This window comes from Collinsella sp. TF06-26, from assembly GCF_002232035.1.
Classification (GTDB): Bacteria; Actinomycetota; Coriobacteriia; order Coriobacteriales; family Coriobacteriaceae; genus Collinsella.
Map to the genome: position 1 here is coordinate 1 of NZ_NKXR01000013.1, position 81,373 is coordinate 81,373.

At 59.9% G+C, this 81,373-nt stretch carries 78 protein-coding genes and 1 pseudogene; 12 read left to right on the forward strand and 67 right to left on the reverse strand.

The window, feature by feature from the left end; translation table 11 throughout:
• The 3 genes and pseudogenes from CHY22_RS07725 to CHY22_RS07735 form a co-directional block, all read right to left on the reverse strand.
• Positions 1-345, reverse strand: a pseudogene (locus tag CHY22_RS07725) (lantibiotic ABC transporter permease); the annotation flags it as partial.
• A gap of 35 nt (positions 346-380) precedes the next feature.
• A complete protein-coding gene (locus CHY22_RS07730) occupies positions 381-1,151 on the reverse strand; it encodes a hypothetical protein (protein WP_089573363.1) in 771 nt (256 codons plus the stop codon).
• A complete protein-coding gene (locus CHY22_RS07735) occupies positions 1,148-1,876 on the reverse strand; it encodes a lantibiotic protection ABC transporter ATP-binding protein (protein ID WP_055250122.1) in 729 nt (242 codons plus the stop codon). Before CHY22_RS07735 ends, CHY22_RS07730 begins: the two co-directional genes overlap by 4 nt.
• A gap of 396 nt (positions 1,877-2,272) precedes the next feature.
• Between CHY22_RS07735 and CHY22_RS07740 the strand changes: the two genes are divergently transcribed.
• The 6 genes from CHY22_RS07740 (at position 2,273) to CHY22_RS07765 (ending at position 7,123) form a co-directional block, all read left to right on the forward strand.
• On the forward strand, positions 2,273-2,977 hold the full coding sequence (locus CHY22_RS07740) for a CDP-alcohol phosphatidyltransferase family protein (RefSeq protein ID WP_089573364.1): 705 nt from the start codon (positions 2,273-2,275) through the stop codon (positions 2,975-2,977).
• A gap of 66 nt (positions 2,978-3,043) precedes the next feature.
• The gene (locus CHY22_RS07745; protein WP_006236002.1) at positions 3,044-3,478 is read left to right on the forward strand and encodes an FHA domain-containing protein; all 435 of its coding nucleotides are present in this window, start codon (positions 3,044-3,046) and stop codon (positions 3,476-3,478) included.
• A gap of 3 nt (positions 3,479-3,481) precedes the next feature.
• Complete coding sequence (locus CHY22_RS07750) at positions 3,482-4,360, forward strand: MerR family transcriptional regulator (protein ID WP_055250118.1); 879 nt, start codon at positions 3,482-3,484, stop codon at positions 4,358-4,360.
• A 40-nt stretch (positions 4,361-4,400) separates the two neighbouring features.
• A complete protein-coding gene (locus CHY22_RS07755) occupies positions 4,401-4,931 on the forward strand; it encodes an adenine phosphoribosyltransferase (protein ID WP_089573365.1) in 531 nt (176 codons plus the stop codon).
• 32 nt (positions 4,932-4,963) lie between these two features.
• A complete protein-coding gene (locus CHY22_RS07760) occupies positions 4,964-6,091 on the forward strand; it encodes an NlpC/P60 family protein (protein ID WP_199408767.1) in 1,128 nt (375 codons plus the stop codon).
• A gap of 165 nt (positions 6,092-6,256) precedes the next feature.
• The gene (locus tag CHY22_RS07765; protein WP_089573366.1) at positions 6,257-7,123 is read left to right on the forward strand and encodes a DegV family protein; all 867 of its coding nucleotides are present in this window, start codon (positions 6,257-6,259) and stop codon (positions 7,121-7,123) included.
• A 73-nt stretch (positions 7,124-7,196) separates the two neighbouring features.
• Here the strand turns inward: CHY22_RS07765 and CHY22_RS07770 are convergent, their stop codons facing one another.
• Complete coding sequence (locus tag CHY22_RS07770; protein WP_199408766.1) at positions 7,197-7,808, reverse strand: DUF1836 domain-containing protein; 612 nt, start codon at positions 7,806-7,808, stop codon at positions 7,197-7,199.
• Between the two features lie 153 nt (positions 7,809-7,961).
• Entirely contained in the window at positions 7,962-8,900 is a 939-nt protein-coding gene (locus CHY22_RS07775) for an FAD-dependent oxidoreductase (protein WP_089573367.1), read from the reverse strand.
• 118 nt (positions 8,901-9,018) lie between these two features.
• Here CHY22_RS07775 and CHY22_RS07780 point away from each other — a divergent pair, with 118 nt between their 5' ends.
• The gene (locus CHY22_RS07780; protein WP_089573368.1) at positions 9,019-10,320 is read left to right on the forward strand and encodes a glycosyltransferase; all 1,302 of its coding nucleotides are present in this window, start codon (positions 9,019-9,021) and stop codon (positions 10,318-10,320) included.
• Between the two features lie 393 nt (positions 10,321-10,713).
• On the opposite strand, the gene dut is transcribed toward CHY22_RS07780, so the two are convergent.
• Genes dut through CHY22_RS07795 form a run of 3 tightly spaced genes read right to left on the reverse strand, consistent with a single transcriptional unit; the run spans position 10,714 to position 12,106 of the window.
• A complete protein-coding gene (dut, locus tag CHY22_RS07785) occupies positions 10,714-11,157 on the reverse strand; it encodes a dUTP diphosphatase (protein ID WP_089573369.1) in 444 nt (147 codons plus the stop codon).
• A gap of 4 nt (positions 11,158-11,161) precedes the next feature.
• Complete coding sequence (nrdR, locus tag CHY22_RS07790; protein WP_022093781.1) at positions 11,162-11,605, reverse strand: transcriptional regulator NrdR; 444 nt, start codon at positions 11,603-11,605, stop codon at positions 11,162-11,164.
• A 51-nt stretch (positions 11,606-11,656) separates the two neighbouring features.
• A complete protein-coding gene (locus CHY22_RS07795; RefSeq protein WP_158551190.1) occupies positions 11,657-12,106 on the reverse strand; it encodes a LysM peptidoglycan-binding domain-containing protein in 450 nt (149 codons plus the stop codon).
• A gap of 163 nt (positions 12,107-12,269) precedes the next feature.
• Here CHY22_RS07795 and lexA point away from each other — a divergent pair, with 163 nt between their 5' ends.
• Both lexA and CHY22_RS07805 read left to right on the forward strand, forming a co-directional pair.
• Positions 12,270-12,914, forward strand: a complete 645-nt coding sequence (gene lexA / locus CHY22_RS07800; RefSeq protein ID WP_040359862.1) for a transcriptional repressor LexA — start codon at positions 12,270-12,272, stop codon at positions 12,912-12,914.
• A complete protein-coding gene (locus CHY22_RS07805; protein WP_089573371.1) occupies positions 12,914-13,618 on the forward strand; it encodes a heparan-alpha-glucosaminide N-acetyltransferase in 705 nt (234 codons plus the stop codon). The genes lexA and CHY22_RS07805 overlap by 1 nt, the downstream gene beginning before the upstream one ends.
• On the opposite strand, the gene hflX is transcribed toward CHY22_RS07805, so the two are convergent.
• The 42 genes from hflX to pyrR all read right to left on the reverse strand — a co-directional run bounded on the left by hflX (position 13,603) and on the right by pyrR (position 59,359).
• Entirely contained in the window at positions 13,603-14,892 is a 1,290-nt protein-coding gene (gene hflX, locus CHY22_RS07810; RefSeq protein ID WP_089573372.1) for a GTPase HflX, read from the reverse strand. The two genes, CHY22_RS07805 and hflX, sit on opposite strands and share 16 nt — an antisense overlap.
• On the reverse strand, positions 14,892-15,830 hold the full coding sequence (gene miaA, locus CHY22_RS07815) for a tRNA (adenosine(37)-N6)-dimethylallyltransferase MiaA (protein WP_089573373.1): 939 nt from the start codon (positions 15,828-15,830) through the stop codon (positions 14,892-14,894). The genes hflX and miaA overlap by 1 nt, the downstream gene beginning before the upstream one ends.
• Complete coding sequence (gene miaB, locus CHY22_RS07820; RefSeq protein ID WP_022094691.1) at positions 15,830-17,200, reverse strand: tRNA (N6-isopentenyl adenosine(37)-C2)-methylthiotransferase MiaB; 1,371 nt, start codon at positions 17,198-17,200, stop codon at positions 15,830-15,832. Before miaB ends, miaA begins: the two co-directional genes overlap by 1 nt.
• 45 nt (positions 17,201-17,245) lie before the next feature.
• Positions 17,246-17,563: a stage V sporulation protein S gene (locus CHY22_RS07825; RefSeq protein WP_006235982.1), complete on the reverse strand. Its 318-nt coding sequence runs from the start codon at positions 17,561-17,563 to the stop codon at positions 17,246-17,248.
• A gap of 74 nt (positions 17,564-17,637) precedes the next feature.
• Positions 17,638-18,723: an ATP-binding protein gene (locus CHY22_RS07830; RefSeq protein WP_089573374.1), complete on the reverse strand. Its 1,086-nt coding sequence runs from the start codon at positions 18,721-18,723 to the stop codon at positions 17,638-17,640.
• Between the two features lies 1 nt (position 18,724).
• Positions 18,725-20,275, reverse strand: coding sequence for a ribonuclease Y (gene rny, locus CHY22_RS07835; RefSeq protein ID WP_089573375.1), 1,551 nt, complete (start codon positions 20,273-20,275; stop codon positions 18,725-18,727).
• Between the two features lie 257 nt (positions 20,276-20,532).
• Positions 20,533-21,225 (reverse strand): regulatory protein RecX, encoded by a 693-nt coding sequence (locus CHY22_RS07840; RefSeq protein ID WP_089573376.1) that lies wholly within the window; start codon positions 21,223-21,225, stop codon positions 20,533-20,535.
• Positions 21,226-21,236: 11 nt separating this feature from the next.
• Positions 21,237-22,385, reverse strand: coding sequence for a recombinase RecA (gene recA, locus CHY22_RS07845; protein WP_022094695.1), 1,149 nt, complete (start codon positions 22,383-22,385; stop codon positions 21,237-21,239).
• Between the two features lie 257 nt (positions 22,386-22,642).
• Entirely contained in the window at positions 22,643-23,173 is a 531-nt protein-coding gene (locus tag CHY22_RS07850) for a CinA family protein (RefSeq protein ID WP_089573377.1), read from the reverse strand.
• Positions 23,174-23,185: 12 nt separating this feature from the next.
• Positions 23,186-23,824, reverse strand: coding sequence for a CDP-diacylglycerol--glycerol-3-phosphate 3-phosphatidyltransferase (pgsA, locus tag CHY22_RS07855; RefSeq protein WP_089573378.1), 639 nt, complete (start codon positions 23,822-23,824; stop codon positions 23,186-23,188).
• A gap of 9 nt (positions 23,825-23,833) precedes the next feature.
• Positions 23,834-25,183: a 30S ribosomal protein S12 methylthiotransferase RimO gene (rimO, locus tag CHY22_RS07860; protein ID WP_089573379.1), complete on the reverse strand. Its 1,350-nt coding sequence runs from the start codon at positions 25,181-25,183 to the stop codon at positions 23,834-23,836.
• 27 nt (positions 25,184-25,210) lie between these two features.
• Positions 25,211-25,708, reverse strand: coding sequence for a YajQ family cyclic di-GMP-binding protein (locus tag CHY22_RS07865; protein WP_022094699.1), 498 nt, complete (start codon positions 25,706-25,708; stop codon positions 25,211-25,213).
• 26 nt (positions 25,709-25,734) lie between these two features.
• Complete coding sequence (locus tag CHY22_RS07870; protein WP_089573380.1) at positions 25,735-27,228, reverse strand: helix-turn-helix transcriptional regulator; 1,494 nt, start codon at positions 27,226-27,228, stop codon at positions 25,735-25,737.
• Positions 27,228-30,005 (reverse strand): DNA translocase FtsK, encoded by a 2,778-nt coding sequence (locus CHY22_RS07875; RefSeq protein ID WP_233502848.1) that lies wholly within the window; start codon positions 30,003-30,005, stop codon positions 27,228-27,230. The genes CHY22_RS07870 and CHY22_RS07875 overlap by 1 nt, the downstream gene beginning before the upstream one ends.
• Position 30,006: 1 nt before the next feature.
• Positions 30,007-31,677 carry a ribonuclease J gene (locus CHY22_RS07880; protein ID WP_089573381.1) on the reverse strand — a complete coding sequence of 557 codons (1,671 nt, stop codon included), beginning with the start codon at positions 31,675-31,677 and terminating at the stop codon, positions 30,007-30,009.
• 639 nt (positions 31,678-32,316) lie between these two features.
• Positions 32,317-34,563, reverse strand: coding sequence for a polyribonucleotide nucleotidyltransferase (locus CHY22_RS07885; RefSeq protein WP_089573382.1), 2,247 nt, complete (start codon positions 34,561-34,563; stop codon positions 32,317-32,319).
• A gap of 150 nt (positions 34,564-34,713) precedes the next feature.
• Positions 34,714-34,992, reverse strand: a complete 279-nt coding sequence (gene rpsO, locus CHY22_RS07890; protein ID WP_035138510.1) for a 30S ribosomal protein S15 — start codon at positions 34,990-34,992, stop codon at positions 34,714-34,716.
• A gap of 138 nt (positions 34,993-35,130) precedes the next feature.
• Entirely contained in the window at positions 35,131-35,880 is a 750-nt protein-coding gene (gene recO, locus CHY22_RS07895) for a DNA repair protein RecO (RefSeq protein ID WP_089573383.1), read from the reverse strand.
• Between the two features lie 15 nt (positions 35,881-35,895).
• On the reverse strand, positions 35,896-36,963 hold the full coding sequence (gene era / locus CHY22_RS07900; RefSeq protein WP_187362360.1) for a GTPase Era: 1,068 nt from the start codon (positions 36,961-36,963) through the stop codon (positions 35,896-35,898).
• Between the two features lie 12 nt (positions 36,964-36,975).
• Positions 36,976-37,353, reverse strand: coding sequence for a diacylglycerol kinase family protein (locus CHY22_RS07905; protein ID WP_089573384.1), 378 nt, complete (start codon positions 37,351-37,353; stop codon positions 36,976-36,978).
• Positions 37,354-37,362: 9 nt separating this feature from the next.
• The gene (ybeY, locus tag CHY22_RS07910) at positions 37,363-37,872 is read right to left on the reverse strand and encodes an rRNA maturation RNase YbeY (protein ID WP_089573385.1); all 510 of its coding nucleotides are present in this window, start codon (positions 37,870-37,872) and stop codon (positions 37,363-37,365) included.
• On the reverse strand, positions 37,869-38,855 hold the full coding sequence (locus CHY22_RS07915; RefSeq protein ID WP_089573386.1) for a PhoH family protein: 987 nt from the start codon (positions 38,853-38,855) through the stop codon (positions 37,869-37,871). The genes ybeY and CHY22_RS07915 overlap by 4 nt, the downstream gene beginning before the upstream one ends.
• Entirely contained in the window at positions 38,836-40,128 is a 1,293-nt protein-coding gene (locus CHY22_RS07920) for a MiaB/RimO family radical SAM methylthiotransferase (protein ID WP_089573387.1), read from the reverse strand. Before CHY22_RS07920 ends, CHY22_RS07915 begins: the two co-directional genes overlap by 20 nt.
• 9 nt (positions 40,129-40,137) lie before the next feature.
• Entirely contained in the window at positions 40,138-41,286 is a 1,149-nt protein-coding gene (gene dnaJ, locus CHY22_RS07925; protein WP_089573388.1) for a molecular chaperone DnaJ, read from the reverse strand.
• Positions 41,287-41,367: 81 nt separating this feature from the next.
• Positions 41,368-42,471 (reverse strand): DnaJ domain-containing protein, encoded by a 1,104-nt coding sequence (locus CHY22_RS07930; RefSeq protein ID WP_199408765.1) that lies wholly within the window; start codon positions 42,469-42,471, stop codon positions 41,368-41,370.
• 58 nt (positions 42,472-42,529) lie between these two features.
• Positions 42,530-43,762, reverse strand: a complete 1,233-nt coding sequence (hemW, locus tag CHY22_RS07935) for a radical SAM family heme chaperone HemW (RefSeq protein WP_089573389.1) — start codon at positions 43,760-43,762, stop codon at positions 42,530-42,532.
• Between the two features lie 2 nt (positions 43,763-43,764).
• Positions 43,765-44,808: a tRNA dihydrouridine synthase DusB gene (gene dusB / locus CHY22_RS07940; RefSeq protein WP_089573390.1), complete on the reverse strand. Its 1,044-nt coding sequence runs from the start codon at positions 44,806-44,808 to the stop codon at positions 43,765-43,767.
• A gap of 4 nt (positions 44,809-44,812) precedes the next feature.
• Entirely contained in the window at positions 44,813-46,624 is a 1,812-nt protein-coding gene (lepA, locus tag CHY22_RS07945; protein ID WP_089573391.1) for a translation elongation factor 4, read from the reverse strand.
• 96 nt (positions 46,625-46,720) lie between these two features.
• Complete coding sequence (gene rpsT / locus CHY22_RS07950; RefSeq protein WP_022094714.1) at positions 46,721-46,987, reverse strand: 30S ribosomal protein S20; 267 nt, start codon at positions 46,985-46,987, stop codon at positions 46,721-46,723.
• 133 nt (positions 46,988-47,120) lie between these two features.
• Positions 47,121-48,083: a DNA polymerase III subunit delta gene (holA, locus tag CHY22_RS07955; protein WP_089573392.1), complete on the reverse strand. Its 963-nt coding sequence runs from the start codon at positions 48,081-48,083 to the stop codon at positions 47,121-47,123.
• Between the two features lie 78 nt (positions 48,084-48,161).
• Positions 48,162-50,192, reverse strand: coding sequence for a DNA internalization-related competence protein ComEC/Rec2 (locus tag CHY22_RS07960; RefSeq protein WP_158551189.1), 2,031 nt, complete (start codon positions 50,190-50,192; stop codon positions 48,162-48,164).
• Positions 50,193-50,461: 269 nt separating this feature from the next.
• Positions 50,462-51,172, reverse strand: coding sequence for a ComEA family DNA-binding protein (locus CHY22_RS07965; protein WP_158551188.1), 711 nt, complete (start codon positions 51,170-51,172; stop codon positions 50,462-50,464).
• 213 nt (positions 51,173-51,385) lie between these two features.
• Complete coding sequence (gene thiI / locus CHY22_RS07970) at positions 51,386-52,630, reverse strand: tRNA uracil 4-sulfurtransferase ThiI (protein WP_089573395.1); 1,245 nt, start codon at positions 52,628-52,630, stop codon at positions 51,386-51,388.
• Entirely contained in the window at positions 52,631-52,912 is a 282-nt protein-coding gene (locus CHY22_RS07975) for a DNA-directed RNA polymerase subunit omega (RefSeq protein ID WP_055250050.1), read from the reverse strand.
• Positions 52,913-52,917: 5 nt separating this feature from the next.
• Positions 52,918-53,487, reverse strand: a complete 570-nt coding sequence (gene gmk, locus CHY22_RS07980) for a guanylate kinase (protein WP_089573396.1) — start codon at positions 53,485-53,487, stop codon at positions 52,918-52,920.
• Positions 53,488-53,796, reverse strand: a complete 309-nt coding sequence (gene mihF / locus CHY22_RS07985; RefSeq protein WP_006236130.1) for an integration host factor, actinobacterial type — start codon at positions 53,794-53,796, stop codon at positions 53,488-53,490. It lies immediately after the preceding gene.
• 239 nt (positions 53,797-54,035) lie between these two features.
• Complete coding sequence (gene pyrF, locus CHY22_RS07990) at positions 54,036-54,752, reverse strand: orotidine-5'-phosphate decarboxylase (protein ID WP_035138533.1); 717 nt, start codon at positions 54,750-54,752, stop codon at positions 54,036-54,038.
• Entirely contained in the window at positions 54,746-55,654 is a 909-nt protein-coding gene (locus CHY22_RS07995) for a dihydroorotate dehydrogenase (RefSeq protein WP_187324797.1), read from the reverse strand. The genes pyrF and CHY22_RS07995 overlap by 7 nt, the downstream gene beginning before the upstream one ends.
• Before the next feature lie 14 nt (positions 55,655-55,668).
• Positions 55,669-56,436 carry a dihydroorotate dehydrogenase electron transfer subunit gene (locus CHY22_RS08000; protein WP_089573417.1) on the reverse strand — a complete coding sequence of 256 codons (768 nt, stop codon included), beginning with the start codon at positions 56,434-56,436 and terminating at the stop codon, positions 55,669-55,671.
• A gap of 116 nt (positions 56,437-56,552) precedes the next feature.
• Entirely contained in the window at positions 56,553-57,842 is a 1,290-nt protein-coding gene (locus tag CHY22_RS08005) for a dihydroorotase (RefSeq protein WP_089573398.1), read from the reverse strand.
• Complete coding sequence (locus CHY22_RS08010) at positions 57,826-58,770, reverse strand: aspartate carbamoyltransferase catalytic subunit (RefSeq protein WP_035138537.1); 945 nt, start codon at positions 58,768-58,770, stop codon at positions 57,826-57,828. Before CHY22_RS08010 ends, CHY22_RS08005 begins: the two co-directional genes overlap by 17 nt.
• Positions 58,771-58,774: 4 nt before the next feature.
• On the reverse strand, positions 58,775-59,359 hold the full coding sequence (pyrR, locus tag CHY22_RS08015; RefSeq protein ID WP_089573399.1) for a bifunctional pyr operon transcriptional regulator/uracil phosphoribosyltransferase PyrR: 585 nt from the start codon (positions 59,357-59,359) through the stop codon (positions 58,775-58,777).
• Positions 59,360-59,811: 452 nt separating this feature from the next.
• On the opposite strand from pyrR, the gene rpmB reads away from it, so the two are divergent.
• The 3 genes from rpmB to CHY22_RS08030 all read left to right on the forward strand — a co-directional run bounded on the left by rpmB (position 59,812) and on the right by CHY22_RS08030 (position 64,039).
• Entirely contained in the window at positions 59,812-60,000 is a 189-nt protein-coding gene (rpmB, locus tag CHY22_RS08020) for a 50S ribosomal protein L28 (protein ID WP_022094725.1), read from the forward strand.
• Between the two features lie 537 nt (positions 60,001-60,537).
• Positions 60,538-63,186: a bifunctional acetaldehyde-CoA/alcohol dehydrogenase gene (adhE, locus tag CHY22_RS08025; RefSeq protein ID WP_055309881.1), complete on the forward strand. Its 2,649-nt coding sequence runs from the start codon at positions 60,538-60,540 to the stop codon at positions 63,184-63,186.
• Between the two features lie 88 nt (positions 63,187-63,274).
• Entirely contained in the window at positions 63,275-64,039 is a 765-nt protein-coding gene (locus tag CHY22_RS08030) for an aminoglycoside phosphotransferase family protein (RefSeq protein ID WP_006236119.1), read from the forward strand.
• Between the two features lie 179 nt (positions 64,040-64,218).
• Here CHY22_RS08030 and CHY22_RS08035 read toward each other — a convergent pair whose 3' ends face one another.
• From CHY22_RS08035 to rplS, 17 genes are all read right to left on the reverse strand, one after another.
• Positions 64,219-65,940 carry a proline--tRNA ligase gene (locus tag CHY22_RS08035; RefSeq protein WP_233502847.1) on the reverse strand — a complete coding sequence of 574 codons (1,722 nt, stop codon included), beginning with the start codon at positions 65,938-65,940 and terminating at the stop codon, positions 64,219-64,221.
• On the reverse strand, positions 65,941-67,023 hold the full coding sequence (gene ispG, locus CHY22_RS08040) for a flavodoxin-dependent (E)-4-hydroxy-3-methylbut-2-enyl-diphosphate synthase (protein WP_089573400.1): 1,083 nt from the start codon (positions 67,021-67,023) through the stop codon (positions 65,941-65,943). It abuts the gene before it with no gap.
• Between the two features lie 13 nt (positions 67,024-67,036).
• Complete coding sequence (locus CHY22_RS08045; RefSeq protein ID WP_089573401.1) at positions 67,037-68,398, reverse strand: M50 family metallopeptidase; 1,362 nt, start codon at positions 68,396-68,398, stop codon at positions 67,037-67,039.
• A gap of 25 nt (positions 68,399-68,423) precedes the next feature.
• A complete protein-coding gene (dxr, locus tag CHY22_RS08050) occupies positions 68,424-69,611 on the reverse strand; it encodes a 1-deoxy-D-xylulose-5-phosphate reductoisomerase (protein ID WP_089573402.1) in 1,188 nt (395 codons plus the stop codon).
• The gene (locus tag CHY22_RS08055) at positions 69,611-70,525 is read right to left on the reverse strand and encodes a phosphatidate cytidylyltransferase (protein WP_233502846.1); all 915 of its coding nucleotides are present in this window, start codon (positions 70,523-70,525) and stop codon (positions 69,611-69,613) included. Before CHY22_RS08055 ends, dxr begins: the two co-directional genes overlap by 1 nt.
• Positions 70,526-70,527: 2 nt before the next feature.
• Entirely contained in the window at positions 70,528-71,322 is a 795-nt protein-coding gene (locus CHY22_RS08060; protein ID WP_089573403.1) for an isoprenyl transferase, read from the reverse strand.
• A 1-nt stretch (position 71,323) separates the two neighbouring features.
• Entirely contained in the window at positions 71,324-71,860 is a 537-nt protein-coding gene (gene frr / locus CHY22_RS08065) for a ribosome recycling factor (RefSeq protein ID WP_089573404.1), read from the reverse strand.
• A gap of 2 nt (positions 71,861-71,862) precedes the next feature.
• A complete protein-coding gene (gene pyrH, locus CHY22_RS08070; protein WP_089573405.1) occupies positions 71,863-72,585 on the reverse strand; it encodes a UMP kinase in 723 nt (240 codons plus the stop codon).
• 117 nt (positions 72,586-72,702) lie between these two features.
• Complete coding sequence (tsf, locus tag CHY22_RS08075; RefSeq protein ID WP_089573406.1) at positions 72,703-73,572, reverse strand: translation elongation factor Ts; 870 nt, start codon at positions 73,570-73,572, stop codon at positions 72,703-72,705.
• A gap of 45 nt (positions 73,573-73,617) precedes the next feature.
• Positions 73,618-74,346, reverse strand: a complete 729-nt coding sequence (gene rpsB, locus CHY22_RS08080; RefSeq protein WP_006236109.1) for a 30S ribosomal protein S2 — start codon at positions 74,344-74,346, stop codon at positions 73,618-73,620.
• Positions 74,347-74,565: 219 nt separating this feature from the next.
• Positions 74,566-75,486 carry a tyrosine recombinase XerC gene (locus CHY22_RS08085; protein ID WP_089573407.1) on the reverse strand — a complete coding sequence of 307 codons (921 nt, stop codon included), beginning with the start codon at positions 75,484-75,486 and terminating at the stop codon, positions 74,566-74,568.
• Entirely contained in the window at positions 75,483-76,820 is a 1,338-nt protein-coding gene (gene trmFO, locus CHY22_RS08090) for a methylenetetrahydrofolate--tRNA-(uracil(54)-C(5))-methyltransferase (FADH(2)-oxidizing) TrmFO (RefSeq protein ID WP_089573408.1), read from the reverse strand. Before trmFO ends, CHY22_RS08085 begins: the two co-directional genes overlap by 4 nt.
• A 14-nt stretch (positions 76,821-76,834) precedes the next feature.
• Positions 76,835-77,767: a DNA-processing protein DprA gene (locus tag CHY22_RS08095; protein WP_089573419.1), complete on the reverse strand. Its 933-nt coding sequence runs from the start codon at positions 77,765-77,767 to the stop codon at positions 76,835-76,837.
• Positions 77,767-79,290 carry a YifB family Mg chelatase-like AAA ATPase gene (locus tag CHY22_RS08100; protein ID WP_089573409.1) on the reverse strand — a complete coding sequence of 508 codons (1,524 nt, stop codon included), beginning with the start codon at positions 79,288-79,290 and terminating at the stop codon, positions 77,767-77,769. The genes CHY22_RS08095 and CHY22_RS08100 overlap by 1 nt, the downstream gene beginning before the upstream one ends.
• Positions 79,290-79,775 carry a YraN family protein gene (locus tag CHY22_RS08105; protein ID WP_089573410.1) on the reverse strand — a complete coding sequence of 162 codons (486 nt, stop codon included), beginning with the start codon at positions 79,773-79,775 and terminating at the stop codon, positions 79,290-79,292. Before CHY22_RS08105 ends, CHY22_RS08100 begins: the two co-directional genes overlap by 1 nt.
• 189 nt (positions 79,776-79,964) lie before the next feature.
• On the reverse strand, positions 79,965-80,753 hold the full coding sequence (locus tag CHY22_RS08110) for a ribonuclease HII (RefSeq protein WP_089573411.1): 789 nt from the start codon (positions 80,751-80,753) through the stop codon (positions 79,965-79,967).
• 93 nt (positions 80,754-80,846) lie between these two features.
• Entirely contained in the window at positions 80,847-81,188 is a 342-nt protein-coding gene (gene rplS, locus CHY22_RS08115) for a 50S ribosomal protein L19 (protein WP_006236098.1), read from the reverse strand.
• Between the last annotated feature and the right edge of the window lie 185 nt (positions 81,189-81,373).

The following is an 81,373-nucleotide window of genomic DNA, read 5'->3' on the forward strand; positions in this document are numbered from 1 at the left end:
CACGCCGAGCGCCACGGCCAGCGCGCCCGCGCCGAGCGCCGCAAGGGCGAGCAACTTCGCCGCGACGGCGCGCCCGCGCGAGGGGACCGCCGTGAGGTTGGCGAGGCGCCCGGCAGCGCGCTCCTCGTCCACGGCGAGCCCGCAGACGATGGCGGACATGAGCGGCATGAGGGCGCCGAGGAACTGGGCGTAGGCGTCCGCGCCCAGCGCCGGGTCCCATCGGGTTACGGAGAAGTACTCGCCGCAGGCAAGACCGGCTGCCAGGCCGCAGACAAGGTGCACCGCCGTGAGCGGGGAGCGCGCCAGGCGCAGGGCCTCGGAGAGCAGGGCCCGCGAGAGAGTCATGCGCGGCGTCGGGTCGGAGAGTCGTGTCATGGCCATCACCTCTCCTCGGAGTGCGCGAACCAGGCCGCGCCCGCCGCCGTGAGCGCGGCGAACGCGAGCGCGCTGACTGCAAGGCCCGCCAGCGTGAGCATGCCTTCCGCCGCGAGCGCCCCGCCGAGCGCCATGTCCGCCGCGAGTGGCTCGCCGCTCGGCAGCACGGGAATGAAGCTCGTGGGGATGACCATGCTCGCCGACGGCGGAAAGAGCTGCGGCAGCGGCACCAGCGACCAGGCGAACCCACCTACGAGTTGCGCGGCGAGCGGGCAGAAGATGCCCGCGAGCATGCCGAGCCGCGCCGTGAGGAAGAGCCCTGCGGGGATCATCCACGCCGCGGTCACCGTGTTGGCGAGCGCGCAGAGGAGCATCGTGAGCGTGCCCGCGGCCGTGAGACCCTGCGAGGAGAACGCCGATCCCGCGAGGTAGATGCCGAAGACCACGAGGTTCGAGAGCGTGCAAAGAGCGAGGCACCAGAGCGCCTTGGCCCACCAGGCGCGCCCGAGCGGGAAGCCCAGGCCCAAAAGCCCCCGCATCCGCGTGCGAGCGTCCGCCCGCGCGACGCACGCCACCACAAGCGATAGAGACACGGGCAGGAAGAGCGCGTACCAGTAGTTCCACGCGCTAAAGATCTGCACGCCCCGGTAGGGCATCGCGCCGAGCAGCGGCATCGGCAGCGCCATGAGCACGGCCAGGCGAACCGGTGCCGCGTGGCGCGACTTCAGGGCCTCGGCGCGCAGGCCCGCGAGCAGGCCGCCTTTCTCGCCCGTCATGCCGCCACCTCCCCGCGCGCTCGTCGCCCTTCCCGGCAGAAGCTCATGAAGAGTTCCTCAAGGTCCTGCCCGGGACGAAGCGCATCCTCGTAGGCGAGGCGCCCCCCGCAGATGATGCCGATGGTGTCCGCCATCTGCTGCACCTCTGAGAGGATGTGGCTCGAGACGATCACCGTCGTACCCGCCGCCGCGAAGCCGCGGATCTGGTCGCGCAGCTCCTCGATGCCGATGGGGTCGAGGCCGTTGGTGGGCTCGTCGAGCACGAGCAGGCGTGGCCGGGCGATCAGCGCCAGTGCGAGCCCCAGGCGCTGCCGCATGCCCATCGAGAAGCGCCCGGCGCGCTTCTTCCCGGTGTCCGCGAGGTCCACGGCGGCGAGCACCTCATCTATGCGGCTCTCGGGAAGGCCCAGCAGCGTGGTGCGCACGCGCAGGTTCTCGCGCGCGGTGAGGTTGGGGTAGAGCGGCGCCTCCTCGATGAGGCTGCCGATTGCGTAGAGGTCCTCGCGGCGCCAGGCGTGCCCGGCAAAGAGGATCTCCCCGGCCGTCGGCCGCAGCATCCCGCAGATCATCTTGAGCGTTGTCGACTTGCCGGCGCCGTTGGGACCGAGCAGCCCGTACACCTCGCCCTCGCGGATATGAAGGCTCACATCGGCCACGGCGTCCTGCGCCTGGTCGCCGCGGCCGAAGCGCTTGGTGAGCCCACGCGTCTCGAGCATGTAACCCATGGGTTTATCCTTTCTCTTCCGGGAGCGCGGGCCGAGTCACCGTGCCCGCGCGCCTTACCTTTCGGGTTCACCATCCATGGTGGGGCGCGTTTCTAACGAAGCCATAACGGCCGTTGGGTTCTTTTGGCGCCAACCCTTCTCGACCCGCACATCATGATTAATTTGCTTAAGGCAACAACTTTCCCGATCGATGTAATCACCGAATCAAAACGTGTACATCACCCTCCAAAACCGACATTTTTCGGCATGTTTGGAGGCTGATGTACACGAATGTGAAATCCACCGCCGCCCAAAAGCGCCTTCCTCATGTCTGGACTCTCTATGCTTGCGCTGGATAGACATCGCCGGAACGGGTATAGTAGCGAAAGTTTTGTCGTTAACCAGCGGGGGAGTCCTGTGGGCATCAAAAAGAAGATCAAAAAGGAGCTTATCGGCACTTCCGATTACCCGTCGAATAAGATCTTTACGATCTCCAATTTCATCACCTTTACGCGCCTGATCCTCACCCTGGTATTTCTGTACCTGTTTGTGACGGATAACAACCGCGTCATCGCCATCGTTATCTACGCCGTTGCCGCCTCTACCGACTGGATGGACGGTCAGATCGCCCGCATGACCAAGACGGTCTCGTGGCTCGGCAAGGTCATGGATCCCATCTGCGACCGTGCGCTGCTGTTCACCGGCGTACTTGGGCTGGTGGTCCGCGGAGAGCTGCCCATCTGGGTCTGCGTGCTCATTATTGGCCGCGACATCTATCTGGGCATCGGCACGCTTATCGTTCGTCATTATCACCGTCGCCCCATCGATGTCGTCTTTCCCGGAAAGATTGCCACTGCACTGCTCATGACCGGCTTCTCGCTCATGCTGCTCGGGTTCCCCGTTATTGACGGCCTGCATCTTTTACCTTCAACCCTTACGGCCTTCCCGGGCCTCAACGGAAGCTCGGTGCCCCTCGGCATCTTCTTTGTGTACGGCGGCGTGATCTTCTCCATGCTCACGGCTGTCATCTATTCCATTAAGGGCGGAGTGGCCATTAAACAGGCTCTCGCGCATCCCGAGGACGAGGACATCGACTTTCTGAACCCTGAAATCGAAGACTGATTCGTTGGGGTATGATTACGTACGGTTCATTATTTGCGGCACGTCCGCGATAAGTTAGGGGTTGTCATGGACAACATGGTTAACAATATGCCTCAGAATGATAAGACTGCTGACGCTACCTGCGTATTCCGCGTGCCTTCAAGCGACGTCACCGTTCCCGACCTCATGGCCAACGTGCGCATCACCGCCCCCGTTCTGTCCATCGTCAAGGGTCCGCAGACTGGTGCCGCCTTTGAGCTCGAGGACGACGTGACCACCATCGGCCGCGATCCTGCGAACGGCATCTTCCTCAATGACATGACCGTATCGCGCAGCCACGCGCGCATTATCCGCGAGGGCCTCGGCGCTCGCATCGAGGATCTGGGCTCGCTCAATGGCACCTGGGTCGACGGTGCCATCGTCAATGCAGCCCCGCTGCACGACGGTTCTTCCGTCCAGATCGGTACGTTTACGCTCATCTACCACGAGAGCACGCCGGAGCGCATCGAAACCGGTGAGTAGGGCATGGCCGAACGCAACTATCTGAGTATCGGCCAAGTCGTCAACCTACTTCGAGGCGCATACCCCGATCTTTCGAACTCAAAAATTAGATTTCTAGAAGATGAGGGGCTCATTACCCCTCATCGTACGCCTAAGGGATACCGTCAGTACTCTAAGGAGGACGTTGATCGCCTGGAGGTCATCCTGCATTTGCAGAAGACCCGCTACATGCCGCTCAACGTGATTAAGCAGCGCTTGGAAAACGCCACGGACCTGTCAACGCTCGCTTACGAGGTGGGCTTGCTGTCCGATGTTCCGCTCAAGACGGAGCCCAAGGAGACTAAGCAAAAGCTGCATCCCATTGAGACCATTCCCGATATGCTGGGCGTCGAGATTTCGTTTATCCGCTCGCTCGCCGAGAACGACCTCATTCGCATCATCAAGAGTCCGCAGAATCGTGAGCTCGTCGATGGTCGCGATTTTCCAATCATCCGCTACTGCTCCGAGCTGTCACGCTTCCATATCGAGCCCCGCAACCTGCGTCAGTACGTGTCTTCCGCCAACCGCGAGTCCTCGATGTTTGAGCAGGTGCTCGTGAGCATGCTCGGAATGGATACCTCCGATGACGAGCGCGACGCCAAGCTCGAGCGTGCGTTTAAGAAGCTTCACGACCTGACCGAGGGTGTGCACACTGCGCTGCTCAAGAACCGCGTTTTTGAGTCGCTCAACGCCGTGGTCGAGGACGCCGACATTGATGCACTCGATGAGGAAATCGCTCGCTCCGAGTCCACCAAGGCCAAAAACGAAGAAACTGCCGCGCCGGCTTCGCACGAGGATTCTCTCGTAAAGCCGCTCAAGGTCGTCGCCCCTTCGCAATCCGGCACCGTCACCGCGGGCAAATAACCGCTGCTGATATTTCGGCAACCCATTGAAAGGTCATGCAATGTACGACTTCGAATCTCAAATCGTCGACATCCCCGACTATCCCGAGCCCGGAGTCATCTTTAAAGACATCACGCCGCTCTTTGGCAATCCCGAGGCGCTCAAAGCCATGACCGATACCCTCGCCGAGCACTTTGCCGGCATGGGAATCACCAAGGTCGTGGGTCCCGAGGCTCGCGGCTTTATGGTTGGCGTACCGGTGGCTGTAGCCCTTGGCGCCGGCTTTGTTCCCGCACGTAAACCGGGCAAGCTGCCGCGCGAGACCGTAAGCCAGAGCTACGAGCTCGAGTACGGCACCGATTCAATTGAGATCCATGCCGACGCTATCAGCTCTAAAGATACCGTGTTGATTCTGGACGACTTGGTCGCGACGGGCGGAACCGTCGAGGCAACAGGTAAACTGGTGCGAGATATGGGCGCAAAGCTTATCGGTTACGGTTGTATACTTGAGCTTGCGTTTCTCAACCCGCGCGAGAAGCTCACGCCGTCTGATGACGATGTGGAGCTCTTTAGCCTGGTGACGGTAGACTAGCCGTTACCCTTAGTTACTGGAAAGGAAGCTACATGCGCACAGCAAACACGCACAAAAACATGGCACGCTGCGCTGCTACGGCAACCCTCGCTTGTGTTTTGGGCTTGGGCCTCGCGGCTCCTGCCTACGCCGATACCGCATCCGACCTTGCCGCTGCTCGTACGAAACTCGAGCAGATCGGCACCCAAACCCAGCAGATTTACGATGAGCTTGCCACGCAGACGCAGGCGCTCGATCAGACTGCCGGCGAGATCACGCAAAAGCAGCAGGAGATCGCCGATGGTCAGGCCAAGCTCTCGACCTATGTCGCCGGCGAGTACAAAACCGGCGGTCTGAGCCTGCTTCAGGTTTTGACGGGTGTCGATGATCTGAGCGATATGCTCAACCGTCTGTTCTACTACGGCAAAGTTTCCGATAAGCAAGCTCAGACCATTCAAGAGGTCAAGGAGCTTAAGCAGCAGCTCACCGATAAGCAGGCCGAGCAGGAGAAGAACGTCGCCGACACGCAGAAAAAGGTCGACGAGCTCAACGCCCAGCAGGCAGAGGCGCAGAGCGTCGTGAACTCCCTGGATTCTCAGCTGCAGGCCGAGCTTGCCGCCGAGGCCGAGGCCAACGCCGCGCTGCAGGCCGGCATCAACGCCAGCACTGCCGAGAAGGCCACGGTGAGCAACGAGACTGCCGGTACAACCGAGAACACCAACAACGGTGGCCAGACCAGCAATAACAACAACCAGGGCGGCAACACTCCGGCTCCTACGCCGGCACCTGCTCCGACGCCGCAGCCCTCCACGCCCGCTCCGGCTCCGACGCCTTCTGCTCCGAGCCAGTCCGTCGATGGCGGTTCTGTTGTCTCGCGTGCATACAGCAAGCTTGGTTGCGCCTATTCCTGGGGCGGAATTGGACCGAACAGCTTCGACTGCTCTGGTTTTGTTAGCTATTGCCTCACGGGTCGCTATTGCCGCCTCGGCACCACGGGTACCTTTATGGGCTGGACGCGTGTGTCCGATCCGCAGCCCGGTGACGTTGTGGTCAACTCGTACCACACCGGCATTTACATCGGTGGTGGTCAGATGATTCATGCTTCCGACTACAACACAGGTGTTATCATCAGCTCCGTTGCCGCCGGCATGAACAACAACTATATCTTCGTGCGCTACTAAGTCATCTTACACAGCGTGTGAATGTGGACCTCGTGGCTTAAAGTCGCGAGGTCTATTCTTTTGTCTCTAATCTTGTACGGCTATCTAGTATTCAAAACTAGATAGCCGTACATTCGGTTTGCAAGATGGCTATAATTGTTGAGGAACAATTAGAAAGGACCCTCTATGAGCTGGGCACTTATCTCCGATTCAAGCTGTAACCTCCGCGATTGGCAACCGACCGCGCCCCATACCACATTTGCATTTGCGCCCCTCAAAATTCGAGTGGGGGAGCGTGAATTCGTCGATGACCTTTCGCTCGATGTACATGAGCTCAACTGCGCTGTTCAGGCGGAGACGAACGCTTCTTCGAGCGCTTGTCCCAGCGTAGGGGAGTGGGCCGAGCTCTTCAAATTGGCAGACAAGACCATCTGCATGCCGATCTCTGAGGGCGTGTCGGGCAGCTACAACGCGGCAGCCACGGCTCGCGATATGGTTCTTGCCGAGGAGCCCGACCGGCAGATTCATCTAGTCAATTCGCGCGCAGCTGGCGGCAAAATGGACCTCATTTTCTTGCTGTTCGACCGCTATCTTGCAAGCAATCCGGATGTCTCATTCGAGGACGCTTGCGCATACTTCGATAGCCTCGAGCAAAACAGCAAGATCCTCTTTAGCCTGTGTAATTACGAGAACCTCGCCAAAGCCGGACGTATCCCTAAGGCAGCCGGCGTCATTGCCAACAAGCTCAATATTCGCATTTTGGGCACGGCGAGCGAGGCCGGTAAAATCGAGCTCGTCGGGCACACGCGTGGCGAAAAGAAGATGCTCAACAAGATCATCGACACCATGGAAGCCGAAGGTTTTACGGGCGGCGAGGTCGTCATCGACCATGTGGAAAATGAGACAGGCGCCCAGGCACTTGCCAGCCGCATTGTGGAGCGCTGGTCAGGCTCCAAGACTATCATCATGCCCTGTAACGGGCTAGATTCATACTATGCCGAAATGCATGGGCTCATTATCGGCTACGGCATGGGCGTGGCTTCGGGCCAATAAAGTCCAACCAAGCAAAAATACGGGCGGGACAAAGTGACAGATGACCCTTTGCTCCGCCCGTTTTATACGTCGGCTAGCTATTAAACCCATTAAACTTTAGATAGCTCATCAGGTACGCCTTCGAAACGAAGGATGAAACCGCACTGCGCACAAGCAGCGACTCACGCGTTACCTGATGCGCCGTATCGGGAACCGGCGTCTGCTCGACGGAAAACGCCGAACGAATCGATGCCTCGAGCTGATCGACCACATAATCGAAGGCCGTCGGGGCATCGTAGCTCAAACGCTGAATGTTAAAGAGTGCCTGCACCGCAGCAATAGGTAACACCTGCTTAAAGAGGCAGATAGCGATCAGGCGGGCAATCTGCTCGCGGCCATATTGCTTTTTGACCGGAGCAGGCACCAGGCCGACCTTCACGTAGTTATTGATCATCGATGGCGTAATGACAGGGTGCTCAACGCAAATGGACAGCGGCTCCATCCACAGCGCAACATACTCAATGACCTGGTCGCGGTAGAGCGTCAAATTGGGCAACTGGTTATAGCGCGGCAGACTCAACGTATTGAGTTTACGCACGATATCGGACTGAATGAATGCATCGGGTAGCACCGTGGGCTGAATATCCTCGGGCTTAATGCTGACCGACGAATCGGACATCGGAATAACGTATTTAGCGTGGTTCATAAGAGGCCTCCGTTCGTTTTCTATATTGTATTCTAGGTTATCTAGTTTTGCATACCACATAGCCGCCAAGAAAATTGGCGGGACAGTGCACTGATGCTTCGTCCCGCCATTAAGTAAATTGATAACAACCTTACATAAGATATATTATCGTACTTATCCACGGAGAAACGCGTATGCGCTCGTTGCCGCTATGGCTCCGTCCGAAACAGCGGTCACAACCTGGCGTAAACGTTTGGAACGGATATCGCCAGCGGCAAATAGACCTGGCGTGCGGGTCGCCATGGATTCATCAGTCAGAATGCCGCCATCAGGCGCCAGGTCGACTAGATGCTCAACAAGCTCGGTATGTGGCTGCGTCCCCGTAAAGACAAAGATGCCAAACGAGCCGGGCTCAAATGACTCGGCATGAGTTTCCCCAGATGCATTGTCCTTAAAGGTAATCGTCGTTGGCATGGCTTCGCCCGATAGCTCCACAATACTAGTTTGGTACCTAACTGTAATATTGTCCTTTGCGAGTACTTTCTGAACAACACCATCGGGCGCACGGAACTGGTCGCGGCGCAGCACGATGGTCACACTGCTGGCAATGTCGGACAGGAACAGCGCCTCTTCGCATGCCGAATTGCCACCACCGATTACAAAAACCTGCTTGCCGCGGAAAAACATGCCGTCACATGTTGCGCAATATGAAACGCCACGACCGCGATACGTATCCTCGCCTGCGAAACCTGCCGGACGCGGCGTGGCACCCATGCAAGCGATAACGCTCGAGGCCAGCGTATCGCCCATATCGTGATGCACCGTAAACAACGCTGCATCAGCATCGTAATCGATACCCGTAACCATGCTCCATGTAACCTGTGCTCCCAGGCCCTCTGCATGCTGCTGAAAACGCTCGCCGAGTTCGGCGCCACTCAGGAGCGGGAAACCCGGATAGTTCTCGACCTCATTGGTTGTGGCGATCTGCCCTCCCGACATGCCCTGCTCAATCACGGTCGTCGTCAGGTTGGCACGCGCAGCATAAATGGCGGCAGCATAGCCCGCGGGGCCGCCACCGATAATCGCAACATCGATCGGCTTATCGGTAGTCATGAAGCGTCCTTTCGTCGAAACGTTGTCGTTCTTTGCGCTCATACCCAAATTTACGTGAACGTGACACTCATGCACTACAATGATAAATCCGTATTACAAAGCTGAAGGGGAGTTATCGATGGACCAGGCGCAGACGAGTGACGACGCTCCCCTGCTCACGCACAGCACTCCCCAATCGGAGCAAACCACACTCCTGGCTCAGCAAAAACCTCTCGTGACCATCGTGCACGCCTCCGTTGGCTCGGGCCACAAGGCCGCCGCAAATGCGATTGCGCAGGCATTCGACCTCATCCGCGGCACCAATGGCATCCCCGAGGATATTGAGATTGAAGTGCTCGATATCCTTGATTTTGGACGTATTAAATTCGACGGCAATAAGACCGCGGCTTCTTTTACGGGAGCCACGCGCCCCATTTACGACCTGACCTGGCGATATACGCTTACGGGGCATCTTCTCTGGGGTGGCGGAACGGCATGGTCGCGAATTATGTTCCCCGCCTTCAACGAATATATTCGTAGCCGCAGGCCCATAGCCGTGGTTGCAACGCACATCACAGCAGCCAATGTTGCCGTGGGCGCCCGCGTAATTACGGGTATCGATTATCCGGTCATCTGCGTACCGACCGACTACGAAGTCGAGGGATGGTGGCCCCACAAGGACACCGATTTATTCTGTGTTGCCAACGAATTTATGGCCGAAACGCTGCGTCCGCGCAAGGTGCTCGAGACAAAGATTCGCATTACCGGCATTCCTATTCGCGCCGGATTCGACACGGATTACGATCGCGAGGAAGAGCTAGCTAAGTTCAACCTCCCCACCGAGAAGACCGTCGTGCTGGTAATGGCCGGTGCCAGCTTGCCTCAACCGTACGTTCGCTTTCGCGCGGAGATGGACCGCACCCTCCCCTTCCTACGCAGCTTCGAAGACATGCACTTTGTCTTTTTGCCGGGCAAAGACACCGAATATGCCACCCGCCTCAAAACGCTCTTCGACGCCATGAAGCTCGAAAACGTCACGGTTCTGGACTATGTCGATGATATGGCAGCGCTTATGCACGGCTGCGACCTGGCAATTCTCAAATCGGGCGGACTCACCGTCACCGAATGCCTGTGCGCACACCTGCCGATGATCCTGCTGGGCAAGTCCTATGGCCAGGAAAAGGCCAACACCACCATGCTCACCGGCATGGGCGCCAGCATGCATGTCACCACCGCACGAGAGCTCATCGTGACGTTGCGTCATCTCCACGATCATCCTGAGTCGCTCAAGGCACTGCTCATCAACGGCGAAGTACTACGCCGCCCCCACGCAGCCGAAGACATAGCCATCACAACCATGGAGCTCGTAGGCAAACCCCAAAAGCGCAAAAGAGCCTTCTGCCGCTTCTACTGGGGCGGAAAACCCGCGCATATCCGCTAGCGTCTTTATGTCCGCTTACCCGCGGGAGGCCCCTATATATCATCCCATGCTCAAACATTCTCGCTTCGCTGCGAAACTGCGCGTGGGACGATATATAGGGGCCTCCCGCGGGTAAGCTGCGTTTACGTACTAGCAGCTATACCAGATTCCCCTCCAGTAGAATCTGCAAAGGGGAACCAGAAAATATAAATACAGTAAGTCGATGCGACAAAGGAGGCGTCCCTTTATCGCATCGACTTACTAGAAAAGTAAATATTGTTTCAAGCGAGTAGCCGCCCGCCCGGGGCTTACCTATATCGTTCCACGCGCAGTTTCGCAGCGAGCGAAGCGACGCGAGAATGTTTGAGCATGGAATGATATAGGTAAGCCCCGGGCGGGAGGGATACGAGCGCCCTAGGCGATGCCGCTGGAGCCGAAGCCTCCTTTGCCTCGGTCGGTTTCGTCTAGTTCTTCTACTTCTATGAGGTTGACCGTGGGGACTTCTTGGATGACGAGTTGGGCTATGCGGTCGCCTTTGTTGATTTGGATGTTGTTCGTGGGGTCTAGGTTAATGAGGATAACCTTGAGTTCTCCTCGGTAGTGGGCGTCGATGAGCCCCGGCGTGTTGACTATAGACAGGCCCTGCTTGATGGCCAAGCCGCTGCGGGGCTGAACGAAGCCGGCGTAGCCATCGGGCAGGGCGATGGCTAGCCCCGTAGAGACCAGACGGCGTTCGAAGGGCTTCAGGACGCAGTCCTCGTTGGAGCGCAAATCCAAGCCGGCATCGGTGGGATGGGCGTATTTGGGAAGCTCGACGGTGGGGTCGAGACGCTTTATGTTGACGGTAATGTTGGACATGGAATCACCTTAGCTTGTCGAGCTCTTGCAGAAATTCATCGACGTCTTTGAAATCGCGGTAGACCGAGGCAAAACGGATGTACGCAACCTTGTCGATCTTGGCCAAGCGCTTGAGCACCATGTCACCCAACTCATGGGACGTGACGGCCGTCAGCGTGCGAGAGCGAAGCTCGACCTCGATGTCATCGATAATCTCATTGAGCTTCTTAGTGTCGATATCGCGCTTGATGGTGGCGCGCATCAAGCCGACAAGAAGCTTATTGCGATCGAACCGCTGCTTAGTTCCATCTGACTTAATGACCTCGATAGGGTCCTCGCATCGCTCAAACGTTGTAAAGCGGTAGTTACACGAGCAACATTCGCGACGGCGCTTAATGGTGTTATTTGACTCCTGCATACGGGAATCAACGACGCGGGTATGTGCCTTGCCGCATTTGGGACAGCGCATGGTACCTCCTCTTAAACGATAACAAGGGTACCATGCGCAGCGCGATAATGATTACGAACGATCAGGAACCTTAAGATGCGCACCGGCGGCGAGCGAACCATGCTCCAGATGATTGACGCTACGGATCATGTCGGAAGTCTCTTGCGTGGAAAGGCCTTCGATTGGATATTCTTCGGCAAGCGACCAAAGAGAATCGCCAGACTGAACGCGAATGGTCTCGTAGGTAATGTTGGAAACGGACTCGGCATACGCGGCGTGACGAGCGCTAAAGACCGACATAGCGAGGACAAAGAAGAGCGTAAGCGCAACGGCGACGGCGACAATCGTCGGAACCTTCAGGGCAACGCGGGCCGGCGCGACTACAGCCTGCTGATTGAGCGCAGGCTTTACGGTCAAAGGCTGAAAGCCGGAGCGGCCACCCTGAACAACCGTAAAAGTGGGTTCTGCAGGCGTCTCGAGCTTAAGGGCGAGGTTTCCCTGGACCATATTCGTTACGTTCATCATGTTCTCCTCTCGCGTGTTTTGCTGAGAACAGTTTTATCAAGCCGCGCGGACAAAAATGTCTAGCGCGAGAACGAATGTTCGGTTATTATTATCTTCGAACAGTTGTTCCTGTCAAGCAAAATTCGAACATTTGTTTGACATGGGTAGAGAGGATGCCCTGATGGCTCGCAAAATTACCAAGCGTCAGCAGCAAATTTACGACTTCATCAAGGAATATCAGCAGGAGAAGGGTTATCCGCCCAGCGTGCGCGAGATGGCTTCTGCCGTGGGCCTTTCCTCCCCCAGCACCGTGCACGCCCATCTCTCTGCCCTGGAGGCGCGCGGGCTACTCAAGCGCGATGCCACCAAACCGCGCGCCCTGGAACTCTTTAACGAGGATGGTTCCTCTGTCTCAATTTCCAAATCTGACGAGCCCACCGCACCTCGCGGAACGGTCTCGCTACCGCTCGTTGGTCGCGTCGCGGCTGGGATTCCCATTCTGGCAGAGCAGAATATCGAAGACACGTTTACTATCCCGACCGAAATCGCCACTGATCAGGGTTCCTTTATCCTTGAGGTGCATGGGAGCTCAATGATCAATGTCGGCATCTTCAATGGCGATTACATCATCGTCCGTGAACAAAAGAGTGCCATGAACGGCGAAATTGTCGTGGCCATGATTGATGGTTCGGCGACCGTCAAGACGTTCTACAAGGAGCAGGGGCGTGTGCGCTTGCAGCCCGAGAACGACACCATGGAACCTATCTATGCAACGAATCCCGTTATCCTGGGCAAAGTCGTCGGCTTGATGCGCCGGTTCTCGTAATGCAAAAACGCATAACCATCTTTGATACCGTCCGCGGGTTTACGATGATTTCTATGGCAGGTTTTCACGCTTGCTATGATCTCGCCTACCTGTACGGCTGGGATATGCCTTGGTTTACCCAGACTGTCTTTCAAGACGTCTGGCGCGCCAGCATCAGCTGGGTATTTTTGTTTATCGCGGGTTGGATGTGCACGCTCTCACGCAACAATGCCAAACGAGCGGCTAAGTACGCTGCCGCAGCTTTGGTCGTCTGGATCGCAACAACGCTCGTATCGGTCGACGATTCAGTGAACTTTGGCATCATTTATTGCATGGCGGTGTGCACCGCGGTGGTTGCGTTCACCCGTCCGTTACTCCAAAAATTACCGGGCTCATGGGGCATCGCAGCGTGCCTTGTTCTTTTTGCCCTAACCTGGGGCATTCCAAAGGCGGTCTACCCACTCCCCTACCTGGCATGGCTTGGATTCCCAGGCCCGGGTTTTGTTTCGGGAGATTACTATCCGCTCATACCGTTTGTCTTTATGTACCTTACCGGCTTTTTTGCTGCCCAGGCAGCACAAGCATCAAGTCTCGAAGCGCCAGCATGGGCATACGCCAATCCTATCCCGGCGCTCGCAGTCCTGGGTCGGCATGCCTTACCGTTCTACCTGCTCCATCAGCCAGTCATTCTAGGCGTGCTAGAAATCGTTTATTCCGTACGATAGCGCTCGAGCCGCGGTGCAATACGAGCCGGCAGTTTCGCCACAATGCGAACGCCGTCCTCGAGATATTCCTCATGCAGAAGGGCTCCCTGCTCATGCACCAGCGTGATGAGAGCGCCCTCGCGATACGGGATATCAGCGGAGAGCAACACATCGGTGGCAGCTGCCTCGCGAGCAATGCGATCGACGAGATCGTCGAGCCCCTCGCCCGTTTGGGCCGAGAACAGAACGGCTTCCGGATAGCGACGACGGAAACTCAATCGATCAACGCTATCGAGAAGATCGATTTTATTGAATACGGTCAGCGTTAAACGCTCTCCGGCGCCGATCTCATCAAGCACGCGGTCGACAGCCTCCAGCTGCCGCTCATAGTCCTCGTCAGACGCATCTACGACTTTGAGAATTAGATCGGCACCCAACACCTCGGAAAGCGTCGATTTAAAGGCATCGACCAGACCATGCGGCAGCTTTTGAATAAAGCCGACGGTATCGGTAATCGTCATGCCGCGACCGCCGGGCAGGCGATACGAACGCGTCGTAGGGTCGAGCGTAGCAAACAGCTTGTCCTGCGAAAGTACCGTAGAGCCGGTCAGACGATTGAGCAACGTCGATTTACCGGCATTGGTATAACCGGCTAACGCGACGCGAAACGCCGGTGACTCAATGCGGTTCTTGGATTGAACATCGCGACGCTGTTCAACCTGCTTGAGCTCACGACGAAGCGCAGCGATCTTATTACGAATGAGGCGACGGTCGACCTCGAGCTGACTTTCGCCCTGACCAAAACGTGAGCCGATGCCGCCGCGCGTCTGCTCCTTGGCGAGATGGCTCCACATGCCACGCAGGCGAGGCAACAAATATTGAAGCTGTGCCAGCTGTACCTGCAGGCGTCCCTCACGCGTCTGAGCATGCAGGCCAAAGATATCCAGGATCAGTGCTGTACGATCGATAATCTTTACCGGCTCGCCCACGGCTTTCTCCAAATAGGATTGCTGCGAGGGGGTCAGGTCGTCGTCAAAAATAACGACATCGGCATCCATGCGATGCACCAGGCCGCACAGCTCTTCAACCTTACCGGAACCGATAAACGATTTTGGATACGGCTTTACCAAACGCTGCGACAAGCGTGCCACGCACTGGGCACCAGCTGTGTGGGCAAGACGCTCCAGCTCATCAAGCGAGCGATCGAGCGGCCATGCATTGTCGCGCCACTCAACACCAACTAAAATGGCACGCTCGGGCTCGGGTGCCGTGGGAACAAGGGGGAAACGGGCCATTAGGCAGCCTCAATACGATGCAGGATATCCTCAACGACCTCATCGATCGTACATTCATCCATATCAAACCACACGATACGGTCATCGCGCTTAAACCACGAAAGCTGACGCTTGGCATAACGACGCGAACGCATCTTAATGAGTTCGCGGGCCTCATCCATGCTCATCATGCCATTGAAAGCATCGATGATCTCTTTATAACCAATTGCCTGTATCGACGTCAGGGCATCTCCCAGCCCCTGGTCCATAAGACCGCGGACCTCATCAACAAGACCCTGCTCAAACATCAGATTGACGCGTAGGTTAATGCGTTCATAGAGCACCTCGCGATTTCGCGTCAGGCCAAACCATAACGCATGATAATGCTCGCGCGGAAAACTAAACTGCGATTTTTGCTGCGCATAGGAAACGCCATCATCGTGCATTTCGAGCGCGCGAATCACACGGCGCACGTTATGGGGATGAATAACAGCAGCCGATTCTGGATCGCGCTCGGCAAGCAAGGCATGCAGTTCTTCCTCGCCAATACGCTCGGCAAGCTCCTGATAGCCCGCACGACGATCGTCCTCAAGTTCACCCGAGGGAAAGTCCATCTCATCGAGGGCGGCCTTGAGATACAGCCCCGTACCTCCGCAAAAAACCGGCAGGCAACCCGAACCAAGGAGACGTTCAACATGCGCGCGAGCGTCGGCCTGATAAAGCGCAGCAGAATATGCCACACCCGGCTCTACAATGTCGACGAGACGCAGCGGCACCGTGCACTCATCGGGCGCCATCTTTGCGGTACCGATGTCCATGCCGCGATAGATTTGCATCGCATCGCACGACAGCACTTCGGACGAAAGACGAGCTGCCAAACGGTCGGCAACATCACTCTTACCAACCGCCGTCGGACCGACGATCGCAACGGCGGAAAGACCTGCCCCGGGAGAAACCATTAGCGCGGCTCGCCCACAACGGAACCGGACAAATACCAGGTCTTGGCAACGTCAACGTCAACATCAACGATCTTGCCAACAAGCTGATCGATGCTGTAACCCTCGGGGATAGGCGCATGCACGGTCTGATTCTTGGGACTCTTGCCCAGCAGGACCGCATCGTTCTTTTTACTCGTTCCCTCAATGAGCGCGGGAACCACAGTATGAAGCTCACCCTGGTTATACTCGTGTGCCGTGGTCTCGATAACCTTAACCAGGCGGTTGAAACGCTCGAGAATAACCTCATGCGGCGTAGGATCGTCAATCTCGGCGGCCGGGGTACCGGCACGCTTGGAATAGATGAAGGTATAGGCCTGAGCGTAGCGGACCGTCTCGGCAAGCGAGAGCGTCTGCTCAAAGTCTTCTTCAGTCTCGCCCGGGAAGCCAACGATAATGTCGGTCGAGAGCGCGATATCGGGCATGCGGTTGCGAATGCGATCAACCAGGCCCAGATAGTCCTCGCGTGTATAACGGCGATTCATCTCTTTGAGGATCCGCGTCGAACCTGACTGGACGGCCAGGTGCAGTTGCGGCATTACGGCAGGTGTCTCGGCCATGGCGTCGATGGTCTCGGGCAGCAGGTCCTTAGGATGCGAAGACGTAAAGAAGATGCGCTCCACGCCCGTATCACCCACGGCACGCAGCAGATCGGCAAAACGCGGCTTGCCAAACAGATCGCGACCATATGAGTTAACGTTTTGGCCCAGCAGCGTAATCTCACGCACGCCCTGGCGCACCAAACCGGTCACCTCGTCGACAATCTCCTCGAAGGGGCGGCTCTTTTCGCGACCGCGCACGTACGGCACGATGCAATAGGTGCAGAAATTATTGCAGCCCGTCATGATGGGCACCCAGGCGTGATACTGAGTCTCGCGATGCCACGGCATGCTCATGGCATCCGTATCCTCATGCTCATTGGTGCGGATATGACGCTTACCATCAAGGAACGCCTCGGCAATGAGCTCGGCCACATGTGCAATGGAATGCGTGCCAAAGATGACATTGACGTTATCGACGTTGGTGAGCAGGCCCTCGCCATCGCGCTGCGCGATGCAACCGCCAACGGCAACCACGCGCTTGCCCGAAGGCGAAGGCGGCAGGCTTTTGCAGGAATTGCACTGACCGTACAGGCGAGTATCGGCGGCCTCGCGCACGCAGCAAGTCATGAAGACAACGATATCGGCATGCGCGGGATCGAGCGCCATGAGGCAGCCATACGAATCAAGCAAACCGCTCACACGCTCGGAGTCGTGCTGATTCATCTGGCAGCCAAAGGTGCGGATAAAGTAGGTTTTACCGGCAAGAATATCGCGTACGGAACGCTGGTCCATGTGCATAAGTCCTAACGATGGGGAGCGAAACAAGGCAAGCAGAAGCTATGCCACAGGCTTAACATCATCCATGACGACGTTATCCATAGCAGCTCGATTGATCTGGTGAACGTAGATAGAAAGGCGGATGGCCGTGCGCGACTCCCCGTTAATGAGGATGTCGGAGAACACGGGCGCGCAGGAAATATCAAAACCGGTTGGAATCAAAAAACCGCGCGCGATAGCAACGGCCTTAATGGCCTGGTTGACGGCACCGGCGCCGACACACTGGATGTTGACGGGTACACCATCCTTGACCATGCCGGCGATGGCGCCGGCAACGGACGCTGGCGATGATTTGCTTGATACCTTCAGGCAATCCATGAAGAAACTCCTGCATTTAAAAGTACGTTTTAACTGCAATAACTGTATCGTACCGAGTGGACTCGGTAAAGGCACTATTCCTCTTTGGCAAGATCAAAGGTCACGGTGATTCGATCACGCGAAACACGGATCTTTGGGTCGCCGCAAAGGTTGAGATAGTACCGGGCGGCAAGGTCATTAAAGTCGCGCTCCACAGCACGCGAAAACTGTGCCATGTCATCCTTGGCAATACGTAGCCCGCGACGATCCTTCGCGAGATCGACAGGAGCCGGCGCATGCGAGGACGAATCACGCTCGCGCAGCAGACGCGCGGTCACACCGCGAACGGGCTTAATCTGCCCTGCCAAAATGCGATGGGCCGTGCGCTCGGACATCTCAAGACCCAAACCCGAACAAATACGGATAAAGTCCTCGGCATCAGAAGCAAGGCCTAAACGATCGACAACCGGAAGCTCGCTCTCGTCATCAATGAACAGGAGACGAGACGTATCGAGCCGACTTGACGCTTGAGCATAAAGGGTCGCGGCAATCTCAGACGGAGAACCGAGATAGACATCGCAACCACGCAACTCCTCGAGCGCAAACTCACAAGCAGCGCGAATAATATTATGTGGACCGCGAGCGCAGACATAACGTCCGTCCTCATCCTTGACGGCCTGGGGCCAGCTGGACTGATCGGCACGCTCACTGAGGCGGTCGGCCGCAACGCTTACCTTGAAGGCTGAACCAAGATCGACGCCGGACGTGACCATACGGGCCTCGTCGGTGTTCTGCTTAATCGAAAACAATGCCATGCCACGACCGTGAACGCCCCAACGGTCCATCTTCATGCTCTCGAGCTTGGAGGTAACGCGGGCATCAAAGATTCGCTCTTGCATATCCTGCGGAACGCCAGAACCGTTATCCAGAAAGACAAGCGTGCGGACGCCATCTTCCTTGGTCGTGGCGAGATAGACCTTGTCGGCGCCGGCATCGCGAGCATTACGGAGCATTTCGATGACGATGTCCTCGACATGCTGGATGTCGTGCTTAGCCTGGCGCCGCTCGGCCTCCGAAACGCGGAGGCGGACATACCCCTCGCCAAGGTTCTCCTCGACACGAAGGTTGCCCTCCCCCGACATCGACGCGATAAATGAGATGAGCTCGTTCGCGTCGCTCATGTTATTTAGCGATATCGACAGCGCGGCTCTCGCGAATCACGACGACGCGCACCTGACCGGGATACTCCATCTCTTCCTCGATCTGATGGGCGATATCGTGAGCCAGAACCGTGGACTGGGCATCGGAAATCTTGTCCGGCTGGACCATGACGTGGACCTCGCGACCGGCCTGCATGGCATAGGTACGTTCGACGCCGTCATGGGAGTTGGCGATCTCCTCGAGCTTCTCAAGACGCTTGATGTAGTTCTCGGCAGACTCGCGACGGGCACCGGGGCGAGAGGCAGAGACAGCATCAGCGGCCTGCACCAGGACATCGAGTACCGTGTTGGGGTCGACATCGGCATGGTGAGCCTCAATAGCGTGGACGATAACGGGCTTCTCGCCATAACGGCGGGCAAGCTCGGCGCCGATGACGGCATGCGGGCCCTCGACGTCGTGGTCGATTGCCTTGCCCAGGTCATGAAGCAGGCCGGCGCGCTTGGCGGTCACAACGTCCAGGCCAAGCTCGGAAGCCATCACGCCGCACAGATCAGAGACCTCGAGGGAATGCTGAAGCACGTTCTGACCAAACGAGGTACGGTAGCGCAGGGCACCAAGGGTCTTGACGATCTCGGGGTGCAGATCGTGGATGCCGGTATCGAAGGCAGCCTGCTCGCCAGCCTCGCGCACGCGCTGCTGAACCAGGTCGGCGGCCTTGTGATACATCTCCTCGATACGGGCAGGGTGAATGCGGCCGTCGGCGATGAGGTTCTCGAGGGCGACACGGGCGGTCTCACGACGGACCGGGTCGAAGCTCGAAAGAACGACTGTCTCGGGCGTGTCATCGATCACGAGGTTGACGCCGGAAACCTGCTCGAAGGTCCGGATGTTGCGACCCTCGCGACCGATGATACGGCCCTTGAGGTCATCAGAGGGAATGTGCACGGAGGTAACGGTGACCTCGGCAGTGTGGTCGGCAGCGCAGCGCTGAATCGCCAGAGACAGAATCTCCTGGGCGGTCTTGTGGCACTCGGCGCGAACCTGCTGCTCGGACTCGCGAATGATCGTGGCGGCCTCGTGGGTGACCTCGCCGCGAACCTTATCGAGGAGCTCCTTGTGGGCGTCCTCGCGGGTAAGGTCGGCGATACGCTCGAGCTCGGAAGTCTGCTTTGCACAGAGCTCCTCGAGCTCACGGGAGCGCTTCTCGACCTGACCGGCCTGGCTGGACAGCTGATGCTCGCGCTTGTCGAGAGCGTCGTTGCGGCGATCAAGGGATTCCTCGCGCTGCATCACGCGGTTCTCGAGCGTACGAATCTCGTTCTTACGCTGCTTGTCCTCGGCCTCGGCGGCCTGCTTGTTCTTGATGATCTCCTCTTTAGCCTCGAGCAGAGCCTCTTTTTTGAGGGTCTCGGCCTGACGCTTAGCATCACCGATCAGGGACTCAGCCTGTGCGTGTGCCGACTGGATTTTTTCGTCGGCCTCGTGAAGACTACCCTGCTTGGCGGTGCGCATGTAGGCAATGGCGGCGATGGCACCCAAAACGATGCCAACGAGCGCTGCGATGATAGGCATGCTCACTCCTTTTTATGGATTCGTTACACAACAAAGCGAACCGTCCTTACGAACGGCTCGCGACATTTGAGTAATATGGGCGCAGCTTATGCGGGTCGGATACAGATAAACATATAAACAAACTCATCACAGATGAGCACATATCACAAAGCAAATGACGCTGTTTATCGTACGTTGAACCACAACAACTGTCAAATAAATGCCCCCAACACGGCGGCTAAAACACGGTGAGCGGCAGGGCCACAAAACGCATACGCCTAAACCGCACATTCCTCGCGTTCGGCATCGAGACGTGCCTTAACGGCATCGGCGGCGATATGATACGAGAAGCCCTTGCCCATCAAAAACCGAACCAGTTTTTCGAATCCGCGCGTCTCTGGAACACGCCGCTTGGCGAGCAGGGCTGACGCACGCGCCAAATCGTCTTCGACGGCAAAATAATCCTCGGGATAACCGGGAATGTCATCGAGCACGACATGACGGCGCTTGAGCTCGGTCTCGATTTTGCGCTGTCCCCAACCGCGCCGCTTGCGCTCCTCGATAAAGTACGAGCAAAAGCGGTTCTCGTCTAAAAAGCGATACTCGGTGGCGCGCTCGACGGCGAAATCGATCGCGGTCTGGTGAAAGCCGTAGCGAGCCAGCTTGTCACGGACCTCGCCCGTCGCATGGTCGCGGCGCGATAACATCTCGGTCACCATGGTAAGTGCACATTTACGCTCGACGAGCTGCACCGCCTCACGAAAGTTGTCCCAATCACAGGGAAGATCGGGGCGGTTTTTGACATACAGGCGCGCGACCCGCACGGGAATCCAAATGGACCGCTCAAAACCGCCCTCAAGCTCACAATCGATATGTGCGCAAGGCTTTTTGGACGCATACCCGCTCGAGAACGAGGAGGCCGCCTTCTTATCGGGAAAGACGACCGTGGCCTCGGTCACCGTATACGACATGAGCGTAGCCGCTACTCGTCGTCATCATCGAGCATGGCGGAACCATCGATGGCGTAAAGCTCGTCAAACTCCTCAGGCGCAGGCTGATCGGTCAGCTCGACCTCGGATGGAGCATCGTCGTCAAACTCAAGCCCGCAGGCAAGGCGGACCTTATGCTCAATCTCGTCGGCGCAATCAGGGTGTTCGCGCAGGAACGCCTTGGCGGCCTCGCGACCGTTGCCGAGCTTGTCCTCGCCATAGGCAAACCAGGAGCCCATCTTCTTGCAAATGCCGCACTCGACAGCCATGTCCAGAATCGAGCCCTCCTTAGAGATGCCCGTACCGTACATGATGTCGAACTCAGCAGAACGGAACGGAGCTGCCACCTTGTTCTTAACGACCTTGGCGCGCACGCGGTTACCGATAACTTCATCCTTAAGCTTAATGCTGTCGATGCGGCGAATGTCGATACGCACCGAAGAGAAGAACTTAAGGGCGCGGCCGCCCGTCGTGGTCTCGGGGTTGCCGAACATGACGCCGATCTTCTCTCGCAGCTGGTTAATGAAGATGCATGTCGTGTTGGACTTGGACAGCGAGCCGGCGAGCTTGCGGAGCGCCTGACTCATCAGACGAGCTTGCAATCCGACCGTGGTATCGCCGATCTCTCCCTCGATCTCGGCACGCGGGGTCAGCGCGGCGACGGAGTCGACGACGATGGCATCGATGGCGCCGGAACGCACGAGCATGTCAACAATCTCGAGCGCCTGCTCACCCGTATCAGGCTGGGAAATCAGTACCTCGTCGATATCCACGCCAATGCGCGCGGCATACGTGGGATCGAGCGCGTGCTCGGCATCGATAAATGCCACCACGCCACCCATTGCCTGGGCTTCGGCCAGGATCTCGAGCGAAAGCGTCGTCTTACCGGAGGACTCAGGACCGTAAATCTCGACGATACGGCCGCGCGGCACACCGCCGATACCCAGAGCGGCATCGAGTGCCAGAGCGCCCGTGGGGATGGCCTCAACCTCAAGCTCGGGGCCGCCGTCACCATACCTCATGATGGAGCCTTGACCGAACTTCTTCTCGATCTCGGCCTTGGTGGTGGCGATCATCTCATCGCGCTCTTTACCCGTCGTGCGAGCATGAACGGTACGTACGGGACCTGAATTCTTGGCCATGAATAGCCCTCCTCTTAACAACCTGCATCGATAATAAACGAACGGCTGTTCGTGGTCAACCGTTCAGGCCAATCATATGCAGGCAGTCTTTCCAAAACCCAACCAAACGCCGACCAAACACTGACCAAATGCTTGACCACAAAGGGGCAAATAAGAACAAGAAAGGCAAAAATACACCTATGACCAGCGCAAACGCTAAATTCGTCAGGGGTCCCTATCTCCACAATTAAGGGGCCCGAAGGCCCCTTAAAACACGTCTATTCCATAGAGTTAAGCACAAGGACAATGCGTCCCAATGCCTCCGCGACCGCATGGGCACGAACACACGAACGGTCGCCCTCATAGTGGCAGCGCACAGAGTCCACGACCGGCACTTCCCCATCAGCCGCGCGATACGCCCAGCCAATATAGAAAGTGCCAGCCGGATCGTCCTCAGTGCCGCCGCCGGGGCCGGCATAACCCGTTGCGCTCACGGCAATATCGCTCTGGTACAGCTCCAGCGAACCCGCCGCCATCTCGCGCGCGGTCTGATGTGACACCGCGGTATAGCGGTCGAGCGTCTCCTGCTCAACACCCAGAACACGATGCTTGATCTCATCGCAGTAGGTCACCGCACCGCCACGCAGCACCGCCGAGGCACCCGGGATATCGGCAATCGACGAGGCGATCATACCAGCCGTCAGCGACTCAGCCGTCGAAACCGTCACGCCCCGAGCGCTCGCGCGCTCGACAATATCGCGCGCCAGCTCCTCGTTATGTGCGGAAATCTGCTCAAAAGAGTCCGTCATACCCACCAGGACCTAGACCGAAAAGACGATCTTGCGGCAGTTCCAGAAGTACTGGGCGCCCGAGATAACGGTCAGGACAACGGCAACGGCGTACAGGAAGCGCGACACCGAGTAGATGCCGAGCGTCAGCGCCAGCGGGCCAAGGTGCAAGCCGGCCATCGCAAAGACGCACAGGTAACCGCAGATGGAGACCATCGTGGTCGCCGTCTTGTACTTGCCAAGCTTATCGGCGGCAACGACCACGCCGGCGGCACTCGCAACCATGCGCAGGGCGCTTACCAACAGCTCGCGGAACAAGATGATGAACACGGACCAAACCGACACAGCGCCAAAGTCCAAGAACAGCAGCAAGGCCGAGAACACGAGTAGCTTGTCGGCGATGGGGTCCAAGAATTTACCGAAGTCGGTAATCTCGTTGCGCGAGCGCGCCAGATAGCCGTCAACTTTATCGGTGCACGACAGGATGACATACAGGATGAAGGCTGCGGCGGCGAGCGGGCCGTCGAAGGTGCTCCAATCCGTACCGGCAACGCTCATGTGAGACAGCGCCGACACGATCATGAACACCGGGATAAAGACGATGCGCACACACGTCACGATATTGGCGGGCGTCCAGACACTCGTCAGTTCCTTATTGCTCTCGTTAGCCACAACGCGCTCCTACTCCACAACATGACCGATAAGCTCATAGCAGAAGCTATCGGTAAACTCGACCGTCAGAATATCGCCCACAGATGCCTCGCTGGCATCCAGATGCACCGCGCCATCGGAATCAGGCGCCTGGAACCAGGCATGTCCGATCAGTTCGGCGCCGTCCTCGGTCTCTTCGATACCGTCGACGATCACCTGGGCGCGCTCGCCCACATGGGCGGCAGTTGCAGCAAAACCGAGCGACTCGGCCAGGTCTATGGCCTCCTGGGCGCGCTCGAGCTTGACCTCTTCGTCGACCTGGCCCTCCATCTTGGCGGCCAGGCTGCCCTCCTCCTGCGAGTAGGCAAAGACGCTCGTGTAGTCAAAGCCGACGGTGTCCATAAAGTCGATAAGGTCGCGGAACTCGTCGTCGGTCTCGGTCGGGAAGCCGACCATGGCCGTGGAACGGATCACGATGCCGGGGATGCGCTCACGCAGATCGCGGAACAGGTCCTCGAGCTCCTGGCGCGAACCAGAACGGCGCATAGCCTTGAGGATGCGCGCGTCGCAGTGCTGCACGGGGATATCGATATAGGGCAGCACCTCGGGCGTATCGCGAATCGTATCGATAAGCTCGTCGGTCATGCCCTCGGGCTGCAGGTAGAGCACGCGGACCCAGACGTTGTGCGGGCGCACGGCCTCGGCGACGGCACGCAGCAGCTGCGCCAGATTGCGCGGCGAGCCCTCGGTGACATCCTCGTCAGCAAAGTCGGTGCCCCAAATACCCGTGTCCTGGCCGATCAGCACGATCTCGCGCACACCGCCGGCAACCAGGTCGCGCACCTCGGAGATAATGCTCTCGGCATTGCGCGAATGGTAGCGACCGCGAATATAGGGAATCATGCAGAAGCTGCAGAAGCGGTTGCAGCCATCGGAAATCTTGACGTAGGCGACAGCGCCCTCGACGGTGCGCTTGACCTGCGGAATATAGGCGGCAATCTCGCGCTCGACGCCCAGCACGCCATCGATGACCGCCACGATGCCATCCTCCTCGTCGGCCTTCACAAAGGCAGCGACCTCGGGCAGCTCGTCGGGCAGGTCGTCGCCATAGCGCGACGGCACACAGCCGCACATGACGATGGGGCAAGAACGAACGCCGTCCTGAACCTCGTTGGCGAGCTCGAGCGTGGTCTCGATGCTCTCGGACGTTGCGGAGGCGAGGAACGAGCATGTATTGACGATGGCGATATCGGCATCCTGTGGGTCGAATGCCTCCTCGTAGCCCGCGGCGGTCAAAAGAGAACGCATGCGGTCGGTGTCAACCTCGTTCTTAGCGCACCCGAGGGTGATGTAGAGCACGGAGCCCAACGGTGTATCCATGTTGGAGAGCAGTCCTTTCGAATGATATTAGCGGTAGTTGGTGAACTGCAGCGGCTGGCCGTAGTCCTGGTCGCGCAGGAACTGGATCACGGTCTGCAACGCGTCCTTCGAAGCGGAGGAAACACGAAGCTTGTCGGCCTCGATGGTCACCTTGACCTTGAGCTTTTGATCCTTGATGTCCTTGTTGATCTTCTTGGCGGTCGCCTGGTCGATGCCCTCGACGATATGGCCGAGCACGCGCACGGTGCCGCCCGATGCCGCCTGCGGAGCATCCCACGAGACAGCCTTGAGGTCAATGCCGCGCTTGATGAGCTTGGAGCTCAGCACGTCGATAATCTGCTTGGAGACAAAGTCGGCCGGGGCGTTGATCGTAAAGAGCTTGTCGCCCTTCGAAAGCTCGATCGTGGCGCCGGAATCCTTCAGGTCATAGCGCTGGGAAATCTCGCGCGTGGTTTGCTGGAAGGCGTTGTCGACCTCTTGCATGTTGACCTCGGACACGACGTCGAAGCTGGAATCTTTAGCCATGATGTTTCCTTTCGCGTACGAGCGGCTTAATAGCTATCGTACGAATAGTCGGTAGAATCGGTGGGCGTCTGGCCGTCAGTTGCGGTATCGGCGCCATCCGTGGACTGGGCATCGGTGCCGTCGGTGGTGTCGGCACCATCAGAACTTTCACCATTCTCGGAATCAGTCGTCTCCTTCTTGGGAACGGTGATCGTCACACGCGCCACGCCCGAGGTCTTGGTATCGTAACGGACCTTTTCGCCGTTCTTGGTAACGGTGACATCGGAAGGCTTGGACGTGGTGATCTCGATCGAGGACTCGGGCGTGTACTCCTGCTCAAAGGGGCCAGTCGCCTGGGCGCCATAGACCGACTTTCCGTCGACCTTGACCTCAATCCACGCGGTCTTTCCCTTGGCAACGGAGACCTTAACCTTTGTGACCTCGTTCTCTTCCTTCTTGGCCGTCGTCTTGGCGGCGTCCGAATCAGTCGACTCGTCAGTCGGCTCATCGGTGTCTTCGTCCTCGTCGACCGTTTCGGTCTTCTTAGAAGACTTCTTGGTCGTCGTCTTGGTAACAGCGGGCGTCTCGGGCGTGGTCTCGGGCGTCGAAGATGCGCAGCCGCGCAGAAGTACCACGATGAGCACGATCAGCAGCAACGCCACGGCACCGATGCCGGCGTAGACGATACGCGGATCGAGACCGTTGTTTTGAGGAGTACGGGAACCGCCGCGTCCACGACTGGAACTGCTGCGGCCGCCTCCCTGAGGCATACGACCACGATTGCTGTCGGAACGGCCGCGATAGCCACCCTGGCCCTGAAGGCTGCACTGACCCGAGCGGGGCGCAAGTTCACCGCGGCCTTGATAGCCACGCTGGCCCGCACGCGGAGCCGAAGAGCGCTGGCCATACGGCTGTGGTTGAGAGCGAAGACGCGGCGTCACCTGCGTGGTATCGGCGTCCGCATAGCCACTGCGAGAGCGTCCGGTGGAGATACCACGGTGACCGCGATCAGAATAGCCGCCGTCGCCGTAGCCGGCACGAGGGTCACGCGCCACGCCGCGGGCAGCGGGAAGCGCACGGTCCTCGGGCATCGGCGTACTGCGGAACCGGTCACGCTGCGAGCGAATCTCCTCGCCCGAACCCGTCTCGGTAATATAACCGGCCTGCTGAGGACGCTGTCCATAGCGGGTCGAACGACCGCCCTGAACCATCAGGAAGCGCCCGTTATCGACAGAGGAACGCGAATTGACATAGCCGGCGGCGTCCTGAAAACGACCGCCCCGCTGCGACGTCTCGCGCTCGTATGCCATCAGCTCGTCAAAGTAGGCATTGACGACCTCGCGTGGATTGAGGCCCAAAAAGCGAGCATAGCTCGAAATCATGCCCTGCGCATAGCCGCGCGGCGGCATCGAAGCAAAGTTACCGGTCTCGAAAAACTCGATGATCTGCGGCCTGATTTTGATGGTGTTGGCGACCTGCTGAATGGAAAGGCCCATTCGGCGACGCTGCTCGAGCAGCATGTCACCAAAGCGTGCAGCCATCAGAATCCTCCAAACTCACGATCTTCACGTGCCATCTCGGCGTCGACAGATTCCAGCGCGGCAAGCCCCTCCTCGTCCAACAGGACCTCGCGCGGCTTGGAACCGTCGGGCGGGCCGACGACACCCTTTTCTTCCAGCATGTCCATAATACGCCCGGCACGCGCATAGCCAACCTTCAGACGACGTTGCAGGCCAGATGTGGAGCCAAGCTGCGATTCCACCACAATATGGGCGGCTTCCCAAATGAGCGGATCATCGTCTTGCGGCTCGGCTACTCCGGTGCGGACAATGCCGCCGCCACCCGCCATGGACATGGAAGCGGGCGCCACGGCAGACAGGATCTCCTCGTGGTAGTCTGGCTCACTCTGCGACTTGACGAACTCGACAATCTCGTTGATCTCATCATCCGAGACAAAGCAGCCCTGGATACGGCGGGGCTTGCCCCAGTCGACCTTGGAGAACAACATGTCGCCCAAACCGGTGAGCTTCTCGGCACCCATCTGGTCGATGATGACGCGCGAGTCGATGCCCGTGGCGACGTTAAAGGCGATGCGGTTGGTGATGTTGGCCTTGATGAGGCCCGTCACCACGTTGGAGCTGGGGCGCTGCGTGGCAACGATAAGGTGAATACCGGCGGCACGGCCCAGCTGTGCAATACGCACGATCGAGGCCTCGACATCCTTACCGGCGACCATCATCAGGTCAGAGAGCTCGTCGATGATGATGACCAGGTAGGGCATCTTTTGCGGCGGGTTGTCGTAATGCTCAAACTCGCCGGCGGCCTGCTTTTCATTGTAGGTCGAGATCTTACGCACGTTGAGACGCTCGAAGACCTTCAGGCGACGCTCCATCTCGGACACGGCCCATTGCAGAGCGCTCGCGGCTTGCTTGGGCTCGGTCACCACGGGCACATAGAGATGCGGCAGGCCGTTATAGCCCGCAAGCTCGACGCGCTTGGGGTCAACCATGATCAGGCGAACGTCCTCGGGAAGGGCGCGCATGAGCAAGGTCGTGATGATGGAATTGATCATCACCGACTTACCAGAACCGGTCGTACCGGCAATCAACAGGTGAGGCATCTTGGCGAGGTCGGCGACAACCGGCGTGCCCTCAGCGTCGCGGCCGATGGCGAGCTCGAGCGGACCGCCCTTCACATAGGGCAACACGTCGCCCAGATTGACGTTCTGGCGCTTGCGGTTGGGAATCTCGATGCCCACGAGCGAGGTGCCGGGGATCGGGGCAAAGATACGCACCGACTGGGCAGCGAGCGAAAGCGCGATATCGTCCTCGAGGCTCGAGATTTTGCTCACACGCTCGCCCTCACCGGGCTGCAGTTTAAAGGTCGTCACCGTGGGGCCGGCGATCCAGCCGACCACGCGGGCACTGCGGCCAAACTCAAGCAAGGTGGATTGCAGTGACTCAGCGGTCTGCTCCAGCTCCTTGTCCGAAGACGCGGCGGAAGCCGACTGCGGGTTGGCATGCAGGATTTCGAGCGGCGGAAGCTTGAGGCCGTCCTCTTCTTCGCCCTCGTTATCTGCGGCGCCGTCGTCCACTCCCCCATCACGAGCCGCAGCCGATTCGATAGCACTCGTGGCAGGCGCATCGGCAACCTTGGGATGCTTCAGGAAGTCGGGAATCTGAGGTGCGGCCGAGACGGGATTCACGGCAAACGGCGGCTCGGACTCGTCGATCTTATCGGGGTCGTCTTCCATCGAAAGCTGGCCGGTTACCTGGCCGCGCTTTGCATGGCGACGCGGCAGCAAAGTTGTCTTTGCTGTCTCAATCGGAGCCTCATCGTCCTCGTCATCGCCCTCGGTGAGCTCAATCTCGCTATCGGACCAAGACGGGTCGGGTTCACTCGTATTGAGCTTAGGCGCAACCTTGCCCTTCTTGGCATGGCGGCGCGGCAACAGCGTGGTCTTGGCTCGCTCGGCTTCAACCGACTCGGATACGTCGACAAACGGGTCATCGTCCTCGTCATCATCCAAAACCGGGTCGACATCGCCACCCATGACCGTGGTCACCGCGGCGTCAGTCCCCTTCTGGCGCAGAATGCTCAGGTGCGGACGGGCGACGCCGGGAACCGACAGGGCCTCTTCATCGCCCCACGGGCTCGCATTGACATCGGCACGTCGACGCTCGGCAAAATCGGCAGCGCGATCGCGGGCAGAGCGCAGCACGCCGCCCACCGAAAATCCAATGATAACCAGGCCCACAACGACAAGCCCCAGCAGGACTACCATGGCGATGGGTTTACCCAGGGCGTTTTGCAAGGCACTGGCGATAAAGGCGCCAATGTAGCCGCCCGAGGTGGAAAGGTTTTGCGGCGTGAACATGAGGTCGCACGAATCGCTCGTGCCCGGCACCATCAGCGACAGGATGGAGACAATGGCCACAAAGACCACGGCACCGCCAGCGACCGAACGGACGTTGAGCGGCGAGTCCTCGCCCAAAAAGAGCGTGGCGGCAAACAGCAGGATGACAATCGGCAGCACGTAGGCGCCCAGACCAAAGCCCAGGTGGTAGAAACCGGCAACAGCGGCCGTCACGGGCGCCGTTGCCGGGGAAATCACGGCAATGAAGGACGCAATCGCCAAAACGGCGATGACCACGCCGGCGATATCGCGATTGGCCGAGGGCTCGACCAGAGGCTCGAACTCATCGAACTCGGCCTCGTGGCCCTTATTGGCACGCAGATGGGAACCGGCACCCTTAGCAGATGCCGGCTGGTTGTTGGCTTTATTGCCCTTGGCGTTTTGTGCAGATCCGCGCGCCAAACTAAACCTCCATGACGACCGGAATGATCATCGGACGGGTGCGCGTACGGCTCCATATAAAGTTGGAGAGCGAATCGCGCACGGCCTTGCGAATGGCATCGGAGCCGCTGCTGGTAAAGCTGAACTTGCCCTTCTCGATCGTCTTCATGATGGATGCGGAGGCATCCTCGGAGAACTGGTCGTCGATGGCAAACGAGACACCGCGGCCCGAGAACTCGATGGCCTCGATCTTCTTGTGCTTGAGCGAGACGATGGCAACGGCCGTGACCATACCGTCGTTGGCGAGCTTCTGGCGATCGCGTAGGACGATGGGGTCGGTATCGCCGATGCGCAGGCCGTCGACATAGACGACGCCGGACTCGACGGGCGTACCGCGTTTGACGATACCGCCGCGCATCTCGAGCGTGTCGCCGTTATCGAGGATAAAGATATGATCGTCCTTGAGACCCATCTTACGGGCCAGCTGGGCATGGGCGCGTAGATGCACGGCCTCACCGTGAACCGGCATAAAGTACGTGGGCTTGGCCATGGCCATCAGGAGCTTGAGCTCCTCCTGGCTACCGTGACCGGAGACGTGGACGAGAGCGCGGTTCTTATCCCACACGTCGCAGCCGAGCTTGGCCAGGCTGTTGACGACCTGCTGGACGGCTTTCTCATTGCCGGGAACAGGAGTTGCCGAGAGGATAACGGTATCGCCCTCGTGAATGGAGAGCGTCTTGTGCTCGCCATTGGCCATGCGGGACAGGGCCGACAGCGGCTCGCCCTGCGAACCAGTGCACATGACGACGATCTTGTCGTCAGGCAGGTTATCAATATCGAAGGCATCGATGATATCGGCATCATCGATGTTGAGATAACCGAGCTCGCGCGCCACGCGGGTGTTCGTGAGCATGGAGCGACCGGTCACAACGACCTTACGGCCGCACTTGCGGGCGGCATCGCAGATCTGCTGCAAACGATGGATGTGGCTCGAGAACGATGCGACGAACACGCGACCCGGGGCGTTCTTGATGGCGTGCAGCAGGTTGGGACCAACCTCGGCCTCGGACTTGGTAAAGCCGGGAACCGTGGCATTGGTGGAGTCGGAAAGCAGCAGGTCGATGCCCTGCTTGGCAAAGCGGCTGATAGCGGCATAGTCGGGCGTGACGCCGTCGATGGGCGTCTGGTCGAGCTTAAAGTCGCCGGTGTGCATAACGGTGCCCTGGTTGGTGCGAATGAACACGCCCAGAGCGCCGGGGATGGAGTGCGTCATCGAGAAGAAGTCGAGCGAGATGCCGCCGAGGTTGACATGGCTGCCGCCCTTGACCTCACGGAACTTGGGTGCGCGGATGCGGAACTCGGAGAGCTTGCCCTCGATAAAGCCGAGCGTCAGCTTGCTCGAGAAGATGGGCACCTTATTGTTGAGGTCCTGCAGCAGATACGGAAGCGAACCGGTGTGGTCCTCGTGGCCGTGGGTGACGATGATGCCGCGGAGCTTCTCCTCGTTCTCAAGAACATAGGTGTAGTCGGGAAGCACCAGGTCGATACCGGGCTGGGAGTCATCCGGGAACATGAGGCCAGCGTCGACGAGCACCATGTCGTCGCCGCACTCGAAGACCGTCATGTTCTTGCCGATGCCGTCAAGGCCGCCAAGCGGGATGATCTTCAAGGGAGATGATTTTTTAGCTGCCATAGGTAAGTGTGGTTTCCTTTCTTCGAAACGGGTCTGGAACAACCGACGGGGCGCTTCTGGCAAACCGACCGCCGGGAACGTACAAATATGCATCGCAGAGTCGATGCAATAACCACAGTATGATACCCATTTGCACAACAACAGACCACCCATGCATCAAAGCCCCATCTGAACTGGTCTATCCCGCCGGTTTCCCGTGGGGCGGGCGCTGATGAAGTTTCCTGCTCTACAGTCCTGCTCACGACGGAGGCCACATTAAGTGGCCTCCTGTTCGTGCGGAACTCGCGATAAACTTCATCAGCGCCCGCCCCACGGGAAACCTGCCAAAAAGGGACAGGTTTGTTTTGGTCGGTTTTATCTGGGAAGATGCTGCTGCGGCTATCTACAGATCTGAAATCTGACTACTGAATAGACTGTCTAGCTAAATAGCGAGCGGCACTAACCAGCCCTTTTGCTTGCGACCGGGAGGGGCGCATATGAAGTTTATCGCGAGTTCCGCACGCAAAGGAAAGCACTTAATGTGCTTTCCGTCTTGCGCAGGACTGTAGAGCAGGAAACTTCATATGCGGCCCTCCCGGGCGCAAACAAAAGGGCGACCCCTTAGGAGTCGCCCTTGCATGAGCTGCTTATGTACGGCTGTTACTCGGCGTCGTGGTGACGGCGGGGCTTGCGGCCTCCGTTGTCGCCGGGACGGCGCGGACGGTCGCTGCGCTCGGAGCGCTCGCGACGCGGACGCTCACGGCGCTGGAAGTGCTCGCCGTCGCCCTCGGAGGAACCCTCGGCGCGAGCCGGAGCCTCAGGCTTGTCAAGACGATCGAGCGAGATCTTGCCGCGATCATCGACCTCGATGACGACGACCTTGACCTCGTCGCCCACGTTGAGGACATCCTCGACCTTCTCCACGCGGCCCTTGGCAACGCGGGAGATGTGCAGCAGGCCGTCCTTACCGGGCAGCAGGTTGACAAAGGCGCCGAAGGGCTGGATGGAGACAACGCGACCGGTGTACTCCTCACCCGGCTCGGGAACCTTGATGATGAGCTTGATGCGCTCGACGGCCTGGTCGACGGACTCGCCGGTGCCGCCGACAAAGACGGTGCCATCCTCCTGGATGTCGACCGAAGCGCCGGTCTCGTCCTGGATACCACGGATGACCTTGCCGCCGGAACCGATAACGTCGCGGATCTTGTCGGTCGGGACCTGGATGGAAACGATGCGCGGAGCGGTGCTGCGCGTGGTATGACGCGGCTCGGGGATCACATCGAGCATCTTCTGCAGGATGAAGGCGCGACCCTCCTTGGCCTGCTGCAGAGCGCGGGCCAGAATGTCGAAGGTAAGGCCAGTGGCCTTATTGTCCATCTGCAGAGCGGTAATGCCCTCGGTGGTGCCGGTGACCTTAAAGTCCATGTCGCCCAGGAAGTCCTCGAGACCCTGGATATCGGACAGGACCACGGTCTTGCCCTCCTCCTGGATCAGGCCCATGGCGATACCGGAGACCGGGCGTTTAATGGGCACGCCGCCGTCCATAAGGGCGAGCGTAGAGCCGCAGGTCGAAGCCATCGAAGAGGAGCCGTTGGACTCCATGACCTCGGAGACGACGCGGATCGCGTAGGGGAACTCGTTCTCGTCGGGGAGCACCGGAAGCAGGGCGCGCTCGGCCAGGTTGCCATGGCCGATCTCGCGGCGCTTGGGGCTGCCCATACGGCCGGTCTCGCCGGTGCAGAACGGCGGGAAGTTGTAGTGGTGCATGTAGCGCTTGCCCTCGGTGGGCTCGATGGTATCCAGACGCTGGCCCTCGTTGAGCATGCCGAGCGACAGGACGGAGAGCACCTGCGTCTGGCCGCGCTGGAACAGGCCGGAGCCGTGAACGAGCGGCAGGTAGTTGTCCTTCACCATGATGGGACGGATCTCATCGGCGGCACGACCGTCAACGCGCTCACCGGTCTCGACGACCATGGTGCGCATAGCCTTCTTCTCGAGCTTCTTGAGCGCCACGGGGATCTCGCGCTCCCAAGCGGCCTGCTCCTCCTCGGTGAACTCGGCACGGATGGACTCCTTCAGAGCCTCGACCTTGCCGATACGGGAGAGCTTGTCGGCGTCGCGAAGGGCGGCTGCCATCTCGTCGTAGTGGGCGAAGATGCGCTCCTGGACCTCCTCGACGGGCTGGTCGAGCGGGTACTCCTTCTTGACGATGGCGCCGTTGACCTGCTCCCACTCGGCGACAAACTCGTCCTGAGCCTGGCAGAAGGCAGCAAGGGCCTCCTGGCCAAACTTCATGGCGGCGAGCATGTCGTCCTCGGAGATCTCCTCGGCGCCGGCCTCGACCATCGAGATGAAGTCGGCGGAGCCACCCAGCTCCAGGTCCAGATCGGAGTTCTCGCGCTCCTCATAGGTGGGGTTGACGATAAACTCGCCGGTCTCCACGTTGCGGCCGATGCGCACGCAGGCAAGCGGGCCCTCGAAGGGCACGCCGCCGAGCGTCATGGCCAGGGAGGCACCCATGACGTTGATGACGTCGAAGGGGTTGACCTGGTCGGCGACGAGCGAGGTGGCGACAATGTGCACCTCGTTGCGGAAGCCGTCCGGGAAGCTCGGGCGAATCGGACGGTCAATCATGCGCGCGGTGAGCGTGGCCTTCTCGCTGGGACGGCCCTCACGCTTGAGGTAACCACCCGGGATGCGGCCGGCTGCGTACATCTTCTCGTTGAAGTCGACGGTCAGCGGGAAGAAGTCGTAGTTCTTGCGCTCCTTGGAGACAACCACGGTGTCGAGCATCGTGGTGTCGCCCTGCTTGACCAGGCAGGCGCCGGTGGCCTGCTTGGCAAGCTCGCCGGACTCAAAGGTGTAGGTCTTGCCGTACAGCTCAAAGGTCTTGGATACGAGTGTCATTGTTCTCCTTTACCCCACAGGCCCCTTGCCTGTGGGCTTCTCATGTGACGCGGGCCCCCTGCCCCCGCCACGCTTCAGAGCGTGATTGTTCGCGCCCTTACACAAAAAGAGCGCCCCGCTGCGCAGGACGCTCTTAGCATGTACAAATCCTTACTGGATGTTGTCGCGGATGCCCAGAGCCTTGATGAGCTCACGGTACTCGACGATGTCGTTCTTCTTGATGTAGGAGAGAAGACGACGACGACGGCCGACGAGCATGAGCAGGCCACGACGGGTGTGGAAGTCCTTCTGGTGGGACTTCATGTGCTCGGTCAGCTCCTTGATGCGCTCGGACAGGATGGCGACCTGAACCTTGGGGTTGCCGGTGTCGACCGGGGTGTTACCGAACTGGGCAGTCAGCTCAGCCTTGCGCTCTTTGGAAACAGTCATTGTTTCACCTTTCGTTTCTTGTCGCCCGCGGGCGACACTATTCGCCTCGGACTGGGAAGCCGTCGGTGGAGCGAGCATCCAAGGTCGAGGTACCAACAGGTCGGTATGTTACCACAAGCAGACCGCCCATGCGCATCATCACCGACCCAACATGAATTCCATCGCACGGAGGCGCTGGTCGGTGTGCGTCGCAGCCCACACATGCGAAAGCCCGAGCAAGAACGCCGCCGTATGCGGGTCGATTCGCTCGACCATGAGTGCATCGAAGGTCATGGACATGAGGGCGCGCAGCCACTCGACCTCACCGGTCGAAACCAGCTCGGCACCCGGAACGCTCGACGCGCACGAACCGCACATGAGCCCGCCCGCCTGGGGCGAAAAGTACGACAGCATGGGGTCTCCGCACAGCACGCAGGCCGAAAAATCGGGTCGATAGCCCACGTGCGACAGAAGTTTAAAGACAAAGGCCGCCACGAGCAGGTCCATATGTGCCGAGTCGAGCCCACAGCCGACAAGCGTGAGCGCCCGCTGCGTGATGGCAAAGGTAAACGGGTCCTCGGCGTCCTCGAATGAGCACACGCGCGCGACCTCGGCAATCGCGCTTGCGGCGCAGGTCGTCTCGTAATCGGGCGCGGCGCCAACCGGCGCTTCCAAAAGCTCGGCCTGAGAAACCACGTCGAGCGACCGTCCATGCGCAAGCAGCAGATCAACGGTACAGAACATCTCGCAGCGCGCAGCCAGGCGTCCGCCGGGTTTGCGGGCGCCCTTTGCCACGGCACGAACCTGCCGACCCCGCTCGTCAAGCATCGTCAGGATCAGGTCCGTCTCTTTGAGCTTCGTCTTATCGAGCACGAGCACTTTCGTGCGATATGTACGAGAACCTGCCATACGCGCCGCGTGTCCCTAATCCTCGGCGTTGTAGCCAAAACGGCGAATCTGAGCCTCGTCGTCGCGCCAACCGGCCTTGACCTTCACGTCCAACTCCAAAAAGACCTGCGTGCCAAAGATGCGCTCAAGATCGCGACGGGCGTCGATACCGATATGCTTGATCATCTCGCCGCCCTTGCCGATGATGATGCCCTTTTGGCCCTCACGCTCGACATAAATGGTGGCGTGCACACGCAGCACCTTCTTGGTCTGCTCGAGCGCATCGCAAATAACGCCAACGGAGTGCGGAATCTCATCACGGGTGCGGCGCAAGACCTTTTCGCGCACAAACTCGGCAACGAGCGTCTCGTCGGAAGCGTCGGTACCCATGTCCTCGGGGAACCAACGCGGACCCTCGGGCAAAAAGTGCGCAACGGTCTCGATGAAGGCATCGACGTTAAAGTTCTTGACCGACGACGTCACGATCTCGTCGTCATATTCCATAAGCTCGTGGGCGGCCTTAAGCTGCTCCATGACCTGTGCGGGGTCGGCTTCATCGGCCTTGGTGAGCACCAGGACCTTCTTGGAACGGGCATTCTTGACACGCTCGGCAACCCAGGCGTCTCCCCTGCCGATCGGTTTGGTGGCATCAATCAAAAACGCGACAACATCGACATCGTTCAGCTCGAACAGCGCGCTCTTGTTCAGCTCGGACCCTAGACCGTCCTTGGGCTTGTGGATACCCGGGGTATCGACAAAGACCAGCTGGTAGCCGGGGCGGTTGACGACGGCGCGCATGCGGCGGCGGGTCGTCTGGGCCACCGGCGAGGTGATGGCGACCTTTTTGCCATAGCAGGCGTTGAGCAGCGTTGACTTACCGGCGTTGGGGCGGCCGACCAAGGCCACGAAGCCACTGCGGAAACCGGGCTCAACGTCGCCAAAGCCCGCGAGGCTGTCGTCCTCATCGCACAGGGCGTCGAGCTCCTCGTCGCTCATGCCCTCAAACGGGTCGAACTCCTCGACTTCCTCATAGGCCTCGGTCGCCTTAGCATCCGGGGACTCGTCGTCCAAAATCTCATCGGTAGACTGCATATTGTCGGACATGGGAATCCCTTTCTAAATAAAGCCGAGCGCGTGGGCAAATACCAGCACGCCCACAATCGCGGCGGTGATGGAAAGAACGTATACCGAGGCGGCGGCGATGTCCTTCGCACGCTTGGCCAGCGGATGGAGCTCCTGGGTCGCTAGGTCGACGATAGCCTCCATAGCGGTGTTGCACAGCTCGCCGTGAATCACCAGGCCACAACAGATGATAATCGTGGCCCACTCGGCAATGTCGAGCCCCACGATGCAGCCGGCAATGACGGTGCACACGCCCGCTACGAGCATAACCTTAATGTTGCGCTCGGTCTTGACGGCGCTGACGAAGCCCTCCATGGCGTAGGAGAACGACTTTAAAAAGGACGGATGGTCCTTGTTCGATCCGGGAATCATAGACGGCTCCTAGTCGTGGGCATGGTTGGTGATGGGGCCGACGTGGACTAGCTTGGGGTCCTCGCCGCGCTCGAGCGCCAGATCGCGCAGGATGGCGTCCTCGCGGGCCTCCATGACCTCGGCCTCGTCGTCCTCGATGTGGTCATAGCCCAGCAGGTGCAGCATTCCGTGTACGAGCATCAGACGGCACTCATCAGCGGGACTATTGCCAAAACCGGGGGCCTGACGGGCAATAACCTGCGGGGCCAAGATAATATCGCCGAGCTCGAGCGTCTCATCGGCGGGAATGTCATCGTCAAAGGCCGAATCGCACTCAAACGAGAGCACATCGGTGGTGCGGTCGATACCGCGCCACTCGTGGTTGAGCTCGTGCATCTCGTCCTCGTCGACATACGAAAGGGAAATCTCAACTTCACGCTCAACGCCCTCGGCGGCAAGCACGACCTCGCAGATGTGCTCCACCTCTTGCGCGTCGAGCAGCATATCGAGCTCGGCATCGTTGCTGATCAATACACTCAACGGGACTCCTTTCGGTCGCGCGAACGCTGCTCACGCACGTCATCATAAGCATCATATGCCTCGACGATACGACCCACCAGGGCATGACGCACCACGTCGGCACGCTCGAGGTGAGAAAATGCCACATCGTCGACACGGCCCAAAATCTTCTCGACATCCGCCAAGCCGCCACGACGACCCACCAGGTCGCGCTGACTCAAGTCGCCGGTAATCACGAACTTGGAGTTGAAGCCCAGGCGCGTCAGGAACATCTTCATCTGCTCGGGCGTCGTGTTTTGTGCCTCATCGAGCACCACGAACGCATCGCTCAGCGTACGGCCGCGCATGTAGGCGAGCGGGGCGATCTCGATCACGCCACGTTCCATAAGCTCATCGGTGCGCTCGCGATCCATCATGTCAAAAAGGGCGTCGTAGAGCGGGCGCATGTACGGATCGATCTTTTCCTCGAGGGTACCGGGCAAAAAGCCCAGGTTCTCCCCCGCCTCGACAACCGGGCGCGTCAAGATTAGGCGACCCACCTCGTGACGCTTGAGCGCGGCAACGGCAAGCGCCATGGCCAGATAGGTCTTACCGGTACCGGCGGGACCCAGGCCAAACGTGATGGTATGCGAGCGGATGGCGTCGACATAGCGTTTTTGGCCGAGCGTCTTGGGACGAATAACGCGGCCGCGATACGACAGCAGCACGTCATCGCGCAGCGACGAGGCATCATGCTCTCCATCGCGCAGGACAGCCAAGCAACGCGAGACATCGTCGGCAGACAGCGTGCGTCCGGCAGCCGCCTCGCGAAAAGCATGCTCAAAAAAGCGCACCACGAGCTCGACCTCATCCGGGTCACCGCTCACGGCGATACTGTCGCCACGGGCGACCACGTGGGCGCGAACCAAGCTCTCGAGCGCACGAAGGACGCCGTCGCCGGCGCCCAAAACGCGCGAGGGATCAATCCCCTCGGGAACGGTAAGTCTAATCTTCGAGGCTTCCATGAACCTCCCTGCGCGCATGGACCAAGCCGGAATCATCGACTTCGATGATAGCAACATCGAGCAGGCACGGGGCTGTAAGTCCACAGGTATCGTCAAGACGGGCATGATGGAACGAGCCGAGCGTCAGGTTGTCACCATACTCGAGCACGGCGCGCTCGACAGTGCCCACGCGACGACGAGCATCGGCAATAGCGAGCTCCTGCGCCGTATCTCGCATACGACGGCTGCGCTCGGCCATAACCTCGGGCGGCACCTGGTCGGGCATGTCGGCAGCAAGGGTACCGGGACGCTTGCTGTAGCGGAACACGTGCATACGCGAGAAACCCACACGGCGGCACAGCGCCAGCGACTCCTCGAACTCCTCGTCCGTCTCACCAGGAAAACCGACGATGACATCGCACGAAAGAGACGCCTGGGGCAAGTTGGCGCGAATCATACGCACCGTGTCCTCAAAGGCCTCCGCGCTATAGGGACGACCCATGCGATGCAGGGTCGCCGTACAGCCGGACTGCACGGGCAGGTGCAAAAACGGGGCGATACGCTGCGGATAGCGCGCCATAACCTTAAGCAGGCGCTCAGAGATATCCATGGGCTCGACCGAGGAAATGCGCACATGCGCAATAGTCGTGCGCTCCATGATGGCCTCGAGCAGCTCATCGATTTCGACATGCTCGTCGGTCGCGCTCTTGCCATCGTAGGCACCCAGGTTCACACCGGTCAGCACCACCTCGGGCACGCCGGCCTCCTGGGCCTCGCGAACTTGTTCAAGCACGGACTCGACGGGCACGGAGCGCTCGGGGCCGCGCGCCTTCCACACAATGCAATAGGTGCAGCGATGGTTGCAGCCGTCCTGGATCTTCACGCCCAGGCGAGAGCGACCGAGCGCATCGACCACCTCGCCATCGCTGCAGGCGGGAACGCTATCGGACTCAACGCCCAGCACCTCGCAGACACGTTCGGCGACATCAATCTTGGACGGCTCGGCGATCACGCGATCCGAGAGCTCCAACAGCTCCTCGGGATGCAAATTGACCACGCAACCGGTCACGAGCACATAAGGCTCGTTTGGATGGGCCAGCGCATGACGGACGGCCTTGCGGGTCTTAGCCTCGGCCTCGCCCGTCACGGCACAGGTATTGATTACGATCAGATCGGCATCCTGGGGCTCCACAATAGCAAAGCCCAGGCGCATAAGATCGGCAGTGATACGGTCAGACTCAACCCGGTTGACGCGGCAGCCGAGGTTGACAACAGAGATATGGGGTGCGAGCACGCGGGCTCCTTAATCGAGGATGTCGTCGAGGGCACTCTTGATGCGATCGGTAACCGATTTCTTGCCGGGAGCGACGTCGTCGCCGGACTCGGCGGCGAAGGCCTCGAGCAGGTCGCGCTGCTTGGCCGAAAGGCTCGTGGGAACGAGCACGCGCAGCTGAACGACCAGGCGGCCACGCGAGCCGCCACCGCCAATGCGGGGCATGCCGAAGTTACCGACGCTCACGGTGTCGCCGTACTGCGTGCCGGCGGGGACCGTGACCTTAACGACCTCGTCAGGCATAATGCCCTCGACCTCGATCTCGCAGCCGAGAGCCGCCTGCGCAATCGAGATATCGCTCACGAGGTACAGGTCGTCGCCGTTGCGCTTAAAGCGCTCGTGGTCGGCGACGCGAACGTTGACGATCAGGTCGCCCGAGGGCTCGCCGCGAAGGCCGGCCTCGCCAAAGCCGCTCACGCGCAGCTGGCGGCCGGTCGAAACGCCGGCGGGAATATCGATGTCGATCTTTTCGTGGGAAGGCGTGCGGCCCTGACCATCGCAGGTCTCGCAGGGATGATCGATGACCGTGCCCTCGCCGTGGCAGTCGGGGCAAGGCGAAGAGGACTGGACCTGGCCCAAGAACGAACGCTGGACCGTCGTGACATAGCCCGTGCCGTGGCAACGGCTGCACTGCTTTTCCTGTGCACCCTCGGCCCTACCGGTACCGTTGCAGTCCTCGCAAGGAGCAAGGCGATCATAGCTGATCGTCTTTTTGCAGCCGAGCGCCGCCTCCTCGAGCGTCACCGAAAGCGAGATGGCCATGTCACGTCCGCGACGACGCTCACGACGGCTGCGGGCGCCACCGCCGGCGCCACCGCCAAAGAACGACGAGAAGAGGTCGTCCATACCCATGCCACCAAAGATATCGTTGATGTCGACATAGCCCGAACCACCAGGGCCGTCCGCGGTGCCGTAGCGGTCGTAGTTTGCACGCTTCTGCTCATCGGAAAGAACGGAATATGCCTCGTTGAGCTCTTTGAACTTGGCCTCGGCCTCGGGGTCGTCCGAAACGTCCGGGTGTACGGTACGGGCCTTCTTTAGAAACGCGCGCTTAATCGTCCGCGCGTCGGCATCCTTTTCGACGCCAAGTACCTCGTAGTAATCCCTATTTTCCGACACGACCGAATCCTTCCGACTTTCATTATTGTCACAGTGCGTCCTATACCCAAGCTGGGGCGGCCGCAAACAGAGGGTTTGATGTTAGTACATTCCGTACGGCGAAAGCATGGCACGCTGCGAGCAGCTCGCAAACCAAACCGACACGAGTGCGAACATGAAGCCGTTGGCAAAACCGTTGGCAAACTGCATCGCGCCGCGTTTCCACCACAGCAGGCTGCGATGAAGCACGCCGTCCGAGAGCACCATGAACAGGCCCATGGCAAACGGAATAAAGCACATCATGGCAAAGGCCGAGAACACGCCCGAGATGGCCGACAGCACCAAAAACGGCGCCACAATGCCCATCAGGTAAAAGCCAGTACGAGCTTTGCCTTCCAAGCGCTCGGCCTCAACATGGGCGCGGCCGACCAGGTCGCCGCCCGCGGCACCGTTAGTGCCTGCGTGGCCCATGCCGCTAATGCGGACCTCGTCGCCATCGTGCGTGCCGGCAGGAAACTCAATCGTCTGCTCGGAGGTCACACGGGTTCGCCCGCTGCCACCGCAATCGGGGCAGGGGTCGGCCACGACCTTACCGGAACCGCCGCACTCGGGGCAGACCGACTGGAACGTGCCCGCACCAAACAGGAAGGACAGGTCGACGTCGATGTGGCCGCGGCCACCGCAGCTCGGACAGGTGTGGGCATGCTCTGAAGAAACGGAGCCCGATCCGCCACAATGCCCGCAGGTGTCAAAGCGGGTATATCGAACGGTCTTGTGGGCACCGCTCTTGGCCTCCTTGGCGTCGAGCTTGATATCGACGACCACGTTGGCGCCGTTCTCGGGATTGTAGGCAGCCTGCCCGCGACGCTGCTGGCCCCAGGCGCCACCAAAGGGAAAGCCGCCCTCAAAGGGATTGCCATAGCCCGTGCTGCCGGCGTAGCCGCCACCATAGGGCGAAGCCGTAGGAGCACCGGCAAAGGGATTGCCAGATCGCATGGCGTCGTAGCGCGCACGTTTTTGCTCATCCGAAAGCACGGCGTAGGCCTCGGAAACCTCTTTAAACTTTTCCTCGGCATCCGGTTCTTTGTTGACGTCCGGATGGAGCTTACGGGCCTTTTGCTGGAAGGCCTTTTGAATATCACGCGAGGTGGCGTCCTTGGAGACACCCAGAATCTCGTAGTAATCTTTTTCGTTCATCGTCGCCATGCGCGGCAACCTCCTGCTCACAGCAGCGTATATATTCCGGTAATTCTACCCGAGCGGCCTAAGCTAGATCCCAAAACAGCTCGAACAGAACATTTCCATCGAGCCAGCCCAGATGGGTCGGCGCCAGACGAGCTCGAACATGGCCCGCGACGACATCTGCCGTAGTGAAGGGTCCCTCATGACCCCAGAGCGTCTCGGGCACCCAAGTGGCAAGATCCAATTCGAGCGCACGATCGCAGGCAGCTGCCAGCTCGCCCGTTGGGATGACGCAAGCTGCACGAGCCAACAGGTCGGACGCAACACCGCGCGTCATGCGACAAGCGAGCATCAAGTCTTCGGCGACAGCCTCGCGCTGCGACAGATATTCGGCCTCGAACGCCGTCGCGTCATCGTCGCGTTGCACCAGACGCACACGGTACGCATCGCCTCGAGCAGACACGCCGGGGAACAAACCTGCAAGACGGTCGAAATCCTCGGCATCGAGCATACCCGCGGCAGAACGACCCAGGCCCAGGTAGCCCCGTCCGGTCCAGTAGGCAATGTTATGGGCGCACTCATGGCCGTCGAGCGCATAGCTTGCCACCTCATAGGGGTGATAACCGGCCGCACCCAGGAGCTCGCGTGCCACGTCCATGCATGCGGCCTGAAAATCCTCATCAGGCTCAAGCGACTCGTCGCGGCACGCCATGCGATAAAGGGGCGTCCCCTCCTCGAGCGTGAGCGGGTACACCGATACATGATGCGGCGCCGCCGCCAGCACGCCATCGAGCGTGCTCCGCCAGCTTGCGGCCGTCTGCCCGGGAAGGCCGCACATCAGGTCGCACGACACATCGAGGCCAGCGTCCTTCACCGTCGCGATAGCCGCAAGTGCCCGATTAGCATCGTGAATGCGGCCAATAGCAGCCAGCTCGGTATTGTCGAGGGTTTGCACGCCCAGAGAGATGCGCGTGACGCCCGCCTCGGCAAGCGCGGTGGCGAGCTCAGCAGTCAGCGACTCGGGATTGGCCTCGCAGGTAAACTCAACGGGCTTGCACCACATGGAGATACGACGGGCAAGTTCTACCAGGCGCTCCCCTGCCAGCGACGGCGTGCCGCCGCCTACGTAGACTGTGCGGATCTGCCTGAGTGCCCCAGCGTTGCCAAAGGCATCGAGCCGCGCATACAACTGCTCAAAATAGGCATTGAGCGCAGCGTCCAGGTCGCACGGGGCAAAGCTGCGCGAGTCAAAGTCGCAATAGCGGCATTTTTGAGCGCAAAACGGTACGTGCACATACAGTGCGGTAACGGCCACCCTTAGGCCTCCAGCGGATGGGCGGGCACCGACTCGCCAGCTGCAAGTGCGGCCTCGCAGGCCACCACATCGCGCTCGATATCATCGACCAACGCCATGAACTCCTCGTATGTGGAGCAGCGCACCACCTGGGCGCGCCAGGCGGCAGCATGGGGCATGCCCTTGAGATACCAGCTTGCGTACGTACGGGCACGCGACATGAGCGGCAACAGCTCGTGCGTAAGCGTCAGGTGCTCGCGCAGGGCATCCAGACGCTCGACCGAGGTGCGAGACGGCACCGGCGTGGCGTCGAACGCAAGGGCGCGAGCATCGCCGAACACCCAAGGATTGCCATAGATACCGCGCGCGATAAACACGGCACGGGCGTCGGAGCTGCGCAGACGCTCCGCCGCATCCTCAGCCGAGAACACATCGCCCGAACCGATCACGGGAATCTCAACGGCGTCGGCAACCTCATCGACGACCGACCAATCGGCCTGGCCCGTATAGAGCTGCGTGGCGCAGCGGCCATGCACCGCCACCGCGGCGGCACCGGCGCCTTCGAGCATCTGGGCAAACGTCGCGGCATTACGGTCCTCAGCATAAAAGCCCTTGCGAATCTTGACGGTCACGGGCACGTGCGCCGCGCCCACCGTCGCCTCGACGATCTTCTCCGCCAGGTCGGGCGTGCGCATGAGCGCCGAGCCCTCGCCCTTGGTAACAACCTTGCGGGCGGGACATGCCATATTGATATCGATGAGCGACAGGCGATCGCCAACGCGCTCCTCGACGGCGGCGACGGCACTCGCAAATTGATCGGGCTTGGAGCCAAAGAGCTGCACGCAAATCTGCTGCTCCTCGTCGGCCGGCAGCACCAGGCGCCACGTTTTGTTGCTGGCATAGGCAAGGCCTGCCACGCTCACCATCTCGCTGTAGGCAAGGTTGGCACCGCGGCGGCGGCACATGATGCGGTAGGCAGGGTCGGTCACACCCGCCATGGGAGCCATAAGGAACGGCTGCTCGGCATAGGCGCCCAGCAGCCGCTTGCTGTATTCAGAAAGCACCATAGACCTACTCGTCCACCTTGAGGATCGCCATAAAGGCCTCCTGCGGGACCTCGACCGATCCGATGGCCTTCATGCGCTTCTTGCCCTCTTTCTGCTTCTCGAGCAGCTTGCGCTTACGCGAGATATCGCCGCCGTAGCACTTGGCAAGTACGTCCTTGCGACGCGCCTTGACGGTGGAGCGGGCAATAATCTTGTTGCCGATAGCACCCTGGATGGGCACCTCGAACAGCTGACGCGGGATGATCTCCTTAAGCTTGTCGCACAGGCCACGGGCCAGGCCATAGGCCTTGTCCTTGTGGACGATAAACGACAGCGCGTCCACCTCATCGCCCGAAAGCAAGATATCGAGCTTAACGAGCTCGGAGGGACGGTACTCGTTGAACTCGTAGTCGAGCGAGGCATAACCCTTGGTACGGCTCTTGAGCTGATCGAAGAAGTCCAAGATGAGCTCGGCGAGCGGCATATCGAAGCGCATCTCGACCGATTTGCTCGTCAGGTGGATCATGTCGGTTGTGACGCCGCGGTGCTCGATGGCGAGCTGCATGACGGCACCCGTGTACTCAGGCGGGCAGATGATCTTTGCCTTGAGGTAGGGTTCCTCGATACGATCGATGCGTGTGGCCTCGGGAAGGTCCTGCGGACTGCGGACATCGATCATCTCGCCGTCGGTCTTGTAGACGTGATAGTCGACCGAGGGGCTCGTGGCAATGAGGTCCAGGTTGAATTCGCGCTCCAGGCGTTCCTTGACGACTTCCATGTGTAGCAGGCCCAAGAAGCCCACGCGGAAGCCAAAGCCGAGCGCCACCGAGGTCTCGGGCTCCCACACCAACGATGGGTCGTTAACGTGCAGCTTATCGAGCGCGTCACGCAGGTTCTCGTAGTCCTTGTTATCGATTGGGAACAGGCCCGTATAGACCATGGGCTTGGCCTCGCGGTAACCCGGAAGCGGCTCGGGGCAGGGGTTCGACGCCCAGGTAAGGGTGTCGCCCACGCGAACGGCCTCGGGGTCCTTCAGGCCCGTGACCACATAGCCGACCTCGCCAACCGTCAGCGCGTCAACCGGGGTCTCGGCAGGACGCTTGACACCCACGCCGTCGACCAAAAAGTCGCCCTCTGCCTGCATCATGCGCAGGGTATCGCCCTTTTTGATGGAGCCGTCAAAGACGCGCACCGTGGCGACGACGCCACGATACTCGTCGAAGTACGAATCCAGAATGAGTGCCTTGAGCGGCGCGTTCGCATCGCCCTTGGGCGGAGAGATCAAAAAGACAATGGACTCCAGCAGATCATGGATGCCCTCGCCGGTCTTGCCCGAGACACACACGGCATCATCGGCGGGAATCGCCAGGTCATCCTCGATCTCGGTCTTAACCTCATCGGGATGGGCAGAGGGCAGGTCGATCTTGTTGATGGCCGGCACAATGTCCAGATTGGCGTTCATGGCGAGCGTCGCGTTGGAGACAGTCTGCGCCTCGACGCCCTGCGTGGCGTCGACAACGAGCACCGCGCCCTCACAGGCTGCCAGCGAGCGCGAGACCTCATAGGTAAAGTCAACGTGGCCCGGCGTATCGATCAGATTGAACTGATACGTCTCGCCATCGTCGGCGTCATAGGACACGCGAACGGCATTGGACTTGATCGTGATGCCGCGCTCGCGCTCGATATCCATGGTGTCGAGCAGCTGCGACTCCATGTCGCGTTCGTCGACGGTATGGGTGAGCTCGAGGATGCGATCGCTGATCGTGGACTTGCCATGGTCGATGTGCGCAACGATTGAGAAGTTGCGGATGTGGGAAATGTCAATTGAAGTATTCATGCGGACTATCTTACCCGAGCGATACAAAAAATGGAGCCTGTTCCATAAAACAGGCTCCATTTATGCGCGTAATCTGTGTGGTGTGAAATTTACAACTTAGGCGTTGATGCTGTTCACGAGCTTGGCAAGACCGGACTTGCGGTTGGAAGCCTGGTTCTTGTGGATAACATGCTTGGCGGCAGCCATGTCGAGACGCTTGGTGACGGTCTTGAGGGCAGCCTGGGCCTTCTCGGCGTCGCCCTCGGCGACGGCGGACTGGACGTGCTTGGTCAGCGTCTTGAGCTCGGACTTGACAGCCTTGTTACGCATGCGAGCTGCCTCATTGGTGCGGATACGCTTCTTCTGAGACTTGATGTTTGCCACTTCTGGAGTTCCTTTCGAGTTCCTTGCAAAAAATGTATGACACCTCTGAGACACGGTGAGGTCATGCAAGCGCCTACTATAGCACGCTCCCTCTCAAAGGGATAGAACGAATTTGTCAAATAGGCAGGTATCATCACGATTTTCTCAAGATGTTCGTAATCCAGAGCAAAAGCGCCGTCTGAGAATCGGCCGAACCCTTGAGCGCGAGCTCCACATCAACGGCACCCTCGAGCGCTGCGACAAGCTCGGTCATCGAAAAACGACGCGCCCAGGTAAGGTGATTCTTGACCTGCCAGGACTGGAGCTTGAGCGTTGCGGCCAGCTCGCGACCCTGCCCACGCGCGTCGAGCGCCTTGGCGACGATAAGCTCGCGAATGCGACCGCACAGCAATGTGTAAGTCCACACGTAGCTCTTGGAGGGCAGGAGCTTAAAGAGCTCGAGCGAACGCCGCATATCGCGAGCCGAGACGGCGTTGAGGAAGTCCCAGGGTTGGATCTCGGCCGTACGTACAATCCAGCGCTCAACATCGGCAAGTTCAATCTGGGGCGACTCGACCATCTGGGCGAGCTTTGCCAGGTCGTTATCGAGCATGCGCGTGTTTTCTCCCGAACGCGAGACGAGCTCCTCGGCAGCAGCCGTCGAGATGGACTTACCGTGCTGCGTCGCCATCTGCTGAACGCGGCGCGGCAGTTCCCAACGCTTGGTACCCGAGCAATCGACGATAGCCTTCTTGTCGATCTTAGCGATTGCCTTATACAGGCGCGTGTTCTTGGCGAGCGAATCGGCGATGATAAGGCAAACCGTCGTGGGGCTTGGACTCGTCAGATACTCGACAAGCGGCTCGGAGACCGCTTTAGCAAGCTTGGAGCAGCCGTCAAGGATTACCAGGCGAAACTCGCTGCCCATGGGAAAGGTGTTGAGCGAGCCGATGATCGACTCGATATCGGGGTCTTTCGTCATGTCGCGTTCATCGAGGTTGAACTCAACCATACCCGACTTTTCCAAGCGAGCTTTCATACGCGAGACGGCGTGGTCGCGTTTGACTCCGTCGGTACCGACGATCAGATATGCCGGCAGCAGACCGGTTTCGGACATTGCGCTCCCCTCTCGCAGACTCTCGAATTCGTACCGTGCCATTTTAGCCCAGGGGCACACCGCGCGCCAACGATGTCATCACGGCCGCTGGCATCGCATGTCAAAGCCCTTCGCGGTCGGCGAAACGGTAATGTCTCCTTGTTCGATGGTGCATGCGAACGCGCCGCCCACATCGCGAACCGCATCGATGCAGGCATCGGATGGATGGCCGTAGCGGTTGCCCTCACCCGCACTCGCGATAGAGAGCTCGGGCTTAAGCGTCTCCAGTAGGTCTATGTCGACGGAAACTTTTGAGCCGTGATGCCCCAGCTTAAGCACATCGATATAACCCACCTCCTGTACAAACTCGCGCTCCTGATCGAGCTCGGCATCACCCGTGAGAAGCACACGCAGGCTCTTGCCTTCCTGAGCATAGGAGAGCAGCAAAACAAGAGAGTCCTCATTGCCCTCGCCATCCACCGTGTCAAACGGCCACATCACACGGGTCCGAAACGCGCCGATATCGACCGTATCTCCGCAAGCCACCTGCCGATACGCTACGCCGGGGCGATTCAGGACCTCAGCAGGCGCGCCGTCAAGCGCATCGGCCGCGACCACAATGGTTCCAACCGAAAACTGATCGAGCACATCGGGAAGACCACCCCAGTGGTCTTCGTCCCAATGTGTCACGAAGACGGCGTCGATATGGTGGACGTTATTGCGAACCAGCGCGCTCACCACGCGCTCATCAAGCCCACAGTCAACGAGCGCCACGGCGCCACCCTGACGAACCAGAATCGCATCGGCCTGGCCCACATCGAGCACCGTCACCGAAGGCGGAGCGAATCGATCCCAGTAGATGTACGGAATCGCAGCCAAGAGCACCAGGCACGCAAGCCCTACCGCCATAGGACGTGCACGGGGACGCGGCCACCAGACCAGCAGAGCCACCAGCAAACACGGCACCAGGTAAATCCAAATGCTATCGGGCGGCACGCTCACGGATGCACCCGGAACGGCGGCAAAGAGCTGCTCAAAGAACAGTGCGCACCGGGCGGCAATCATGGGCACAACGAGTGCCCAAGCTTGCAACGGCGCCACAAGCGAAAAGGGAACCAGCACGATCGACACAGCGAGCAGCAGACTCACCACCGGACCGATGACCGCATTCGCCAACGGAGCAATGAGCGAGAACGTACCAAAGGCAGGAATGGTGATGGGCAGCGTCGCCAGTTGCGAGCACAGTGTGACGGAAAGCATGCCGGCAATGCCCGTCGGCACACCCAGCTCCCCCAAAGCATAGGTGACGTACGGGCAAAAGCACAGGATGGCAAAGACGCTGGCACATGAAAGCTGAAAGCCCATCTCGAACAGCACCGTCGGCCGCAGTAGCACAAAGATGGACATGGTTACGAAGAGTGCCGATGTGCCATGCCGGCGACGCCCCGCGCCGTTTACGACAAGCGTCGCGAACACCATGCAGCACGCGCGCACTGCCGAGGGAGACGCGCCCGTAAAGACAGCGTAACCCACAAGCGTTATCGCCAATATCGCCCGTTGAAGACCACGTGAACACCGAGTCTTTTGCAATAAACCCTCGATTACAAACCCCACGATAGCCAAATGGCTGCCCGATACGGCGATAAGATGCGCAGTTCCCGTCACCGAAAACCATTCGCCCGCCGGCTGGGCGCGCAGCTCGGCCGAACGACCGCAGACGACACCGGCTATGAGTGCACGCGCCGGGTCGGTCGCAGGCGCGATAGACGCAAGCAGCCCATTTCGCAGTCGAAGCAGCGGCTCCGGAGAGCCCTCATCGACCGACACAATCCGAACGGCTTTAACCTTGCGCGCCTCGCCTCGAAGCACGCGTGAGCGCCCATACGCATCGTTCTCAAAGCGCGAAATTCGACCGATAGCACGTACATGCGAACCGGCGTCGAGCTCGCGATCACACGACAGCCGCACCTGACCCAAACGCTTTTCGCCCGCATACGCATCGCAGGTATAGGAGTACGCACCGTCACTGATGGACGGGTCGCCGTGCACAACAAACTCGAGACTGCTCGCAGCCCGATTATCCAGTGCGCTCGAAGCACGCAGTGTCCCGATCGCCCAACCCGCGGACACGACCGCCCCCGCCAAGAAGCCAAGGCCCGCGACATAAAGCCATCGTCTCCACCGCAGAAGGCGCATACAGGACCGAGCCAATACGATACAAGCCGCAGCCGCAACGGGAATGGCCATAAGCGACGCGACGGGCGCTGCCCGCTCTCCCAACAGCAAATCGGCAGCCATGTTAAGTACCAAGCCACAGCTCACACACAAGCCGGCACAAAGCGCCATCGTCCACGGCATCAATGGCCGTGGTGGCATCACTTGCTCGCGATCGGTCGCACTCATACGCAAATGCAATCTTTGATTTTGGCGAGCTTCTTCTCACCAATCCCCGATACGCGCATCAGGTCATCGACTGAGGCAAAAGCACCGTTCTTTGTCCGCTCATCGATAATCGACTGAGCCATAGAAGGCCCGATACCAGAAAGCGTCTGCAGCTCTGCCGCACTTGCCGTATTGATGTTCACGAGCCCCGACGAAGACCCCGCGCCGGGAGTCGTGTCAGCACCGATTTCGGCCCCGTCGACCGCCCCAGCCGCTTGTTGCTCCCCCACCGTCGGAACATAGATCTTTTGGCCATCTGTGATCTTGGACGCACGATTAAGCCCTGTCACATCCGCCTCGGCCGTAAGCCCTCCGGCGGCATCGATCGCTTGGGACACCCGTGCTCCATCTTTGAGGCGATATACACCGGGTGACACCACGGCGCCATCCACATCGACGTACACCTCGGCAGCAGAGGAGCTCTTGGCCGAAGACTCATCGGCATCATCAGGAGACGCATCCCCGGCCCCGCGCACATCCGAGGAGCTCGCCTCATCACTATGCTCAAACGACACGCCGCTGGAGCGGCTATTAAAACTTGCCATCGCTAAGCCGCTCGCGGCGGCAATGACAACCAAAATCGCCACCACCACCGCCTTGTGTCCAAGCAGCTTTTCTGCCCAGCGGTCCATCCGTTTAACCCGTTCGTGTTGTTCGCGCTGCGCCATAGCAAAACCTCCCAACACCATCGTGTCAGGAAACGAACGCCGCAGCTTCCGCACGTCCACACCAGTTTTCGCGGTCAAACCAAAAGCTGACCAAAACCTTGCGAAAAAATGTCCATTTATTCAGACACACGTCAGCGAATGAACATCTTGGCATCATTTGCCCAGATAGCAAAAGACCGACGATACAGGCGCATCGTCGGTCTATGCAGGCAATTACTCGTGATCTTGATATACCTCACGCGGAGCGAGCTCCGAATGTTTGCGTTTTAAGGTCTTGGGGGCCTTATACGTGTTGCTGCCAAAATCGATATACTCAGTCTGTTTGAGCAGGCGCTCGATCATCTCCTCGTGATCGAACAGCTCCCAGGCCTCATGCACGGCATCGAGCTTGGCATGCGTCTCGGGACGACGCGGCATAAAGAGCGTGCAGCAATCGGGCGCCGCCTCGGTCGAGATATCAAACGTACCGATCTCCTGAGCACGCGCGATGATCTCCTGCTTATCAGAACCAATGAGCGGACGGAAAACGGGAATCTTCACGGCCTCGTTGACGGCCATGATGTTCTCGAGCGTCTGGGAGGCAACCTGACCGAGCGACTCGCCCGTCACAATGGCCTTGGCGCCCTCGATATGCGCAATGCGCTCGGCAACCGAATACATAATGCGGCGATACATGATCACGCGCAGGTTGCTGGGGCAGGTGACGGAAATCTCACGCTGGCAATCGCCAAACGGCACCACGTACAGGCGGCCGATCTGAACACCCGGCTCAAGCGCACGGATGATGTCCTGCACCAGGTATTCACTCGTGTCGGGCGTCTGCGGACGACCGGAGAAATGCACCGGCACGCACACCGCGCCGCGACGCGCGAGCATCCAGGTCGCCACCGGAGAATCGATGCCCGACGACAGAAGCGTCACGACCTTGCCGGCAGAACCCACCGGCAGACCGCCCACGCCGCGCTCGGAGCGCGCGTACACGTAAACGCTACCCTGGACCACCAGTACGTGCACCATCGCATCGGGATCGTGCATTTGAACCTTTTTATCGGGGAAGGCCTCGCACAGCACCTCACCCACCTGACGATTGATATCAATCGAGGTGAGCTCATAGTCAGTATTGGAACGCTTGGCGTGCACTTTAAACGAATCGAAGGGGCCAAACTCGCGCAGCGCCTTGACAGCGGCGGCGCAGTACTCCTGCGGGTCGCGGTTGGTGTGGTACGCCAGGGACACACGGGCAACGCCGGGGACGGTGCGGATGACACGCGCCGCCTCGTCGGCCTGATGTTCGTTAAAGGTCACGAGGATATAACCGGAAATTCGAGACACGGCGTTCACGGAAAAGGCGGCCAAAGCCGCCTTAATGTTATCCATGAGGATATGCTCAAAATGTGCGCGGTTCTTGCCCTTCAGTCCAACCTCGTGATAGTGGACCAGGCAAACGCGAGCTGCCATTTAGGCTTCAGCAACCTTATGGCCGAGCGCCTTCTCGTAACGGGCCTCGTCGTAGGAGATATCGCCGTCGACGATCTCGTCCATAGCCATCGAGATGGTGTCAGCGCCGGAGAGCGCGATGGTGATGTCGTCGACATCCTGGACGGCAAGCACGCGGTTATGCTGGCCGCGCAGCATGCTATTGATGTCGCAGGCACGCTTAGAGGCAAGCGAAGCGAGCAGGAAGCGGTTGTGATCGGTCTTCTCCAGAAGATCGTCAATGCAAGGCTTTACAACGGACACGGACCTCAGATCCTTTCATGCATATCGAGAACGCGAACGAGTTCGTCGGTCGCGCGGTCGAGATCGTCATTCACCACGACGTCGTCGTAGCGGTCGGCAAGGGCAAGCTCATGGGCGGCGTTTGCCATACGCAGCTCAATCGTCTCGGGCGTTTCGGTACCGCGACCGACCAGACGCTCGCGGAGCACCTCGAGCGAGGGCGGCTTGATAAAGATCAGCACGGCCTCGGGGAAACGCTCCTTAACCTGCAGGGCACCCTGGACATCGATCTCCAAGATGAGAGACGAACCAGAGGCGAGCTTGGACTGAACCTCGCTCACCAACGTGCCATAGCAGTTACCGTGGACCTCGGCCCACTCAACAAACTCACCGTTTGCCACGCGGCGGTCGAACTCCTCGCGCGTCAGGAAAAAGTAATTGACGCCATCGACCTCGCCTTTGCGTGGGGCTCGCGTGGTAGCCGAAACCGTCAGGCCCAGGTTAGAGCGACGCTCGCGCACACGAGTGACGAGCGTGCCCTTGCCCGCGCCTGACGGTCCAGAAATCACAAAGAGCTTTGAATCCTGAGCGCTCACTTATTTGGTCAGCTGCTCGAGGAGCTGCTCGCGCTGACGGACGCCAAGGCCCTGGACGCGACGGGTAGCGGAGATGCCGAGCTCCTCCATGATCTTGGCGGCCTTGGCCTTGCCATAACCGGGGAGAGACTCGATGAGGGTGGAAACCTTCATGCGGGAAGCAATGGGGTCATCGGAGTTGAGCACGGACTCGAGGGACTTCTCGCCCTTCTTGATCTGCTCACGGAGCTCTGCGCGAGCGTGACGTGCGGCGGCAGCCTTCTCAAGAGCCTGCTTGCGCTGCTCATCGGTAAGCTGAGGGAGTGCCATTCGTACCTCCAAATAGTTGGGTTATATCTGATTCAATATTTGGCATTTTAGCACGTAAAACGTACAAAATGCTCAATCGCGGCTCCATAGGTTAGACGATACCCGCAAAAAGTGCAATATATCGCGCTAAAAGAAGAGCCCCCGACCTGCGATTCCACACAAAGGATGGGAAAGTTTTCGCAGGCACAGGGGCTAATTTGTGCTAATAAGACCCAAAAGTGGTGACTTGAGGGAATCTTTTACGCGACGTTTTCGACCAGCTCGGCAACGATGGCGTCAAACGCGGCAACCGGATCGTCGGCGCCGGTAATGGGGCGGCCCACCACGATATGGCTCGCGCCGCGCTCGATAGCCTGGGAAGGCGTGGCCACGCGGGACTGATCGCCCAGCGCAGCACCAACCGGACGCACGCCCGGGGTCACAATCAACGCATCGGGGCCCAGCAGCTCACGCATGTCATGAGCCTCCATCGGCGAGCACACGATGCCGTCGATACCGTTGGCCTGGGCGAGTTTTGCCAGACGGGCGGCCTCCTCGGCAACGGGCGACTCGACGCCGATCTCGCTCAACGCATCCTGATTCATGCTCGTAAGCACGGTAATGGCGACGAGCTTGGCTCGATCCTCGCGTGCCTCCTCGGCACCCTCACGACAGGCGGCGAGCATAGCACCCGAACCCAAGCCGTGAACCGAAAGCAAGTCGGCACCGGCAAGCGAGGCCGAGCGAGCGGCACCGCGCACCTGATGCGGAATGTCATGGAACTTAAGGTCGAGGAACACCTTGAAGCCCAGGTCCTTAAAGGTCTTGACGATCTCGGGGCCCTCAGCGTAATAGAGCGTCATGCCCACCTTGAGCCAGGCGGCATGGCCCGAAAGCTCATGGGCGAGCTCGAGCGCACGCTCACGGTCGCAGTCGAGGGCAACGATAACGCGGTCGCGGGCATCGGTCTCTAGCATTCGAAAGCACCTACCAGCTCGTTGATGTCCTTCACGCCCTGGGACTCGGCCCAGGCCTCGAGCTCGCGCGCAATCTTGAGCGAAGCGCACGGATCGACGAAGTTGGCCATACCGACCGATACGCAGGTAGCGCCAGCCAGGATAAACTCGGCCGCGTCCTCACCGGTCATGACGCCGCCGACGCCGTTGATGGGAATGTCGACGGCCTGGGCAACCTCCCAGACCATACGCACGGCGATGTGATGGCACAGCGGGCCCGAAAGACCGCCCTTGGGCTTGGCCACACGCGACTTGCGGGTGTGGACGTCGATGGCCATACCCTGGATGGAGTTGATGACCGAAAGACCATCGGCACCGGCGGCCTCGAGAGCCTTGGCAATCTCGGCAACGTTGACCGGGGCCATCTTCACAAACAGCGGCTTGTCGGTCACCTTGCGGCACGCGGCCATGACGGCAGAGGCGCCCTCGGGCGTGGAGCCCATGGCGGCACCGCCGGCAGCAATGTTGGGGCAGCTCACGTTGATCTCATAGCCGGCAGCCCAGGGGCACAGCTCGACATACATCTCGAGCGCACGGACAAACTCGTCCACGGAATGACCGGCAACCTGGCAGATGACCTGGCAACCGTCCTTGGAGAGCTGCTCGAGCCACGGACCGGACTCGCGGGCGAAAGCGGCCACACCGGGGTTCTGAAGGCCCACGGAATTGATCATGCCACCGGGAATCTCGGCCATGCGGGGTGCGGGATTGCCGGGCCAGGGCTCGGCAGCGCAGCCCTTGGTGGTGATGGCACCCAGCTGGGAGACATCGAAGAAGTTCTGGAACTGCCAACCGTAGCCAAAGGTACCGGCTGCGGTGTTGATGGGGTTTTGCATCTTGACGCCGCCGAAATCGACGGCCATGTTCACGGTACCCACTAGAAGACCACCACCTTGGAAGCATCAAACACGGGGCCGCACATGCAGGCGCCCTTCATACCGTCGACCGTCTCGACGTTGCAGGTGTTGCAGGCGCCAAAGCCACAGCTCATCATGCGCTCGAGCGACACCTCGCAGTACACGCCGGCCTCGGCGGCAGCGGCAGCGACCTTCTTCATCATGACGGCGGGACCACAGCTGGCGACGTAGTCGTAACCGCCCTCGCCGAGCAGCTTGGCGGCAGGATCGGTACAGAAGCCATGCGTGCCCAACGAGCCGTCGTCGGTGCACACGTTGACCGTGGCGCCCAGCGCGCGGAACTCATCGACGCCCACGGCCTTGGACGCGGTGCCAAAGCCCAGGCACACGTCAACGTCCACACCCTGCTCGGCAAGCATGTCAGCCAGGCAGAGCACGGGCGGAACACCGATGCCGCCCGCCACGAGCAGCGCCTTCCTGGTGCCCTCGGGCACAAGCCAGCCGCGGCCGCCGGGGCCCAGCAAGTTGGAGGTGGAGCCAGGGGCCATCTGCGACAGACGACGGGTATCATCGCCCACGACGGCGTACCACAGCTCGACGGTGCCGGCCTCGGCGTCGGCGCGATAGAAGCTCAGGGGCACGCGAAGCAGCGAGGAAGCATCGCCCGGCACGGCGATATTCACGAACTGACCGGGCTTGAGCGCACTTGCAAGCTTGGGGGCCGAGATAACGAGCGAGAAGATGCCGTCGGCGATCTCCTGGTTCGAGACGACCTCGAAGTCGTGCATGCGTGCAGTGGAAGGTGTGGGCATAGACGCTCCAATCCCCCATGCGGTTGCATGGTTCAGGCGAACAGAAAGCGCGGCACCGCAAGGGCGCCGCGCACAAAAGCGATAAGGCTATGCTAGCAGATGCAGCCGTCGGCAAGCGTCTGCTTACCGCCGACAAACACATCGGTGGCACGACCGGTGAGCGTGCGGCCGGTGAAACCGGAGTTCTCGGCGCGCGACTCGTAGCCGTCCTCGCCGACCGTCCAGGTAGCAGCGGGATCGAACACGGTCAGGTCGGCAACGGAGCCCGCCTTGACTTGAACCTGGTCCAGACCCAAGATCTCACGCGGCTTGATGGCCATGAGCTCGACCATGCGGCCCATGCTCATCTTGCCCGTGTTGACCAGCTCGGTGAGCACAAGCGACAGCGAAGTCTCGAGGCCGATCATGCCAAAGGGCGCAAGCTCGAACTCGCGGGCCTTCTCCCACGGAGCATGGGGAGCGTGGTCGGTGACGATGGCGTCGACGGTGCCGTCGATGACGCCCTGACGGATAGCCTCGGCGTCCTCCTCGGTACGCAGCGGCGGATTGACCTTGAGCGAGGTGTTGTAGGTCTCGTCCAGGTCGTTTTCGGTCAGGAACATGTGGTGCGGGGTGGCCTCGCAGGTGACCTGCACGCCAGCGGCCTTACCGGCACGCACGAGCTCCAGGCCATGGGCGGTGGAGATATGCTGGATGTGCAACTTGGCACCGGTCAGCTTGGCGATCTCGATATCGCGAGCGATCTGCAGCTCCTCGCCTGCCGCCGGCCAGCCCTCGAGGGCCAGACGGGTAGAGACCTTGCCCTCGTTGATCTGACCGTGACCGACCAGGTCCTCGTCCTGGCAATGGCTCATAAAGACCTTGCCGAACATCTTGCCGTAGTCCATGCAGCGACGGAGCATGCCCGCACCCTGCACGCCGCGACCGTCGTCGGTGAAGGCGACGGCGCCGTGGGCAACCATATCGCCCATCTCGGACATAGCCTCGCCCTTAAGACCGCGGGTCATGGCGCCAGAAGGATAGACGCGGCAGTGGCCGACCTCGGCAGCGCGGGACTTGACGAACTCAACGACGGTACCGTTATCGGTAACGGGGTCGGTGTTGGGCATGGCGCACACGCCGGTGAAGCCGCCCTTGGCAGCTGCGCGGGTGCCGCTCTCGATGTCCTCTTTGACCTCGTAACCGGGCTCGCGCAGGTGGACGTGCATGTCCACCAGGCCGGGGACGAGGTACTTGCCGGAAAGGTCGCGGACCTCGGCTCCCTCGGCGGCGAGGTTCTCGCCGACCTCGGCGATCTTGTCGCCGTCGATCAGGACGTCAACGACACCGTCAAGCTCGACGGACGGGTCGACGACGTGGGCATTCTTAAGAAGCAAGGCCATTATCGGCACCTCCAAGCAGCAGATACAGGATAGCCATACGCACGCAGATACCGGCGTAGACCTGCTCCAGGATGACGGAGCGTTGCGGGTGGTCGGCCATATAGGAGTCGAACTCGACGCCGCGGTTGATGGGGCCCGGGTGGCAAATGATCGCGTCGGGCTTCATGAGCTTCTCACGGTCCTTGGTCAGGCCGAAGAGCTTGTGGTACTCGCGAATGGTCGGGAACGGGGCACCCTCGAGGCGCTCCTGCTGTACGCGCAGCATGTAGACGACGTCCAGCTCGGGCAGGACGGAATCGAGGTCGCTCGTCACGTGGTCGCAGCCCAGAACCTCGGGCGCCGGCGGCAGCAGCGTGCCGGGGGCGACGGCGTAGGTCTCGCAGCCCATGATCTTCAACGCGGGGATCAGCGAGCCGCAGACGCGGGAGTGCGCGATATCGCCGACGACAGCGACCTTCAGGCCGTGGAAGTCGCCCTTGTGCTCCCAGATGGTGTACAGGTCGAGCAGAGCCTGCGTGGGGTGATTGTGCTTACCGTCACCGGCGCAAATAACACTCGCGGGCGAATTCTGCGTGACGATGTAAGGAGCGCCGGCGTGCTTATCGCGCACGACGATGCAGTCGATCTTGTAGGCGTTGAGGGTCTCGACGGTATCGACGAGGCTCTCGCCCTTGACCGTGGAGGTCGAGGAGCCGCCGAAGTTGAGGCTGTCGGCCGAAAGACGCTTCTCGGCGAGCTCGAAGGAGCTGCGGGTACGCGTCGAGGGCTCGTTGAACATGTTGACGATGGTCTTGCCCTTGAGCGTGGGGACCTTCTTGATGGCACGCTCGTTGACCTCGGAGAACGCCTTGGCGGTCTCGAGGATGAGCTTGATGTCCTCTTCGGAGTACTCGGTAATGTCAATCAGGTGCTTATGGTTGAACGCCACGGTACTACTCACCTCCCAGCGGCGCGGAGCCCACGTGGGAACCCGGCGCGACGTCGTTGATCTCGACAGCGGTACGGCCGTCGACTTCCTTCATATATAGGTGCACGTTCTCCTCGTGCGACGAGGGAACGTTCTTGCCGACAAAGTCCGGCGAGATAGGGAGCTCGCGGTGACCGCGGTCAACGAGAACTGCCAGCTCGACTCGGCACGGACGGCCCAGATCCATGACGGCGTCCAGAGCGGCACGGATGGTACGACCCGTGTACAGGATGTCGTCCACCAGCACGACGCGCTTGCCGTCGACGCTGAAGGGAATGTTAGTAGCGTGGATCGCGGGAGCGAAATTGGTCGCATAGTCATCGCGGTAGAAGCTGATGTCAAGGCTGCCGAGCGGAACGTCGACACCCTCGATCTCCTTGATCGCCTCGGCGAGCTTCTTTGCCAGAAGGTCGCCGCGCGTGACGATGCCGACCAGAGCGAGGTCTTCACAGCCCTCGTTGCGCTCGAGAATCTCGTGCGCGATGCGGGTCATCGCTCGGTTGACGGCGGTCTCGTCCATGATGACCGCCTTGGGGGAAGTCGTGCCCATCGATCTCCTTCCTCACATGTCTTGACTGCTGACACAGTCAAAAAAATAGATGCCCGACCGCTCAAAGCGGAACCAGACACCCACAGGAAGTACTGCTCATTGACAGCTATGTAATTCCATGTGGGTATCTCGTACCCCTTTAATGGTCAAGGCATAGTGTAGCCAACATCGGGCTCAATTGCGAGCATAAATACTAGCCAATCCGTAAACGGAGCCAATCGCTCCATAAACCTATATATATTTGTGGTACGCGCTTGAAAACCTTGTTGCGAGCTGGCATAATCCCCTCTGCTGCACGCAAATCGGATCTACGTCCAGGGCCGTAGCGTGGGCACTATCGCCAAAAGAGAAATATCTCTGTGTAGATTGCGCACAGAGACATTCTTCTGTGCTATAGTTCAGGCTTGTTTGTTAACGCGACATGTTCGTTTGTCGCCCAAGGAGGGTCAGTTATGTCCAAAGTTTGCGAAGTTTGCGGTAAGCACCCCGTTGCCGGTCGCTCCATCAGCCACTCTCACCGCGTCACCAACCGTAAGTTCCGCCCCAACATCCAGCGCGTCTACGTCGTCGTCGATGGTCATCGTCGCAAGATGAACGTTTGCTCCACCTGCCTCAAGTCCGGCAAGGTTGCGCGCTCCTAAATAAGGTCTTACCAACAAGTACCTCGGACTCTCCGGGTCAAAGACCTCGCGTTCACATAGAACTTACCAAAGGCGCCCTCCCCTACGGAGGGCGCCTTTTTGCACTCATTGGGGACAGGCTTACATGAGTGCTTTCGAGCATAGGGGCCGCATCACAAATATCAAAAGGATCGTAGCCCAGCTGATATGCTTTGCAACTTGACCAGCAGTACGACTCGAGCGAGTCAAGCGCACCTTTCACGGGATTGAGATGGATATAATCAAGCAGCTGCACTGCCTGCGTGTCCGACTCAACCGCGACCCGCGAACAGCGATTATCAAACAGTTGCCCCGTTCTCCCCGTTTTCCCATTGAAATACTCATGCAAGTCTGTCCCCAATGAGCGAGGTAATGCAGTAGGCGGATAGTTTTTAGTTAAAACGCTTCATTAAGTTGAAGCGTTTTAGTGTGCCTTTTACGGGAATCTTACCGTTCGCCGAATAATTTCTTGCTATCATGCAAGGCGTAGGGTAAATCTCCGATCGCAAGGAGACACAAATGGTGAAAAAGTCACCGGAAAACACTACTCCCGCAATTGTGGACAACGTAGAGGCGCTTGAGGCTAAGCTCGCTCAGATGCGAGAGGCCCAGGCGCTTTTTGCTACGTACACGCAGGAGCAGGTCGACAAGATCTTCTACGAGGCCGCCATGGCCGCCAACAAGGCTCGTATCCCGTTGGCAAAGATGGCCATCGAGGAGACCGGCCGCGGCGTTCTTGAGGACAAGGTCATCAAGAACCACTATGCCGCAGAGTACATCTACAACGCTTACAAGAACACCAAGACCTGTGGTGTCCTGGAGCGCGACGAGGCCTACGGCATCACCAAGATCGCCGAGCCCATCGGTATCGTGGGCGCCGTCATCCCGACGACCAACCCCACCTCCACCGCGATCTTCAAGACGCTGATCAGCCTGAAGACCCGCAACGGCATCATCATCTCCCCGCACCCGGCAGCCGCCAAGTGCACCATCGCTGCCGCCAAGCTCGTGCTTGACGCCGCCGTCAAGGCCGGCGCCCCCGAGGGCATCATCGGCTGGGTCGATGTCCCCTCCATCGAGCTGACCAACATGGTCATGCGCGACGTCGACATCATCCTCGCCACAGGTGGCCCGGGCATGGTCAAGGCCGCTTACTCCTCGGGCAAGCCCGCCCTTGGCGTCGGCGCCGGCAACACCCCGGTCATCATCGACGACACCGCCGACGTGCTGCTCGCCGTCAACTCCATCATCCACTCCAAGACCTTCGACAACGGCATGATCTGCGCTTCCGAGCAGTCCGTGACCGTCATCGACAGCATCTATGACCAGGTCAAGGCCGAGTTCCAGAAGCGCGGCTGCTACTTCGTCAAGCAGGGTGCCGAGATGGAGGCCCTGCGTGCCGCCATGTTCAAGAACGGCGCTCTCGACCACCGCATCCCCGGCATGGCTGCCGCCAAGATCGCCGAGCTCGCCGGCATCGAGGTTCCCGCCAAGACCAAGATCCTGATCGCCGAGGTCACCTCCACCGACCCCGCCAAGGAGGAGTTCTCCCACGAGAAGCTCTCCCCGGTCCTGGCCATGTACCACGCCAAGGACTTCCAGGAGGCCGTCGACAAGGCCGAGCACCTGGTGCTCGCCGGTGGCCCGGGCCACACCGCCTCTCTGTACGTGCACCCCGCCCAGGCCGAGAAGATCAGCCTGTTCGAGCACGTCATGAAGGCCTGCCGTATCGTCATCAACACCCCGTCTTCGCACGGCGGCATCGGTGACCTGTACAACTTTGGCATGAAGCCGTCTCTGACCCTGGGCTGCGGCTCCTGGGGCGGCAACTCCGTCTCCGAGAACGTTGGGGTGAAGCACTTGATCAACGTTAAGACTGTGGCCGAGCGCCGTGAGAACATGCTGTGGTTCCGCGCTCCCGAGAAGGTCTACTTCAAGAAGGGCTCCACGCCCGTCGCCCTCGACGAGCTGGGCAACGTCATGGGCAAGAAACGCGCCTTCATCGTCACCGACCAGTTCCTCTTCAAGAATGGCAACACCCGCGCCATCGAGGCCAAGCTCGACGAGATGGGCATCGCCCACGACTGCTTCTACGACGTCGAGCCCGATCCGTCGCTGCAGTGCGCACGTCGTGGTGCCAAGCAGATGGCTCTCTTTGAGCCGGACGTCATCATCGCCGTCGGCGGTGGCTCCGCTATGGACGCCGGCAAGATCATGTGGATGATGTACGAGCACCCCGAGTGCAAGTTTGAGGACATGGCCATGGACTTCATGGACATCCGCAAGCGTATCTTCACCTTCCCCGAGATGGGCAAGAAGGCCTACTTCGTCGCCGTCCCGACCTCCTCGGGTACCGGCTCCGAGTGCACGCCGTTCGCCATCATCACCGACAAGGAGACCGGCATCAAGTGGCCGCTCGCCGACTACGCGCTGCTCCCCAACATGGCTATCGTCGACGCCGACAACTGCATGACCGCCCCGCGCGGCCTGACCGCTGCCTCCGGCATCGACGTCATGACCCACGCCATCGAGTCCTACGTCTCCATCATGGCTTCCGACTACACCAAGGGCCTTTCCGAGCGCGCTGCTAAGCTCGTCTTTGAGAACCTGCCCTCCAGCTTCACGAACGGCGCCAAGGACCCGCATGCCCGCGAGGAGATGCACAACGCCTCCTGCATGGCCGGTATGGCCTTCGCCAACGCCTTCCTGGGCCTCAACCACTCCATGGCCCACAAGCTCGGCGCATTCCATCACCTGCCCCACGGCCTCGCAAACGCCGTCATCCTGACCCGCGTCATGCGCTACAACGCCGCCGAGGCTCCCGTCAAGATGGGTACCTTCTCCCAGTATCCTTACCCCAACGCGCTGCACAACTACGCCGAGATGGCCAAGTACTGCGGTATCGAGGGCAAGGACGACAAGGAGGTCTTCGAGAACTTCATCACGAAGCTCGAGGAGCTCAAGGACTTCATCGGCGTCAAGAAGACCATCGCCGACTACGGTGTTGACGAGCAGTACTTCCTCGACACCCTCGACGAGATGACCGAGCAGGCATTCAACGACCAGTGCACCGGCGCTAACCCGCGCTACCCGCTCATGAGCGAGATCAAGGAGCTCTACCTGGACGCCTACTACGGCCGCGAGCCTCAGGACTACGCCGTCTGCTAGTTTTAGCACGGTTTTTAACGGCGGGAGTGCACGGGTGTTTCACACACCCCCGCCGTCGCTTCTATCGCATCGTTGAAAGGATGCAACCATGCTGCTACCCGATTCCAAGACCGAGCTCGTCCGCCGTGGCAACAAGGTCGTTTACGACCTGGGCGACAAGATCGTCAAGGTCTTTAACGAGACCAAGCCCGTCTCTGACGTGTTCAACGAGGCTTTGAATCTTGCCCGCATCAATGAGTGCGGCATCCGCAGCCCCAAGGCTCTCGAGGTTTCCCAGCTCGAGAACGCCAACGGCTGGGCGCTCGTGACCGAGAAGGTTCCGGGCACCACCCTTGCCGAGAAGATGACTGCCGAGCCCCAGCGCTTTGGTGAGTACCTCGAGATGTTCGTCGACCTCCAGATCGAGATCCACGGCTACACCTCCCCGCTGCTCAACCGTCAGCGCGACAAGTTCGCCCGCATGATCGACAGCCTTGATCAGCTCAATGCCACCACGCGCTACAACCTTCAGGAGCGTCTGGACGGCATGACCAAGGAGTTCAAGGTCTGCCACGGCGATTTCAACCCCTCCAACGTCATCGTCGGCGACGACGGCCAGCTCTATGTGTGCGACTGGGCACACGCCACCCAGGGCTCCCCTGCTGCCGACGTTGCCACCACCTACCTGCTCTTTGCCCTCAACAGCAAGGATCAGGCCGAGGCATACCTGGAGCTCTACTGCGACCGCGCCGACATGCCCATGCAGGTCGTGCGTCAGTGGACGAGCATCGTAGCCGCTTCCGAGCTCGCTCGTAAGCGCAACGTGAACGATGAGTTCCTGAAGAACTGGATCGACGTCGTCGATTATCAGTAATATCTGAGCGATTTATTTCGCATCGGAGGCACAAAGGAAACCCCGCAGCTCGCATGGGCTGTGGGGTTTTCCTTTTAGCGATTGTGCACGCCGACAAGATAAAAGGACGGTCCTGCATCTCCCCGAACTGGAGAAATGCAGGACCGTCCCGCATATCGAACTACAAGCGAAATCGTCGATTAACGACGGGCAGCTTTCACAAGCTCGGAAACCTTGGCGACGACCTCATCGATCGCCACGTCCTCGCGCTCGCCCGTGGCACGATCCTTGAGCTCGACGGTGCCGTTCTTAAGGCCACGCTTGCCGAGCACCACCTGATACGGGAAGCCCATAAGGTCGTTGTCGGCGAACTTAAAGCCGGGACGCTCGTCACGGTCGTCGACGACGACCTCGATACCCTCGGCGCACAGGCCATCAACGATCTGCTCGCAGACGGTAGCGCACTCCTCCTTCTTGGGGTCGAGCGGAATCACTGCAACCTCATACGGGGCAACGGAGACCGGCCAGACGATACCGTGCTCGTCGTTGTGCTGCTCCACGACGGCAGCGAGAGAACGGGACACGCCCACGCCGTAGCAACCCATGATAAGCGGCTTCTCCTTGCCGTCCTCGTCCATAAAGGTGGCACCCATGGCCTCGGAGTACTTAGTGCCCAGCTGGAAGACCTGGGAGACCTCGATGCCGCGGGCAGCAGAGAGCGGCTTGCCGCAGTGCGGACAGGGATCGCCGGCAACGACGGTAACCAAGTCGGCCCACTCATCGACGGTAAAGTCGCGATCGGGGCAGGCACCGGTAAAGTGATAGTCGACCTCGTTGGCACCGCAGGCCCACTGCTTGGACTCGCGCAGGCTCTCGTCGCACACCAGACGGATGCCCTCGGGCAGGTTGACCGGTCCGATAAAGCCCTTGTGCAGCCCGTTCGCCTGAAGCTCCTCGTCGGTCATCATGCGATAGCCCTTGCCAAAGACGTGCTCGGCCTTGCAGTCATTGAGCTCGTGGTCGCCCGGGACAATGGCAACGACCGGCTTGCCCTCGGCGTCGATCAACGCCAGCGATTTGCGCGTACCGTTCTCGGGGAAGCCGAAGAACTTGGCGACGGCCTCGATGGTGCCCATACCCGGAGTCTCGACCTTGGTAAGCGTGCCGTCGCCGGGGCCCTCGGTCACAACGACCTTGGTGCTTGCAGCCTCGTCATCGGCAGCAAAGCCGCAATCGTCGCAGTAGACGAGCGAGGCCTCGCCGGCGTCGGCCAGAGCCATGTACTCGACAGAGGTGTCGCCGCCGATCTCGCCGGAGTCGGCGACAACGGGCAGAGCCTTGATGTAGCAGCGCTCGCAGATGTTGGCGTAGGCCTGCTTCATCTTGTCATACTCCTCCTGCAGGCTCTCCTGCGTGGCAGAGAAGCTGTAGGCGTCCTTCATGATGAACTCGCGACCGCGCATCAGGCCAAAGCGGGGACGGAACTCATCGCGGAACTTGTCCTGAATGTGGTACAGGTTGACGGGCAGCTGCTTATAGGAGCGCAGCTCGTTGCGCACCAGGGCCGTGACGGTCTCCTCGTGGGTGGGGCCCAGCACAAACTCGCGACCATGACGGTCGTCAAAGCGCACGAGCTCCTTGCCATAGGCATCGATGCGGCCGGATTCACGCCACAGCTCGGCATCGACCATAATGGGCATCATGAGCTCCTGGGCGCCGGCGGCGTCCATCTCGTCGCGCACGATGTTCTCGATCTTACGAATCGAGCGCCAAGCGAGCGGCAGATAGGAATACAGACCGGCGGCCTCCTTGCGGATCATGCCGGCACGGAGCAGCAGGCGGTGGCTGGCGAGCTCAGCGTCGGCCGGATCCTCTTTGAGCGTCGGCGCATAGAGCTTAGACATATACATTGCTCGAGTCATTTATTTCTCCTCAATAAGCTTGTCGACCTCGGCCATAAGCGCGTCGACAATTTGATCCTCAGCTACTTTACCAATGATCTGGCCATGCGAAAAGAGCAGGGCCTGACCACGTCCGCAAGCAACGCCCAGGTCGGCATCAGAAGCCTCACCGGGACCATTAACGGCACATCCCATGACGGCAATCGAAAGCGGCGCGGTATAGTTCTTAAGCCGCTCGGTTACTTCCTCGGCGATAGGAATCAGGTTAACCTGACAGCGGGCGCACGTGGGGCACGAGACAATCTCGGGGCCGCGGCGACGCAGGCCCAACGACTGCAAAATTCCCCAGGCGACCGGCGGCTCCTCAACCGGATCGGCCGTGAGCGAGACGCGCATGGTGTCACCGATACCCTCAGACAGCAGGATACCAAGGCCCACCGAGCTCTTGATGGTGCCCTGCAGCTTGGTACCTGCCTCAGTTACGCCCAGGTGAAGCGGAACGTGGGGAATCTCACGCGACAGGGCTCGATAGGTATCGAGCGTCGTCTGCACGCTATGGGCCTTGGCCGAAAGCACAATGTTCGTAAAGCCGCGGTCTTCAAAATGCTTGACGAAACGCTCGCTCGACATCACGAGCTTTTCGGGCTGCGTGAGGTCGTCGCGCTCGGCGATATCCTGCTCAAGCGAACCGGCATTGACGCCGATACGAATCGCACAGCCCGCGGCACCCGCAGCATCGATCACCGCGTCAACCTTGGCCCAATCGCCGATATTGCCGGGATTGATGCGCAGCTTGGCAGCACCGGCCTCAACGGCACCAATGGCGAGCTTATGGTTAAAGTGGATATCGGCGACAATCGGCACCGGAGACTCGGCACAGATGGTGCGGAAACCCTCAAGCGCGACCTCGGTGGGCACGCTCACGCGCACGATATCGCAGCCAGCCTGCGCCAACGCGCACACTTGCGCAAGCGTTGCCTGGGCATCGGCGGTATCGGTGCAGGTCATAGATTGGACCACCACCGGCGCGCCGCCACCGATCTGCACGCCGCCCACATGCACGGGGCGCGTCAGCTCGCGCGGCAAAGAATGGGATAGAGACAATCCAAACACTCCCCTACAGAATAAATCGAAGGATGTCGGAACGAAGCATATAGACAAACAGCAACGCGAAGAGCGCGACGCCCACATAGCTCACAATCGTCTGGACCTTGAGCGGCAGCTCGCGGCCAGCAATCTTTTGAATGATCTCAATAAACAGCTTGCCGCCATCGAGTGGTGGGATGGGCAGCAGGTTCATAAAGCCAAGCGAGAACGAAATGAGCGCGGCAAACGACAAGAACGTGACGGGACCGGCAGCAGCTGCCTGCGAGGACATGACGCTAATACCCACGATCGAAGAGGACTGATCGAGGATCTCCATCGTATGCTGCGGCTGGAGCAGGCGCATCACGCCATCCGCCGTCTGTACAACATAGGAGAATGACAGACGCGCCGAGGTGATCGGGTCTAAACGGACCACCTGCGTAGAGGCATACACACCCAGGCGCTCGTCCTCTTTGAGCGCAACCGTGGTCGAATGCTGCTTGCCGTCACGCTCGTACTCGATGGCGATATCGTCCTTACCGGCAGCCTTGCCGATGGCATCGTAGACATCCATCCAAGTAGAACATGAGACACCGTCAACCGAAAGGATCGCATCACCGGCCTCGATACCCGCCTTGGCGGCAATAGACCCCTCGTCAACCTGACCGATCACGTTGGTATCCATCGGCACGGTGACACCCGCAATGGAATAGATACTCATAAGGAGCAAAAAGCCCGTCAAGATATTGACAATAATGCCCGCGAGCAGCATAAAGGCGCGCTTGAGAAAGCCCTGGCCAAGATAGGTGTGCGAACGCTCTTGTGCAAGGAACTCGGCCTCGCCGCACGGCAGCTCCCACGCATCGCCCTCGGCAGTTGAATGTTCGCGATCGAAACGGCGGCCGTCAAAGGTGGTGTAACCCGCCGCATCTCGCGGCAACGTCTGATATTTGGTGGGATAGTAGCTCGGCGAGGGCTTCTCCCCTTCCTCATACCAGGGCGCGATGGAGCCCCAGCCCAGCAAAAGGGCGCATGCCTCGAGCACATCCTCCTCGGAAAGCTCGAGCTCGACAGCAAGGTCGGCCACGGTCACGCGACCATGACGATAGATAGCCGCGAGCACGCGATCGGCACACGAGACGTCGGTCGGATCCATACCGCAGATGGCAGCGTAGCCGCCCAGCAGCAGCGGGGTCACGCCAAACTTGGTTCCAATGCGACGCGACGTGTAATGGATGTCAAAGCGGCACGGCAGGCCCAAAAAGAACTCGGTCACACGGACGCCGCAGGCACGTGCCGCCAAAAAGTGGCCGCCCTCGTGCAAAAACACGAGGACGGAAAGCATCAGCAGGCCCCAAAAGACCGATGAGAGAACGCTCAGAACAGTATCCATAAAACGAAAAAGCAATCCTTATGGGTTAGGAACGGGTTGCGGCGAGCACCTGCGCAGCCTTTTCACGCGCCCACGCATCGATGTCGCGAAGCTGCTCAAACGAATCGACCGCCTGCATATCGTGGGCATCCATGCAGGATTCCACAATACGATCGATATCGGTAAAGCTGCAGCTATCGTGCAGGAAGGCATCGACGGCAACCTCGTTGGCGGCATTGAGCACGCACGGCATGGTGCCGCCCGTCTTGCCGGCACGCTCGGCCAGTGCCAGACAGCGGAAGGTATCCATGTCGGCAGCATCAAACGTGAGCTGCCCCAGCTCGCGAAAATCGATACGAGGCGCCGGGGTATCCCAACGCTCGGGATACGAGAACGCGAACTGGATGGGAATACGCATGTCGGAAGCACCGAGATGCGCCATCACGGAGCCGTCGGCAAACTCGACCATAGAGTGAATCTTGGACTGACGCTGCACGACCACGTTAATGAAATCGAGGTCGCAGTTAAACAGGTGCATGGCCTCGATGCGCTCCAGGCCCTTGTTCATGAGGGTGGCGGAGTCGATGGTGATCTTGGCACCCATGGCCCACGTGGGATGTGCGAGGGCATCGGCACGCGTCACGCGATTGAGCTCGTCGCGCGTGCGGCCAAAGAACGGACCGCCCGAGCAGGTGAGCCAAATGCAGTGGGCCTCGCGCGGGTTCTCACCCAGATAGCACTGGTAGATGGCGGAATGCTCAGAGTCAACTGGAATAAGCTGGCCCGGTTGCGCCAACGGCATAAGCAAGTCGCCACCGACGACGAGGGACTCCTTGTTGGCAAGGGCAAGGCGCTTATTCGAGGTCAAGGCCGCATGGCTCGCCTCGAGACCGGCGGCGCCCACAATAGCGACAAGGACGCAGTCGACATCGTCGCGACGCGCGAGCTCGCAAACCGCCTGCGCGCCAACGCCGAGCTTCGTTCCCTCGGGCAACTCCTGCAGCACGGCATCATCGCCATGAGCGACATCGGCCACGGCAACCGCCGAAACCGAGAACTCGCGGGCAGCGGCAACGAGCTCGAGGGTACTGGAGTTAACGGACAGCGCCGTCACCTGCAGGCAATCGGCATGCTGGCGGCACACATCGAGCGCCTGGGTGCCGATAGAGCCCGTACAACCCAGGATGGCAACGCGAAGGCGTCCATCGGGGCCATACGTCGTCTGGAAGGACATTACAGCACGCCTCCGATCATCAGCAACAGCTGTGCGGTGATGCAGCCGAAGATAAGCGAATCACTACGATCGAGCATTCCGCCGTGGCCCGGGATAAGGTTGCCGGAATCCTTGACGCCCACACCGCGCTTGATGCGCGACTCGATAAGGTCGCCGATAACGCCCAGAATGGACACGACCACGCCGCACAGCAGCGCATAGGGCAGGCTGAGCTTGTAGAAGTGCGTCGCCCACAGGATGAGCCAAATCAAAACCGAGCCCAGGATGCCGCCAACAAACCCCTCCCAGCTCTTTTTGGGAGAGATCTTGGGAACCATCTTGTGTTTGCCGATACGGCTGCCCACGATGTAGGCAAACGAATCGGAGACCCAAAGGGACGCGCAAACGCCCACTGAAAGCAGGGCGCCGGCAAAACCGGGCACGGCATCGCGCAGCAGCACGATAGCCGACAGCATAAAGCCAGTGTAGATGGGACCCATGAGCGTCACGGCCACATCAGAGATGCGGGTACGCGGCGACCAAACATACCAAATGCCCACAGCGAGCATCAGGGCAAAAAGCAGGGCATTCAGCAACATCGAATCGCCCAACGCCGACAGCGGAAAGAGTACGGCGGCAGCGATACCCATGCGCTCGTTAGCCATCTTGCCATCGAGCCTCGTCATACGGAAAAACTCATAGCAGCACAGACCGCTCATGACAGAAACAAAGATGGCCGTGGGCACGATACCCAAAACCAGGCACAGGATAAAGACAACGGCGTAGACGATACCGGCGGCGGCACGGGTGATAAAGCCCGCCAGCCACGAACCGGTGCCGCTCTTTGCTGCAGGTGCTCCCGCAGCGGCAGCCTTGCGCGCAGGCGCCGCGGAAACTGGCGTCTTGGGAGCAGATGCCTTGGGACGATCGGACACGATTAAGCCTCCTCGGTCTTACTCAGTCCACCAAACCTACGGTCACGGCCCTGATAGGCCAAAATGGCGTCGACAAGGCCCCAACGATCAAAGTCGGGCCAATAGGTATCGGTGACGTAGAATTCGGAATAAGCCACCTGCCACAGCAGATAGTTCGAAAGGCGCAGCTCACCTGAGGTGCGAATCACAAGCTCAGGATCGGGAAGGCCGGCGGTATAGAGGTGGGAAGCCACCATGTCGTCATCAATTGCGGCAGGATCGATCTTACCGGCGGCAGCGTCGAGTGCAATCTGACGGACAGCGCGGGTAATCTCGGCACGCGCGCCGTAGTTGACGGCAAGCGCCAGCGTCATACCGGTGTGATCGGCGCACTCGGCAAGACCGCGTTCAAAAACGTCGCGGGTCTTCTTGGGCAGCGCGGAAATGTCGCCCAAAAAGACAACACGCACATTTTCGCGCTTCAGAAGCGGCAGCTCGTCGATAAACGTCTTGGCAAACAGATGCATCAAGACGTTGACCTCATGCTGCGGACGGTTCCAGTTTTCGGTAGAAAACGCATAGGCAGAAAGCACGTCGACGCCCAGGCGCACGCAGGCGGTAATGATCTCGCGCAGCGAGAGGATACCTGCCTTATGACCCTCGGTGCGTGCAAGACCGCGCGACGTGGCCCAACGACCGTTGCCGTCCATGATGCACGAGATATGGTGCGGAATGTTATTGAGGTCAAGGTCGGAAAAACCGACGCCCGCAGGGGCGTCGGCAAAGTACTCGACCAGTTTATGCTCGTCGTATTGCACCTTAGATCTCCATGACCTCGGCTTCTTTTTCCTTCAGAAGCTCCTCGACCTTGGCGACATACTCATCGGTGTGCTTCTGGACCTTGGCCTGCTCGCGACGGACATCGTCCTCGGTGAGCTCCTCATCGCGCTCGAGCTTATTGTTGAAGTCGCGACGGATGTTACGGATAGACACCTTGGCCTGCTCGGCGTACTCACGGCACTCCTTGACGAGCTCGCGACGGCGCTCCTCAGTGGGGGCCGGGAACGGCAGACGAACGACGGTGCCATCGGAGTTGGGGGTAATGCCCAGATCGGAAGCGCCGATGGCCTTGACGATAGCGTTGATGAGCGCCTTGTCCCACGGCTCGATGAGCAGCATGTGAGCCTCGGGGGTCTTGACGGCGGCAATCTGCGTGACCGGCGTGGGGACACCGTAATAATCGACGGTGATGTCGGACAGAATGTTGGCGTTGGCGCGACCGGTACGGACCTTGGAGAAGTTATGCTTGAGGGACTCGAGCGACTTGTCCATATGGGCGGTGATGTTCTCTGCCATGCTTAATCCTCCTGATAGACGAGCGTGCCGACGGGCTCACCCGCGAGCGCGCGCTTGACGGTGTCCTCGCCATCGATGTTGAGGACCAAAATAGGCATACGGTTATCCTGACACAGAGCCGTAGCCGTGGAATCCATAACCTGCAGGCCGCGAACGAGAACCTCGTGATAGGTAATCTTGTCAAAACGGACGGCATCGGCGCACTTGACGGGATCCTTGTCGTAGATGCCGTCAACCTTGGTGGCTTTAATCAGAATCTCGGCGCCGATCTCGCACGCACGAAGAGCCGCGGCGGTGTCGGTCGTAAAGTACGGATTGCCCGAACCGGCGGCAAAAATAACGACATTGCCCTTGGAAAGGTGGTTGATGGCGCGACGGCGAATATAGGGCTCGCAGATCTCGTTCATCTGGATAGCGCTCATCACGCGGCAGGGAACATCGTTATGCTCGAAGGCATCCTGCAGAGCAAGCGCGTTCATAACGGTTGCCAGCATGCCCATGTAGTCGGCCTGAGCACGCTCCATGCCACCGGCAGCGCCGGCCATGCCACGGAAAATATTGCCGCCGCCGACAACGACGCCGACCTCATGGCCAACGGCGAGCAGCTCCTTGACCTGCTTGGCAAGATGGTCGGTAATCTTGGGGTCGATGCCATACTGGCCATCGCCCATAAGCGCTTCGCCGGAAAGCTTAAGAAGCACGCGTTTATATCGGATGTCGGACAAAGCGATCCTCCTTTAATTAGACTCTCAATATGATATCAAAGGCTCTGATAAGAGCCATGAAAAAGCAGGCTGTGAGTAAAACCCACAGCCTGCTCATTACCAGCTACAAGAGCTTATTTACTCGCCACGGACCAGACGGTCAAAGGCAACGACGGTAATGGTGTCGCCGAGCTCCTTGGAGACCTGCTCAGCGTACTTCTTGATGGTGAGGGAGCTGTCCTTGATGAACTCCTGCTCGGTGAGCACGGACTGCTTGTAGAACTTCTCCAGACGGCCAACAGCCATCTTCTCCTGGATAGCCTCGGGCTTGCCGGACTCGGCAGCCTGGGCCATGTAGATCTGCTTCTCGTGCTCGACGGTCTCGGCCGGAACCTGATCGCGAGTAGCGCAGATCGGTGCGACGGCGGCAACCTGAAGGGCAACGTCGTGGGCGAAGGCCTTGAAGGACTCAGCCTGAGCGGTCTCGGCCTTCTCGAAAGCAAACTCGACGAGGACGCCGATCTTACCACCCATGTGGATGTAAGAAGCGAGCGCGCCGTTCTCGGCCTTGCGGGCAGCGAAGCGGGAGATCTTCATGTTCTCGCCCATGATGTGAATCATCTCGGTGAGCTCGGAGGAAACGGTCTCCTCGCCCATCGGCTTCTCGAGCAGAGCATCGACATCGGCCGGCTCGGTGGTGGCGACAACCTCGGCGACCTTGGAAGCAAAGCCGGTGAACTTGGCGTTGGAGCCAACGAAGTCGGTCTCGCAGGAGAGCTCAAGCAGAGCGCCGGTCTTGCCATCCTCGGAAACGAACGCGGCTACAGCGCCCTCGTTGGTCTCGCGGCCAGCCTTCTTAGCAGCCTTGGCGAGGCCGTTCTTGCGCAGAACGTCGACAGCGGCGTCCATGTCGCCGTCAGCCTCGACGAGAGCCTTCTTGCACTCCATCATCGGGGAGTCGGTCATCTCGCGGAGCTGCTTGACCATAGCGGCGGTAATCTGGGCCATTGTGGTTCCTTTCAAAGAGATGAAAAAGAATTAACTAAGACTGATTTACTCGGCCTTGGGCTCAGCGGCCATCTCGGCCTCGGAGACCTGCTCCTTGCCGGAGCCAGCGAGGCAGGCGTCAGCCATGAGCTCGCACATAAGGGTGACAGCAGAGATAGCGTCATCGTTGCAGGGGATGCCGTACTCGACCTCGTCGGGATCGGAGTTGGTGTCGATCAGAGCGACGACGGGGATGTTCAGGCGCTGAGCCTCCTTGATGGCGTTCTCCTCGCGCTTGGTGTCGATGACGAAGAGAGCCTGGGGCAGACCCTTCATGTCGCGGGCGCCACCGAGGTTGGTCTGGAGCTTGGTGAGCTCCTTGCCGAGAACAGCCTGCTCCTTCTTGGGGAGCACTGCCATGCGGCCGTCCTCGACCATGGCCTCAAGCTCCTCCATGCGGTTGATGCGGGAGCGGATGGTGACGAAGTTGGTCAGCATGCCGCCGAGCCAACGCTGGTTGATGTAAGGCATGTTGGCGCGCTCAGCGGCGTTCTTGACGGCCTCCTGAGCCTGCTTCTTGGTGCCGACGAACAGCACATTGCCACCCTTGGCGACGTTCTTGACGAAAGTGTAGGCCTGGTCGGCGTCGAGGATGGTCTGCTTGAGGTCGAGGATGTAGATGCCGTTGCGCTCACCGAAGATGAACGGCTTCATCTTGGGGTTCCAGCGACGGGTCTGGTGACCGAAGTGGCAGCCGGCCTCGAGCAGGGTGCGGATATTAATCTTGGTAGCCATGTTAAACCTCCTGTGGTTTGCCTCCGCGCGGGGTCATCCTCCAAAACCAACCCGGACATGTGCTACCAAAGCCCGGGCACCACGGTATGAAGTAGCCGCGCGTGCGTGATAAAAACCTGTTGCCGTGAAGCAACCCGATGAATGATAGCAGGAATGCATCTTCCTGCCAACCCGCAATCAAAACCACACACCTGAGCGCGGCGCGGGACGTCCCAGCCACTATTCGCCGCGGGGATGGGCTTGAGCCACAGCCCGCTTAAGCCGATCGGGTGTGAGATGCGTGTAGATCTGCGTCGTGGACAGGCTCGCATGACCTAGCAGCTCTTGAACCGAGCGCAGGTCCGCGCCGCCCTCGAGCAAGTCGGTCGCAAAGGTATGGCGCATCGCATGCGGGGCGATGTCGGCCGGAATGCCGGCGAGCGTCGCCAGCATATGAAACCGCCGCCTGAGCATGGCGGCACTCATGCGATTACCGCGCGCCGATATAAGCAGCGGATGCGGCCCGGTAGCGGGGTCACGACGCTTTGCCTGAGCGAGCAACTCCGGCCTCCCCTCCTCAATATAGAGACGCGTCGCCACGAGCGCACGACGATACAGAGGGACGATACGTTCTTTGCTCCCCTTGCCCCACAGGCGCAGCGTGCGTTCGGACCACGCAATGGACTCCACATTGAGTGCTGCGAGCTCAGAGATACGGGCGCCCGAGGCATAGAGCAGCTCGAGCATCGCCGCATCGCGCAGTCCCGCGGGTGTTGAGGTATCAGGCGTCTTGAGCAGCGCCTCGACCTGCTTGGTCGTAAGGACGCCCGGCAGGTCACGCGGCAGCTTGGGCGATGCGATCGCCGAGACTGCATCGCCCTCCACGACCCCCTCGGCAGCCATCCATCGATAGAGCGATCGGATAGCCGACAGATGCGCCGCAAGCGTTCGGGGAGCCACCTGCTCACGCGAAAGCTCGGCAAGATAGCGACGAATGGTGCGCACGTCGGCAGCGAAAGCATCGATATCCTCGCGCTCGCACCAGGCAGCAAAGCGCTCCAGCCTCGAGCCATAGGCCGTCACCGTATTGGGAGAAAGCCCCTCGACACGTGCGATATAGGCGATAAACGAGTCGACGGTGTCGTACAGGTCAAAGGCTATGACCGGTCGCCTCCAAACAGATCGGGGCGAGTGGCCAGATAGGCATCAAGGGCCTCGAGCGCACGGTCCGCATAGGCCTGGTAGCGGTCGCGCTTGCTGCGGCGCTTACCATCCTCGAGTGGCGGCACCAGGCCAAAGTTGACATGCATGGGCTGGTAGCCCACGGTGGCAGGATCGGTCGCATAGCCCACGAGCGCGCCCAGGGCGCCCACGCGGGGCAACTCGACGCCCGCGGCGCCGATAGCCTCGGCATAGGTGTTGAGCGCCGCGAGCAGACCGGTCGCCACGGCTTCCATGTACCCCTCGGTGCCGGTGATCTGACCGGCCAGGCGCACGCCGGTACCAGGCACGGCAAAGGTGCCATCGAGCACGTGCGGGGCGTCGACAAAGGTATTGCGGTGCATGACACCGTAGCGGAAGAACTCAGCGTTCTCCAAGCCCGGCACCATATGGAAGACGCGCTTCTGCTCGCCAAAGGTCAGGTTGGTCTGGAAGCCCACCAGGTTATAGGCGGTCTTCTCCTTGTTCTCGGCACGCAGCTGAATCGCCGCCCAAGGGCGACATCCGGTACGCGGGTCGGTGAGGCCGACGGGCTTCATGGCGCCAAAGCGAATGGCGTCCTTGCCGGTGCGCGCAACTTCCTCGGCAGGTTGGCAGGCCTGAAACAGATCGCCGCCCTCAAAGTCTTTGAGCACCACGCGGTCGGCCGTGGTAAGTGCCTCGATAAAGGCCTCGTACTCCTCCTTGTTGAGCGGAGCGTTGAGATAGTCGCCGCTCCCCTGCTCCTCGTAGCGCGACTGCGAAAACAGCACGTCCATATCGAGCGTGGAGGCATCGACGATCGGCGCCGCGGCATCGAAGAACGCAAGGGCGTCGCCGCCGACGAGCTTCATGACCTCTTCGCTCAGCGCCGGTGAACACAGCGGGCCCGCGGCAATGACCACGTGGCCCTCGGGAATCTGCGTGACCTCGCCGTGCACGACCTCGATATTGGGACGGGCGGCAACCTCGGCCTCGACAAGCTCGGAAAACTTGACGCGGTCGACCGCCAGGGCACCGCCGGCGGGAACAGCCGCGCGATGGGCGCAATCGAGCAGGACTGAACCCATGCGCTCAAGCTCGGCCTTCAGCAAACCAGCCGCGGAATCCGGACGGGTCGACTTAAACGAATTGGAGCAGACGAGCTCTGCCAAGTGATCGGTATGGTGAGCCGGGGAGCTAACCTGGGGGCGCATCTCGCACAGCCTAACGGCAAAACCGCGGTCTGCCAGCTGGATCGCGCATTCCGAACCCGCCAGACCGCCACCGATAACCGTCACCTGATCGAACTGCATCTGCAAACACCTTTCTAATTGACACGTTTTCCATTGTGACCGAAGGGCGTCTGGGCGTGAAGGGCAAACTTGGAGGGCGCATACCTTCCATCCATCATGCGCTCGATAAGGCCCTCGAGTTCAAGCGAACCCAAGAGTTTGAGTACGCCGACAGCATCGAGCGAGACGAGCGCCGCGATGTCGTCGACCTTGAGCGGAGAGGCGATGAGCGCATGCATCACGGTCTGCTGCGTTGAATCCAGGTCGGCAATGCCGGGAGCATCGGGGCGCGAGTAGCGCAGGGTTCCATAGATGCGTGAGATAGCCATCTCGATAGATTCCTCGTCGATGATGCAGCAGGCACCGTTCGCAATGAGGTAATTCGTGCCACGCGACTCGGGCGATAGGATCGACCCCGGTACGGCAAGAAGTTCTCGCCCCAAATCCATAGCAGCCTCGGCTGTAGAAAACGTCCCGGAAGGCATACCCGCCTCGGATACAAAGAGGGCTTGCGACAGGGCCGCGATCACGCGATTGCGGCGCGGAAAGGCAAACTTGCGAGGACCCATGCCCCACGGGGAGATCGACACGACCGCGCCACCCGTATCGAGCGTGCGCGTAATAAGCCCCGCGCTCGAGCGCGGATAGACCACGTCGGCGCCCGTCCCCAGCACCACGACGTGTTTGCCGCCAGCGTTGACCGCAGCCCAACCCGAGGCCTGGTCGCAACCGACCGCGCCGCCCGAAACTACCGTCACTCCCGCCTCGACCGCCACCTTTGCCGCAAGCTCTGCCACGGCAAGACCATACGGCGAGGCTTTGCGCGCGCCGATGATGGAGAGCGCGGGCGTCGAAAGCACCTCGGGGTTGCCGCGCACATAAAGCGTCTGGGGTACATCAGAAAGCTCCAAAACGGTCTCGGGATACAACGCATCACCTGGATGCAGCTCAAAGGTCCCCTCGGCCATCATTGGTCCCTCCTTCCCTGGTACATCGCCGCCTCGAGCACATGGTCCTGCGTCACCTGCTCGCTCTCGGCGACATCTGCGATCGTACGCGCAATGCGAACCAGGCGCACGATGCCGCGGCCCGTGAGATGCGTGCGTTTGGACAGGCCGAGCACACACTTCTCCGCCGCATCATCGAGCTCAAAGGTCGAAACGACGCCGTCAATGGACCGTGTCTCGTCATCCTCGGCCTCGGCATCCGCATCGTCCATACGGGATTCGCGCCAGGCGCGAAAGGCGCGACCGCGCACAACGTAGTCACGTAACTCAGCTGACGACATGCCCTCCGCGCCCTCGATAATCACCTGAGGGTCGGGACGGGTCACATCGATCATCATGTCGATACGGTCGGCCAAAGGACCGCGCAGTTTAGACCGATAGCGCTCGACCATCGCCGCCGAGCAGCGACACGGTACCTCACGATCGCCCAAAAAGCCGCAGGGGCAGGGATTGCTCGCAGCCAGCAGCTGAAAGCGCGACGGGAAGGTAAAGGCCCCGTCGACGCGTACGATCCTCACATAGCCGCGCTCGATGGGTTGACGCAGCGTCTGCAGCACACCCGTGGGAAACTCGGCAAGCTCGTCCAAAAAGAGCACGCCGCCATGAGCAAGGCTGATCTCACCCGGGTGCACCGGGCGCCCGCCGCCGATAAGGCCTGCGGTCGAAATACTGTGGTGGGGACTGCGGAAGGGCCGGTGCCCCGCCAACAAGCCATCGATGTTCTCGCCCAAGACCGAATGGATGCACAGCGCCTCCTGCTGGTCCTCAACGGAAAGCTCGGGCAGGATGCCGGTCATACGGCGCGCGAGCATGGTCTTACCCGAACCGGGCGAGCCGATCATGAGCAGGCCGAGCTCGCCGGCGGCCGCAAGCGCCATGCCGCGTTTAGCGACTTCCTGCCCCAGTACGTCGGCATAGTCGAGCTCGGGCTCAAAGGTCGCCTCGACGCCCTCAGAATCCAAGTAGTGCCGCGCGGCATCGCCCATGCCGCGAGCAAGCTGAGACAGATGATCGATAAATCCGCAATCCACGCCCGCAAGCGGCACATGCTGATCGGACCTGCCGGCGATAAAGGACAGCCCCATATCACGCGCCAATAGCTGAAACGCCACCTCGCCCTTGACAGGAAGCACCGTACCGTCCAAGCCGAGCTCGCCAGCGATAAGACAACGATCGAGGTTGTCACGGGGAATCTGACCATCGGCCGCCAATACCGCGATGGCGATGGGCAGATCAAAGCCGCTACCGGTCTTGCGAATATCGCCGGGCGCCAGATTGACCGTAATGCCCGAGCGCGGGATCTCGAACCCGGCGGAGCGCATCGCGCAGCGAATACGACCGCGTGACTCCATCACCTCCATACTCGGAATGCCGAGCATCTGGATGCCCGGAACGCCGCCGGCAAGCGAGACCTCGACCGTGACGTGAATCGCCTCGACGCCGCGGATGCAGGCCGCGTGAACGGCAAACGTCTCGAACGCCATCACGACACCTGCCAATCGAACGCGTTGTACTGATGCTCGATCTCGGCGATATGCCCGCCGCGAATGGTGACACCCACGGCATCGAAGCGAATCGCCTTGAGCGGATAATGCTCCATGAGATAGGAGCTTGCGATGCGGCGGTAGCGGCGTTGCTTTTGGGCGTCCACGGCCTCCTCGGGAAAGACCCGCGTGCCGCAATCCAATGCAACGCGTCTGGTCTTGACCTCGGCCATCACCACGACATCGTCGAGCTCATCGAGCAGCACCAGATCGGCCTCGCCCTCGGAGCAACGATAACCCTGCTCCAGCAAGGTGTAGCCGCGCTCGTTAAAGTAGTCGATGGTGATCAGCTCGCCCAGCATGCCCAGCTCGCGGGGACTGAGTCCCTTGATAAACTCAGGCGTCATCGCCCCGCAGTCGAGCTCGCCGTTTTCCCAACGCTCCTTGAGCTGCTGCGTCTTGCTCTTTTTGCTTGCGGCACTCATGGGGTCTCCTTTCCCGCACGCTGCATTGCCCCGATGATGAGGGCACCTTTCGTGCGGGTAAGTACCGGAAGCAAACCAAAAGCTGACCAAATGCCGTCAAAAAACGGGCCGTACGCAGCAATGGTGTTGCATACGGCCCGCTACCAGCAGGTTTATAAAACCCCAGAGGTCCCCGTCTCCACAATTGACCTAGAAAAGGCGCTCAGTCTGCAGAAAGTTTCCGCAAAAGCTCACGCGGTGCAGTGGACAAAGTCCATGTTTGCGAATGGCCTCGATATGCTCGGGGCTTGCATAGCCCTTCGACTCGGCCAGATGGTACTCGGGATACTCGGCGTCGTACTCGACCATCATCTCGTCACGCGTGACCTTGGCCATGATGGACGCCGCGGCGATGCAGGCGATTTTGGCATCGCCCTTCACCACATCGCGCTCGTTAGGAACGGCGCCCAAGGGGTTGCCATCCATGAGGACGCAGTCGGGCTCGAGTCCCGTATCGGCCACGGCGCCCGCAACGGCGGTACGGATAGCACGGGCCATGCCCATCTCATCGATATCCTTCGGCGCGATATGGCAAAAACCGATCGCCGTCGCCACCTCGGCAATCTTCACTGAGAGCAACTCGCGGCGCGCGGGCGTGAGCTTTTTGGAATCGTTGATGCCCCAGACGCGCGGCTCCATAGGAAGACAGACGGCGCATACCGTCAAAGGACCGGCCACCGATCCGCGACCCACCTCGTCGACACCAACGACCACCCCATCGCCGCCAAGCTCATGCATAAGCTCGTACATGTCATTGACGCGCTCGCGCTCGGCAAGCTCTTTGTCATGGCGTTTGAGGGCGCGTTCACAAGCCTTGATCACCTGCTGGCGCGGGTCCTCGCGATAATGCTCCACGAGGGCGGGAATCTCCTCAAACGTAGCGCTCGCCAGCTCGCCGGCAACCTGCGATGCCGAAACCGAGCTCGTCATGTTGGCCATACCAGGCCCTCCTTGCATGCAAATCAGATAAAAAGAAGGGCCACCCGAAGGTGACCCTTGTGTCCAAACGAGTGGACAGACGCTGCGATCTTCTTAGCGCTTCTCGGGGATGCGAGCAGCCTTGCCCACCTTGTCGCGGAGGTAGTACAGCTTGGCGCGACGGACGCGACCATGGCGAACGACCTCGAGCTTGGCGATCTTGGGGCTGTGAAGCGGGAAGGTACGCTCAACACCGACACCGAAGGACATCTTGCGGACGGTGAAGGTCTCGCGGGCACCGGCGCCGGCCATGCGGATGACGTCGCCCTGGAAGACCTGGATGCGCTCGCGGTCGCCTTCCTTAATGCGGTAGTGAACCTTGACGTTGTCGGCGACGCGAACCTGAGGAATGTCCTCGCGGATCTGCTGACGCTCGATTGCGCGGATGTAATCCATGTGCAATTCCTTACTCTTCTAGAGGTGCCGTACCACCTTGGCCGGCACGTAGTTGAACAAACGTATTCGAGTATACACGCGCGGGTTTCTGCTGCAAGAACAATTTTTTACGCAGACAAAAAGACAAAACCCGCCTTGATTCTCATCTTCATTGCAACAGCCTCAGGACTCAGCGCAACGCGTTG

What these genes read in the sequence shown, in the direction of transcription:
- CHY22_RS07730 (WP_089573363.1), bottom strand. Translation starts at nt 1,151, where the DNA reads ATGACGGGCGAGAAAGGCGGCCTGCTCGCGGGCCTGCGCGCCGAGGCC.
- CHY22_RS07735 (WP_055250122.1), bottom strand. Translation starts at nt 1,876, where the DNA reads ATGGGTTACATGCTCGAGACGCGTGGGCTCACCAAGCGCTTCGGCCGC.
- CHY22_RS07745 (WP_006236002.1), top strand. Translation starts at nt 3,044, where the DNA reads ATGGACAACATGGTTAACAATATGCCTCAGAATGATAAGACTGCTGAC.
- CHY22_RS07750 (WP_055250118.1), top strand. Translation starts at nt 3,482, where the DNA reads ATGGCCGAACGCAACTATCTGAGTATCGGCCAAGTCGTCAACCTACTT.
- CHY22_RS07755 (WP_089573365.1), top strand. Translation starts at nt 4,401, where the DNA reads ATGTACGACTTCGAATCTCAAATCGTCGACATCCCCGACTATCCCGAG.
- CHY22_RS07760 (WP_199408767.1), top strand. Translation starts at nt 4,964, where the DNA reads ATGCGCACAGCAAACACGCACAAAAACATGGCACGCTGCGCTGCTACG.
- CHY22_RS07765 (WP_089573366.1), top strand. Translation starts at nt 6,257, where the DNA reads ATGAGCTGGGCACTTATCTCCGATTCAAGCTGTAACCTCCGCGATTGG.
- CHY22_RS07770 (WP_199408766.1), bottom strand. Translation starts at nt 7,808, where the DNA reads ATGAACCACGCTAAATACGTTATTCCGATGTCCGATTCGTCGGTCAGC.
- CHY22_RS07775 (WP_089573367.1), bottom strand. Translation starts at nt 8,900, where the DNA reads ATGACTACCGATAAGCCGATCGATGTTGCGATTATCGGTGGCGGCCCC.
- CHY22_RS07780 (WP_089573368.1), top strand. Translation starts at nt 9,019, where the DNA reads ATGGACCAGGCGCAGACGAGTGACGACGCTCCCCTGCTCACGCACAGC.
- dut (WP_089573369.1), bottom strand. Translation starts at nt 11,157, where the DNA reads ATGTCCAACATTACCGTCAACATAAAGCGTCTCGACCCCACCGTCGAG.
- nrdR (WP_022093781.1), bottom strand. Translation starts at nt 11,605, where the DNA reads ATGCGCTGTCCCAAATGCGGCAAGGCACATACCCGCGTCGTTGATTCC.
- CHY22_RS07795 (WP_158551190.1), bottom strand. Translation starts at nt 12,106, where the DNA reads ATGAACGTAACGAATATGGTCCAGGGAAACCTCGCCCTTAAGCTCGAG.
- lexA (WP_040359862.1), top strand. Translation starts at nt 12,270, where the DNA reads ATGGCTCGCAAAATTACCAAGCGTCAGCAGCAAATTTACGACTTCATC.
- CHY22_RS07805 (WP_089573371.1), top strand. Translation starts at nt 12,914, where the DNA reads ATGCAAAAACGCATAACCATCTTTGATACCGTCCGCGGGTTTACGATG.
- hflX (WP_089573372.1), bottom strand. Translation starts at nt 14,892, where the DNA reads ATGGCCCGTTTCCCCCTTGTTCCCACGGCACCCGAGCCCGAGCGTGCC.
- miaA (WP_089573373.1), bottom strand. Translation starts at nt 15,830, where the DNA reads ATGGTTTCTCCCGGGGCAGGTCTTTCCGCCGTTGCGATCGTCGGTCCG.
- miaB (WP_022094691.1), bottom strand. Translation starts at nt 17,200, where the DNA reads ATGGACCAGCGTTCCGTACGCGATATTCTTGCCGGTAAAACCTACTTT.
- CHY22_RS07825 (WP_006235982.1), bottom strand. Translation starts at nt 17,563, where the DNA reads ATGGATTGCCTGAAGGTATCAAGCAAATCATCGCCAGCGTCCGTTGCC.
- CHY22_RS07830 (WP_089573374.1), bottom strand. Translation starts at nt 18,723, where the DNA reads ATGAGCGACGCGAACGAGCTCATCTCATTTATCGCGTCGATGTCGGGG.
- rny (WP_089573375.1), bottom strand. Translation starts at nt 20,275, where the DNA reads ATGCCTATCATCGCAGCGCTCGTTGGCATCGTTTTGGGTGCCATCGCC.
- CHY22_RS07840 (WP_089573376.1), bottom strand. Translation starts at nt 21,225, where the DNA reads ATGTCGTATACGGTGACCGAGGCCACGGTCGTCTTTCCCGATAAGAAG.
- recA (WP_022094695.1), bottom strand. Translation starts at nt 22,385, where the DNA reads ATGGCCAAGAATTCAGGTCCCGTACGTACCGTTCATGCTCGCACGACG.
- CHY22_RS07850 (WP_089573377.1), bottom strand. Translation starts at nt 23,173, where the DNA reads ATGACGGACTCTTTTGAGCAGATTTCCGCACATAACGAGGAGCTGGCG.
- rimO (WP_089573379.1), bottom strand. Translation starts at nt 25,183, where the DNA reads ATGGATACACCGTTGGGCTCCGTGCTCTACATCACCCTCGGGTGCGCT.
- CHY22_RS07865 (WP_022094699.1), bottom strand. Translation starts at nt 25,708, where the DNA reads ATGGCTAAAGATTCCAGCTTCGACGTCGTGTCCGAGGTCAACATGCAA.
- CHY22_RS07870 (WP_089573380.1), bottom strand. Translation starts at nt 27,228, where the DNA reads ATGGCTGCACGCTTTGGTGACATGCTGCTCGAGCAGCGTCGCCGAATG.
- CHY22_RS07880 (WP_089573381.1), bottom strand. Translation starts at nt 31,677, where the DNA reads ATGGCAGCTAAAAAATCATCTCCCTTGAAGATCATCCCGCTTGGCGGC.
- CHY22_RS07885 (WP_089573382.1), bottom strand. Translation starts at nt 34,563, where the DNA reads ATGACACTCGTATCCAAGACCTTTGAGCTGTACGGCAAGACCTACACC.
- rpsO (WP_035138510.1), bottom strand. Translation starts at nt 34,992, where the DNA reads ATGACTGTTTCCAAAGAGCGCAAGGCTGAGCTGACTGCCCAGTTCGGT.
- recO (WP_089573383.1), bottom strand. Translation starts at nt 35,880, where the DNA reads ATGGCAGGTTCTCGTACATATCGCACGAAAGTGCTCGTGCTCGATAAG.
- era (WP_187362360.1), bottom strand. Translation starts at nt 36,963, where the DNA reads ATGTCCGACAATATGCAGTCTACCGATGAGATTTTGGACGACGAGTCC.
- CHY22_RS07905 (WP_089573384.1), bottom strand. Translation starts at nt 37,353, where the DNA reads ATGATTCCCGGATCGAACAAGGACCATCCGTCCTTTTTAAAGTCGTTC.
- CHY22_RS07915 (WP_089573386.1), bottom strand. Translation starts at nt 38,855, where the DNA reads ATGGAAGCCTCGAAGATTAGACTTACCGTTCCCGAGGGGATTGATCCC.
- CHY22_RS07930 (WP_199408765.1), bottom strand. Translation starts at nt 42,471, where the DNA reads ATGGCGACGATGAACGAAAAAGATTACTACGAGATTCTGGGTGTCTCC.
- dusB (WP_089573390.1), bottom strand. Translation starts at nt 44,808, where the DNA reads ATGGTGCTTTCTGAATACAGCAAGCGGCTGCTGGGCGCCTATGCCGAG.
- lepA (WP_089573391.1), bottom strand. Translation starts at nt 46,624, where the DNA reads ATGAATACTTCAATTGACATTTCCCACATCCGCAACTTCTCAATCGTT.
- holA (WP_089573392.1), bottom strand. Translation starts at nt 48,083, where the DNA reads ATGTCCGAAACCGGTCTGCTGCCGGCATATCTGATCGTCGGTACCGAC.
- CHY22_RS07965 (WP_158551188.1), bottom strand. Translation starts at nt 51,172, where the DNA reads ATGGCGCAGCGCGAACAACACGAACGGGTTAAACGGATGGACCGCTGG.
- thiI (WP_089573395.1), bottom strand. Translation starts at nt 52,630, where the DNA reads ATGGCAGCTCGCGTTTGCCTGGTCCACTATCACGAGGTTGGACTGAAG.
- mihF (WP_006236130.1), bottom strand. Translation starts at nt 53,796, where the DNA reads ATGGCACTCCCTCAGCTTACCGATGAGCAGCGCAAGCAGGCTCTTGAG.
- pyrF (WP_035138533.1), bottom strand. Translation starts at nt 54,752, where the DNA reads ATGCTAGAGACCGATGCCCGCGACCGCGTTATCGTTGCCCTCGACTGC.
- CHY22_RS07995 (WP_187324797.1), bottom strand. Translation starts at nt 55,654, where the DNA reads ATGGCCGTCGATTTCGGCGGCGTCAAGATGCAAAACCCCATCAACACC.
- CHY22_RS08000 (WP_089573417.1), bottom strand. Translation starts at nt 56,436, where the DNA reads ATGCACGACTTCGAGGTCGTCTCGAACCAGGAGATCGCCGACGGCATC.
- CHY22_RS08005 (WP_089573398.1), bottom strand. Translation starts at nt 57,842, where the DNA reads ATGGCCTTGCTTCTTAAGAATGCCCACGTCGTCGACCCGTCCGTCGAG.
- pyrR (WP_089573399.1), bottom strand. Translation starts at nt 59,359, where the DNA reads ATGGGCACGACTTCCCCCAAGGCGGTCATCATGGACGAGACCGCCGTC.
- rpmB (WP_022094725.1), top strand. Translation starts at nt 59,812, where the DNA reads ATGTCCAAAGTTTGCGAAGTTTGCGGTAAGCACCCCGTTGCCGGTCGC.
- adhE (WP_055309881.1), top strand. Translation starts at nt 60,538, where the DNA reads ATGGTGAAAAAGTCACCGGAAAACACTACTCCCGCAATTGTGGACAAC.
- CHY22_RS08030 (WP_006236119.1), top strand. Translation starts at nt 63,275, where the DNA reads ATGCTGCTACCCGATTCCAAGACCGAGCTCGTCCGCCGTGGCAACAAG.
- CHY22_RS08035 (WP_233502847.1), bottom strand. Translation starts at nt 65,940, where the DNA reads ATGACTCGAGCAATGTATATGTCTAAGCTCTATGCGCCGACGCTCAAA.
- CHY22_RS08045 (WP_089573401.1), bottom strand. Translation starts at nt 68,398, where the DNA reads ATGGATACTGTTCTGAGCGTTCTCTCATCGGTCTTTTGGGGCCTGCTG.
- dxr (WP_089573402.1), bottom strand. Translation starts at nt 69,611, where the DNA reads ATGTCCTTCCAGACGACGTATGGCCCCGATGGACGCCTTCGCGTTGCC.
- frr (WP_089573404.1), bottom strand. Translation starts at nt 71,860, where the DNA reads ATGGCAGAGAACATCACCGCCCATATGGACAAGTCGCTCGAGTCCCTC.
- tsf (WP_089573406.1), bottom strand. Translation starts at nt 73,572, where the DNA reads ATGGCCCAGATTACCGCCGCTATGGTCAAGCAGCTCCGCGAGATGACC.
- rpsB (WP_006236109.1), bottom strand. Translation starts at nt 74,346, where the DNA reads ATGGCTACCAAGATTAATATCCGCACCCTGCTCGAGGCCGGCTGCCAC.
- trmFO (WP_089573408.1), bottom strand. Translation starts at nt 76,820, where the DNA reads ATGCAGTTCGATCAGGTGACGGTTATCGGTGGCGGTCTGGCGGGTTCG.
- CHY22_RS08095 (WP_089573419.1), bottom strand. Translation starts at nt 77,767, where the DNA reads ATGGCCGAGGGGACCTTTGAGCTGCATCCAGGTGATGCGTTGTATCCC.
- CHY22_RS08100 (WP_089573409.1), bottom strand. Translation starts at nt 79,290, where the DNA reads ATGGCGTTCGAGACGTTTGCCGTTCACGCGGCCTGCATCCGCGGCGTC.
- CHY22_RS08105 (WP_089573410.1), bottom strand. Translation starts at nt 79,775, where the DNA reads ATGAGTGCCGCAAGCAAAAAGAGCAAGACGCAGCAGCTCAAGGAGCGT.
- CHY22_RS08110 (WP_089573411.1), bottom strand. Translation starts at nt 80,753, where the DNA reads ATGGCCAACATGACGAGCTCGGTTTCGGCATCGCAGGTTGCCGGCGAG.
- rplS (WP_006236098.1), bottom strand. Translation starts at nt 81,188, where the DNA reads ATGGATTACATCCGCGCAATCGAGCGTCAGCAGATCCGCGAGGACATT.